This window comes from Desulfovibrio sp. TomC (assembly GCF_000801335.2).
Classification (GTDB): Bacteria; Desulfobacterota; Desulfovibrionia; order Desulfovibrionales; family Desulfovibrionaceae; genus Solidesulfovibrio.
This window is the reverse complement of record NZ_JSEH01000012.1, coordinates 1-113,919: the sequence shown is the minus strand read 5'-3', so window position 1 is coordinate 113,919 and position 113,919 is coordinate 1. Positions and strand designations below refer to the sequence as shown.

Genomic DNA, 113,919 nt, shown 5'->3' with positions numbered 1-113,919 from the left:
GTCTCGACCCCGATGTTTTCCACCAGGGCCTGGAGCACGGAGATGGCATTGACGTCGCCGCCGTAGGGTTCGTCGAGGAGCTTGTCCACCTTGGCCTTAAACGGGGCGGCCTCGATACGGTGGTTGGCGGTGCGCAGGTTGGTCAGGCAGCTCGGGCAGGGCGTGGCCGCGGCTTTGAGCCCCATGCCGGAGACGAGCTGGAGGTTCCTGGCGGACAGGGCGGCGGACAGGGTGTGGTCCTTGGTGTGGGCCGGGGTGGAACCGCAGCAGCTCCAATCCGGAATGTCGACCAGGGACAACCCCAACGCGGCGCACACGGCCCGGGTGGAGGTGTCGTACTCCTTGGAGGTGCCCAGTCCCGAACACCCCGGGTAGTAGGCGATGGCTTCGCTCATGAGTTGGACTCCCTCTCAAAACGCTCGAAAATCCGGGCCACATGCTCTTTGCCCTGGATCTCGTGGGGCTTCATGGCGAGCTTGCCTTTGGGCAGGATTTTGGGGCCGAGGTCCATGTCGGTCCAGAACCGTCCGGTCTTGGCGACGTAGTTGATCAGAAGGCCCAGTTCGAAGACCCGGCCGTGGGCGCGCACGGAATCGAGGAAACTGTCCCAGAAGGTTTTGACCTGGGGCACGGCGGCCAGCCCTTCGCGGCGGGCCATGTGGCGCAGGACGTCCATGATGCAGGCCACGTCGATGTTGTTGGGACACCGGGTGGTACAGGATTCGCAGGTGGCGCAGAGCCAGATGGATTTGCTCGAGAGCACGGTCTTTTTTTGGCCGGCCTGGACGAGACGCATGATCTGACTGACGGGAATGTCGTAAACGAAGGTGTACGGACAGCCGGCCGTGCAGTTGCCGCACTGGTAGCACAGGCTGACTTTCTGACCGGACTCCTCCTCCACCCTGTGAACGAAGTCCTCGTCATAGTCGCGGGTGAGATTGATGATGTTCATTCGGTCCTATCCGGTTGACGTGAAAGGTGACGACACTATCGCAAGCGGAGCGTCCAGGAGCCCAGACCCCCCCGGCGGGCACGACGACCGCGGTCCGGGTGTGGATAGCACGGCGGTCAGGTGTTTACCACCCCGGACCGGGCGTCGAGCCTGGAGGAAATAGCTTCGTAAAAACGAGATGTTACGCCAAAAGTCGAAATTCTGTTGTGCGCTGACTTTGTGTCAAATTGGAACAAAGTCCGAAAAATCGGGCCGCCAGGGGCCGCATTTTAGGTCCATTGGGACACATTTTCGGCCAGATAATGCGTCCGTTAAGACATGACCGGGATCGCTGCCACGATCGGCGGCCATGGCGCTGTTGCCGTTTTTGTCAAGGATTGTCCGGTCCGGCCGGCCTGTCTGCGGGCGTGGGTGGTCCTGCCCGGGGACGCGGCGCGGTGTGGGGGCCGGTCATCAAAGGGGGGCCGATTGGCCCCCCTTTGCGCGAGTCCGCGTCCTTTACAGGGCGGCGGTGTAGATGTCGGTCACGTCCTTGTCGGTCGGGCAGCGGGGGTTGGTGAATCCGCAGGCGTCCTTCTGGGCGTTGCCGGTCATGGTCGGGATGTCGGAGGCCTTGACGTCCTTGCCGTACTTCTTGCCGAGGTCGATCAGGCCGGCCGGGATGCCGACGTCAGCGGACAGCTGGCGAATGGCCTTGAGGGCCAGTTCGGCGGCGTCGCGCGGGGCCAGGCCGGCGGTGTTTTCGCCCATGATCTCGGCCATGGCGGCGAACTTCTCAACCTTGGCGATCAGGTTGAACTTCTCGACATGGGGCAGCAGGATGGCGTTGCACTCGCCGTGCGGCAGGTCATAGAAGCCGCCGAGCTGGTGCGCCATGGCGTGGACGTGGCCCAGGGAGGCGTTGTTAAAGGCCATGCCGGCCAGGTACTGGGCGAAGCACATGCCTTCGCGGGCTTCGATGTCCTGTCCGTTGGCCACGGCCTTGCGCAGGTACTTGAAGATCAGCTTGAAGGCTTCGATGGCGCAGGCGTCGGTCATCGGGTTGGCGATGGTGGACACGAAGGCCTCGACGGCGTGGGTCAGAGCGTCCATGCCGGTGGCGGCGGTCAGCGCCGGGGGCATGCCAACCATCAGGACCGGGTCGTCAATGGCGATATGCGGGGTCACGCGCCAGTCGACGATGGCCATCTTCACGTGGCGGGACAGATCGGTGATGATGCAGAAACGGGTCATTTCGGAAGCGGTGCCGGCCGTGGTGTTGACGGCCAGGTACGGCATGAAGGACTTGGAGGACTTGTCCACGCCTTCGAAGTCATGGATCTTGCCGCCGTTGGAAACGACAAGGCCGATGCCCTTGCCGCAGTCGTGCGAGGAACCGCCGCCCAGGGTGATGAGGCTGTCGCAGCCGTTGGCCTTGTAAACTTCCACGCCCTTGTGGACGTTGGCGTCGGTCGGGTTGGGGATGGTTTCGTCGTAGACATGGTACTTCATGCCAGCGGCGTCGAGCAGGTCGGTGATCTGCTTGCAGATGCCGACCTTGACCACACCCTTGTCGGTGACGATCAACGGTTTGGAACCGCCCAGAGCCTTGATTTTCTCAGGGATCTGTTTGGAAGCGCCGATGCCGATGAGGGTCACGCTGGGAATGAAGAAACCGTAAACTTGCTCGCGAACAGCCATGGTGCCAACCTCACTGTGGTTAAGGTTATGTTTTTGCGAACGGACCCCAAACCTGATTTCCGTTTGGCGTAAGCGTAAACGCTGCCCTCATAGAGCAATTCCCGGGCCAAAACAGCGATCCATGTATTTCAACTAGTTAAAACGTCAGACCTTTTCCTCACGGGGGCAGTCTGGCCGATTGCGCACCGTCTGCGCCCGCCCCAGGCGACGGCGTCGACCAACCGGCCCGGACAAAACCAGCCAATTCCGGGGGTTGAAGAGTCTTGGACAACTTGTCCCACCATCCTCTCGGCATTGGGTAAAAAGGTTACAGCTTCGGCCCGTGGGGCGAGTTGTCCTCCGGCCGCTCCTCCTGGGTACAAAAAACAACCGTCATTTCGGGCTATTGGTTCGATTGTCGTCCCGTGGCCGGCAGAGGACAAAACGACACGGTGCCTGTTTGGGAGGGGCGGAAAGGCCTCTAAAGGCTTGCGGGAGCCCCCTGTGGGCTTGGGCGCAGGGGAAGGCAATCCTGGGTATGGCCGGCCCGGGGGCGATCCTGGCCGGAGGCCTGGGCTGCGCATTGACACGAAACCGCTGTTTGCCTATTTTGCCAAATATCAAAATCATGGCTGCCCTGGCTGCAAACCCTTTTCCGGAGTTGCCTTGTGACGAATCCCGTCGTTTGTGTCGGCGCTGAGCCTGTCCCCCAGGCTGGCGTCCCTGTCGCCAGTCTTGCCGACCCCTGCCGGTTGGCTCTTGCCGTGCGTCGTCCGAGTGTCGCCGCGGCGGCGGCTGCGCCCCGGGCAACACCTTGCCTTGAAGCGGGGTGGTTATGAGCCGGCGGCTGGCCGGGCTGGTCTGTGGTTTCCTGTTGCTGGCCGCGGCCGCCTTCGCTGCCGACCCGGCGCCGGTGCCGGTTGTGCCGGCGCCGGGCAAAGTGACCCTGGTGGACCTTGGGGCCAAGGCCTGCGTCCCATGCAAGATGATGCAGCCTGTGCTGGCCGCCATTGAGGCCCGCTATGCCGACCGGGCCGCCATCATCTTTATAGATGTCTGGGAGCACCGCGACGAGCCGCAGAAATTCGGCCTGCGCGTCATCCCCACCCAGATTTTCTATGATAAGACCGGCAAGGAAGTGTCTCGCCACGAGGGGTTTCTCGATGAAAAGCCCATTGCCGACACGCTCGACCGGCTGTTGGCCGAGTAGGGCTTGCGTTGCTTGACGGCTTTTTGCTGGCCGTGAACGCCTGGATGGCCGGCTCCGGCGCGGCTGCCGGGGTCGGGGCGTTCCTGTGGGGGCTTGCCAGCGTGCTTTTAAGCCCCTGTCATCTGGCTTCGATACCCCTTGTCGTGGGCTACGTGGCCGGGCAGAACCGGCTGGTCACCGGCGTCCTGGCCCTGCGTTACGCCGCCGCCTTTTCCCTGGGGCTCTTTGTCACGATAGCCGCCATCGGGGCGGGGTGCGCCGTGCTTGGGCGGATGCTTGGCGATGTCGGCCCGGTGTTTCCGGCCGTTGTCGGGGGCCTTTTGCTCGTCGTGTCCCTGGATATGCTGGGGGTGTTGCCGTCCCGGTCCGGGGGGGCGGGGCTGGCTTCCCGTCTGCGCCTTCGCGGCCTCCCCGGGGCCTTGGTCCTGGGACTGGCCTACGGCGGCCTGTCCGGGGCCTGCACCTTCGGGTTTCTGGCCCCGATCCTGGCCGTGGTCACGATCCAGGGGCAGGTGGCCCGGGGGACGGCCCTGGCCGCGCTGTTTGCCCTGGGCCATTGCCTGCCCATCCTCGTGGCCGGCAGTTGTGCCGGGGCGGTCAGCCGCAGCCTGGAGAACGCCGCCGTGGGCCGGGCCAGCCGGCTTTTCCGCCGGGGGGCCGCGCTCGTGGTCGGGGGCCTGGGACTGTATTTTCTGCTGCGCCCTCTGGTTGCGGGCTGACTTCCGACGGCGCAATCCCGGTGGCCTGGGACCGGCCGCAGGCTGGGCGCAACAGGGGATGACGCCAGATAACGGCCGCAAGGGAAGGGAAAATGTCAGGCATGTTCTTTGATCCGAGGGGTGGTTGCCGGGAACGCGGCCCGGGCCTGGCGCTGCCGGGCTCGACAGGCCGTCGATAATTTCATAGTAAGTCGGTATGAAAAGGAGGGAGCCATGGAAACCGGACAACCTGTAGCCGGTCGTTTGTCCTTTCTCGACCGGTATCTCACCCTGTGGATTTTTCTGACCATGTTTGTGGGCGTCGGCCTGGGCTGGCTGGCCCCGGGGGTCCGCGGCGTCATTGGATTGTTTCAGGTGGGCACGACCAACATCCCCATTGCCGTGGGGCTGGTGCTCATGATGTATCCGCCCCTGGCCAAGGTGCGCTACGAGGAGATGGGCCGGGTGTTTCGGGACATCCGGGTGCTGTCCCTGTCTCTGGCGCAGAATTGGGTCATTGGGCCAATCTTCATGTTTGTCCTGGCCGTTGTCTTTTTGTCCGACCAGCCCGCCTTCATGAACGGGCTGATCCTGATCGGCCTGGCCCGGTGCATCGCCATGGTGATCGTCTGGAACGACTTGGCCGAGGGCGACCGGGAATACTGCGCCGGGCTGGTGGCCTTTAACGCCGTCTTTCAGGTGCTCTTCTTCTCCCTGTACGCCTGGATTTTTCTGACCGTGCTGCCGCCGCTGCTCGGGTTGTCCGGGGCTGCGGTCGCGGTCGGCATGGGCCAGATTGCCGAAAGCGTGTTCATCTATCTGGGCATCCCCTTTCTGGCCGGGGTGGTTTCGCGGTTTGCCGGGCTGCGGCTGCGGGGGCGGGAGTGGTACGAAACGCGGTTTGTGCCGCGTATCGCCCCCATCACCTTGGTCGCCCTGCTGTTTACCATCCTGGTCATGTTTTCGCTCAAGGGCGAGGTGATTGTGGCCCTGCCCCTGGATGTGCTCCGGGTGGCCCTGCCGCTGCTGCTCTATTTCGGGATCATGTTCCTGGCCTCGTTCTGGCTGTCCTGGCGGGCCGGGGCCACCTACGAACAGTCGGCCACCCTGTCCTTCACCGCCGCCTCCAACAATTTCGAGCTGGCCATTGCCGTGGCCGTGGCCGTGTTCGGCCTGGATTCCGGCGAGGCCTTCGCCGCGGTCATCGGCCCCCTGGTCGAGGTGCCGGCGCTTATTGCCCTGGTCGGCGTGGCCTTTCGCCTGCGCCGGCGGTGGTTTCCCCAGGCCGTGAACACCCCGGCCGGCGTCTGCCATGTGTCCTGCCCGTCCCGGCCGTAACCGGATCGCCATGGGCGTTGGCTACAGCAGGAGCATCAGGAAACAGCAAGGAGGATGCCGATGCGCGTACTTTTCATCTGTGTGCACAACAGCGCCCGAAGCCAGATGGCCGAGGCCTATCTGCGGCAAATGAGCGGGGAGGGCGTGACCGTGGAGAGCGCCGGGCTTGACCCCACCGTGGTCAATCCCCTGGTCGTGGCCGTTATGGCCGAAGAGGGCATTGACCTGGCCGGCAAAACGACCCGCAAGGTTTTTGATCTTTTCAAGGAAGGGAAGCTCTATGACTGCGTGGTCACGGTGTGCGAGGAATCCCTCGAAGGCCAGTGTCCGGTGTTCCCCGGCGTGACCCACCGGCTGCATCTGCCCTTCCCCGATCCGGCCGAGGTCACCGGTTCCGAGGAGGAACGGTTGGCTGCCGTGCGCCGCATCCGCGACGCCATCAAGGAACGCATGGCCGAACTGGCCCGGGAACTGGCCTCGGGCGTGTCCCGGCCGCTGGTGGGCTAGACGGCCCGGAGACAATAAACACCCTGGAATGTTTTGTGAAAAAGAACATCCTCTTTCTGTGTACCGGCAACTCCTGTCGCAGCCAGATGGCCGAGGGCTTCACGAGAGCGCTTCAAAGCGACGTCCTGACCGCCTACTCGGCCGGCGTGGAAAAGCATGGACTCAACCCCCGGGCCGTGGCGGTCATGGCCGAGGCCGGGGTGGACATCGCGGGCCAGACGTCCAAGCTCGTGGCCGAACTGCCGGATGTCCCCTTTGACTATGTGGTGACGCTGTGCGGCTCGGCCCACGACCTGTGTCCGTTTTTCCCGGGGCCGGTCAAAAAGGTCCACGTCGGCTTTGAAGACCCGCCGGCCCTGGCCGCCAATGCCGCCACCGAGGAAGAGGCCCTTGGCCACTACCGCCGGGTGCGCGACGCCATCCGCGAGTTTGTGGCCGGATTGCCGGGAAGTTTGGAAGCACCGCCCGCCCCGTAGAAAAAGGCCCCCGGCCCCCCCCAAGGGGTAAGGGGGCGGTGCTGGCGTGGTGGAAGAAAGTTGGGAAAACATCGGGCGGGCCACGCCGGAGATGTACGGCAGCATGGTCAAGAAAGCCCACGACAGCGGCCAAGGCGTCAACGCCTGGCTTCTGGAAGTCGTTGGCGAGGCGATAAGCCACAACCCGCAGTAGCCGTCATCCGGCGATGGTTTCATTCACTGGTCGCGTCAGTTCCCGCACCCCGTCCGGGCCGGCGACGCAGGCCAGGGAAGCCATGCCGATAAACAGGCCGTGGCCGGCGATGCCGGCCCGGGCGTCGAGCACGGCGGCCAGGGCCGCCGGATCAGCCAGGGGACCGAAGGCGCAGTCGAGAATGACATTGCCGCGCTCGGTGCGCATGGGGTCGCCGTCCGGGCGCAGGCGCAGGGCCGGGTTGCCGCCGATTTCCGTGATAAACCCGGTCACCGGGGCCAGAGCCGCGGGCGTGACTTCCACCGGCACGGCATGGCGCGTGCCAAGGCGCGGCGACAGTTTGCCCGCATCCGCCACCAGCACGAAGCGCCGGGCGGCTTGGGCCACGATTTTCTCATAGAGCAGCGCCCCGCCGCCGCCCTTGATGCAGTCCAGATTGCCGTCGATCTCATCCGCCCCGTCAATGCCCAGGTCCAGCACCGGCCAATCGTCCAGGCTCCCCACCGGCAGCCCGTGACGCCGCAAGGCCTCGGCCATGAAATGGGCCGCCGGCACGAACACCGTTCCCGTAAGCTCCCCCCGCCGGAAGCGTTCGGCCAGGGCCGGGACCACGGCCACGGCCGTGGAGCCATGCCCCAGGCCGACCGCCATGCCGGCGACGACCAGGGTGGCGGCATGGGCGGCGGCGGCCTGCTTGAGGCTTTGGGTCTCTGCCGGGGACAAGGTTGCCGCAGTCTCGCGCATGGTGTTCTCCTTGTGTCAGACGCCGTTACGCGGCGAGGGACTCTGGGCGCTTGGTTTGTTCGGAGAGAAGGACCGTCGGTCTCACGTAAGCCGATTTTGACGTTACGACAATCAAAAGCGTTGAAAACGCTTCTGGGTTTCGCTGGGGCTATTTGGCGAATGCGGCCTAGTGGAATCTGGCTACGCGCACAGGAAGTGGCTTGACGTTATGCAAATTTTCGTGTGACCAAATCCATTCAGACATGGAGTCGATGTGAGCGGTTGATGAAGGCGAAGCGCGTAAATGCCGGATGATGTGCTTTCTGAAATTTACTCTTTGTGGCGCCTTTCTAAAGAACGTGCAAAACATGGTATGCGAGGATTAAGTGTGATGAAATGTTCAATTATTCGTAGTATTGTCGTCGTGCTCTGTGTGTTTTTCGCTGCATCTCAAACCTATGCCGGGGAAACACCTCTTGAACAAGCGTATTCGATAGTTAAATCAGTCCAGGATAGGAATAATCCCGCGTCTTCCCAGGCGTTGGATGTTCAGGACACTGCAGCTGTAAATCTCAGCGGCCTTTGGACATCGAGTGCCTACCCAGGTTTGCAGGCAAGAATTGTCGCTGTATCCGGAATGCTGCAGGGTGTTGTGAAGGTCCCTAACCCACTTACCGGTACGGATATTTATCATATAACTGGTGCCACTAATGGTGCAAGTATCGTGCTGATCCATAATGCGCAAGACACGCACAAGATTTTCATAGGCACAATTTCAGGAGGCGTTATAACCGGGACGCTTACAATCTATGACCAGAATATGGCCCAGGTCGGTTCTCCTCTCTCTGGGGTGACACTGGCCAAGGACATTGCGAGTGGCACAAGTATTTCAACCACTCCAATAGCAGGGAAGTGGAAGACAACAGTGCTTTCGATGGCGATGCAGGGCGAGATTGCGATGACATTGATCGATGGCGTAGGGGAGCAGATTGGTCTCTTAAGCGGGAGTCTGAATGTTCCTTTTCAAGAAGGAAAGGCATCTTATCATTTTTCAGGATATTATCGAAATGACGGCGAGATGTTTCTCTGTAATACGACAGCAGATGGCTCGAAATTTCGGACTCTTCTTGGGTATGCCATGCCGGATAAAAGGTCAGTCGTTTCTGGTGTAGAAGAAAATAGTGTTTACTTTGCCAACGCTGCGGTTTTGCTCGGGAAAATGCAGCCTATCGTTGCCCCGATAGTGCTGCTGCAAGATAATTGATACAGAGCGGCTATTACGAACGGGAGCCGCTACTCGCCTCTGGCTGCTGCTTCCGGACAAGGGGAGATGGTTTGGCCTGTCTCCCCCGGTCCTCGCGTTGTCGTCGTGGTTGCTTCATGCCCACGGCGGCGGATTGGGGGAAATGTGACCGTTCTGGCAAGGGACTGTTTGCCTTTTCACGCAGAAGGGTGTTTAAATTCTAACGATGCTCTGCAAAGGCGGCCAAATTTCTTGGTCGCTCTCATGGGCGGCGTTGCCGCGACCGGGCATGTCCCGGGCGGCTGCCAGGAGCGGCGTGCGGCAGACGCCGTCATCAAACGGTCAAACCCTGCTATGAGGCCCGTATGCGACCCGATAATTTGAAAACCCGTATATTTCTTGATGGGGCCGATCCCGAAGAGACCCGGCAGGTCATGGCTTCCCTGGGCTTTCTTGACGGCCAAACCACCAACCCGAGCCTTTTGGCCAAAAATCCCGAAGCCGAGGCCCACAAGGTTGCTGGCAACAAATTCAGCAGCACGGCTATTTACGATTTTTACAAGACCCTGTGCCAGGAACTTTCGGCCCTGTTGCCCAAAGGGTCCATCTCCATCGAGGTCTACGCCGACGCCGGGACCACGGTGGAGGAGATGCTGACCCAGGCCCGGACGTTTGATACCTGGATTCCAAACGCCCATATCAAACTGCCGACCACTGCCGCCGGCCTGGCCGCTGCGGCCGTGCTTACCGGCGAGGGCCGGCGCGTCAACATGACCCTGGTCTTTAGCCAGGCCCAGGCCGCCGCCGTCTATGCCGCCACCCGGGGAGCCGGGCCGGGCGACGTGTTCCTGTCGCCCTTTATCGGCCGCCTCGACGACCGGGGCGAAAACGGCATGGATCTCATCAAAAACATTCTGGCCATGTACGCCCCAAGCGACGGCCATGTCCAAGTGCTCACCGCCAGCGTGCGTTCCATGGAACATTTCATGTGCGCCCTGGCCCTTGGCAGTGATCTCATCACCGCGCCGGCCAAGGTGCTTCTGGCCTGGGCCGAAGCCGGCAAGCCCCTGCCCGGGAAAAACTACGTCTACAATGCCAAGGGGCTGACCCCCATTCCTGACGAGGCGTTGACGCTGGCCAAGTCCTGGCAGGACTACCCCATCGGCCATCCCCTGACCGATGCCGGTCTGACCAAGTTTGCCGCCGACTGGAATTCGCTCATCGACATGACGTCCTGATCATCGCCCGGGGTGATGCAGAAACGGCCCGCCGCGAAAGCAGCGGGCCGTTTGCATTGAGGCGCGCAGAAAACCTGAAACTACTGGATGTTGCCGCGACAGCCGGTGGTTTCAGGGCGTTGCGCTCGTCTTTGCATTGACAAACCATGGTTGCGGGTCCACTTTTACAGTAGTACTGAGACGCACCGAGGGTAGTGTCCGGGCGAAGGAGCCACCATGGTGTCGGCACGGGTCATGATTGTTGAAGACGAAGTGATTACGGCCATGGCCACCGGGGCCATGCTCAAACGGCTTGGGCATGTGGTTCTGGCTGCCGTGGGTTCGGGCCAGGATGCCCTGGACGCTTTTCGCCGCCAACGCCCCGATATTGTTTTGATGGATATCCGCCTCGACGGTGATCTCGACGGCATTGAGACGGCCAAGATCCTGCGCCGCGACAGCGATGTGCCGGTGGTGTTCGTTTCCGCCTTTGTCGACGACACCACCCGCACCCGGGCCGCCGAGGCCGGGTCCTTCGCCTTTATGCCAAAGCCGCTGGACGAATACGAGTTGCGGGAGATGCTCACCCGCCTGTTGCCGGCAGGGGACCATTGACCGGAGCCGGATTTGCCGCCTACGGCCTGGATGGCGATTTTACCGCCGCCTTCCTGGCCGCCCGTCGCCTGGCCGACCTGGCCGAGCGCGACCCCGCCGCCATGGACCCGGACGCCGTGTCCGCCCTGGAAACGCTGCTCACCCGAAATGACCATGCCCGCCAGACCCAGGCCCGCATCCTCTACCGCGATGCCGCCGGGGCGCTGGTGGCGCTTTTGGCCAAGGGACCGCCGGCCCTGGCTGCGGCCTCGCGTCAGGCCCTGACCACGGCCCTGGCCACGCCGGGAAAGCCCCGGATGGCCACGGCCGAGGCCGTGGGGGCATTGCCGCTGGCCGGCCTGGGCGGACCGGCCGTGGCCATTCCCGAACCCGTGGCCGCCACAACCTCGTTTGCCGCGCTGCTGGCCGCAGCCGACGCCGTGCCCGGGGCGGCGGTGCGCCCGGCCGGACGCAGCCTGTACGCGCCAACCACCCGACCGGACACCGTGCTGGTGGTCAAGCGCCTGCGCAACGGCGAATCCCCCCTGGGTCTGGCCCGGGAGGCGGCCTGGATGGCCTATCTGGCCGACGTTGCCTTTCCCGTGCCCTGCCATGTGCCAATCCCGCTTTCCCCGGCCGGCGCGCCGCTGTGGGACATCCCCGACACGCCCTGCCCGCTGCCCGGCCTCGATCCCCGGGGGCGCTGTCTGGCCTATCTGGCCCACACCGACTATTTCGCCTATCCCAACACGCCGCCCACCCAGGGCGGCCCGGACGGCCCGGCCTTTGCCGCGACCATGGGCCGGGCGGCCTTTCTCCTGGGCTGGCTGGCCGGGCGGGGGGTGGTGCATGAAGCGGCCATTCCGCTTTTCCACAACCGGGTGCAGCAGGGGCGGCGCGAGGACGGCGGACTCTATGACTGGCGGCTGCCGGGCCGGCTCGACCGCTGGCTTTTTAGCGCCCTGCATCCCAATTTCGGCCGGTCAGGGCTGCGCGATTTCGAACATTTCGCCTCGCTTGGCGACCGGCCGGTCCGGCTCTACCGCCAGATGGGCGACCATCTCCTGAGCCTTTTTCTGGTGGCCGGGAGCTATTTCCGGATGCGCGACCCGGCCCTGGTCGGCCAGGGGCCGGACGGCGCGCCGGTCGATGCCCGCCACCTGTTCGACGAAGCCCTGCTGGCCCGGGTGCTGGCCGATGTCGTGGCCCGCTACCAGGAAGGGTTCGTGGGGGAGGCCCCGGCCCACCCGCCCTTTGACGCGCCCGCCCTGGCCCGGCGCATGGTGGAGGAAATGGGCGTTGACCGCCACATGACGGAGTTGCTGCGGCTGGATGATCAGGCGGCCATGACCGATGCGGCCTTTCAGGAATTTTTGCTGTCCCGGGGCATGGCCGCCGCAGCCGTGGCCGGGCTGCGCCGGGGCGAGGCCGAGGTGGCCATTGCCACCGGGCCGCACCTGGGGGCTTTTAACAACCGCACCAGCCTGCCCGAACTCAATGAAACGACCGCCGCCGCCGTGGCCGCCTGTCTGGCCGCCCGGCACGACCGCGACCGGGCTTATATCGAGGGTGTTTCGGATTTTAAAATTTCGACCTGAAGAACTTTTAGATGAGAAGAAGGATGTTCTGTATGTGTTATAAAGGGAATTTTAGTTTTGAATAGAGTTTGATTGCGGAGTTATTGATCTACTAGCGCCGTGGATAGCATTCATATGAATAAAAAACTACTAAAAGTGCAGTTATTTGCACATGGGGTGCAAGCTTATCGGAATTATAGTGGGAGCAACGGTGAATATTACTGTTGCCCTGTCTGTGGTGATTTTTTTTCAGAAATTGATTTGGAAAATAGCCGGTTAACATTAGAGCATGTGCCACCATCGTCGCAGGGAGGGAAAGGTATCGCTCTTACATGCTCTTCGTGTAATAATAACGCAGGACATAGTATTGATGCAGAAGTGGCAAATCGTGAAGATGTTTTGAAAGCTTCTGCGCTAATAACTCGACAGGGCAAGTTTGATGGTGATGTTGCGTTGAATTTTGGAGAAGAAAATCATAAGCCACTTAATTTTCGTCTTGTCGTAGAAGAACAGAAAGTGCGGTTTTATCTCAAGCAAAAGAGCAATCACCCAAATGCCAGAGGTGTAGTCGAAAGTTTTTTTAAGGAACACAATAAAAAGCCATGTGGTAATACTTCGTCGATAAAATTTTCTACAAGGCGTAGGTATAGATCAAGATTTGCAAACATAGGGTATCTCAAATCAGCATTTCTTGTTTGTTTTGCAGCTTTTGGATATACATACGCTTTTGATAAAAATCTCGAAATAATCCGGAGGCAAATTATTTGCCCTAATGAAAAAATTTTGGAAGGCTACATCATTCGGTCCGAAGTTGATTTTTTTGAGAAAAGAACTTTATTGTTTTTAGAAAATCCAACAAATGCTTTTGCGGTTTTACTTAATGATACCGCCGTCGTTTTGCCATTACCATCATTTGTCGACAATGTTGATATTTATGATTTTCTAGTGTCTACTTATGCGACAACATCAAAGATTGATTTCTCTGGAGTAAGATTAGAATGGCCAACATCGTTATCGCTCAGATGGGACTTTGAAAGAAGACCGTAATCAGCCAAGGAAGTTTATTGATAATTATGGATTTAAAGTATTCTGTAAAGCAAGGAGCGCCTTATGCACTTCTGCATGGAGCAAACATCCCTATCCTGAATCCATGTATTTAGAAGAAGTTGTTGGTAAAAGTAGTTATGTTGATAGGCTATCTGAATTATGCTTTGCCCTTGGGGGGGGCTGTGCGCAAAAAGAACGAGTAGTCATCGGCTGTGGCCATCAGTTGGACCCTTGGGACCAATCCAGGCTAATCCGGAATGATGACGATGCACAGGCCGGGGAGGGCGCTTAGGCGGCTGAGGTCCAGGTCGTGGGCCAGGGAGGCCGGCACGAACACCGTCCCGGTAAATCCTTGTTCCACCGCCTGCCACAGCTGGTCTTCCCGGGCGACCGTCGTGACCTCGCCGGGGCACATGAGAAAGCGTCGGGCCATGCGCCGTCCGCCGTCGGCGGCATAGACCAGGCACGGCCGGACATCGTGCTCGTCCGGCCCCTCCAGCAGATTCTGCACCGCCGCCAGCAGGGCGTCCTGGTCCACGGGTTTGACCATGGCCGCATCCGCGCCGCTGGCCTCGCGCTCGCGGCCCGAGGCCACGGTCACCACCATGATCGGAATATCGCGGGTTGCCGGGTCGGCCCGCAGTCGCCGGATGGCTTCGCTGCCGTCCATGCCGGGCATGTGCAGGTCCATGGTGATGCAGCCGGGCTGCCAGACGGCGGCGACGCGCAAGGCCTCGATGCCGTTTCGGGCCGTGGCCACGGCGTAGCCGGCCTCGGCCAGCACGGTTTCCAGATAGCGGCGCACCGCATCGTCGTCGTCGACAACCAGGATGCGCTGTCCTGGTCCGGGAACGTCGGCAGGGGGCGGCGGGGTGAGGGGGCAGGCGCTGGCGATGGTCGCTCCGGCCAGGGCCGGCAGGGTGAACAGGAAGGTGCTGCCCTGGCCCGGGACGCTCTCGGCCCAGATGCGCCCGCCGTGACGTTCGACGATCTGGCGGCAGATGGGCAGGCCAAGGCCGGTGCCCTTGGGCTTTTCGGTCAGGGTGTCGCCGGCCTGTTTGAATTTTTCAAAAATCGGTTCCAGGTCGGCCGCAGCGAGGCCCGGTCCGGTATCGCGGACCGACACCAGGATGTCTTCGCCCCTGCGTCTGGCCGACAGGTTTACCGAGCCGTATTCGGTGAATTTGACGGCATTGCCGATGAGGTTCAGCAACACCTGGACCAGCCGGTCGCGGTCGCCGAGCACGGCGGGCAGGTCGGCCGGGATGTCGGCGGTCAGGGTCAGGCCCTTGCGTTCGGCCAGGGGGGCGGTGGCCCGCAGCACATGGTCGCCCACGGCGGCCAGGGACACGGTTTCCATATCCCACTCGCACCGGCCGGACTCCATCTTGGCGATGTCGAGCACGTCGTCGACGAGTTCGGTCAGCCGTTCGCCCTCGGCCACGATGATGTCGAGGTTTTCGCGGATCTGCTGCGCCCCGCGCACCAGTCGGGCATTTTCGGGCGGCAGGGCCGGGGCCACGAGTTCGACGAACTTGCGCCGGATGATCTTGGTAAAGCCCAGCACCGAGGTCAGCGGCGTGCGCAGTTCGTGGGAGACGGTGGAGATGAATTCGGTCTTCATCCGGTCCACTTCTTTTTCCACGGAAATGTCGCGGACCAGGATGATGACGGCGGCCCGGTCCTCGCCAGGCAGGGTGAACGAGGTGGCCACAGCCTTGCCTGTGCCGCCGTCCGCCAGCCGGACCTCGTCGTCGGCCCGGCCGGCTCCGCTGCGGGAGGCCTCAACCAGGGCGGCCATGGTTTCGGGAAAGACCTCGCCCACGGCCCGGCCGGCCGGGTCGGCGCCGTCGAGGCCGAACATGGCCAGCAGGGCCGGGTTGTGCAGGGTGATGCGGCCGGCCGCGTCAACCACGAGCAGGCCGTCGGCCAGATTGTCGATGATGGCCTGAATGTGGGCCAGGGAATCCTTCAGTTCGCGGGTGGTGTCGGCCACGGCCTGCTTGAGGTCGGACACCAGCTCCGAAAGCTGGCCGGCCATGGAGGTCATGGCCCGGGCCAGGACGCCCACCTCGTCGTCGCCGGTGGGCGGCGGGGTGGCGGTGAAGTCATGGTCGCGGATTTTGACGGCATACTCGGCCAGGGCGGCCAGGGGCCGGGCAATGCCCATGATCAGGGCGTAGAAAATGGCCACGGCCACGGCGAACATGGCCAGCATGAGGATTTCCTGGCGTATCACCGCCTCGCGCATGACCCGCCAGATGCCGGCCTTGTCCATGCCGACGCTGACCTGCCCGACCTCGCCGGCCAGGATCGGGGCGGTCACCTGGATGTAATCCCCCTGGTCGGGAATGACGGCGTCGTCCACGGACAGGCCCTGCTCGTGGCCGACCGTCACCACCGGGATGCTCCGCGGCATGGTGGGGATGAAGGTATGGGCGGCCACCCGGCCGAGCCGGTCCACCACAAAGACGTAACCAACGCCGTCGATATGCAGGAATTCGTCGATCATGGCCTGGACCGAGGCCGCGTCGCCGCCAACCAGGGCGTCGGGGCTGGCAGCGGCAATGGCCATGGCAATGGCCCGGCCCTTGGTGACGTATTCGTCGGTGAGATGGCGGTGGAGCAGCCAGGCCGAGAGCAGGGCCGTGGCATTGGCCGACACGCCGAAGACCAGGACAATTGCCAACAGGGTTTTGCGGAAAATACGGGGCACGGCTAGTCCTCAACCGTCGCCAGGGTAATGCGAAGGGGCATAAGCCGGGTTCCTTCGGCAGTCGACAGATAGACCACGTCCAGGGCCTGATGGGCCTGATTGGCGAGGGAGACCGGCCGGCCGATGCCGAGGTCGACCTGACCGATGGCGGCGGCCGCCTGATCGAGGCCGGTGCGGTCCCCGGGATCGGGCATGGCCCCCAGAACGGCCAGCAGGAGCCGGGCATTTAAGTAGCCTTCAAAGCCCACGGAGCTGCCTTCCCGGGTGGTCTGCTCCCCCCAGCCGCCCGGCGGCGGGAGGCGGTCCCCCAGGTCGACCAGGGCCTGGCGGTACTCCCGGGCCGCCGGCAGGGAGTCGTCGCGCCAGTCCGGGGTGACCTGGGACAAGACGAGGTTGCGTTCCAGGTCGAGCCCCTGGGCGACGCCTTCGTCGGCCAGGGCGCGCAGCAGGATATCGCCGCCGGCAAAGGACACGACGCCGACTGTGGCGGTCAGGCCGGCCCGGCGGACGTCGCGGATGAAGGCCGTACAGGCCGGTCCGGCCCCCACGAGCAAAATGGCCTGGGGAGTGCAGGCGGCCAGGACCCGGGCCTGGGGCAGCATGTCCTCGGCCGTGGCGGCGGTCCGGACAAAGGTGGCCTCGCCGCAAAGCGACAGCCCCCGCCGGGCCAAGGCCCGGCGGGCGCCGTCCCAGCCGCTGCGGCCAAAGGCGTCGGCCTGATGGCAGATGGCGATGCGGGTCAGGCCCTGGCTGGTGAAGTAGGCCACCAGTGACTCGATTTCCTGGCGGTAGGAGGCCCGCAGATTATAGGTATAGCGGACATAGGGCGGCATCCGCGCGGCCTCCAGGCCGGAGACCGGAAAAAACAGTCGTGCGCCCTGGTCGGCGTAGGCCCGCAGCACCGGCAGCACCCGACTGACCGTTGGGGTGCCGAGTTGGGAAAAAAGGGCCAGGACCTTGTCGCGGGTGAGGAAGCGGACGGTATTTTCAATGGCCGGTCCGGGTTCGTAGCCGTCGTCGGCCACCCGCAGCTCCACGGGCCGATCGCCCGGGCCGCCCTGGCGGTTGTGCTGGTCAAAGCAGGCCACGGCCCCCCGGTACACCTCCACGGCCATGGCCCGGGTCGGCCCGGAAAATCCTGCGGTCATGCCCAGACGGACGGCGTCAGGGGTCGTGCCCGCCGACACAATCCCTCCGACCGCCAGCAGCAGCGCCGCAACGGCGACCTGCAAAGCCAGATGTAACCTGCCCGCCATGATTCCCTTGCCTTTCGCGCCAAAAGGATGCGGTGTACGGAATTTGAGAGGTGTGACACGTTAGGTCGTTTTGGGAAATGCGTCAAACCGACAGCCCGTTGCATCATGCCTGGATGCGGGCCTGACAGGCGGGATTGCGCTTTCGGATGAGGAGTGTCACACAATCGTCACGCATCATTCATCGCCACGTCAAGGCGGCGTGTTCTTTCAGGCATCGAAAACCTCGAGGTGGCTCAATGTCCAAGGATTCCATCCTGATTGTTGAAGATGACGAAGACATCGTCGAACTGCTCGCCTTTAACCTGCAAAGCGCCGGTTTTGCCACGGAAACGGCAAGAGACGGGTATGAAGCCCTGGCCAAGGCCCGTCGCACGCCGCCGGCCGGCATCATTCTCGACCTCATGCTGCCCGGGCTTGACGGTTTCGAGGTCTGCAAGGAACTCAAGCGCGATTCCAAAACTGCCGGAGCGCCGATCATCATGCTGACGGCCCGGGGCGAGGAAGTGGACCGGATCGTTGGCCTGGAACTCGGGGCCGACGACTACGTGGTCAAACCCTTTTCCCCGCGCGAACTGATCCTGCGCCTGCGGGCGGTGCTCAAACGCCACGCTCCGGAACCGGAAAAACGGCAGGTGCTGGCCCGCGACGGCCTGTCGGTCGATCTGGCCGCCCACCGGGTCAGCCTGGACGGCGAGGAAGTGGCCCTGACCGCCACCGAGTTCCGGCTGTTGGCCGAACTGTTCCAGAGCGCCGGACGGGTGCTCACCCGCGACCGCCTGCTCAATTCCGTCTGGGGCTACGAATTCGAAGGCTACGCCCGCACCGTGGACACGCACATCCGCCGGCTGCGCCAAAAACTCGGCCATTTCTGCGACATGATCGAAACGGTCCGGGGCGTGGGCTACCGGTTCAAGGAGTAGCCCGTGGCCGGTTCCGCCACTTTGGGGCTTCGGGCTGCCGGCGTCTGCGTGGCGGTGACCGCCCTGGCCTTTGTTGCTGCGCAGTTCGTGCCCGAGGCTGCCGGCCGCGCCGAGCGCCTGACCTTCCAGGCCGGGGTCCTGGTCCTGGCCGGAGCCGTGTTCTGGTTCTTTACCCGCCGTCTGGCCCGCTCCCTGGCCGAGGTCATTGCCGTGGCCCGGGCCATCGGCAGCGGCGACTATCGCCGGCGGCTGCATCTCTCCCCGGGCGGCGAGTTTGCCGAACTGGCCGAGGCCGTCAATCAGATGGCCCGGGGCATCGAAGCCAACATTTCCACCATCACCGACCAGAAAACCCAGCTGCAGGCCATCCTGGACGGGATGCGCGAGGCGGTCATGGTGCTCGACGCGGCCGGCCGGGTGCGTTCGGCCAATCCGGCCCTGGGGCGCATCGCCCCCGCGGTCGGTTCGCCGCTCGGCCGGCGTCCAATCGAGGTGATCCCCAGCCCGGAACTGCAGATGACCTGCGACCGGCTGCTGGCCGACGAGGAGGGGCCGGTCGAGGGGACCGGGGCCGTGACGCTCGAAGCCCAGCTCGGACCGGGGCGGTTTTACGAGGTGTCGCTGGTGCGTCTGGGCATCGGCGGGACGCCGGCCGAGGCCGGGGTGGTCATGGTGTTTCACGACGTCTCGGAAACCCGCAAACTCTCCCGGGTGCGCCGGGATTTTGCCGCCAACGTCACCCACGAGTTGCGCACGCCCCTGACCTCGATCAAGGGCTATGCCGAGACGGTGCTCGCCGCCGCGCCGGAACTGGCCCCGGAAAAGCGCCGATTCCTGGACGTGATTCTCAAAAACGCCAATCACATGTCCAAGATGGTGGATGACATTTTAAACCTGGCCCGGCTGGAAGACGGCCAGGACGTCTCGCCCGACGCCCGGGCCGAGGCCGGGGCCGCCCTGGCCGACGCCATCCGGGAATGCGAACCCCAGGCCCAGGCCCGCCGGCTGGTCCTTGACCGCCAGCTCCCCGAAGGCGGCCTGGCGGTTGCCTGCGACAGCGGTCAGTTGAGCCAAGTCTGGCGCAATCTGCTGGAAAACGCTATCCGGTTCAGTCCCGAGGGCTCGCGCATCGTCATGACCGCCGCGGTCGATCCCGGCCGGGGGCTGGCCACCTTGGCCGTACTCGACCAGGGGCCGGGCATTCCCCCGGAGGAGCGCCAGCGCGTCTTTGAACGGTTTTACCGGGTGGAGCGCCACCGTTCCAAAACACCCGGCAGCACCGGGCTTGGTCTGGCCATTGTCAAACATATCGTGGAGCGCCACGGCGGCCGGGTCTGGGTCGAGCGCGGCCGGGGCGAAATGAGCGGCGCGGCCTTCTATTTTTCCCTGCCCCTGGCCCGGCCGGCCAACCCGGCCGTCCCTGGGCCTGAGACAGCAACCGAGGTCCGTTCCGGACCGCCTGCGCAATCGTCATGAAACGGCCATGCCGTACGGGCACCCTGGCCCACGACGACACAGCCCGCCGCACCGTCCGCCACAGCGGCAGCACAAGAGGAAAAGCCCCATGTCCGATACCGTGAAAATGGTCGCCAGCAATCTGAATTTCTATTACGGCCGCTTCAAGGCGTTGCAAGACATCAACCTGACCATCTTCCAGAATCAGGTAACGGCCCTGATCGGTCCTTCGGGCTGCGGCAAATCCACTTTTTTGCGCTGCCTCAACCGCATGAACGACCTCATTCCCGGCACCCGGGTCGAGGGACAGCTGTTGCTTGACAGCCAGGACATCTACGCCCCAAGCCTGGATGTGGTGGAGCTGCGCCGCCGGGTGGGCATGGTCTTTCAGAAGCCCAACCCGTTTCCCAAAACCATTTTCGAGAACGTGGCTTATGGCCTGCGGGTGGGCGGCGCGCGCGACAACACCTTTATTTCCCAACAGGTGGAAAAAAGTCTCAAGGGCGCAGCCCTGTTTGACGAGGTCAAAGACCGCCTTCACGACTCGGCTCTCGGCCTGTCCGGCGGCCAACAGCAGCGGCTGTGCATCGCCCGGGCTTTGGCCATCGAACCCGATGTCCTGCTCATGGACGAACCGGCCTCGGCCCTTGACCCCATCGCCACCCAGAAGATCGAGGAACTCGTCCACGAGCTGAAAAAACGCTTCACCATCATCATCGTCACCCACTCCATGCAGCAGGCTGCCCGCGTTTCCGACCGCACCGCCTTTTTCTACATGGGCCGCCTTATTGAAGAGGACGCCACGGAAACCATCTTCACCCGTCCGGCCCAGAAACAGACCGAGGACTACATCACCGGCCGTTTCGGCTGATGCCCGGGACCGATGGAACAGAGGGGGCGGCAGGGCGATGTGCCTGCCGCCCCCTTTGATTTCCTGTTAAAATTGGATACACCGTGAAGTCTCTTGCCCGGGAGACGGGTTGTTGTTTCTTGCCGCCCCCGCGCCGCATCTCCAACAAAGGACGCACCGGCATGCGGTTTCCGTTTTTTCCCGTCAAAATCGGCCTGGCCATTTGTCTGCCGGCCATCGCCGCCTTGCTGCTCGGTCTTTTCGCGGTATCCCGTCTGGACGGGCTGGCCGGCCGGTCCCGTTCCCTGGAAACAGCCCGCCTGCCCCGGGCCGATCTGGCCGTTTCCGTGGAACGCCGGCTGCTCCTGGCTGCCCAGGCCATCCGGGGCTATGCCCTGTCCGGCGAACGCGACGCCCTGGAGCGGGCCAAGAAGGAACTGGCCCAGGCCGCCGACGCCCTGCACGCCGCCAAAGAGGCCGCCACTCGCCCGGGGATGGAGGGGCTGGCCGCCGAGGCCCAGAAAATCGGTTTTTTTCTCGACAGCTATAAAAAAGCCGCTGAGTCGGCCGTGTCCGCCAATGACCGGGTGGCCCAGGCCCGCACCGAACTGACCACGGCCCAGGACGGCTACGCCGCCGCCGTGGCCGCCTATATCGAGTTCAAGACGGCCCAGTGGGACAAGGAGCTGGCCGCCAAATATCCCCAGCCCGAACCGCTGCGCCTGCATGCCAAACGTCTCAAGACCGCCCAGGCTGCCCAGGACGCCGGGCGGGACGTCCGGTTGGCCGCCGAGAGCGCCAAGGCCGAACGCGACCCCGCGCGTCTGTCCCAGGCCCTGGCCCGCTACGACGAGGCCGAAGGAGCCTTGCGCGACATCAAGGCCGGCAGCGACGACGAGACCAAGCGTCTCGCCCCGGTCTTCGCCGCCCTGGCCGCCTGCCGGCAGGCGGCTTCAGTCCTGCTGTCGGACTGGGAAGCCCTGCGGGCCACCGGCCGCCAGATCATCGAGGCCGAGCGGGCCGCCCTGGCCGCCGGGACGGAACTGGGCGGCGCGACCCTGGCCGAGGCTGCGGCCGACGCCTCGGGGCTGGCCGATTCCCTGAATGGCTCCCGGCTGGCTCTGGCGGGCGCGGCCTGGGGCATCTTTGTCCTTGGCGTCGTTTTTGCCGTGGCCATGGCCCTGGCGCTGGGCGGCCCGGTGCGGCGCTGCGCCTTTTTCGCCCGGGACCTGAGCGTCGGGCGCATGACCGGGACGCTGCCCGTGGGCGGCCACGACGAGGTGGCCGCCCTGGCCGGCAGCCTCAGGGAAATGGCCCGACGCATCGGCAAGCGTCTGGCCCGGTAGGGCGGCGGTCCCATGCGCCGCCGCATCCTCTGGCTGGCCGTTTCGGCCTTGCTCTGGGCCGGGAGTCCCTCTCTCGCCGCCAAGGCCCCGGAATTCCGTGGCATGCCCTTTGGCACGGCCCTGGCCGACCTCCCCGGCCTCGTCCTGGTGTCCGATTTCGGCGATGTGGCCTTGTACCGCCGTGAAGCCGAGAAGCCGGTCCTTGGCGACGCCTGCGCCACGACCGTGCGCTACGGGTTTTCCCGGGGGATGTTTTTTTTCGTGCGCATGACCCTGGAGGATTGCGACGGGCTGGCCCCGCTCATTGCCGCCTATGATGCCAAATACGGCCTGCCGGCCCGGGAAGGCGCGCCGGGCGTCGTCCGTCTGGTCTGGCGGCAGCCGACGCTGACGGTCAGCCTGTCCCACTTTGCCCGGGACGGGAAAACCGTGGTGGATTACGTCTATCTGCCCGAGCTGAGCCACGACGAGCGCGAAACCTGGCAAAGCACCGAGGACATCCGCGCCCGGGGGCCAATCGGGTTTCGCGGCATCCGCTTCGGCCGCGACCGGGCCAGTCTGCCCGACATGACCGAGGCCTACCGCGAAGGGGCCGCCGTCTATTATCGCCGCGCCAACGAACGCCTGGAACTGGGCGAAACCCGCTTGGGCGACATCCTCTACGGCTTTTACCAGGGGAAATTTTTCGCCGTCCTCATGCGGGCCGAGGCCACGGCCGATTTTGAGTCCCTGCGCCAGGCCTATGCCGCCAAGTACGGGCCGCCCCGGGCCATCCCCGCCACCTTGGAAGAAGAACTCGTCTGGAGCTGGCCCAAGGCCCAGATCGCCCTGTCCCGGGATACGGCTGCGGGCGGGCTGGCCATCCGCTACGCCGACGCAGCCCTCTTGGCCAAGGTCGTGGCCGCCGAGGCCGCCTCGGGCGCGCCGCCCTCGCTCTCGGGCGGTCTGCGGATTTTCTCCAAGGGCGACCCGCCGCGCTCCTTTCGCGGGGCCGCCTTCGGCTCCCCGGAAGGGACCCTGCCGACCGGCGAATACCTCTTTGGCCATCGGGGCCGGCGCTATTACCGCCGGGCCGACGAACGCCTCACCCTGGGCGACATCCCGCTTGTCAGCGTGGTGTACGCCTACGACGGCGGCAAGCTGGCCGGCGTGGCCCTGACCATCGCCCCGGTCGGCAATGATCCCGGGGCCGACTATGCCCGGGTGCTTGACGCCTACACCGCCAAATACGGGCCGTCCGTGGTGCGCCCGGACGAGGCCGGCAACCGGATGCACCTGTGGTCCTGGCCCGGGCTGTCCCTGGCCCTGGTGCGCCCGGTCCAGGGACCCATGGAGGTCCACTACGTCGATGCCTCCCTCTTGCGACGCCGGGAGGCCGCCCTGGCCGATCGAGCCCTCGACGCCCTGGACCACAAGATCTTTCTTCCCCCCGACGCCGGGGAAAACCGCATTGAACGAACCACCGGACAGGAGTGACAGCATGGACCGCGCCCTTTGCATCCACGGCCATTTTTACCAGCCGCCCCGCGAAGACCCCTGGCTCGGCCGCATCCTGCCCGAGGGCAGCGCCGCCCCGAGCATCCATTGGAACGAGCGCATCTGCCGCGAATCGTATGCCCCGCTGGCCCGGGCCAGACGCCAGAACGGCGAGGGGCGTATCGCCGAACTCGTCAATTGCTACAGCCTCATGAGCTTTAACGCCGGCCCCACGCTCATGTCCTGGATGGCCCGCTCGGCCCCGGACACCTACGCCCGCATCCTGGAAGCCGATCGCGCCAGTCTGGCCCGCCTGGGCCACGGCAACGCCCTGGCCCAGATCTACCACCACGTCATCATGCCCCTGGCCACGGCCCGGGACAAAACCCTGGAAGTCCGCTGGGCCGTGGACGACTTCGCCGCCCGCTTCAACCGCGCCCCCGAAGGCATGTGGCTGTCGGAAACCGCCGTCGATACCCCGACCCTGGAAGCCCTGGCCGAGGCCGGCATCCTCTTTACCATCCTGGCCCCGTCCCAGGCCATTGCCGTCAGCGACGACGCCAGGAATTGGCGCGACGTGGACGCCGGTTCCCTGGACATCCGCCAGCCCTACGCCGTCCACCTGCCCTCCGGGCGCAGCATCGCCGTCTTTTTTTACCACGGCCCCCTGTCCCAGGCCGTGGCCTTCGACCATCTGCTGGCCGACGGCGAACAGTTCTTTACCCGCCTCTCCAGCGCGGCCGGCCAGGGCCTGCTCTCCCTGGCCACCGACGGCGAGACCTACGGCCATCACTTCAAATTCGGCGAAATGGCCCTGGCCTATGTCCTCGATCAGGCCAAATCCGGCCGCGACGGCCTGACGTTGACCAACTACGCCGCCTATCTGGCCGCCAATCCGCCCCGCCAATACGTGCGCATCCGCGAAGCCTCGGCCTGGAGCTGCGCCCACGGCGTTGAACGCTGGCGCTCGGACTGCGGCTGCACCGCCGGCGACCACGGCGGCAGCTATAACCAACGCTGGCGCGCGCCCCTGCGAAACGCCCTGAACCTCCTCAAATCCCGTCTGGACGCCCACTATGACGTAACGGCCGCCCCTCTTTTTAACGATGCTGAAAAGGCCCTGGTCGCCTACGGCGGCGTCCTGGCCGGTACGGTCACCACCGAAGCCTTTGAAAACGTCCATATGGCCCCCAAAACCAGCCCGGCCGGGCGGGGCACGGCCTGGAAACTCCTGTCCATGCAGGCCTGGGGCCTGGCTTCGTTTGCCAGTTGCGCCTGGTTTTTTGACGAAATATCCCGCCTGGAACCGGTCAACGCCCTGACCTTTGCCCTGCGCGCCGCCGAACTGGCCCGCACCACCGGCATGGCCGATCCCGAAGCCGAGGTCACCGCCGTCCTGGCCGAGGCCGTCTCCAACGAACCGGCCATGGGCACCGGCCGCGACATCTGGGACAACCTCGCCAAGCCCCGGCGCGAAACCCCCAAATCCCTCATCACCCAGGCCCTTATTACCCTGGCCCTGGAAAACCGGCTCCCGGCCGGCGGCCACGACGCCACCGTCGTCTGGCCCGGCGTGGACGTCGCCATCCGCCTCGAAGACGCCACCGGCCAAACCACCTCCGGCGCCGCCTCCATCCTCTATCGCCTGGAAACCGCCGCCGACGTCTTCGCCCTGACCTACACCCCGGCAACCGTCGCCGATCCCTTCCAGGGCTGCGCCAGCATCCAGCCCGCAACAGGCGGCCCGGAAGAAGGCTTCAACTTCCAAGCCGTCGGCCTGCCCGTCAACAAACGCCAGGCCCTGGCCGATATCTTCACCCGCTACGCCGAAGCCCTCTTCTTCGCCAACAATCTGGCCCAGGCCGCCATTGCCAGGTCCCTGGTCACCGAACGCCAGGAAGCCCAAAATACCGTCAATCTCGCGCCACTCCTCCTGCCTTTGTGGCCGGGACTCATCTGGCACGAAGTCTTCGAACTGCCGCTGCCCGAAAAACGCCGCGAACTCCTGCACCTGTTCCTCAAACAGACCGGCCGCGACTCCCCGGTCAAAGCCGCCCTGGAAGCCCGTCTGGCCGCCGAAACCGCCCGGCTCATCAGCCGCCCGGACCCGGACTGGCAACTGCTCGCCCGCCTCATCAAGCACGCCGCCGACCTGGACCTGCACCCCGACTGGTGGGCCGCCCAGAACGCCCTGTGGGAACGCCGGCCGTTTACCGGCAGCGCCCGGGAACTGGCGACGGCACTCGGGTTTGCGGTCTAGGCGAAAGCGAAGAGAATCGGGGCTTTGCCCCGAACCCCACCGGGGGGATGATCCCCCCGGACCCCTGCGATGGGGGGTGGGTAAGCGGATGGGGCAGGTGTGGTGCGTGGCGGCGTGAGAGAATGGGGTCTGGGATTTGGCTGGCGGTCCCGGCCGGAAGCCGCCCGGAACCGCCAGCCAAATCCCAGACCCCAACTCGCCAGCGTCCGGGCCGGTTTAGCGCGATCAAAGCCTCGCGCTAAACCGGCCCGGACGCATTTCCGAAATATGGGCAGAAGGGCATTTTTTTGAAAGCGGACGCTTTTTAAAAAATGCTGCGTGTCATCCCGTTGGTTTTACGGTCTTTCCCGGGCGAACCGGTGGGTTGGAATCGGGGCCACCGTGCTCCCCGCGCTTCGCGGGGAGTGTCGGCGGCCCCGATTCCAACCCACCATGCGGCAAAGCCGCCAAGCGTTCCCGCGCCAACAGTCTTCCCGCACTTCCATGCACGCCTCAGTTCGTTACCCCGTCCAAACCCTGCGCCCCCATCCGGGGGTCCGGGGGGCCGTGCCCCCCGGCGGGTCCAGGGCAGCGCCCTGGCAGGGTCCGGGACAGCGTCCCGGTGGGGTCTGGGGCAACGCCCCAGTTTCTTCTTCTTTTCATGCTACTGCGCGACGGCGATGCGCCCGTCCAGTTCCAACCGCAACGGATTATTCTGGCCGAGCCATGTCGCTATGAGATCGGCCACGGCCATGCCGTCGGCTTCGACGTCGCGGCCGTTTTTACCGAACATGGCATAGCCGTCGCCGCCTCGAAAGAGGAAGTCGCTGACGGCCAGGCGGTAGTCGGCGTTTGGGTTGAGCGGGGTGAAATGGCCGGAGGCGTCGGCGGTTTCGACGGCGACGATGCGGCTGCCGGCCGGCGCGGCGGGATTGTAGGTGTAGGTCAAGCCGGCGACTTGCGGGAAGCGGCCGGTGCCGTCGGTGAGGCCGACGTGGGCGACGCCGTGTTCCAGGGCGGCTTTGAGGTCGGCTCCGGTCAGGGTGAGGACGGTGAGGGTATTGGGGAAGGGCGAGGCGGTGAGCACGTCGCCGAGGGTTATGGGGCCTGGGGCGATGCCGGCGCGGATGCTGCCGCCGTTGACCAGGGCCATGGTTGCGCCGAAGCGGCGGCCGCCGGCCAGCAGGGATTCGGCCAGGACGTCGCCGGCAGTGCATTCTTCCTGGCGGCACATGGCTGCGCCCAGGGCGTTGACGGTCTGGCCGACGACGGTTGCCCGGAAGGCGTCCAGGGGTTTGGCGAAGCGGTCCACTTCGGCCAGGGTGGCGGGATCTTCGGGCATGGCGGCGTCGAGGCGGATGGGATTGCCGGTCATGGTGGCGACGTGGCCGTCGGCGTCGAAGGCGGCGGTCAGGCTGCCGAGGTAGCGGCCCCAGTAGCCGGCGGTGACGATGCGGGTTTTGCCGCCGTCCGGGCCGTCGATAACCAGCGGGCTTGGTCCGACGGCTTCGGGGAAGTCGTTGCCGAGCAGCACGTGGCTGTGGCCGCCAACGATGATGTCGATGCCGGGCACCGTGGCGGCGAGTTTCTTGTCGCCGGTCAGTCCCAGGTGGCTCAGCACGATGATGATGCGGACGCCTTTGGCTTGGAGTTCGGCCAGGGCTTTTTTGACCGGCCCGGCCGCAGCGGCAAAGGTGACCGTTGGGCCGGGGCTGGACATCTGGGCGGTTTTGGGCTGGCCCAGGCCGATGATGCCGACTTTTTTTCCGCCGATTTCACGAATGATATACGGCGCGACGAGGCCCTTGAGGTCGGGCGAGGCCGTAACATCGACATTGGCCCCGAGCATGGGGAACTTGAGGGACCGAATAAAATTCGCCAAAGTGGCCGGGCCATCGTCGAATTCGTGATTGCCCAGGGTCATGGCGTCGTAGCCCAGGCGGTTCATGAAAAAAGCCGAGGCCTCGCCTTTGTATTTGGTGAAAAAAAGCGTTCCCTGAAACTGGTCGCCGGCGTCGAGCAGCAGGCTGTTGCCGCCTTTGGCCCGCTCTCGGGCCACGGCCGTGGCCAGTCGGGCCGCGCCCCCCTGGCATTTGCCGGCCGCGTCCTTGGCCTTGTCGCAAAAGGCCCCGAATTCATCGAAGGCGGCCAGGTGGGCGTGGATGTCGTTGGTGTAGAGGATGGTCAGGGTATAGTCGCCGCCGGCCAGGGCGGTTGCCGCCAGCAGCCATATTCCAAGAAACAATCCAACAGCCTTGAATCGCAACATGTTTTCCTCCCCGAAGGTTGTTCGGCTTCTGACCAGGCGAAACAGAAGAAAGCGCTTGACAAAGAGGCTTAAATCGAATTTTTAACTCGATATCAGGAGATAACAAGAATGATCGACGAAATCGACCGCCGGATTCTGATGATCCTTCAGGACAACGCGCGCACGTCCAACGCCGACATTGCCCGGGCTGTTTCCATGGCCCCGTCGGCGGTGCTCGAGCGGGTGCGCAAGCTCGAGCGCAAGGGCGTCATCACCGGCTACGAGGCCCGCATCGATCCGTCCAAGGTGGAACTTGATCTCACAGCCTTCACCTTCGTCAAGACCGACGAGCCGGTGGGGGCCATCGACACCGGCCAGCAACTGGCTGGCGTGCCCGGGGTCCAGGAAGTCCACTATGTGGCCGGGACGGCCGCCTACCTGATCAAGGTGCGCGCCCCGGACACCAGATCGCTTGCCGATCTGCTCAAGGTCATTGGCCGGCTCTCCACCGTGCGCGACACCAATACCACGGTGGTGCTGCAAACCGTCAAGGAAACCGGGGCGCTTCCCCTGGGAGCGTTGCCACAACCGGGAGAGGAATGATGCAATCGCAGCTCGACGAGGCCATCCGCCAGCGCGGCAAGGCCTTTTTCGCCAGCATCCGGGGCGAGTCGCCCTCTATCTTCAACAAGGGCTTCTGGACCGGCAAAGTCATGGACTGGGCCATGCAGAACGAGGCCTTCAAGGTCCAGTTGTTTCGATTTGTGGATGTGTTGCCCTATCTGACCACCTCGGACAACCTGTCGCGTCACATCGAGGAATATTTCTCGGGCGGCGACGCCGGGGACATTCCGTCGGTGCTCAAGTGGGGGGCGGAAAAGTCGGGCATGTTCGGGGGCGTGGCGGCCAAGCTCATGGGCAAGGCCATCCGCTCCAATATCGAGGGCATGGCGCGCCAGTTCATTGTCGGCGAGAAGACCAAAGAGGCCGTCAAGAATATCGCCAAGATCCGCAAGGACGGCTTCGCCTTCACCGTCGATCTCCTGGGCGAGGCCACGGTGTCCGAGGGCGAATCCGACGCCTACCGCGACGGCTATCTGGAAGTGCTGGACGCCATAGCCGCCGAGCAAGGCTCGTGGAAGGCCTTTGGCGCGGGCGAGGGTGGTCTGGACTGGGGCAGCGCGCCCCGGGTCAATGCCTCGATCAAGCCGTCGGCCCTTTTTTCCCAGGCGCGGCCCATGGATTTCGAGGGCTCGGTCGAGGGCATCCTGTCGCGGATGCGACCGGTGTACCGCAAGGTCGTGGCCATGGGCGGCGCGCTTTGCATCGACATGGAGCAGGTCAAATACAAAGACATCACCATCGAGCTGTTCAAGCGCCTGCGCAGCGAGCCGGAATTTCGCAGCTATCCGCATCTGTCCATCGTGCTCCAGGCCTATCTGCGCGACACCGAGCACGATCTGCGGGAACTGATTGCCTGGGGCCGGTCCGAAGGGCTGCCCTTTGGCATCCGGCTGGTCAAGGGCGCCTACTGGGACTACGAGACGGTGGTGGCCAAGCAGATGGGCTGGCCGGTGCCGGTGTGGACCAAGAAGGCCGAGTCTGATCTCGCCCATGAAAAGCTCTCGCGCATCATCCTGGAAAATAGCGACTTGGTCTATTTCCAGTGCGCCTCCCACAACATCCGCACCATTGCCAACGTCATGGAGACCGCCTCCGAGCTTGGGGTGGCCGATGCCCGCTATGAGTTTCAGGCGCTCTACGGCATGGCCGAGCCGGTGCGCAAGGGACTGCTCAAGGTGGCCGGCCGGGTGCGGCTTTATTGCCCCTACGGCGAACTGTTGCCGGGCATGGCCTATCTGGTGCGCCGGCTGTTGGAAAACACCGCCAACGAGTCTTTCTTGCGCCAGAGCTTTGCCGACGGCGAGGCCGAGGACGTATTGCTGGAAAACCCGGCCACGACGCTGGCGCGCGAACTGGCCCGTCAGCCGGAGCGCGAGACCGGCGCACCGGCCGGCATCGACGGCCTGACCGCCTTCCGGGACGAACCCCTGGCCGATTTCACCATTGCCGAGCTGCGCAGCGCCTTTCCGGCCGCCATTGCCGCTGTCCGGGCCAAGGCCGGCCGCCTGATCCCGCTGTCCATTGGCGGTAAGGCCATCGAAACCGGCGACCGCATCCCGACCGTCAACCCGGCCGCCCCGGACGAAGTGCTGGCCCAGGTCTGTCAGGCCGGCATCGCCGAGGTGGACGCGGCCATTGCCGCGGCCAAGGCCGCCTTTGGTCCCTGGCGCGACAAGACGCCCCGGGAGCGGGCCGATGTGCTGCTCAAAGCCGCAGCTATTGCCCGGCGCGACATCGTGGCCCTGTCGGCCGTGCAGGTGCTGGAAGTCGGCAAGCAGTGGGATCAGGCCTACAACGACGTGGGCGAGGCCATTGATTTCCTCGAATACTACGCCCGCGAGGCCGTGCGCATCGGCACGCCGCGCCGCATGGGCCGCGAACCCGGCGAGAAGAACCACCTCTTTTACGAGGGCAAGGGCGTGGCTGCGGTCATTGCCCCCTGGAACTTCCCCCTGGCCATTTCGCTGGGCATGACCTCGGCGGCCATCGTCACCGGCAATACCGTCGTTTTCAAGCCTTCGAGCCTGGCCTCGCTCATCGGCCACGGCATGGTCGCCATCTTTAAGGAAGCGGGCCTGCCGGACGGCGTGTTCAACTTCTGTCCCGGTCGCGGCTCGGTCATGGGCGACTATCTGGTCGAGCATCCGGCGGTCAGCACCATTGCCTTTACCGGCTCCATGGACGTGGGCCTTCGCATCATCGAAAAAGCGGCCAAGGTGCAGCCCGGCCAGGAGTACTGCAAGCGGGTCATCGCCGAGATGGGCGGCAAGAATGCCATCATCGTGGACGACGACGCCGATCTGGACGAAGCCGTTTTGGGTGTCGCCTATTCGGCCTTTGGCTTCCAGGGCCAGAAGTGTTCGGCCTGCTCACGGGTCATCGTGGTCGATTCCATCTATGACCGCTTTACGACGCGCCTGAAGGAAGCCTGCCAGTGCCTGAAAATCGGCCCGTCCGAAGATCCTTCCAATGCCATGGGGCCGGTGGTGGATGCCGGCCAGCAGGCCAAGGTGCGCGAGTATGCCGCCCTGGCCAGGCAGGAAGGCCGGGTGCTGGTCGAGCGCACGATCGAAGGCAAGGGCTATTTCGCGCCGCTGGTGGTGGTCGAGGGCATCCGACCCGAACACCGGCTGGCCCAGGAAGAGATTTTCGGGCCGGTGCTGTCGGTCATGCGGGCCAAAGACTTTGACCAGGCCATTGAATGGGCCGTGGGCACCCGCTATGCCCTGACCGGCGGCGTCTACAGCCGAAGCCCCCGCCACCTGGAAAAGGCGCGCAAAGAGTTCCGGGTGGGCAACCTCTATCTCAACCGCAACAGCGTCGGGGCCATGGTCGGCCGCCAGCCCTTTGGCGGCTCCAAGATGTCGGGCGTCGGATCCAAGGCCGGCGGCCCGGATTATCTGCTCCAATTCGTCGATCCCCGGGTGGTGACGGAAAATACCATCCGTCGCGGCTTTACGCCCATTGACGCAGACGACGAGTGGGTGGAGTAGGGCGGCGCAACGACGCTTCGCATCAGTGGAGAACGGTAGAGCAAGAGCCGGGGGCGGGAGACCGCTCCCGGTTTTTTTGTGAGCAGGGGTTTTGGGGGCGGAGTATCCAAACGGGTGGGGCGAGACCCGATTGTGAAAAGGAAATCAAAGACAAATAGTCTGGTATTTTATGGCATTAAATCAAAGGAGCGTGCGTTATAAAAGCATTGCACTGTGCTGTATTTTTTACTATTGAGTCTGTATGGTGACAGGTCTTGCGGTAGAGCCAGGGGCATGAATGTCCGTGCATCACTCGAACTGGGTGGAAACAGGGCTGGCGAAGAGAGACAGCAGCGCAAGAAGTTGGAGAAAAGAGAAACGCAAGATGACTGTTGTGATGTCGAATGGAGAGAGGATTCGCATACGAAGATTCAAGGTATGATGATATGCCATGTTAAGAAGTGCTGAAGTATTCCTGAAGAGAGCATTTCGTGTTAAATGCGTGGCGTTTGTTTCTTTGTTAACATATCTTGCATTTTTTCATGTATTGTGGTTGGAGGAGAGATGTTCGAGGTATTGATCGGTCAAAGTGAAGATGTTCTCGAAAAGGAAGCTACAGAGGAGGTGCTGTCGCAGATACGGATACAACTTGGCCAGCGTCATCCGCAAGCTGGTATTCTACTCTGTTCAATCGAATATGACCATGGTATAATATTGGACATTATACATAATGAATTTTCATCTATTGATCTTGTCGGATGCACAACGGACGGTGAGCTTTGTTCGAATTTAGGATTTACGGATGATTCTCTTGTTTTAATTCTCTTTGTTTCTGATGTGGTCGAAATAAAATCAGGCAGCGGTTTCGGCATTTCGTCTGACGGAACACAGGCTGGAGAGCAGGCGGCTCTTCAGTGTGTTAGCAAATTGCACAACAAGAGAGGACATGAAAAATTTGCCATTATCCTCGCTGATCCCATAAGTGCGGGGATATCGGGCGTTGATGTGGGTATAAAGAAAATTCTGGGTGAGAATTTTCCCGTTTTTGGCGGCGTTGCTGCGGCACATTCCAAGCAGCGCAAGACAAGCCAGTTTATTGATAATACAGTTGCGACGGATAGTGTGGTTTTGCTTCTTTTTGCAGGGGATATTCATTTTTCATTTGGGATCAAGGGGGGGCATTCTCCGTTGGGCCTACGGGAAGCGGTGGGTCGTGTTGAAAAAAATACGCTTTATACGATAGGCCAGCGGACAGCGTATGAGTACTTTCGACACTATATCGGCGATAGCGATATTTTTATGAATTATTGCCTGGCCGTTTTCCCAGACCGTTCGGATGATTACTATGTCCTGAGTGCTCCCAAGTCTGATCCGGAAAAAGGAAGCGTTTCTTTGAATGGGTGCGTGCCAGATGGCGCTGAGGTGCAAATAGGGACAGCGGATCGGAACGTGATCACAAAATCATGCTTTGAGTCTATCCAGGGGGCCATTGATCGTTATCCTGGCAAGAAGATTTCAGTGGCGCTGTTTTTTTCATGCGCAGGACGGAAAATGATTATGGGGACAAAGGTTGTCGAAGAATATGCAACAGCCAGACGGTTGCTGCCAAGTATTCCTTTTGCCGGTTTCTATTGTTATGGCGAGTTTGGGCCAGTGCAGGCCAATAGTGCGTTCAGGTTTCATGGGACGACCTTCGTGACGCTGTTGATTGGTGAATAACAATTGTGCACTGTTCTTGAGACAAATGGAATATGTTAATAACTGAACTCGAAAAACAGATTCGCATATTGAAACGGAAGATCGCTCGAAGTGAAGAAAACCGGATTTTGCTCGAAGAGGCACTCGAAAGTCATATCAGGGCGCTGAGCGTGGGCATCGAAGAACTCATGAAGTCGCATGAAACCATCAAGGCTTCTGAAGAGAGATTCAGGCAACTTGCTTTGTATGACACGCTTACGAAACTGCCTAACCGCATTTTGTTCTTTGAGAGGCTTGAGCGATCGATTTTCCGGGCGAAACGCTTCCGGCATTCTTTGGCGATATTATTCATTGATTTAGATAGGTTCAAACAAATTAACGACAACTTTGGCCACCAGGCCGGCGATGCTGTTCTGCAAGAAGCCAGCTCAAGGATCGTGTCGAGTGTTCGGGAAGTCGACACCGTCTCGCGGTTGGCTGGTGACGAATTTTCTGTCCTGCTCGAAATGTTTCGAAGCCGGTCTGAGATAGAAATGATCGCCAGCAGGATCGTGTCGTCGTTGGCAACGCCGATGCGCTTACATTCAAACGTGCTCGAGATTGGCGCAAGCATCGGAATAAGCAGTTATCCGACTGATGGGGAAAAGCCGGATGAACTGCTCAGAAAAGCTGACATTGCCATGTATAACATCAAAAAAAGAACCGGAAATGCTTGGCAGTTTTACACGGATTGAGGGTTCCTCCTCCCGACGCGCAAGCCTTCCTCTCCCACATCCCCTCAGGAGGCGTATGAAATTCCTTGTCCTTTGCGTCCTTCTCGCCGGGCTGACCCTGCTTCCGGCCTGCTCCCTGGGAGGGCCGTCGGACGCGGAGGTGGAACTGGCTTTCCGAAGCGCCGTCCAGCGGAACGATATCTTGGGTATTTTAAACAATGTCATGGCCATTGAGCGGTTCGTCGTGGACAAGAAAGAACGCAAGGCCGACGGTGTGTACGAGGCAACCGTCACCATCGTCTCTTCCGCCTCGCTTGGGCCGTTGTCCGTCGGCGGGGCCAAGCAAACCGTGCTGCGCCTCAAAAAAATCGACGACCGGTGGGTCGTGTTGCAATAGCAGCGGCCGCCGGCCCTTGCCGGAGACGAGGCGTTTCGTTTTTTCCTTTTATTTCAATGTGCTAGCTTTGTTTGCTTGACATGTCGACGTTAGGATGGCACTGCTTGCCGTCGCCATGGCGCACAGGCTCCGACCGGGGGGTGTGCCGTCGGGCACATTTCCCCTGGATACGCCGCCGATGTATGCGCATAAGCGATTTCTTGCCGTCTTCCTTGCTGTCGTGGCCGTGGGCTGCGGCGCTGCGGCTGTGTTTTCCGTCGGCATCGATCCCTACGGCGTGTTTGGGACGCCGCCAATCCCGGGCCTGTCCACGGCCAAGACCAAGCCTGACCACGTCACCAAGCCCTACGTCGTCCTTCGCGGCAACTATGACGCCATCATCGTTGGGTCTTCGCGCTCCCGCGACATTTTTTGCCCGGATCTGGCCGCCTTGTACCCGGGCGAGGCCGTCAACTGCTACAACGGCGGCATGGCCCACGCCGATTTTGCCATGGCCCGGCGGATGCTCGTCCACGCCAATACGGTCACGCCGCTGAAACGTGCGGTCATTGCCTTGGATTTCTTCGGGTTCAATACCGGCTATACGCCCTTTGACAAGACCGATGCCGAACGCTTTCTTGGCCAGCCCGGCCGCCTTCCCGGCGACATCCTGAGCGATGTCTGTCGGCTGTTGTTTTCCCGCGACGCCCTGGCCAAGGGCGCTCAGTGCGTCATCAACAGTCGGCCGTCCCCCCGGCCTGCCGTCTCGCCCGCCGTCCCGGCTGCCCCGGCCGCAACGCCGTTGGCTCCGGCGATGGCCGCTGCGACGGAATTGTCGGCCCAACACAATCCTTTTGTCGGTTTCTATCCGGCCGTGCTTCAGTTTTACCACAACTACGCCTTGAGCAATCCCCGGACCGGCGTATCATCGCTTACGGACTTCAAAAGCCTGTTGCACTATTGCCGCGACAACGGCATTGAGACGTATGTGCTGATCAATCCCTTCCATGCCGTGCTGTTTGACGTGCTGCGCGAGGCCGGTCTGTGGGATACGTATCTTGCCTGGCGGCGCGCGATCATTGCGATGACGGTCGAGGCCAATGCCGGCGGTCCCGGACCGCGCATCGCGCTGTGGGATTTTTCCGGGTACAACGCCGTTACGACCGAGCCGGTGCTGACCGCGGCCGGCCTGCGCGATGAACTGACCTATTTTGCCGATACGTTTCACTACAAGCGAAACGTCGGCAACCTGATGCTGCGCCGCATGGTGGCCGGCGAAGACGCGGTGCCGGACTTTGGCCGGGAACTTGTCCCGGCCAAGAGTTCCTCCGCCGCGGTGGATCCTGCCGCTGACGCCGCCTGGCTTGAAGCCGGCCATGCCCGGTTTGCCCGGGATAACAGCGCCTATATCGACCTGGTGCTGGGCCGGGCTTCCCGGAGCGGGCCATGAGCCGTTTTTTTCCCTCGCCGGCAGCTTGTACTGCCGCTGCCCTGCGCCGGGAGTTCGCTGCCTTGTCCGCCAGGAAGGCCGAGATCGAGCGGTTGCTCGATGCCGCCGACGTGGCTGCGGCCCGGTCGGCGGCGGCCCGGTTTGAGGCCGAGGCCCGGGTCTTGCGACAGGCCCTGGCCGCCCACTCCCCGGAGCTCTCCCCGCCGCCCCGGGGGCTTTTTGTGATCGACGGCCCGGCTGTCGACGACCACGCCTTGCGCCTTACCCTGCCCGACCGGCTGCATGAGGCCATGGTCTGGCTGGCCGGCCGCCGCCGGCAGGCCCTGGTCATCCTGGGAGAACGGCGGCGGCGTGCGTTGCGGCTGGCTGCCGGGGCGCTTTGCCTGGGGCTGGTCGTGGCCGTCGGAGCCGGCGGTCGCGAGGTCTGGCGCGCGCGGCAACAGAGCCTGGCCCGCGAGGCCCGGGCCACTTTTGCCGTGGATTTGTTTGACGCAACCAAACCGCTGCCGCCGGATTTCAAAGTGGCCGGGCTGCTTGGCCTGGAGCGCGAAGGCGGGCGTCATTGGCGCTGGGGCCTGGGGCCGCGGACCGTAGTGGCCTTTGTCCTGCCCCTGCCGCGCACCGTGCGCCTGACCTTTCGGGTCAACAACCCCGTGCCCGGCCAGGCGCTGACCGTCACGGCCAATGGCGCGGTGACGGTTCTGCCCCTGCCCAAGGCCCAGGGCTGGATGGAAGGGGAGGAAGCCTGCGATCTGACCTTTCCGGGTCAGGTGGGGCTTAATTCCATCACCATCGACTACAAGGCCTATAACCAGTTCGGCGTGGCCTTTGCCCCTGGCGACCCCACCGGCTATGCCGCCGCGTTCACGGCCTTTGCCATTGCCACGGAGCAGCCGTGAGGCGTCGGCCAACTCTTTGTTTCTGGCTGCGCCGCGCCCTGCCCGCGTCGGGAGCCGATTGCAGCAGGTCCCGCCATGCTCTTTAATTCCTATATCTTTCTGTTCGCCTTTTTACCCCTTGCCTTTGCCGGCTTTGCCCTGCTGGCCGGGCGGGACGACCGCAGGCCGGCCAAAATCTGGCTGATCGTCTGTTCCCTGGCCTTTTACGGCTGGTTTGCCGTGGCCGACGTGCCGGTCATCCTGACCTCCATTGCGGGCAACTATCTGCTGGCCCGGGCCATCGCCGCCGCCCGGGGGGAGGCGGGCTGCGTCCGGCGCACCAAGCTCTTCCGACTCGGCGTGGCCGCCAACGTCGCCTTGCTCGCCTATTTCAAGTACACGCGCTTTTTTCTCACCGACGTCCTGTCCCTGTTCGGCCTGACCGTACCGTCGCCGATGATTGTCCTGCCGCTTGGCATTTCCTTTTTCACCTTCCAGCAGATCATTTTTCTGCGCGATATCCGAAGCGGCGCGGTGACGCGGTTTCGCTTCCTCGACTACGTCTTTTGCGTCACCTTTTTTCCCCACCTCATTGCCGGTCCCATCATCAAGTATAAAAATATTCTGGCCCAGCTGGGTTCCCGGGCCTTTTTCGGGCTGTCGTCGGTGTTTGCCGCCTCGGGCTTGGCCTGGCTGACGCTCGGGCTGGTCAAAAAGGTGCTTATCGCCGACCTGATCGCGCCCTTCGCCAACGAGGTTTTCGGGCAGGCCGCCGCGGGCGGCCCTCTGGGCTCGGCGGCGGCCTGGGCCGGCGTTTTGGCCTATACCTTCCAGATTTATTTCGATTTTTCCGGTTATTCGGACATGGCCATCGGCCTTGCCTTGCTCTTTAAGATCGAACTGCCGGTCAATTTCGATTCGCCCTACAAGTCGCGCAGCATCGTGGAGTTCTGGCGGCGCTGGCACATCACCCTGTCCTGGTTTTTGCGCGAGTGTCTCTACATTCCTCTGGGCGGCAACCGGCACGGGGCATTGCGCCAATACGCCAATCTGCTGGCGACCATGCTCCTTGGCGGGTTGTGGCACGGGGCGGGCTATGGCTTTATCCTGTGGGGCGGGGCGCACGGGCTGGCCTTGGCCGTCACCCATGCCGTGACCCGGCGGGCCGGACCGGGCGGGGAGTCGGGGAGGACCGCGCACCTGGCGGCCGTGGCCGCGACCTTCGCCCTGACGGCCCTGGCCTGGGTGCTGTTTCGGGCCGAGACGCTGCCGGCGGCCGGGCGGGTGTATGCGGCCCTGTTCGGGGCTGGCGGGGGCGGGGGGCCGGCCTACGGCTGGACGGTCTGGAGCGCCCTGGCCGGCTGCGCTGCGGTGAGTTTTCTTGCGCCCAACACCCAGCAGATCATGGCCGGCGTGCGCCCGCGCATCGAGGCCTTTCTGACCCCGGGCGAGCCGCCGGCGCCGCGCTTCTTGCAGTGGCGGCCGACCGTGGCCTGGGCGGCGCTCCTGGGCGCGCTGTTTTTCGTGGTGGTGACGAATCTCTCGAACGCTACGGATTTTCTGTATTTTCAGTTCTAGAGGGGGAACGGGCTTCCCGGTCGGCCTGCCCTGGACGACCGGCCAATTGCAATGCCGCACAGGGGCGTAAGGCCTATGCTGACGATCAAGAAGAGCGATTTCAAAAAAGTGAAGGACAAAAAGCCTTTTGCCAAAAGGCCGTATGCTTTTATTTTTATCAAGCGCTCTGATTATGTTTTCTTGGATGGCCTGGAGGATGCTTTTGAAGCCATTGGCGTGAAGGGATACGGACTGGACCTTTTCCCCTGGACGCAGAAACAAGAATTTATCGCGCGTTTGATCGCCTTGATTGTCCAGGTCAACCCGGATTTTGTTTTGACCTTGTCGCACAACGGCGTGGACCCGGAAGGCGATCTGGGCAACCTGCTTGGCGACCTGGATGTTCCGCTGGTCTCGTGGCTGTTGGACAGCCCGGGTCTTATCCTGAGTCCGTTTCGGGCGGTTGTCGGCGACAATGTCTTTCTTTTCTCGACGGACGCCTCAGCCCTGCCGGAGCTGTCCCAGCTTGGCTACAAGCACGCCTTTTATCTGCCGCTTGGGGTCAATGCCCACCCACGCGCGAGCGGGGATGGGCTTGCGCCGGCTGCCGTTCATGCGGCGGAAAATCGGCTGCTCTTTGTCGGCGAAACATTTTCCGCCAAGATCGGCCGGTATATCAAAACGACGCCAAGTCTTGTCAGATTGTTGCCGGCCTACAAGAAGATCGCCGGGCGTCTGGTCGCCGAGCGGGCAAAGACCGTGGTGGCGTTGCTTGCGGAAGAAGGCGGCCCGTATGCGGCCTGGTACCACGCGCTTGGCAGCGCGCCGGTGCGGCAGAAATTTGATCTCATCGTCAGTCTGTATGCAAACAAGTTGTATCGAACCGCTGTCCTGGCCCGGGCAATAGCGAAAGAGCATCTCATTGTCGGGCCGCTTGATTGGAAAAATGCCCTTAAAGACCGCTCCATCAACCTGATGCCGTCCAATTACGACCGGTCGTTTATAGCCGGTCTCTACAAGGCCGCGACCATCACGTTGAACATCACGAGCGTCCATATGCATGGCGCGGCCAATGAACGGGTGTTTGACGTCCCTTTTGCCGGCGGATTCCTGTTGACGGATTCGAGCGACCAGATTGCCGGTCTTTTTGAAGTGGGCCAGGAGATTGCGACGTATTCGGGTGCCGATGATTTTGTCGAGCAGTATAAGAGGTATGCCCAAGACGGCGCAACCAGAGCGAAATATTCCGAGAACGCCCGGAAGCGAATAGACGCCGAACACACGTATGTGCACCGGGCGGCCACGATGGTTTCGATCTTGAAAGCGGCGCGGGCCTAAAGCAGGCCAGCTTACCGCCCCAGGCGCTGCACTCCCAGCCCGGCCAGGATCAGCCCCAGTCCCACCACGGTGGACGGCAAAATCGCCTCGCCGACCAAGAAATGGATCAGCAGCAGCGAACAAAAAGGCGACAGGAAGATCAGGTTTGCCACCCGGGCGGCATTTTCCGCGCATTTGAGGGCGGTGAGCCAGGTCACAAAGGCCAGCCCCATTTCGAAGACGCCGACGTAGGCCGCGCCGGCCAGCCCCGGCCACGAGCCCGGGAAGGGGTCGGAAAAACACAGCACGGCCAGGAAGGTGAGCGGCAGACTGCACAGGAAATTGGCCAGAAGCCCCACCACCGGGTCGCGGTCGTCCCTGGTCCCGAGAATCCAGTACAAGGCCCAGATCACCGTGGAAACAAGGGCCAGGGCCACCCCGGACGGACTGGCAAAACGCATCCCAAGCAGATCGCCGTGGGTGGCGATGACCACCACGCCGCAGTAGCTGACCAGGATGGCGATCAAGTCGCGGCCCCGCAGCTTCTGGCCGAGCATGGGCACGGCCAGAAGCGACAGGGTGATGGCCCAGGTGTAGTTCAGCGGCTGGGCCTCCTGGGCCGGGAGCAGGTCATAGGCGGCAAAGAGGATGGTGTAGTAGAGGAAGGGGTTGAGCGCGCCAAGGAACAGCGAACGCCGCCACTGGGCGCGGGTGAGCCGGCGCAACTGGCCAAGCCGGCCCGTGGCGGCCAGGATTGCGGCCAGGGTCAGGCACGAGGCCAGGCTGGCGAAAAAAAGCAGTTGCAGCGGGCTGACGTGGGCCAGGGCCAGCTTGAAGGCCGAGGCCACCGTGGACCACATGGCCACCGTGACCAGCCCAAAGCGCATGGCCCGTTTCTGGTCCTTCATGGAAACTCCCTGGTTTCCGGCTGGCTACACGGGGATCGGATAAAAACCAAGGGTATTTCGATTCGGCTGGTTGACACCAGCCATAAAGTCCGTATTCTGACTGCTTGGCATTCATCGGCCCAGGGCATCGTTCCCGCGACACGGTCTCGCTGCAAACCGGTCGCTCCCACCCGGAACGCCTTCTCCCCCCCGATGGCCACTGGCCCCGATCTTCCGATTCCTGACGCGGCCCGCAGCTTCCGTTTCTCGCATCGCCGATCGCCGCCGCGCGCGATTTCAAGCAGCGCGGTTACACGTCTTGCCAAAGGATATCCTTTTGAGCTTCGATTCTTTTGCCCTGCACTCTGCCCTTGTCGCCAACATCAAGCGCATCGGCTACGAAAACCCGACCCCTATCCAGACCGAATCCATCCCCCACATCCTCGAAGGACGTGACCTGATGGGTCTGGCCCAGACCGGAACCGGCAAAACCGCCGCTTTCCTGTTGCCCATCCTGCATCGTCTGCTGACCACCCCGGCCAAGTCGCGTTCGCCGCGGACCTTGATCCTGGCCCCGACCCGGGAGTTGGCTGAACAGATTTTCCGCTCCGCCCTGGACTTCATGCGCGGCACCAAGCTGCGCGCCGCCGTCATCTACGGCGGCATGGGCATGTTCCCGCAGACCCGCGCCCTGCGTCAGGGCGTGGACATCGTGGTGGCCTGCCCGGGCCGCCTGCTTGACCACTTGAACCAGGGCAACGTCCGTTTCGACGGCCTGGAGACGCTGGTTCTGGATGAAGCCGACCACATGTTCGACATGGGCTTTTTGCCGGACATCAAGCGCATCCTGGCGGCCCTGCCGGCCAAGCGCCAGACCCTGCTTTTCTCCGCCACCATGCCCCCGGCCATCTCCGGCCTGGCTGGCGAGACGCTTTCCGACCCGGTTGCCGTGCGCATCGGCAACATGGCCCCTCTGGCCACTGTGGAACACGCCATCTACCCGGTGTCCCACAACCAGAAGGCTCCGCTGCTCCTGCATCTGCTGGGCGAGGCCGGAAAATCGTCGGTCATCGTTTTCACCCGCACCAAGCACCGGGCCAAGAATCTGGCCCTGCAACTGTGCCGTTCCGGCCATAAGGCGACCTGCCTGCAGGGCAACCTGTCCCAGCGCCAGCGCCAGATCGCCATGGAAGGCTTCCGCCGCGGCGCGTTCCAGGTGCTGGTGGCCACGGATATCGCCGCCCGGGGCATTGACGTCTCCCAGGTGGGCCACGTCATCAACTTCGATATTCCGGACACGGCCGAGGCCTACACCCACCGCATCGGCCGCACCGGCCGGGCCGAACATGACGGCCAGGCCCATACCTTCGTGACCGGCGAAGACGTCGGCATGGTCCGGGCCATCGAGTCCCACATGAAAAAGGCCCTGCCCCGTCGCGAGCTGGCCGGCTTTGAGCCCGAGCCGGGCGAATTCCGCCGCAGCGCCCCGGCCCCGCGCTACCCGTCCCGTGGCCGCCAGAACTACGGCGACCGCCCCCGGCAGAGCTATGGCGAGCGTTCCTACGGCGATCGTTCGCGCACGGACCGTCCGGCCCGGGCTGAATCGGCCCAGGGCGACCGTTCGCGCTCCGACCGTCCGGCTGGCGAACGCCCGCGTACCGACCGCCCGGCTGGCGACCGTCCGCGCAACGATCGCCCGGCTGGCGACCGTCCGCGCAGTGACGACCGCCGCACCACCTTCGGCCTGGCCGACGGCGGCAACCAGCGCGACGGCAACCAGCGTCCCCGCCGCCCCTACCAGGGCGCTTCCGCCGCCTAGGCTGACAGAGCAAACATCCAAAGGCCGCTCCGATTCGTCGGGGCGGCCTTTTTTTCGGTGGTGGACAAGGCCGCCGCCTTGCGGCACATCCCATGGACCGCCACCACCCGGGGTTGTCACGGGAACGCGGAAAGGATGCCCGGCCCTATGAGCAGCCACAAACAGTACCGCCTCGACCTCGACCGGATCGAGGAATCCCTGCGCGCCGTGCAGGCAAATTTTGAAGGCGTCAACGAAAAGCTGCTCATGCGCCGCGAACCGCTGACCGACCAGATCATCGGCAACCTGCTCGAAGGCTATGCCTACGTGGACCAGCTCCTTGAAGACGGGGTGGAGGTGTTCTCGCCGTCAGGACTCGACCATATCCTGGAACTCAACCACATTGTGCTGTGCGGCGTAAACGACAGCGTGCGCCTGGAATACGGCTCCCATCTGCTGGAAACGCGCCACCGCTTTGCCGACGGCATCGGCGGCATTGCCGACTGGTACGAGCGCAAACGCCACAAAAGCGCCACCCGCCGGGCCGCCGGGGTCTATGTCCTGGGGGTCAGCCAGCCGCAGCTCTTTCTCGAAGGCAACCACCGCACCGGGGCGTTGGTCGCCAGCTACATCCTGGTCCAGGAGGGCCTGCCGCCCTTTGTGCTCACGCCCAAGAACGCCGTGGCCTACTTCAACCCCTCGACGCTGATCAAGTACCGCGACAAGCAGAAGTTTCTGGACCGACAGTACTATCTCAAGAAGTACCGCCGGGTGCTCCAGGACTTTTTCGAAGAGACCTTGGACAAGCGGTTTCGTCGCTCCCTGCGTCTGGACAAGGACGCGGCAGGGCACTGATCGCCGGTTCTGTGTTCCACTCCGGGTTTGCGTTCATCCACTCCCTCGCCTGAAAGCGGGAAAATTGGGGTCGGCTGTCCCTGCCTCACATTTCAAGTGGTTTGGCCAGATGCAATTGCGGTACTAGGTATCTTTATTTTCTAAAAACCGTTCAATGCGACGGTCCGGAATGAGCCAAATCATGGCGACAAGGACATAGATCCCCTCAGCGACCCACTCCGCAAAAAAAGCTGTCGGTATGGCAATCAAGTAGAGCACCGGAGATATTTTTCCTTTAAAGTCCCGGCCAACCGCGATTTTAAGGAGTGAACTATGGCCCTGGGCGGCAATGATCGTTCGCTGTAGGATCCAATAGGCAATGGAGGACAGCAGGAGAACCGTGCCGTATAAGGCACAAGGCGCAGCGGAAAAATGGTTTTGCCCCATCCACCCTGTCGTGAATGGGATCAATGACAGCCAGAACAACAGATGTAGATTGGCCCAAAGAATGCCGCCATTGACGTGTTGCGTTGCGTGGAGCATGTGATGATGATTGCTCCAATATATTCCAACATACACAAAACTGAGTATGTAGCTTAAAAATGTAGAGAACAGCGGCTGCAAGGCACTCATGGAGTCGCCATGAGGGACCCTCAATTCCAAAACCATAATGGTAATAATGATGGCGATGACGCCATCGCTAAAGGCTTCCAGCCGGCCAGTTCCCATGTCACTCCCGTCCCCTTTGGCATACCCGCACCGGCTTGAGCGCAACGCTGTTGCCAGCGCCATTCGGTTATGGAAACAAACCGTTGGCGTCCGTGCGCCTAGGTGTGCTTGACAAACGTGCCCCGGGCATATTCGTCAAAGGCAACGCGCAACTCAGCCTGCGTGTTCATGACAATGGGGCCGTACCAGGCGATGGGCTCGCCAAGCGGTTTCCCGCTGATGAGCACGAAGCGCAAGGCTCTGTCCAAAGCGACGATTTCCACCGTTTGCCCACTGCGTTCATAGAGCACGGTGGTTTCGGGGCCACAGCGGCAGTCCCTGTCCACATCCATCCAACCTGCCCCCGACATCTCGAAGGCAAAGGCATCGCGGCGGTCGTCAAAATAGCCGTGCCCATCCAAAATGTAGGCAATGACCGTGTGCCCCTCCTTGACGGGATGCCTGAAGACGCCACCAGCCGGAATCGATACATCCAACATTTCGGGATCGATGACGATGTCTTGAACGGGGCCGCGCACGCCCGCCACCTCGCCGCTGATGATCTTGATCTTTGTTCCCGAGTCCAGGGAGACCTCGGGAATGTCTGCTGCTTTGACGTCCCGATAGCGAGGCGGCATCATCTTTTGGCGGGCCGGCAAGTTGGCCCAGAACTGAAACCCCCACAGCATCCCGGAAGGCGTTTCCTTGGGCATCTCCTGGTGGATGATGCCGCTGCCGGCGGTCATCCATTGCACGCTGCCGGAGGCTATGACCCCTTTGTTGCCCATGCTGTCGCCGTGTTCCACCAACCCTTCCAGCACATAGGTGATGGTCTCGATGCCGCGATGCGGATGCCAAGGGAATCCCGGCAGATATTCGGCCGGATTGCTGGTATGGAAATCGTCCAGCATTAAAAAAGGATCGAACTGCGGCACCTGGGAATTGCCAAAGGCCCGTTTGAGATGCACGCCCGCGCCCTCAACGGCCGGGCGACTCTTGAACACCTTGACGATACGACGTGTTGGCATGGCGATTCTCCTTCCAGGGTGCTTGTTGACGCTCTTTTGGGGAGGCTGGAAGCCCGGGATGAGCAACGGGGTGCGGCGGCGCACGATTTGGCATTGCGTGGCCTGCAGGTTGGTCCCCTTGCCGCCGAAAGGCAGACCCCGTGATCATATTACCTCCTCACAGGCGGTTTGTCACGGGAAGGAGCCGCTCAATCCGGGGCCTCGTGTCACGTATTGCAAATGGAGAGGCAGGGGAATCGATCAAATGCACGTGGAATAAAGCGTTAAACTCCGATTTTGAGCCAATTATATGCAGAGTTCATTGTGCAAGGCCACACGAAGGGAGTTGCCGCAGGATCGAAAAGAGAACCGCGGCATCCCCATGCCGGCGACCCTGCCATTTCACACGGCTAAGGTCGCCAGGCCTTCTCGGCCAGCCCTGTCCCACCCGTGGCCGTCCCGGACACCTCTGGACAAGCGCTTCCGCCGTTCCCTGCGCCTGGACTAAGGACGCGGCAGGGCGGGGGTGAGGACCGGACCCCGCCCAAGCCCCTGCACGGATACTTCTCGGCAGGATCGTAACACCTGCATCGGCCCGCAGCATCCAGTCCGACCGGGATTCTGCGTCTTGGGCTCTAGGCCTTGTCGGCCGGCCGGACTTCCTCGGCCATGTCCATGGCCCGGGGAGCGGGTTGGGCGGCCGGCTTGGTCTCGGCCGTAATCTGGCTGGACCCCACGTGGTGTTCCTCCATGGCCGACTTGAACTCACGGATGGATTTTCCCAGATCGTGGCCGAGGTTGGCCAGTTTGCCCGGACCGTAGATGATCAGGACCACCACCAGAATGACGATGAGATGCATGGGCTGCAATAAACCGGAAAACATAGGCACACCTCCGTATTGTCACAGCCTGTTACCTGCCGCCGCCTCTGCTGAACCTTGCCCGGGCATGACAATCCGGCAAGGGAACCGGGCGACGGTCCGGGAAAACGATCTGGCGCAGGGCGGCGTCCTGGCGTAGAAGAGGCCCATGGAACAGCCGCACGACGAACCGATCCTCGCTGTCGAGGCTGCGCGCAAGAGCTACGGCGCTTTCGAGGCGGTGCAAAACGTCAGCTTTGCCGTGCGCCGGGGCGAGTGCTTCGGCCTGCTTGGCCCCAACGGGGCCGGCAAGACCACCACCATCCGTATGATTTATGGCTTCTCGCCGGCCTCAGGCGGGACTATCAGGGTTTTTGGCCAGGATATCCGCACCGGCTTTCGCCGCATCAAGGCCCGGCTTGGGGTCTGCCAACAGGGCAATACCCTGGACCCGGACCTAAGCGTCCTGGAAAATCTGCTCGTTTTTGCCGGCTACTTCGGCATTCCCCGGGCCGAGGCCCAGGCCCGGGCCGACGAGCTGCTGGCCTTTTTCGCCCTGGAAGCCAAAAAACGCTTCCAGTACGAGGAACTTTCCGGCGGCATGGCCCGCCGTCTCATGCTGGCCCGGGCCATCATCAATCGCCCGGAACTGCTCATTCTCGACGAGCCGACCACCGGTCTTGACCCGCAGTCGCGCAACACCCTCTGGGACCGCCTGCTCGATCTCAAGCGGCAAGGCCTGACCATCCTGCTCACCACCCACGCCATGGAGGAGGCCGAGCGGTTTTGCGACCGGTTGTGCATTATCGACCACGGCCAGGTGGTGGCGGCGGGGGAGCCGGCCGGGCTGTTGGCCGAGCATGTCGGGCGTCACGCCCTGGAAGTGGAGTCCCCGGAAGAGGCCATGGCCGTGCATCTCGCCCAGGCCGGCATCCGGTTTGACCGATCCGGCCGGCGGCTCATTGTCTACGGCGACGACAAGGCGGCCCTGCTCGCCTTGCGGGAGCGATTTTGCGCCGAGTCGGGTTTTATCCGGCCGGCCACCCTGGAAGACGTCTTTTTGCGCCTGACCGGCAGGGAGCTTCGGGAATGACGACCGATGCGCGTTTTACCGGACTGTTCTGGGCGGTATGGCGGCGCAACCTGCGGGTTTATCGCCGCATCTGGGCCATTAATTTCCTGCCGCCCATGCTGGAGCCGCTGTTTTACCTTATTGCCTTTGCCCTGGGCTTTTCCGGACTGATCACGCAAGTGGTCTGGAACGGCCGGGCCATGTCCTACACTGATTTTTTCGCGCCTTCCATGCTGGCGGCAACGGTCATGTGGCAGGCCTTTCTGGAGACGTCGTACAGTTCATTTGTGCGCATGTTCTACCAGAAGACCTACGACGCGCTGCTGGCCACGCCGCTGACCGTCGAGGAAATCATCGTGGCCGAGATCGTCTGGGGGGCCACCCGGGCGGTCATTGCGGCCACGCTCATGTTGGGGGTCATCGCCGCCCTGGGCTATGCCCCGAGTTGGCAGGCCCTGGCCGTCCTGCCCATCGCTTTCCTTGGCGGTCTGGCCTTTGGGGCCATGGGCATGGCCGTCACCAGCGTCACCTCGTCCATCGACATGTTCAACCTGCCGATCTTCCTGGTCATCACCCCGATGTTTCTTTTCTCCGGGACCTTTTTTCCGCTGGGCGGCCTGCCGGCCTGGGCGGCGGGCATGGCCACCATACTCCCCTTGTACCATCTGGCCGAATTGACCCGGTCGGCCTGCCTGGGCCTTTTAGGTCCGGGGTCCCTGGGGCATGTCCTGTTCCTGGCCGTCTTTGCCGCGGTCTTCCTGGTCCTGGCCCTGGCCGGGATGCGGCGGCGGCTGGTCCGCTAGGGCCGCATCCAACCGCCCGTGTTGGCCGGGAAGCAGGACTGGTACTGGAATGAAGCCTCTTTCCTGAATCAGGACGCGCATGTTTTCGTAACGCCGGCGGCCCCTTGGTCGCCGGCGTTCTTTTTGTGGGGAGAAAGCCGTTGACAATGTCACTCGCCGGTGACTAGAAGGGGCCATGGACACCAGCCACAGTCGCACCGCCCGTGCGCCCAAGGACCGCGAAGCCACCAAACGCCGGCTCATTGCCGCTGTGGGCCGGGTGCTGGCCCGGCAGGGCTTCCGGGCGGTCGGGGTCAACACCGTGGCCCGGGAGGCCGGGGTGGATAAGGTGCTCATCTACCGCTATTTCGACGGCCTGCCCGGATTGGTGGCCGCCTTTTCCCGGGAGGGCGACTTCTGGCCGGACCTGGCCGAACTGACCGGCGGGGATGAACCGGCCTTTCTGGCCCTGCCCTTTGCCGAGCGGGTGGTGGTGGCGGCCCGGAACTATCTGCGCGGCATCCGGTCGCGGCCGCTGACCCAGGAAATCCTGGCCTGGCGGTTTATCGAGCACAACGAACTGACCGAGGCCCTGGACACGGCCCGGGCCGAGGGCGGGGAGGGCATCCTGGAACTGGTGGCCAGGGGCGAGGTCATACCGCCGGTGGATCTCAGGGTTTTTTATGCCGTACTTGGGGCGGCGCTCAACCATCTGGCCGTGCGGGAGCGGCGGGAGCCGACCTTTGCCGGCCTGTCCCTGGACGATCCGGCCAGTTGGGACCGTCTGGACGCCATGATCGGCCGCATCATCCGGGGCGTGCTCGGCCAGGACTGAGGCAGGGCCTTTTTTTTGAGAGTCAATGTCACCGATCGGTGACGTTTCTGTCAGCGGGGCCTCCGGCAGGAGGGGAAAACCTCGGGAAACAGCGCGCCCGGGTCCGGGCGTACAGCGCGAGCCGGCTGCAATCGGCGGATCACAAAGGAGTGTCGCATGCATCAGATCACACAGAACAACATGGTGCCGGCCAAGAATCGTCTGACCACATTTGGACCATGGTGTCTGGGGCTGGGACTTCTTGCCCTGGCCCTGTTGTTGGCTGCCTTGGGCGAGGCCCGGGGGGACGACCGGGCCGGGGCGGCCTTGGAAGAGGATCTGGCCGCCATGGACAAGGCCGGCCGCAAGAAAGGCGCGGATCACGGGCGTGGCCTGCGCGTCGAGGCCGGCGGCAGCTACACGGCCCCGGCCACCGTGTCCGGGGCCACGGTTTCGGTCTGGCAGCAAGAGGGGCGGGTCGCCTATGATACCGGCACGCTCGCCCTGGATCTGGGCGGCACGACCGGCCAGTACGAATTATCCAAGGCTGGCCGCCTGACCCTTGGCGGCCGGGCACCATTTGAGCATCTGACCCGGCTTGACGCCGGAGTCACCCTCAAGGGCGGCTTGTGGCGCGACGTAGCCGGCTTCGTCGGCTTGCGGGGTGATCTCGGTTTTGAAAAGCAGCCCGATTTGAGAGGCCTTGGCGGCACGGCCCTGGCCGGCATTATCGTGCCCCTGGGCAGCCAATGGGCCGTGACCCTGGGCGGCGGCGCATCCGTGACCCCGGTGGATGTCCAGCCCGTGCCGGTGGTCGGGCTGCGCTACGAACCGGCGTCCGTGCCCGGACTGACGGCCAATCTCGGGTTGCCGCGCACCGAGGTGGCCTGGCGGGGCGGGTCGTGGTGGACGCTTCGGGCCACCGGCGACATCGAGAGCGGAACGTACAGGCTTGACGACGACAATCGGACGGTTCCGGGCGGCACGGTCAACCTTTTGGCCGCCCGGGTCGGGGCCGGAGTCGACCTGGAGCCGGCTCCGGGACTTTGCCTGGGACTTGGGGCGTTTTACGCCCTGCCTGGAACCATGACGTTTTACCGGGAGAGCGGCTCCCGGATCAAACGCTATGCAGTTGGCGGCGCGCCGGGCGGGACGGTGCAGCTTCGTTATGAGTTCTAGACGGCCCCATCCCCGCAAAAGGCGTCAGTATTGGTAAGCAATACAGTCGTGTTCCAACCGATCGTTTGCGGTCAGCCGATACGGATGCCGCGGCCCGGCACTGCGGCAGGTCAGCCGGCAGCCAGGGTGTCGATGGCGCTGAGCAGGGAGTCAAACGAGGAGAGGCTGAAGATGATGAGCACCTCGCCGTCGATGAGGTGGTCTTTCATGCTGAACTGGGTGCTGGCCACGAGGATCATGCCGTTGCCCTGGCCAATGATGGAGCTGATGTCGGCCTCAATGTAGTCCGGCGGGGAATAGCGCAGGGGCTCGCCCAGGATGTTGGCAATGGAGCCCATGACGCCGTTTAGGACGATATTGCCCACTTCCTGGAGGGTGGCCGTGCGCATGGAGTCGTCTGCGCCGGGCATGGCCCCGTTGCCGAGCACCACATTGATGAGCTTGTCTGCGGATTTGGGCGGAAAAATAAGGGCGCTGATGCCGGCGAATTGGCCGGTAAACGACAGCTGGACCGCTGAGAAGACCGAGTTGGGGCGCGTGGCGTACAGCGCCGCCAGCTGGTTTGGCGTCAACACCCGCAAGACCGGCACTTGCAGCTGGATGTGGGTGTTGACCATCTGGTTGAGCATTCCGGCGGCCCGGCCCACGCCGATATTGATCAGCTCCTGCATGATGTCGAGCTGCAAGGAGGAAAGCGGCATGGCGGTCAATCCTTGCGGGAGACAAGCAGGCTGGCCAGGGTCTCGCGCAGGACGGCCTGGTCAACGGGCTTGTTGAGAAACTCCCGGGCGCCGAGTTCCATACACCGGGAACGGGTGGTTTCCTGGATGTCGGCCGTGACCACGCAGACCTGGATGCCGGGCTGTTCCCGGGACAGGACTTCCAGCACGGCCACCCCCCCCGGATCGGGCATGTTGAGGTCCAGGAGCAGGACGTGGGGGCGGTGTTCCCGGGCCAGACGCAGGCATTCTTCGCCGTCCTTGGCCTCGAGGACGTCAAACCCGGCTTCCTTGGCGGTTTTGGCGGTCTGGAATCGCTGGAACATGGAGTCGTCGGCAATAAGCAATACGGGCATGGCGTCTTTCCTGTGCCAGCGGCGTGGCTGGCTTGGCGTAAGGGTATATTTTTCGCAAATGCGGCTGGCGGCGTCAAGATTGTCCGACAGCAGCCAGGACGTCGGCAAAGGCGTTTCGAAGCTGGGCGGTCAGGCGCACCGCTTCGTCATAGTGTTGCTGTTTGCCGGCCCGTTCCAGTGCGGCGGCCAATTCCTGGCATAGGGCTGCGCCGATGGTGGCTGCCGCCGATTTCATGGTGTGGCCGTGCAGAGACAGCTTGGCCATGTCCCGATCCTTGAGGGCGAGGTCCGTCGCCTCCAGGCGTTTTCGTAATTCCTGCAAAGAAATAGCCAGAATGGGACTGAAGATTTCTTGATCGATGCCCAGGCGGGCCAAAGCCCAATCCGTGTCCAGTACGCCCTTGGGGCCGTCGGCCGGGACAGGGGACTGGGCCGGCGGGGCCGGCAGTTCCGTCGCCGCCGCCGGCGTGACGGGCGTGGCGGCTTCCGAAGGGGTGAGCAGGTCGATGGTCGAGGCCAGTTCGTCGAGGTTGATCGGTTTGAAGATATAGGCATTCATGCCGGCGGCGGTGCAGGCCTGGCGCACATCCTGGGAAACATGGGCGGTGACGGCCACAATGGGCACGTCGGGATCAGTTACCGGGTTCTGGGGCCTGCCGCCGGCCCGGATGAGGCGGGCGGCGGTCAGGCCGTCCATGGACGGCATCTCGATATCCATCAGCACCAGGTCGAAACGCGACTGGGCCAGCTCGGTCAAAGCCGCCTCGCCGGAGGTGGCGATGACCGCCTCATGGCCGAGTTTGGCGAGGTGAATGTTCATCAGTTTGATATTGACCGGGTTGTCCTCGGCCAGCAGCACCCGCAGGCGGCGTCGTCTGCCCGGCTGGGGGACTGGGTGGGCGGTGGTTGGCCGGCCCGGGACAAAGGGGATGGTCAGGGTGAAACAACTGCCCTTGCCCGGGGTGGAAACCACGGTAATGTCGCCTTCCATGAGATGGGCCATCTCCCGGCTGATGGCCAGCCCAAGGCCGGTGCCGCCGTAGCGGCGGGCCGTGGAATTGTCGGCCTGGCGGAAGCTTTCGAAAATAGTGTCAAACAGGGCCGGGTCGATGCCGATGCCGGTGTCGGCCACGGTGAGATGCAGCCGGGGGGGCTGTCCCGCGTCAGGCGGCGCATGGCAAAGCCGCAGGGACACGCCGCCGGCGGCGGTGAATTTGACGGCATTGCCCACAAGATTGACCAGGATCTGGCGGATTTTGCCGGGATCGCCGCGAACAAGGCGGGGGGCGCCGGCGGTGATGTCCAGGTTGAGCCACAGGTCCTTGTTCCGGGCCGAAACGCCGAGCGTCTTGACCACCGAACGGAATAGCTCGTGGAGATCGTAATCCACCAGCTCAAGGTCCATCTGGCGGGCCTCGATTTTGGAAAAGTCCAGGATGTCGTTTAAAATGCCGAGCAGGTGCTGGGCCGATTCCTGGACCGTTTCCATGTAGTCGCGTTGCTCCGGGGTCAGTGCGGTGTGCAGGGTCATGTCGGTCAGGCCCAAAATGGCGTTCATGGGCGTGCGGATTTCGTGGCTCATGCTGGCCAAAAACCGGCTTTTGGCCTGGTTGGCCCGGTCGGCTTCCTCTTTGGCGGCCCAAAGGGCCTTGAGGTTGCGCCGACGCTCCACGCCAAGGGCCAGCTGTTCGGCCACGGACAGCAGGAGTTCGGCTTCCTTCTTGCCGTACCGGCCGGCATCGGAAAAATGCATCACCGCCATGACGCCGAGCACCTCCTGGCGCACCCGGATGGGGACGCCAAGCCAGACCTCGGGGATACGGCCGCCCGGACAGGTCAGACCGGTCAGGCGCATCCCCCGCCGGGTGACAAGCAGGGGGTGGGCCGTGCGCATGACTTCGATCAAGACGCTTGTTTCCTTGAAGTCGCTGAAATTGTCGCGGGTCAGGGGGGTGAGCCGGTTGGCCAGACCCGTCAGAGGGGGCGGCTGCGGTTCGTCCTGGCTGTCGAAAAGCACATAGTCGAGGCAATCGTTGTCCCGATCGGCCAGGGCAATGGAAAATTCATGCACGTCTATGGCTTCGCCAAGGATGTTGCGAATGGTCGTAAACAGACCGTCCATGTCCTCTTCCGTGGCCACGGCACTGGAGACCCGGTACAGGATGGAGGTGGTTTTTTCGCTGTCGCGCAGTTCTTCCACGGCCAGTCTGGTCTCGGTCATGTCCCGGGCATTGATGACCACGCAACGGTGGTCGAGTCCTGCCTCGGACCAGGGCGAATACTGGATGGAGAGATAGCGGCGACCCAGGCCTTCCAACTGCAGCCAGACCTCGAAACGGACATTGTCGCCGCGCAAGCATTCGGCCATCCGCGGGGCCATGATCTCGTCGAAATACTGTTGTCCAAGAAATTCTGCGACATGGTGGCCGACAATGGCGTCCTGGCTCCGGCCATAGGCCGCCACATAGGCGTCGTTGACGAACAGATACCGGCCCTGCGGATCGACCAGGGCCACGAGGTCCGAGGAGGCGGCAATGATACGGGCATAGCGGCGCAGATCGTGTTCGGCGCTTTCCAGGGCCGAAGAATCCTGTACGAAATGCTCGTAATGCGAGAGTTCCCCGGTTGGTCCGGTTACGATCCGGACATTTCGCCGGGTGGCCAGCAAGGTGCCGTCCCGTCGCCGCACCGAGGCCTCGAAACGGTCCACCCGGCCATCCTCGGCCAACCGGAGGGCGAGCTCGTCGCGCTTGGTCGGATCGGCATAGAGCTGGTCGGCTATGTTGTGGACCATGCGCCCCAACTGGGCTGGCGAGTCATAGCCGTACAGCCGGGCCAAGGCCGTATTGGCTTCGATATAGCGGCCCTCGGGGGTGGTCAGGGCAATGCCCAGCGGGGCATTTTCGAAAACACCCTGGTAACGGCGCAGCTGCTCGGCCAGTTCGGCGCCTTCCCGGCGCAGCCGATCCATGGTTCGTTCCAGCCGGGTCGTGCGCTCGCGCACCCGTCGATCCACCAGGGCGGCTTCGGCCCGCACCATCCGCTCCAGCCGGTACGGTTCGGACACGTCGGCCAACACGCCCACGCCCCACAGGCCGTCGCGGGTGTTGCCCACCAGCTCCAGCATCAGGGACCCATGGCGCAACTCGCCGTCACGGCGACAAAAGAGCACCGCCAGCGTCTGACGGTCGCCCGGAGCGGTCAGGGCGGCCAGCGCGGCAGCCGTTGCCGCAGCCTCCTTGGGGAAGACCGTGTCGAAAAATGACTGCAACGGTTCATGCCGCTCTTTGCCGGAATAGCCAAGCAGCCGACGCAACGACCCGGCCACCCGCATTATCCCGCTGGCCGGCTGCCAGGCGAAAAATCCCTGTCGGGCGTGGGCCGCGGCCCAGTTGATGCCGGCCGCGTCAGGTGCATCCCGGTTGCCCGGGCTAAACAAAAACAACACCGCCGGCTCCACCGCCAGCGCCTGGCAAAAGGCCTCGACCACAGCCAGGGACGGAGCGGCCGCTCCTCGCTCGATCTTGTTTAAATGCTCAAGGGAAACGCCCGACTGGCCGGCCAGACCAGCCTGGGTCAGACCGCATAAGCGCCGTAAGTGCCGCAATCTGCGGCCAAAAAGAAAGTTGAAATCAGTTCGGGCCATGCGGGTTTCCAGCCAGGGAGTGTTTTGCTGGCCCGATAAAAACACGTAATCCCATTACGTGTAAAGCCCTCTATGGAGCGGGAAGGTGTTTGCTAAAAATGACATAACACTTTGATTCTAATAGATTCCATTGACTCCGGGCCAGCAAGTGTTGTTACGCTTGTACAGTACACCCCAAAAGGAGGACGCCCCCATGCGCACCATCAGCCTTCTGGTCCTGGTCCTGTGTCTGTTCGCCGCCGCCGCATTCGCCGGCCCCAACGTCGAAGAGCGTTATGGTCCCGGGCCCAAGAGCTTCACCCTGGCCACCGGCAGCCCCGGCGAGCTGGGCCTTTTGCGTCAGCTCGGCGAAGCCTACTGCGCGGCCAACCAATGCCGCCTCGACTGGATCAAGGCCGGCTCCGGACAGTCCCTTGATCTGCTCAAAGCCGGTGAAACCGACATGATCATGGTCCACGCCCCGGCCGCCGAGAAAAAAGCCCAGGCCGAAGGCTGGGCTGGCTGCGCCAGCCTCATCGGCTCCAACGAATTCTTCATCGTCGGTCCGGCCAACGACCCTGCCGGCATCGCCAAAGCCGCCTCCGCCGCCGCCGCCTACCAGAAGATAGCCAAAGCCCAGGCCAGATTCTTCTCGCGCGGCGACAACTCCGGGACCCACAAAAAAGAAATGGATACCTGGAAAGACGCCGGCATCGAACCCGCCGGCGACTGGTACATCGTCACCAAAGCCTTCATGACCGCCACCCTCAAACGCGCCAACGACGAAGGCGGCTACTTCATGACCGACAGCAGCACCTGGGCGGCCGAAAAAAACAATACGCCCAAACTGGCCGTCCTGTTCTCGGGCGATAAAAAGCTCGTCAATACCTACCACGCCCTGTGCGCCCAGAAAGACGGCAAACCCGTCTCCGACCTGGCCGCAGGCTTCATCACCTTTGTCGCCTCGCCCAAAGGCCAAGCCATCATCAATGCCTTTGGCAAAGAAACCCACGGCGAAGCCCTCTACAACGACGCCGCCTACGCCAAGAAATACGAATAAAGACTGCCGGGGCGCTGCCCCGGACCCCGCCGGGACGCTGTCCCGGACCCTGCCAGGACGCTGTCCTGGACCTGCCGGGGGGGATCATCCCCCCCGGGCCCCCTGGAAGGGGGCGCATGGTGCGGTCGGGGTAAGGCACGGATGCGGGGGCAGGAGGACGGAAAGACTGTTGGGCGCGAAAGCGCTTGGCGGCTTTGCCGCAGGTTCGCCCGGAAAGGCAGCCAACGGCGGGAAAATTCAGGTGGACAAGGGATCCATTGGAAATCCTCTGGCGAGTTGGGTGTTGGAATCGGGGGGCGCATCGCCCCCCGATTCCAACACCCATTCTCTCACGCTCACGCGAACCGGCCTTGCTGCCACCCGCCTCCCCCATTCAGGGGTCCGGGGGGGTGCCCCCCCCGGCCGCCGGAGGCATCTTCTCTTTTGTTTTCAGCTCTTCTCGACTCTTCGCAACAGAACTTACCCTTCAAACTCCTGCAACAAGGCTGCGATCTCTTCGCGGATGACGGCCGCTGCCGCCTGGGGCACGGTGCGTTCCATTGCAGCGGCCATCTCGGTGGTCAAGTCGCTGCGCAGCTTTTTGAGGGCGGCGTCGAGATCGCCGGGCGTCAGGCGGGAGTCGAGTCCCTCCAGGGCTTTTTGGGCATCGGCCTTGGCCTGGGCAGCGGTTTCGGCGGCCTTCTCCAGGTCTTTGGGGGTGGCTGCGTCGGCCAGAAGGCTGGCGCGTAGTTTTTCGGCCAGGGCGTCGGGATCAATGCGGTCTGATTCCAGGGCCTCGATGCGTCCGGCCAGGGTGTCGCCCAGGCTTTCGACGGCCTCGCGGGCGTCTTTGGCCGTTTCGTCCAAGCGGGTCTCCAGGCTGGCGGTCAACTCGTCGGTCAGGCTGGTCCGCAGTTTTTCGGCTAGGGCGTCGGGGTCGATGCGATCCGTTTCCAGGGCTTCGATGCGTCCGGCCAGGGTTTGCAGGCTGTCGCCGGTCGTTTGCAGGCGTTCGGCCAGATCGTCGCCCAGAGATTCGCGCAGGCTGTCCAGGGCTTCGGTGAGGCGTTTGGCGGTGACGAAATCGTCGGGGTCCGGCAGTTCGCGGCGCAATTCGGCGATGCGGGTTTCCATGGTCTGGGCGAAATCTTCGAACTGGGTGTGGCGTCCCTGGGACAGGGCTTCCTGGCGGGTGACGGCTTCGCGCAGGCTATCGAGGGCTGCGGTCAGCTCGTCGTTGCGGGCCGGATCGCCGGCGGCCGGCAGTTCGTCGCGCAAGGCTGTCAGGTGGTCGTCCAGAGTGGCGTGCAGTTCTTCAAGGATTCCGGCCTTGAATCCGTCCAGATCCAGAGCCGGGCTGTGGCTGGCGAGCAGGGTTTCCAGGCGAAGTGACAGGGCTCCTTCCAGCCGGGAGGCCAGGGCCACGGCCAGGGCGTCCTCGTTCGGGACTTCGGGCAGGGCGTCGAGGCGTTGGCCGAGGTCGGCGGCAGCGGTTTCCAGGGCCGCCAGACGTTGGGCCAGGGCCGCATCCGGGGCGGGCTGGACCTCGGGTTGGGCCTGGGGAGCCTTGGACGAGTCGATGAGGGTGTCGAGCGCGCCGAGGTCAATGCCGCCAACCGAAGGCCCGTTGTCGGCTCTGGCCGAGGCAGCTGCGGCCATGGCGGCCAGGGGCACGGCGGCAGCGGCCATGGCTGCGGCTGGGGCGACGGCATCGTCCGTCCCGTTCGCCATGTCTGCCATATCGGGCATGTCCGCCATGCCCGGCAGATCGACTTCAGGGGAATCGGGCAGCGCGCCAAGCAGGTCGGGCATGGCGGCATCGTCGGCATAGGGTTCGGCCAACAGGGCGTCGAGGTCGGCGTCGGACACCGCGTCGTCGTCGTCGGTGAGGACGGCGGCGATGGCTTCAGGCGTTTGCAGTTTCGGACTGTCTGCGGCAGCGCCATCCAGGGCTTCTTCGGCCGGGGCGTCGGCAGAGGATTGTTCTTCGAGGTCGCCGAAATCGAGGTCATCGAAACTGTCGGCCGTGTCTTTGGCCTTGGGCGCGTCGCCTTTGCCCAGGTCGTCGAAGCTCATGTCGGAAATATCCAGGGCGTCGTCGTCGGCACTGGCCGGGACGGCGGCCTTGGCGGGGGCGGCGGGCTTGTCCTCGTCGAAGGCGAGGATGTCCGGACTGTCGGGTGCATCGAGGCCAAGGCCGGCGAGATCCATGATGTCGTCGTCGGCGTCAGCGTCGGCGGTGGCGGCAGTGGGGGTGGCTTTGGCGTCGTCGTCCGCGATTTCGAAGCCGGCCAGATCGAACAGTTCGTCGTCGGCGTCGGCCGTGGCGTTTTGAGCCGCCGGAACGGCTTTGGCCGGCATGGGTTCGGCATCGCCGAAGAGGTCGTCGAGTTCCTGTTCGAAACTCATGTCGACGTCGTTGTCGCCGGCCGCGCTTTTGGAGTCGGTTCCCTCTTCCACGAAGTCGGTGAGGTCGATGATGTCGTCGTCGCTGTCGGGAAGGGGCTTGTCGATCGCCATGGGATACCTCGGCCGATTAGGCGTCAATGCGGGCGCGAGGCCGGGTGATAGGCACCCGGCCTCGCGTCCTTCGTGGAGTTTAGGCGCCGCCCTTCTTGGGATGGCACTCGGGGCACTTGGTGGGGCCCTTGGCTTCCTTCTTGTGGCAGCCCATGCAGCTGTTTTCGCTCTTCATGTCATGGAAGGCACGGTAGAACGATTTGTCGCTGGTTTTGTCTTTCGGGTCGGTGCTGTCATGACACCCGGCCGAGGCGCACTTCTGGGTGGCTTCGCCTTTGTGGTGGCAGACTTTGCAGTCGACCTTGGCATGGCCTTTGTGGGAGAATTTCACTTCGCCCTGGGTGGCGGCAAAGCCCTCGGGGGCCTTGATGACGCCATCAGCCGGGGCATCCACGGCCTGCACCACGGGCAGGGCCACGAAGCCCACCAACGCTGCACACATGAGACACGATAACAATGCCTTTTTCATTCCTCACACCTCCTTCCAAGAATAATTGTTCACTTAGAGGGTGTACGGCCAGCCTGGACAGGCTGTCAAGGTGTACTGGCCGGAAAAGACGGTAGATTCCGTCCTGCAGCAGTCGGAAATTACTGTCCCAGGTCGTACTTGCCGCTATAGCCGCGCGGGGTGAGGATGCGTCCGGCAGCCATGCGGCTGGCGCTGTTGCCGACAATGACGATGGTGAGCATATCGGCCCAGGCCGGGTCGGCGGCGGAAAGCGGGGTGACGCGGATGGCCTGGGCCGGGCGAAAGGCGCTTTTGACCATGCCGACGGGGGTTTCGGGGCTGCGGTGGCGGGCGGCGCAGGCCAGGGCGGCGGTCAGGTGGCCGGCGCGTTTTCGGGAGCGCGGGTTGTAGATGGCCACGACGAAATCGGCGGCAAAGGCGGCTTCCAGGCGTTGTTCGATGACCGGCCGGGGCGTGAGCAGGTCGGAGAGGCTTACGACGGCGAAATCGTGGGTGAGCGGCGCGCCGAGCAGGGCGGCTGCGGCGCAGACCGCCGGGATTCCCGGCACCACGGTAAAGGCGACATGCCCGTCCAGGCCAAGGGTGGTCAGCATTTCCAGGGCCAGTCCGGCCATGCCGTAGACTCCGGCGTCGCCGCTGGAGACGAGCACCACCCGCCGGCCTTCGGCCGCGGCTTCCAGGGCGGTGCGGCAGCGGGCCACTTCGTGGGTCATGCCGGTGGCGGCCACGGTCTTGCCGGCCAGCAGCGGCGGCGGCACAAGCTCGATATAGGCGGTGTAGCCGACCACCATGTCGGCCGCCTGCAAGGCCGTCTGGGCCATGGGAGCCAGGAGGGCAGGGTCGCCTGGGCCAAGGCCCACCACGGTCAGCGAGCCAGGGCGATGGCTGCCGTGGAAAAGCCGGTCCTTGTTTTCGGAGCCAGCAGTCTGCCTCCCCCCGTCGCCAGTATTGCCGCGGCCTCGCATACGCTGCCCACTCCCATATGTTTGGCCACCACCGCCGAGGGGTGGGGCACGCTGACGCCGGCCAGTTGGTCGGCAGTGAAAAAAAGGATGTCCAGGCCGAGGGTCCGGGCCGCTTCCAGAAGCCCGACCTCGTCGCGCTTGGCCTCGATGCTGGCCAGGGCGGCCAGGCTTCCCGGGGCCAGCCGGCGCTCCCGGCAGACATGGTCGAGCAGGGACAAAATGTCGGCGGCCGGGGTCCCCCGGCGACAGCCCACGCCGGCCGTGAGCACCCGGGGGCGCAGATACAGGCGCGTTGGCGTGTGCGGGCCGGTGCGCCAGTCCACCAGGATCAGGGGCGAGTCCGGCGCAACCTGTTCCGGGGCGGCCACCCATTCGAAATGGTTGAGCGCCTTGGCGTGCGTCACGGCAAATAGACCCAGGGGATCGAAGACGGCCACGGGTTGGCCGGCGGCCAGGGCGGCATTGATCCGGCGGGTGGCCACGGGATTGTCCAGGCCAAGGCCGAGGTCCCGGGCCAGCAGTTCGATGGCCGGGGCGCCGGCCGCGTCAGTGGCCGTGGTGACAACGGGCATGGCCCCGGTCAGGTCGGCCACGCGCCGGGCCAGATCGTTGGCGCCGCCCAGATGGCCGGAGAGCAGGCTTATCGCGAAATGGCCGGTGTCGTCCAGGCAGACCACGGCCGGATCGGACGTCTTGTCGCGGACAAACGGGGCAATGGAGCGCACGGCGATGCCGCAGGCGCAGATGAAGATGTGGGCGCGAAACCGGGCAAAGGTCCCGGCGACAAGGTCGGCAAGCGAGGCAAACGGCGCGGCCTCCGGGACGGCCAGCCGGGACAGGGCGTGGAGCCTGGACGGAAGGGCTGCGGCGAGAGTTTGGCCGAGGCGCGCCCCTTTTTCGGTGACGGCGTAGATGGCGATGTCGGGAGTGGTCATACGCAGCGCAGCCTACAGTATTTCCCCTTGGGACTAAAGAAGGGATCCTGGGGAACCGATAGGGCTTTTGATACGGAGCGAACCGACAGGAGCAGGCCATGATCGATGCGGTGGACAGCGGCGGCTACGGAGTGCTTGGGCTGTATGCGGCCCAGGCTCCGGTCGTGCCCGAAGCGCCGCCCACGCCGCCGGTCACGAGTCCCGCCGCCGAACCGGCCCGGGCGGGCCAGGCCGTCCAGCCCATCCAGAGCCAGGGCAGCGTCCCGGTGACGCCGTCCGAGCCCGGCGCGGACGGATCGGCCCTGGGCGGGCGCGACTTCGGGGACAGCGGCCAGGGCCTGGCCCGCCAGGCCGTCGTGCTGACCTCCCTGGCGGCGGCTTCGGGACCGTCCGCCGGATCGGCTGCTACCGGCCTCCAGACAGCCTCCGCCCCAACGACCGGCCGGGCGCTTCGGGCCTATGACCGGGCCGGGGCTGCGACCGCCGCCGCCAGCAGCGGGCGCACCGGCGTCATGGTGGCGGCCCGGGTGTAAACCGGGCTGGCGCTGGTCCGGCCTTGGCGTTTTTTTTATTTGAGAATGCCCGAGCGGGCGACGGCGGTTTTGTCCGTGGTCCGGGGCTTGGGGAACGACACCGTGACGGTGGTGCCTTTTTGTTCCGAGGTGGCCATGGCGATTTTGGCCCCGTGGGTCTCGGCGATGAGTTTGGCTCCGTAGGCCCCAAGGCCGGTGCCGTCTTTCTTGCCGGCAGTGGCGAATTTGCTGAAAAACCGGTCCCGCACCGGAGCCGGCACGGCCCCGGCGTTGTGCACGGCCACATCCAGGGTGCGGCCCTCGGTCAGGGCCACTGTCGCCCGCGCTCCGTTTGGCGAGGCCTCCAGGGCATTTTTGATCAGGTTGGACAGCATGGTATAGAGCAGCATTTCTTCGCCGCGCACGGCAAACGCATCCCCCTCGGCCCGGGCGCGCCCGCGCACCGTCACCTCAAGGCTCAGGTTCGTGGCCTCAATGACCCCGCGCAGCTCGCCGGCGATATTGTCCAGGATGGGGAGAATATCCACCTGCTGGGGCGAGAGTTCGTAGACCCCGCGCTCCATGCGGTAGAGATCAAGGGACTGGTTGATCATGTTGAGCATCCGGTAGCCGGCGTGCTGCATGAGGCTTAACATGTCGTTTTGCCGCTCGGTCAGGTTGCCGTCGCGGCGCAACAGTTGGGGCAGGGTGAGCACGGCGGTCAGCGGGGACTTGAGATCGTGGCGGGTCATGCGCTCGACGTCTTCGCGCAGGCGTTCGGCCTTTTTGCGATCCGTGATGTCGACGATGGTATAGCCCAGGATGTCGGCGAAGTGGGTGGCGAATTCCGAGCCTTTCTCGCTGGTGTAGCGGTCCGGGTTGGAGTCGAAAAAGCTTAGGATGCCGACGAGCTTTTGCGGGCCGAACTTGTCGCGCAGCGGGTAGATGAAGCAGGAACCCAAAAGCAGCACCTTGCGTTCGGCGCAAAAGCCCGGGCCAAAGAAGAATTCCGGTTTGGGCACGGCTTTGATGGACCCCATGAACGGTCCCGGGCCGGTGGCCTTGGGCATGAGTTCGGCCAGCCCCTTGCGCAGCTCGGCGGCCTCGGCCAGCCGGGCTCCGGGCGGTTCAAAGGGGGCGTATTCGCCGGCGTCGAGCAGCAGGCTGACGGCGCGCAGCCCGAAAAGGTCCTTGATGCGATCGAGCACGGCCGGCAGATCTTCATGGGCGCGCATGAGTTCCACGACCCGGATGGCCTTGCGAAATTTTTCAAAGGCCGTGAAGCTGCCCTCGAAGCGATCCACCACGGTCTTGAGCTTGGCCTGCAAATCCACGCATTGCTTGCGGTTGCGTTCGGTTTCCTTGCGGCTGTCAAGGAGTTCGGCCTGGGCCAGGGCCGTGGCGTTGGCCCGCATTTTGACGGTCCGGCGCAACTCGGCAATGGTTTTTTTAAACCGGTAGCTATTGTGGTCGGCAAAGGCTTCTTCCAGGGCGAGCAGGCGCTCCTGGATGTCTGGAAAATCAAGGGAATCGGCCATGGATGGGATCAGCGCCTGCCGGCGTCAAGGCGGTCGCAGGGTTTCTTACGGCACGACACAACCCCAACCAACCCCGGCACGCGGTGGGCAGGACAACCGGAAAGACGGCCACCGGCACGGCAACAGACGGCCGAAACGGGCTGGACGAGCTCAAAACGCGGCATGAAAGGCTCCCTGGTAGAAGCGAGAGGCCAGACGTCTCCCCGCTTCCTGCGGCTATCCTACGGCAAGCGCCCCCCGGGCGCAACGCCGGGAATCCGGGGTTTTGACTTTCCTTATCGGCGCGGGTAAAAGCGCAACGTCGTTTCCGGCGCAACCGCCGGCACCAAGTCTGGCCCTTTCGCCGCGCAAGGGGAATCCATCTACATGCACTACGTACTTCGCGCCATGGTCATAGCCCTCGTGGCTAGCCTGGTTTTTGTCGCCGCTCCGGTTGTGGAAAACGCCCAGGCCCTGGCCAAGGATACCGGCCGCACCGAGAAGCACCCGGCCGGGTCCGCCGCCCACAAACCGGCCAAGGCCGAAAAAGCGGCCAAGGCTCCCAAAACAGCCAAGACCGCCAAAGCGGCCAAGGCCGAAAAACCGTCCAGACACGCCAAGGCCGCCGTGGCCGAGAGCCCGGCCAAAAAGCCCCGGCGCGGCCGGAAAGCCGCCCCGCCGGTCAGCCCCGACATTGAAAACGAAGAGGGCGATATCGGGGCCTGCGCGGTCCCCACCCTCACGGTCAAATCGGCCATCCTGTGGAACATGAACACCGGGGAGGTGCTCTACGAGCAAAATCCCGACGTGCAGATCCCGCCGGCCTCCCTGACCAAGGTGCTGACCCTGTACATCCTCTTTGACGCCATCCGCCAGGGCAGGCTTCGGCCCTGGGACGTCATCGAGGTGTCCGGACGGGCCGCGACCCAGGGCGGGTCCAACATGCATCTGCGCAGCGGCGAACAGGTCAAGATCACGGACCTGATCCAGGGTATTGCCGTGGCCTCGGCCAACGACGCCTGTATGGCCATTGCCGACAACCTGGAAAACGGCAATGCCGAGGCGTTCGTGGCCCTTATGAACGACACGGCCAAGCGTCTGGGCATGACCAATTCCGTGTTCCACAATCCCAACGGCCTGCCGGCCGAAGGGCAGGTGACCACGGCCCGGGACATGCTCAAATTGGCCGCGGCCTATCTGGAGCAGTTCCCCAAGGCGCTGACCATCCATTCCATGCAGTATTTCACCCACAACAACCGCCAGCGGCATAACGCCAATTCGCTCCTGGGCCGGTACGAAGGCGCGGACGGACTCAAAACCGGGTTTGTGTGCGCCTCGGGCTACAACATCGTGGCCACGGCCAAACGCGGCGACACCCGGTTGATCGCCGTGGTCTTGGGCTCGCGCAATCCCCGCGTGCGGGAGCGCGAGACGATCAAGCTGCTGGATAAGGGCTTTAAGATGGTCCACGCCAAGAAAACGACCGCTCCGACGCCTGTGGCGGCGATCGGCCCGGCCGGCGGGGTCCCGGCCCACCCATAGGGCCGGCCCGGTTGGCCCAGGCCGCACGCAGGCGGCTGGTGGATGATTTTTTGAGGGGAGCGCCCAGGGCGCTCCCCTTTTTTTCGCATCACGCGGAGGAACGAACCATGGGCGCTGTCGACATCGAACCCGAGGATCTGCCGCAGCGCGCCCCTAGCGCGGCTGTTTCTGCCATGCTGGTGTCGGGGCGGGGCCGGACGGCCGCTCACGGGGGTTACGCCGTCCTGGGCAATGAGGAACAGACAGGCTTGACAAAGCGGTTTTAATCGGCCGGAAGGCCGGCCGGTTGGGCGTAGGGCCGGCTGAAGGCTTCGTCCATGGCCTGCTCGAACTGGCCGGCTGTGAAGAGATCGCGCAGGACAAGCGGGGCATTGGCCTCGTCGCCAGCCGGGAAAAAGGCGGCCACCGGAATGGACTGGCTGCCCAGGGCGCGCAAAAGCGCCATGGCCGACGGGGTCTGCCGGGTGAGATCCACCTTCATGAACACGGCCTTGTGGCGCGTGCCCCACTGGGCCACCCGGGCCGGGGTGAGGACCGTGCGTTCCAGAAGCTTGCAGGTCGGGCACCAGTCGGCCGTGAAATCCAGGACCAGATTGTCCCGGCCCAGGCGCTCGGCAAAGGTCTCAGGCGTGTAGGCCACCCACTCGGCCTCGACCGGCGGGGTGAAGGTCAGGGCAAAAGCCAGACCGCCGCCGGCAACGGCCAGGGCCGCCACGCCCATGATCGCGCCGCGCAGGGCGCTCTGGGCCAGATGCATCCGGCCAAAGAGCGTGGCGGCCAGGGCCATGGCCCAGAAAGCGGCCAAAGTGGGCAGGATGCGCCCCGGCGGCAGGAGCGCCAGGAAATACAGGCAGGTGGCCGCCAGCACAAAGGCCATAGCCCGCTCCAGGCTCTGCATCCAGGCGCCGGGGCGGGGCAAAAGCCGCACCAGCCGCGGCCAGATGGCCAGGACGGCGTAAGGCGAGGCCATACCCAGGCCGATGGCGGTGAAGACCGTCATGATGACGTGCTGGGGTTGCAGCAGGGTCCAGGCCAGCACCCCGCCCAGAAACGGTCCGCTGCACGGGGTGGCCAGCAAAGTGGTCAGGGCTCCGGTCAAGAAAGCGCCGCGCCGGGTGTGCCCCCGGGTGCCGGAAGAGATCTTCAGATCCACCACCGGCAGGTGGAAGACGCCAAAAAGACTCAGCGACAGGGCAAAAAGCACCACAGCCACCACAATGGCCAGCCCTGGCGACTGGAACATCTCGCCCCAGGCCAGACCGAACGCCCCGAGGATGAGGCTTAAAAGCAGAAAATAGACCACGATGCCCAGGGCAAAAAAGAAATTATGCTCACGCAGGATGCGCCGGCGCTCGAGCTTGCCCTCCTCGCCACTGATGGCCAGCAAGCCCGAGAGCTTGAGGCTCACCACCGGCAGCACGCAGGGCATGAAATTGAGGATGAATCCGGCGGCAAAGGCCAGCATGGCGGCCTTGAGCAGCCCGGAAACCTCCAGGGCCGGGGTAAACGAGCGCGGGGTCAGGCTGGGGGTGGCCGGCTGCGCGGGCGATGCAGCGGCCGGGGTCGCGGGCACGGCCGCAACCGGAGGGTGGAGCAGGGAGGCCGGCAGGGACGGATCGGGACAGGCGGTCAGGGGCGAGGCCAGGGCCGCGTTTCGCAGGGCCAGGAAAAGCGGCCACCAGGGCTGGGTTTCGGCCTGGGGCAGATCGACGACGGCCAGCTCAGCCAGGGGCAGCGACACGGCCAGGGTCGAGGGCCAGCAGCTGGTGTCGGAACAGGAAAACACCCGGATTTCGCCGCTAAGGACCGGGGCGCTGCGGGCCTGGTCGGAGAGCGGCACGAAAATGGGGGTGCGGCCTTCGTAAATCAGGACGGTTTTTTCAGGCTCCAGCGGGTCCGGGGTGGGGATGCCCGGAGGAAACAGGGCCGGGGCCTGGATGTCGCCGGCGGTCAGGTTGGCCCGGGCCGATTGGCCGGACTCGGCCGGACCCACGGCATAGGCGTGCCAGCCCGGGGCGGAAACCAGGGTCACCACCGCCAGGATCTGGCCCGAGGGGTCGCCCTTGGGCAGACGGAACAGGGCGGGTTCCAGCCGGGCCGGCAATTGTTGGGCTGCGGCTGCGGCAACGGGTTCCGGGGCAGCCGGCGTTGCGGCCGGCTGGGAGATCGCCTGGGCAGCGGGCAGGCCGGCTGGTCCGGCCGTGGCTGCTGCCGGGACCGCCGCAACCGTCCGGAGGTCGGGCCTGTCGGTCGTCGGGGGCTGGGCGCCGGCCAGAGACAGGCCGTCGAGGCACAGGATCGACAGGACCAGGGCGGCCAGCAGCAGGCCGTTACAGGCTGGCCGGAAGCGACGGGCGCGGGGCCGGGGGGGGAAGCGGTCGCAATCCGCAAGGCGTGTTGGTGCCATGGCGGCGATCCCTGGCGCGGTCCCGGGCGGTCGCATGCCCCGGGATCGGCTGGCGGCGCGGCGGATCACTCGAAGCAGAACTCCAGAGTGAAATCCCCATACTCGGTGGAAAACGGGATGGCCACCACAGGGCCGGAGGTGATGTGGCTGATGGTGTGATTGTCGCCGAAAATGACCGTGGGCGTGGACGAGGACAGATTGAGGCCAAGCTGGCTGAGGCCTGCCCGGGCCTGGCCGGAAATCATGTTGGTGATTTCACCGACGGCGTCTTTGGCATCCTGGATGATATCGGCAATATCGTCGCCGAGCATGTTCTTGACGACGGCAATGGCACATTTCTTGGAGAAGCTGATGGAGATGCTGCCGTTGCGGTCGCCCGTCAGGCCAACGACGGCGGAAACGTCGCCAGCAGCGGCTGACGCTTTTTTGACGTACGGTTTGCCCGGTTTGGGATCCAGCTGGGCCATCATGGTCAGGACATGCCTGGTGGCATCGACAAAGGGCTTGGCAACTTCAGCATCGGTCGGTTTCATGGGCGTCCTCGGGTTGCCTGCCGGGTATGGCGGGCGTGTCAACGAATCAACGTATCGCGCCGCACACTACATCAAAACCTCCAGCTCTGTCACTAGGGGCCTGTACAGGCTTTTGCAGCCGGAAATACGCCTTGCCACAGCGGTGCGTATTGCGTAGGAATAGTAAGGGAAGGTGCTGTTTTGTTACGAGAAAAATCTGCAATACCAGCGCGTTGCAGGGGTTTTGGCCCTGCCGGCGAAAAGACTCCCGATCCTGCCCGGGGCGCGGGGGAAGGCGTTCATGCCTAGGCACGCCCAGGGGCAAAGCGGCTATGGGGCCAAAGCCGGGAGCGGCGTGGCCGACTGGCAGGCCCTGGAAGTGCAGCTCACCCGGACGCGCGTGCTGTTGCAGGAAATTCTCGTCCATCTGCAGGAAGTCCTTAAAAATTTGCGCACGGCCCGAAATGGCTCCACCGCATCCGCCGGTCGGGCTGAGGCCGCCGGCGCCCGTTTCACCACTGCCCGCGACTCCCGTTTTCGCAGCCAGCCGCCCCCTCCTCCGCCGCCGCCGGGCGGAGCGGACCGCTTTTCCCGCACCCAGGCCCAGGGAGCGGCCGGACCCTCGGCCGGGACCTTCGAGCGCAACCGCTTCAAGGCGCGCCCCCACGCCGAGGCCAAAGGGCCGGCCGCCGGGGCGTCTTCGGCCGGCAGCGCCCAGGCCTCGGCCGCAGGACAACAGCGCCCTGGAGCCGGTCAGGCCGCTGCCGGCGAGGACAGGACCCGCGCCAGCCACACCGGATCGGCCCGGCCCGGCCAATCCACCTTCCGCGCCCATGCCGGCGTCCACCGGGAACGCCCGCGCCCGGAATCGACCTTCCGGGCCAGGACGGCCGGTCCTGAAGCCGACGCCGGTTCCCGCAGCACCGGACAGCAGCGGACAACCGCCGGCGGGAGCAATGGCACGGCTGCCGGAGCCGCCGGCCGGACCGGGACGACCGCCGGGGCAACCGGCAGCGCCCGGGGAGCCTCGCAACAAGGCCAGCAGGCCGCCGGAGCTTCGCGGCCCCATGCCCGGCCACGTCCCGAACGTGCGGCCGATGGATTTCGCCCTGACCGCGACCGCCAATACCGCGCCCGGGAGATGGCCCGCAAAAACGGCATGAATCTCAAGTGCGCCTACGATATCCTGTGCCTGGATTATCCCTGCTCCGTGGATGAGATCAAAAACGCCTACCGTCACATGGCCCGGATGCACCACCCCGATCTTGGCGGCGACGAAGAAGCCATGAAAGACGTCAACGTGGCCTATGAACTGGCCATGCGCTTCTCCGCCGGCCGCCGCACCGCCACCGCCTGGGCTGTGTAAAAGGCTTGATTTTGGGAGGGGGAATGCCTCCGGCGGCCGGGGTGTCGCGTGCGAGAAGAATAAAGAATGCCTCCGGCGGCCGGGGGGATGATCCCCCCGGACCCCTGCACAGGGAAAAGCTTATTTTTACCGAAGCCTCTTGCGTTATCCCCTTGTCGCATTTGTGTGTGATGCGCGGCTGGGGGGTGCGCTCTGGTTTCGGACTTGACGAAATCGCCTGGGCGTGGACTCATAGAGTTGTGGGAGTGTCATGCAACCCACAACCGAAGGAGTCCCTTCATGTCGCCTGCCGTCGCCTTCACCTCGTCCCTGGCCGAAGAATACCGCCGCCTGTATGCCGCCGCCGCCATCCGCCCCGAGCGGGCGGCTGAAACGGCCCGTCTGGCCCGACGCATGGCCGAGCCAACCCGGTTGGCCCGCTACCGGACGGTCGGGGACCGGGTCGGCGTGCCCTGGTTTGTCGTGGCCATCCTGCACGCCTTGGAAGGGAGCCTGGATTTTACCCGCCACCTGCACAACGGCGATCCGCTGACCGGGCGCACCGTGCGCGTGCCCAAGGGTCGCCCCCTGGCCGGAACCCCGCCGTTTGCCTGGGAGGACAGCGCCACAGACGCCCTGGCCCTGGCCGGTCTGGACGCCTGGGACGACTGGAGCATTCCCGGAGTGGCCTACGTCCTGGAGCGGTATAACGGCTTTGGCTATCGCCGTCGGACGCCGCCCGTGCCCAGTCCCTATTTGTGGAGCTTCACGACGGTCTATGTGTCGGGCAAGTATGTGGCTGACCATGTCTGGTCACAGTCGGCAGTGAGCCGGCAATGCGGCGGCATGGCCCTCTTGCGGGCCTTGCTTGAGGCTGGTCTGGCCGAACTGCCCGGAGACCGGGCGGCGCATCGGCCGGGCGAGGAAACCGGATTGGCGATGTTGCCCTTGAACCGGGAACCAGCCGTGTCCTGGCCGGCCGGGGCTGCCGGCCTGTGCGTCGCGGCCACGGCCGCCCAGACGCTTCGCGTCTAGGGGACCGTCGCCCAGGGCGCCCGCCCCTCCAGCTCTCGTCCAGCGCCAAACCCCCTGGAAAATTGGTTCCCATCAAGGGGGCCGGGGGGATTATCCCCCCCGGCCGCCGGAGGCACTCTTTCTCTTCCCCTTCTTCTCTCCCCCTCTCTAGCCTCTCCCTCCCCCTCACTAGTCGCACGGCTGCGGCGGCGGGGCTTCGATGGTGTCGAGGCGGGAGCCGCCGCCGGCCACGCGGCTGATGTAGAGGGATTTGACCGGGTTGCCGTCGTCGATAAAGTCGAAGACGCCGGTGACGCCGTCGTGGGGCGGGAGTTCGATGAGGGCTTTGGTCAGGGCTTGGGGTTTGACCGAGCCGGCCTGGGCTGCGGCGGCGACGAGCACGTCCACGGCGTCCTGGGTCAGGGCTCCGAGTTCGGTGGGCGGGCGTTTGCGTTCCCGGGCAAAGGCGGCCGCGTAGGCCGCCGCCCGCGCCCCCGGGGCTTCCTGCCGCCAGTGGTCCACGAAATAGGCCCCGTCAAAGGCGGCCAGCCGGGAGACTTCCGGGCCGTCCCAGGTGTCGCCGCCGATGAGGATGCCGGTGAATCCGGCCTTGCGGGCGGCCAGGCCAAGCAGCACCGCTTCCTTGCCGGCGACCGGCAGGAACAGGCCTTGCGGCGCGTCGGCCAGGGCTTGGGCCACGATATCCCCGAACTGGCGGGTGCGGTCCTGGTAAACGAACACGGCCGGGCGGCCGCCGCAGGCGCTAAAGGCCTGGGCAAAGGCGTCGGTCAGGGACTGGCTGGAGAGATCGTCTGCATTGGCGATGATGGCCACCCGGGTCAGTCCCAGTTCCCGGCTGGCCAGCCGGCCGAGGACCATGCCCTGGAAGGCGTCGGTAAAGGCGATGCGGAAAATGTTGGGCCGGCCGGCCGTGACTACGGCTGCCGTGGACGAGGGGGCGATGAGCGGAATGCCGAGCGCATCGGCGGCCAGGGCGGCGGCGTCGGCCTGGCTGCTGGCGTAGGGGCCGATAATGGCGGTCACATGGTCTTTTTCGACAAGTTTTTTGACCGCCTGGGCCGCCTCCTCCGGGGAATCCTTGTCGTCGGCGATAAAGAGGCGCAGGCGACAGGGCTTTCCGTCGATGGTCGGCTGGCCTGCGGCATTGGCGGCGTCCACGGCGAACCGGGCCGCTTCCAGGGCGTCGCGTCCGGTCCGGAAGTCCTCGCCGCTAAATGTGGCGATAAAGCCCAGGCGCAGTTCCGTGTCTTTGTTGCCAAAGCAGCCGGCCGCAAAGAGCAGGCCGGCTCCCAGGGCCAGGGCCGCAAAGAGGACCGGCAGCGGGGGGCGGCGGCGCATTGGCATGGACGCTCCTAGTCGGTCAGTCGTTGGGACAAAATGGCGCCGAAATGGTCTTCCCACCAGGCCAGGAACGGCTGGTCGGTAAAAAGCGTTGGGCCAAAAACCACTTCCGGATCATAGGTCCACACCGTCAGACCGTCCAGATGGGCCGCGCCTTGGCGTAGCTTGAGATCGAAGCGCGGGCTGGTGACGATGGTGGCGGCCCGCAACCGGATGGCGTCGGCCCGCAGGTGTTCGAAGTCCTGGCGGGTGAAGCGATGGCGGTCATGGACGAAAAAGGCCATGCGCGGCGCGGCTTCGAGGTCGCGGCGAAAGAGATCGGGCAGGCTGTCGCGGTCGGATTCGCCAAGGACCGTGATGTAGGGTGTGCCGGCCAGGGCCGAGGCTTCGGCCGGGCCGTCGGGGCCACGCCAGCGCCAGAGGTCGAAAGTCATGGCGAAAATAGGCTTGCCGTAGACGGCCAGACGTTTCTCGGCTGCGGCCATGGCCGCCTGGATGGTGTGGGGACCGGCGTGGATGATGAAGGCCGCGGCCTGGGACAGCACCTCTTGCCCGCGCCGCCAGGAGCCGGCCGGGAACACCCGGCCGAAATTCGCACCCAGGTCGTCGGGGGTGAGGATGGCCAGCTCCAGGTCCCGGCGTAGGCGCGGCTGGCCCAGGGCGTCCTGGAGGAGCAGCATGTCCGGGCCGAAGGTGCGGATGGCCGAGGCAGCGGCGTTTCGCGGATCGGCGTCGATGAGGATGCGTCCTGCCGGGGCGTAGCGGGCCAGCAGGGCCGCTTCGACGCCGGCCTCGTCCGGGTGGGTGCCGGGCATGACCTGGAACGGGTGGGCCGGCGGGCAGCCGTCGCCGACCGGCCCGGCCACGGCCGCGCCCACGCCTCGGGCCGCAGCCCAGCCCAGAAGCCAGGAGGTCAGCATCACCCGGCCCCGGCAGTCCGGGGACATGCCGCCGACCGCCACCGTGGCCGCAGCCGGCCGGCAGACTTTGGCCAGGTCCAGGGCAAAGCAGCGGGCTTCCAGGCGTCGGTAGAGGGCAAAAAGTCTGGACGGCGGGATGAGCAGGCCCCGAAGGAGCCGGCGGCCGAGGTCGCCCGGAGCCGGACGCGGGGCCGAAAGGGTGGAGGGGCGGGAAGGTTTGTCCCTTCGCCGCCGGGTGCGACGTGCGTTGGCCATGGCGGGGATTACCCGTTTCCGGCCAAGGCTGGCCGGAAACGGGCATGTACAATGAAGGGCCTAGTCCCTGCTCGATCCGCCGCCAAAAAGGCGCAGCATCATGAGGAACAGGTTGATGAAATCGAGGTAGAGGGTGAGCGCCCCGAGGATGGTCCCCCGCCGCACGGCCGTGGCGTCGTCGGCCGGGGCCATGTCGCCCATGACCTTGAGCTTTTGGGTGTCGTAGGCGGTAAGGCCCGTGAAGACCAGCACGCCCACGCAGGAGATGATGAAGTCCATCATGGCGCTTTTGGTGAAGATGTTGACCACCGAGGCAATCACCACGCCGATAAGGCCCATGAACATGAAGCTGCCGAGGCTGGTCAGGTCGCGCCGGGTCATCAGGCCGTAGAGGCTCATGGCCCCGAACATGCCGCCGGTGACCAGAAAGGCCTTGAAGATCGTGGCCTGGGTGTAGACGATGAAGATGGACGACAGGGTCACGCCGTTAAGCGCGCTGTAGAGCATGAACAGCCCGCTGGCCGTGCCGGCCGACAGACGGTTTATGGCGGCGGACAGGCCGACGACCAGGGCCAGTTCGGCGATGATCAGGCCATAGAATATGATGGCATTGCCGAAGACGGCCTGCCTGATGGCCGGGCTTGAGACCACGAAGACCGAAGCGGCGGCGGTCACCAGCAGGCCCAGGCTCATCCAGCCGTAGACGCCGCGCATGAAGGCGTTTACAACTTCGACGCGGGACTGCGTCGTTTGCATTGAGCGGTACGGGTAGCTCATGTGAATCCTCCTGAGGAATAAACGAGACTATGTTCAGTCTATAACGCGCCGTTTGGCCGGTGGCAAGTGGAACCGGGCCAGCCGGGGGAGCGAAGGAGCGGCATGGAGCAACGGCTTTTAGAAGTGACAGGGCTGACCACGGTGTTTGACGGTCCGTCCGGGCCGGCCATGGCCGTTGACGACGTCGACCTGACCCTGGACCGGGGCGGGGTGCTGGCGGTTGTCGGCGAATCGGGCTGCGGCAAGACCGTGCTGTCCCTGTCCATGCTCGGGCTGGTGTCGCCGCCCGGGCGGGTGACGGCCGGCCGGGCGCTTCTGGGCGGGGTGGACATCCTGGCCCTGCCCGAGAGCGAGCGCCGCACCATTCGGGGCCGGCGGGCCTCCATGATCTTTCAGGAACCCATGACCGCGCTCAATCCCGTGCTGACCATCGGCGATCAGGTGTCCGAACCGCTGCGCGTCCATGCCGGGGCTTCCCGGCGCGAGGCCCTTGATGCGGCCGAGGCCATGCTCGCCCGGGTCGGGCTGCCCGAGCCGCGTCGCCGGCTGGCCGGCTATCCCCACGAACTGTCCGGCGGCCAACGCCAGCGGGTCATGATCGCCATGGCGCTCATGCTCTCCCCGGAGCTTTTGATCGCCGACGAGCCGACCACGGCCCTGGACGTCACGGTCCAGGGGCAAATCCTGGAACTGATGCTCGATCTGGCCCGGGACGCCGGCACGGCCATCCTGCTTGTCACCCACAATCTCGGGGTGGTGGCCCAGACCGCCGACGACGTGGCCGTCATGTATGCCGGCCGGGTGGTGGAACGCGCCCCGGTGGCGGCATTTTTCAAGGGTCCGGCCCATCCCTATTCCCAGGGCCTGCTCGCTTCGCTGCCGCGCGTCGATGCCCCCGGACGCCGCCTGTCCCCCATCCCGGGCACGGTGCCAGGTCTGTCCGACCTGCCGGCCGGCTGCCATTTCCACCCCCGCTGCCCCCACACATTTGAACCCTGCTCCCGGCAGACGCCGCCGCTTTTTGCCTTGCCCGGCGGCCGGCAGGCGAGGTGCTGGCTCCATGCATCCTGAAGACTCCGCCAAACCGCTGCTGGAACTGGCCGGCGTTTCCCGCCGCTATAGCACCAAAGAGGGTTTTTTCACCCGACGCGAACGGGTGGTGCGGGCCGTGGACGATGTGGACCTTGTCGTGGCTCCGGGCGAGACGCTGGGGCTGGTCGGCGAATCAGGCTGCGGCAAATCGACCCTGGCCCGCATGGCCGTCGGCCTGGAGCCGCCCAGTGCCGGCACAGCGCGTCTGGCCGGCATCGACCCCTGGGCCGGAACCACGGCCCAGCGCCGCCAGTTGCCGCGTCTGGTGCAGATGATCTTCCAGGACCCCTATTCCTCGCTCAATCCGCGCCTGCCTATCGGCTGGACCGTGGCCGAAGGGCTGCGGGCCATGGGCGGCCTGTCCGGCCGGGAGCGACGGGAACGGGTGGCCGCGTTGCTGACCCAGGTGGGACTGGCCCCGGAACATGCCAGACGTTTTCCCCACCAGTTTTCCGGCGGCCAGCGCCAGCGGGTGGCCATTGCCCGGGCTCTGGCCCTGTCGCCGGCCCTTTTGGTGTGCGACGAGCCGGTCTCGGCCCTGGACGTGTCGGTGCAGGCCCAGGTCCTAAACCTTCTGGCCGATCTCAAGGAGCGTCACGGGCTGGCCTATCTGTTTATTTCCCACGATCTGGCCGTGGTCGGCCATTTAAGCGACCGGGTGGCGGTGATGTACCTGGGACGGATCATGGAACTGGCCCCGGCCCGCGCCCTTTACGCCGGGCCGCGCCATCCGTATACCAGGGCGCTGCTCGCGGCCGTGCCGGGACTCGACCCCGGCCAGCGGCGACGGGTTGCCCTGCCCGGCGAAACGCCCAATCCGGCCGCCGCCCCGACAGGCTGCGTGTTTCATCCCCGCTGCGACCGGGCCGTGCCCGGCTGCGCCGACGAAAGCCCGCCCCTGGCCGAGGTCGCGCCCGGACATTTTGTGCGCTGCTCGCGCCTGTAGAAGAGGAAGAGAAGAGAAAAGAGGCCTCCGGCGGCCGGGGCTTTGCCCCGGACCCCACCGGGGGGATGATCCCCCCGGACCCCCGCAACGCTTGGATGCGGGAACGGGCGGGACACGACACGAACGATACGCAAGGAGAGAAGCGATGGACGACATCGAAAGAGCCAGTCAGGAAATATTCCGCGTCTTTATGGCCGAACACTGGGTTCGGTTCTATTTCGCCATGGAGAACGAGGGCGTGGTGTTCCTCGACGTGCCGGCCGAGGTGATTGAGGCGCTCAAGGGGGCGGATGCCGTTCTGGGCGAGTTCGTGGCCGGCGTCAACGGCCAGTCCATCGACATGGAATCCTCGCGCCGGTCCGTGGCCGAATTTGTCTTTCGCACCATGGAAGGCGGCTCCTACCCGCCTGGCCTGGTAGCCCGGGCCTTTGACGGCAAACCCCTGGCCCTTATGCTCAAGCTTTTCTCGGTCTGGTTGTCCGGCCACGAGGAAATGCTCGACGCCGAGGCGCTGCCTCTGCTTGAATGGGAGCGGCTTTTCACCGTCTGGCGGCAGGACCCGGCCGTGGCCCGCTTCGCCGCCAATCTGGCCACTGCCGGCAATCCGGCCACGCCGGCCAGCGGCGCGATCCACTAACGAAACAAGCGTTGTTCCGGCGACGAGCCTGCACCCACTACAACACACAGTACTGTGGGTTTCCAATGGCGCTCTTTTCCCCTTGCCGGGGGCTTCAGGTCCGGCTGCCGGAACAGCGCCGCCGCTCGTTACGCGCAAACGACGGTTTGTCCCGATCCACAACCGGCCGGCTTGCCAGCCAACGCCAAGAATTCCTCGACAACTTCTTCCATTGCCGGGGTCCTGGGGGATTATCTCCCGACCCCCGGCAACGGTGGTTCTCATCAAGGCCAAGCGCCGCCTGTGACGCTCCCGCCTCTTTTCCCCTCTTTTCTTGCCGGACTTCCGCCCACCGATCTGGCAGCGTCCACAGTCAAATCAAACTCCCCCCAGGGGGGATTCCAAAGGGACGCAGTCCCTTTGGCCGCCGGAGGCCTCTGCCTCTTCGCGTTCTAGCGGTACCGCCAGCCGCGCATCCGCATGCACTTGGTAAAGGCATCCTGGTTGGCGTCGTCTTCGGCCACGTTGGCCACCCAGCGCGTGGCCTGGGCCTCGATGGTGGGGTCGTACTCGAACCGGTCCAGCCCAAAGGTGGGCGGCACGTCGCTGTTGGCTTCGGCTTTGCAGAGTTCCTTGTCCTGGGCGAGGCGGGCCTTGGCCTGGGACTGGTCGATGATGTTGGAGTTGACGTAGGATTTGCCGCAGCCGGCCAGTCCCAGGCCGGTTGCCAGCAGGACAGCGGCGATTGCCGCCGGGCGCAACGTCAGGTTCATGCAGGTTCCTTTGCGAACATATTTCTCTCCTGAATATTTTGTCATCTCTTCGCCTGCAACCTTTTTCGCTGACAGGCGACATGCCTGACATGGGGGTGTTGTGTTTTCGCACCCGATCTATCTCGCAGTTTGGAGGACTACCCATGGAAGAGCATTTGTCCCTGGCATTGGAAATCGTGAAGGCCCAGGCCAAGGTCCGTAATATGGGCGGAGAGGAAATCCGGTCCCTGGTGGCCAAATTGTCGGCCACCATACGGAGCATGGACCTTGATGCCGCAGTACCCGGCAGCACGGCGGCCGACGCCAAGAAGGCCGTCAAGGAACGGACCATCACCTGCCTGGAATCCGGCAAGCCGTTTAAGATACTGACCCGCAAGCATCTGGCCAAATTCGGCCTGACGCCGGACGAGTACCGGGTGAAGTGGGGGTACGCCAAGGATATGCCGCTGGTGTGCAAGGCGTTGCAGCGCGAACGCCGCAAGAAAATGCGTGAACTGCGCCTGTGGGAACGCCGCGGCCAGGACCAGACCGCAGCCTAATCGCGGGCGTAGAAAATAGTTTGCCTTGCCTGTTTCGGGCCGTGGCTGCCTTTTGTGCAAAGCGTGGAGCGCTGGCGCAATCCGCAAAGCCCCGGCCCGATTTGTTTGTCCGGCTGGCGGGCTGTCCGCTGGCGCGGTCCGCCGCACTTCCTTCCCGGTTCCTGTCCCCTGGCCATGGCCGCTGATGCTTTAGGCCCAAGCGGGTAAGCGGCCCAAAGATTGGCGTGGAAAAAGGGGCGGATTCCGCGTACCTTGCCTGAAAAGAAGTAGCGGGAGACAGACTGCCTGAATTTCGCCGGCCCCTCGTCCATGACCGGCAACAGATGGCAGACGCCGCCGTTGGCGACGATCCGTCGGTCTTCGGCCGGCCCGCGCAAACCTGCCATCCCCTCACAGGCGTCAGATCATGCGGTCGAAAAAACAGCTGCTCCTGATCAATCCCCCGGCCAATGCGGATGTCGGCAAACAACTGCATCTGGAAAATCTTGGCCTGGGCTATATTGCCGCAGCCGTTCGCCGCGAGCTTGGCGACAGCCACGAGGCCCATATCTGGGACTGCTCGATTGTGGACCCGGCCGGGAAATTCATCAAGCCGCTCCTTCAAAAATTGTCTCCGGACTATGTCGGCCTGTCGCTGTCCACCATGAACGCCAACGGGGGCGTGCAGGTGGCGGCACAGATCAAGGAATTCGATCCGTCGATACGGATTGTCCTGGGCGGCATCCTGCCCACCTCGCTGGCCACGGACGAGCTGGGGATGTTTCACCCGGACGCCATTGTCCGGGGGGAAGGCGAAGCCCTGGTGGCGCCGCTTCTGACCGCCCTTGACGCCGCTGCCGGGACTGGGGCGCAGGATGTGCTGGAGGTGTCCCAGGATGTTCCCCTGGACGTGGACGCCGTGGGCTGGCCGGCGCGGGACATGCTGCCCTGGCAGCTGCGGCTGCATCCGCAAACGAGCATCTCATCCTCCCGCGGCTGCCCATACCGTTGCAGTTTTTGCAGCATCCCCCAGCCCGGCGGGAAAAAGGGCTGGCGGCCGCGCAATATCGAGGATGTCGTGGCCGAGATGGAGTTCATCCACAAGCGCCACCACTGCGCCCATTTCTATTTTGTAGACGATAATTTCGTGCTGCCAACGGCCAATTCTCGCCAACGGGCCGAGCGCTTCGCCCATCTGGTCCTGGAAAAGCTGCCGGATATCCGGTTTGGCTTCATGTGCCGCTCGGCGGCCATTGAGACGCAACTCTTTACGCTGCTTAAAAAGGCCGGGCTGTCCGGCGTCTTTCTGGGCATCGAATCGTTTTCGCAGCCCGTGCTCGACCGCTACCGCAAGCAGGAAACCGTCGAGGAGCACATCGAGGCCATCAGTACGCTCAATGACCTCGGCATTACCACCAATCCGGGCTTCATCTTTTTTGACCAGTGGACCAAGGTGTCGGAAATAAACGACACCATAAACGTCATGAAGCGGATTCATTTCCAGTCGCTCGAATCCATGAATTCCAAGCTGACCTGCTACAAAGGGTCGGCTATTGCCGATGAAATAACCGAGAATTTTGACGAAAAGCCGTCCATTGGCATCAAGAAATACGCCTTGCAGGATGCGGCCGTCCAAAAGCTCTTTGATCAATGCTGCACCATTTTTTATCAGGTGCTGCCGGCCATGGAGAGCTATGTCGCCTATCAGCAAAAGAGTTATTGCATGGGCTATCTGCTGCCGTATTTTCTCAATTCCAGCCGCGAGACCCTGTTCCTGAAATATTACACGGAAAGTCACGGCTTCTGGAAGCAGGGGGAGCGGGTTGTCATGCAGTTTCTCCAGGACAGCGCCAATGCCGACGCTGGGGGGGCAGGCGACATCGGCCCGATCCTGGCCGAGGAGGTCGATCCGCTGTGGCGGCAGGGCAATGACACGGCCGAGCGTTTCTTCCGCTTGGCCGGCGTCGTTCTCCTCAATCAGCTGCGCCACGAATCGATTTCCAAGGTCCGGCTGGCAGCCCTGGGATTTACCTCCCCGTTGGCCGGCCTGGACCTCGACGCCCTGTTTGCCCACGCCGAGACGGTCCGCCCGGAAAACCGTCTTGTCCTGGCCGAGAGCATGGCCCACTACCGGGGCGTCAAGGCCCAGGACGCCTTTGCGTTCTTGTTGCAGGAAGACAGCGACGCAGTCGCCGTTGCGGCCATTGATGCCGCCCTGCGCATTTTTTACCTGCCCATCGTCCCCCTGGCCGAGGCCGCCCTGGACAGACGCGAAGGCGGCGGGTCGCAGGAGCTGCGCCAGGCCGTGGCCAAGGCCCAGGCGCTTTTCCAACTGAGCTACCCGGAGTACATCCTGGCCTACGGCCGGCAGGTCAATGCGGGCGGCGAGGGCAACCTGCTGCCCGGCCTCGCCTCGCCGCCGGCCGGCCGGGCCTGATCTCCGGCCAGTCCCGGCCCGGTCGCCCGCGCCCGTCCGTTCCCGGCCGGGAACATCCGGGGCACGGCGGCCCGGTCGGACGGGATGCGCCCCGCTGACGTCCGCTCCCGGCCGGGAAAACCCCGACACCGCGGCGCCGTTGGGGACACGGCCCTCCACAGGCGGCCGCATCCGGCCGGGAAAGCCCGCGCAGACGGGTTTTTCGCCCGCAGCGCCCCTTGACTGCCCGGGGTAACCGCTTATTCTAATTGGCGCTCGACGTTGCCGAGTGCTGCTCAAAAAATTGCGGCAGCAGGGACGGCCCTTGACAAACAGGGGCTTAAGGTGGACTGGTTTCGGCCGGATTTTACGGTCGCAAGCCTTGTTTTGGGGAGAGGATCATGCCCATCTACGAATACAAATGCACCAAGTGTGGCAAGGAATTTGAAGTGCTGCAGCGCCGCTTCGATGTCGATGAAGCGCCGTGCGAGTACTGCGGCGCGCCCGGCAAGCGCTTCATGTCCAACACGTCCTTCGTGCTCAAGGGCACGGGCTGGTACGTCACCGACTACAAGGCCAACGGCGGTTGCAGCGCCTCGGGCGGCGGAGAGGGCGGCACGGCCAAGTCGTCCGACGCCCCGGCCGCCGATGCTGCCCCGGCTGCCTCGCCCTGTTCTTCCGGTTCCTGTTCGTCCTGCCCCAGCGCCGGTTCGAGCGCTTCCGCCAGTTCAGACGCCAGCTCGTAGCCGCCTGCCGGCGACCCCCGAGATTTTCCCGCCTGCGCCGTATTGGCCGCGTTTTCTTTTTGGAAAACGCGGCCAATACGGCGGGCGGTTTTGTTGCGTGGCGGGGGGAGAGGCGGAGAATAAAAAGAGTGCCTCCGGCGGCCAAAGGGCAGTGCCCTTTGGAAACCCACCTGGGGGCTGTTTGATTTGACCGCGCACACTTCCAAGCCGGTGCTTGGAAGCCGTGCAGGAAAAAACGGGAATCAGCCGCGCGGACGCAAGGCTACAAGCCAAGCAGCCGGACCACGGCGGCCAGGCCCAGGCTGGACTCGATGGCGTCGGCCAGGCGGTCCAGGGCCGGTTCGATGTCGTAGACGGCCAGACGGCCGACCGGAGCCAGTCCCCGCCGGGCGCGCAGGCCGTCGCAAAAGGCCCGGCGATAGGCGTCGGCGTCGAAGATGCCGTGCAGGTAGGCCCCCCAGATGGGGCCGTCTGCCGCAGCGTAGCCGATGGCTGCGCCGTCGGCCCGCGCCACGGCCACGCCCAGCCCGTCCTTGGCCGTGGTCACGCCGTGATGGATCTCATAGCCGGCAAGCGGGAGGCCCGTGGCCGTGTGGACCGCCTGGGTCAGGGTCAGGGTCTTTTCAGCGGCAAGCGTGGTGGCCAGGGGCAAAAGCCCCAGCCCGGCCGCCTCGCCGCGTCCCGACTCCAGGCCAAGCGGATCGCTGACCGTTTGCCCGAGCATCTGCAACCCGGCGCACAGCCCCACCACCTCGGTTTTCCCTTCCCCGGCCAGGGCCGAAATGGCCGCCGCCAGGCCCGAATCCCGAAGCCAGGCCAGATCGGCCAGGGTGTTCTTGCTGCCGGGCACGATGACCGCGTCGGGCCGGCCCAGACGCGCAGCCGCCGTCACCCGGCGCACCCGGACGTCGCTCTCCACGGCAAAGGCGTCGCAGTCGGTGAAATTGGACCCATGGGGCAGGTCGATGACCGCGATGTCGAGCAGTGTTGCGTCGCCGGGCAATGTCTCGGGCAGGCTTCCCCCCTCTTTAAAAGTCACCGAATCCTCTTCCGGCAACCCAAGGTGGGACAGATACGGCATCACGGCCAGCACGTCGCGGCCGGTGCGCCGCCGCAAAAAGGCGTTGGCCGGAGCCAGCAGGCCGGCGTCGCCTCGGAAGCGGTTTAAGATATAGCCGGCAACCATGGCCCGCTCGTCTTCGGGCAGACATTCCATGGTGCCCAGAAGTCCGGCATAGGCTCCGCCCCGGTCGATGTCGGCGGCCAGCAGCACGCGCGCCCCGGCATGGCGGGCCATGGCCATGTTGACGATGTCATGGGCCTTCAAATTGATCTCGGCCGGGCTGCCCGCGCCCTCGATGACCATGACGTCAACCTCGCCGGCCAGGGCGTCGTAGGCGTCCTTGGCTGCGGCAAAGGCCGTGGGCTTATATGTGATGTACTCGCCCACCCGCATGGTGCCGACCGGCTTGCCAAGCACAATGACCTGGGAGCCGCACTCCGAAGTGGGCTTGAGCAGGATGGGGTTCATGCGGGCGTCCGGGGCCAAGCGGCAGGCCCGGGCCTGGACGATCTGCGCCCGGCCCATTTCCAGGCCGTCAGCCGTGACCCCGGAATTGAGCGACATGTTCTGGGACTTGAACGGGGCCACGCGGTAGCCGGCCCGGGCCAGCAACCGGCCGATGCCGGCGGTCAGCACGGATTTGCCGGCATTGGAGGCCGTGCCCTGGAGCATGAGCGCCGGGGTGGGGCGTTTGGGGCGGGTGGCCGGGATGGGGCAGGCGTCAAGGACGGCGGCCAGCCCGTCCAGAATGCGCCGGGTTTCGGCCAGGGGGCGCACGGCGATGCGCAGATAGCGGTCGGTGAGGCCGGAAAAATTGGAGCAGTCGCGCAGGGCCACGCCGTGCTCGACCAGCATCCGGCGGCAGACCTCCGGGGCATTGGGGCCGGTCAGGGACAGCCGGGCCAGCAGGAAATTGGCTGCGCCGGGAAAGACCGTCAGCCCAAGGGCAGCCAGTCCGGCGGCCAGGGCTTCGCGCAGGGGCGGCAGGGCCCGGCGGGTGGCTTCCAGGAAGTCGGCGTCGGCCAAGGCCCGGGTGCCCACGGCCTGGGCCAGGGAGCTGACCGACCAGGGCGGCAGGCTGCGGCGCACCCAGTCGGCCAGATCGGGACTGGCGGCCAAGAGTCCCAGGCGCAGGCCCGGAATAGCGAAGCTCTTGGTCAGCGACAGCAGCACGGCCACGTTGTGGGGCCGGTCCCCGGCCAGACTGACGAAATCGGGAACGAAGTCGGCAAAGGCTTCGTCCACCACGAAAAGGCTCTGGGGATGCCGGTCGGCCAGGGCCACGATGTCGGCCACGCTGGCCAGTGCGCCGGTGGGATTGGCCGGACTGGCGATAACGACCATGGACGGCGAGCGCAGGACCGCCTCGACGCGGTCGATGTGCAGGGCGAAGCCGTCGAGTTCCGACCCGGGCAGACGGCGCACGTCCATGCCGGACTTATGGCTGGCCGTGGCATAGTCGGCGTAGGCTGGGGAAGGGATGACCGCCCGGGCCAGTCCGGTGCAGCGGGGCAGGGCAAAAAGGAGTTCGCTCGTGCCGTTGCCGGCCACGAAATGCGAGGCTGGCGCGCCGTAGCGGGCGACGGCAGCGGCAATGAGATCGGTGGCTTCCGGGTCCGGGTAATGGATGAGATCGGAGACGCCGGCGCCTACGGCGTCGCGCAGCCAGGGCGGCGGCCCCAGCGGATTGATGCTGGCCGAGGCGTCCAGGATGTCGGCCGGGTCGCGGCCGCAGGCGGCGGCCAGGGCGCGCAGGTTGCCGCCGTGGGGAAAGGATTGTTGTTGCATTATCTGCCTGCCCTTTGCGGCACGAGCATGACCAGATACCAGCCCGTGGCGCGAAGCCTTGCGGCCAGGACCAGCTCCTTGCCCTGGGCCAAGACCATGGGCCAGCGTTTTTCCGTTTCAGCCCGTTCGATGACGGCCTCGCCAGCGGCGTTTAACGCCGCATCCGGTGAAGACAGCCCCTTTTCCAGGCCCATGGCGGCCAGTCCCCGGTCCGCCCGGAAGTAAACGACCGCGTCGCCGGCCTTGGCGTTTTCACTGTCCATAAAGGCGGCCAGTTTGGGGTCGCTGGCGGCAATGGCCTTGCCGCGCCGGTTGATGATGACGGCCCTGGCTCCGGGAATGGCCGCCAGATCGGCCAGTATCCGGCTGGAGAGCTGGGGGATGGTGACGTCGCGGGAGGCCACGGCCAGGAGGGTTTCCCCGTCGTAGACCGGGCAGGACACCGTGACCATCATGCCGTCGCCGGCCAGATCGAGATAGGGCGACTCCCAGCCGCAGGCTTTGCCGGCAAAATCGGCCACCGTGTAAAAGCCTTTGTCCGTGGGCTTATAGTTGTTGACGGCCTCGGCCAGGGGGAGGTGGGGATAGATGGCAAAGCTCTGGCCCGGGGTGGTCAGGTAGACCCAGGACGAGGGCAGCGCGTCATAGCTGGCGGCCATGGCCGGGGCCAGCCGGGACAGGACGGAGATCTCGCGGAAGGTGTCGTCGGTGAAATTTTCGCCGTCATAAAAAAAGAGCGACTGGCAGGGGGCCTTGGCCGCCGGTTCCGGGCCGCAGGGGCCTTGCAGGTCGCGGAAGGACACAGTGCCGTCTTTAATGGCGTAGCTCTGGAGCGCCCGGCTGCGTTCTTCCGGGCTTGGCGGGGGGGCGGTGCGGGCGAGGTCGCGGTAGGCCGCGCCCAGGCCCTTGGCGCTTTGCTCCAGGGCGGTCAGGGCATCGTCCAGGCGGCCGGCCGCAGTGGCGACCAGGGCGGCGGCCAGGGGCGAAGGCGCGGCCTCGGCCCGGACCCGGGCGGGCAGAAGGCTGCCGGCGGCTAAGAGCGCCAGCAAGAAAACAGTCAGGGCGCGCATGGCGGCTCCTCTCTCGGGGCGGTTACTGCATGATCAGATGCCAGAAGACCGAAGACAGGCCGAGGATCATGCCGATCACGGCCACAGTGAAAATGATGTCAGGGGTCGGGGAAAAGACCTTGGCCCCGGTGTTGATGCAGCGGCGGATGTACCAGAAGCGCCACACCGCCACAACCATGACCAAAACGCCCACGGCAAAGGTGGACAGGGTCACGGCCTCGGTGTGCAGATGCTTTTGGGCCATGCCCTCGAACATGGGGACGTTTTGTAGTTGGCGGATAAAGAAGTCGAAACGCTCGATGACGAAGCTGAAGCCGAAAAGGGCCAGGCCGGTGCGGCACCAGGCCAGAAAGGTGCGCTCGTTGGCCAGATGGTTGCGCTGCCAGGCGAGAAGCACCTGCGGGTTGGTCAGATCATAGGGGTGGTTGGTCTGGTCATTGGGTGCGGCATCCGGCATGGCGACTCCTTGTGAGCTGAGGCTGCCATGGAATAGCCCGGCAGGGGCGCAGTGGTCAACGCGGGACGACGGCGGACGCGGGACGGCGACGGATGGACGGCGTCGGCTGCCTGGCTGCAAGGCCAGGGGCGCTGCCAGGGCAGGGAAAACGCGCCAACCCATTGCGTTCGGTCGAATCCAGCGTAGGATGGAGCAATCCATCTTGTCTTTGCATCGGGAAAGGAGGGAGACATGCCATCCGACGGTACTTCCGAGACATCCTTGTCGCCCTGGTGGCGCAAGGGAGTCGTTGCGGCGCTGGTGATCGGCTTTGCCCTGGAAATCCTTATCGCGTTTCAATCCTACCGCAATGCGCCGCCTGTCCCGGACAGCGTCCGCGATGGCTCCGGCCAGGTCGTGTTCACGGGCGCGGACATCGTGGCCGGCCAGCAGATTTTCCTCAAATACGGGCTCATGGAAAACGGTTCGATCTGGGGCCACGGGGCCTATCTCGGGCCGGATTTTTCGGCCCAGTATCTCCACGAGCTGGGCCTGTCCGTCAGCCGGGGCCTGGCTCCCCAGCGGTTTGGCCGGGATTTTGAGGCGCTCTCGCCCCAGGAGCGCGAAATCCTTGGCAAGGAAGTTTCCCTGCTGCTCAAGGAAAACCGCTATGACGAGAAGGCCAAAACCCTGCGGCTAACGCCCTTTGAGGCCCAAGCCTTCCGGCAGCAGATCGCAGCTTGGACGGGCTATTTCACCGATTCGGCCGCAAGCGGCGGTCTGCCGGCAAAATACATCAGCGACGCCAAGGAACTGCATGATCTGACCGCCTTTTTCGCCTGGACGGCCTGGGCCTCCATCGCCAACCGGCCGGACCAGGATTTCTCCTACACCAATAATTTCCCCTACGATCCGGCCCTGGGCAATACGCCGACCAGCCAGACCGTGTTGTGGAGCGCGCTGAGCCTCATCACCCTGCTCACCGGCATAGCCCTGGTGCTGTCGGCCTTTGGCAAGTTCGACTACCTGGGCTGGAAGGGCACGGGCGAGCATGTCCACCCGCAGATGCTTCCGGGCGTGGCCACACCCGGCCAGCGGGGGCTGGTCAAATACTTCCTGGCGGCCGCGCTGCTGTTTCTTTTCCAGGTCATGGTGGGCGGGGCCACGGCCCATTTTCGGGCCGATCCGGGCAGTTTCTACGGCTTCGACCTGACCACGATCCTGCCGAGCAATCTGCTGCGCACCTGGCACCTGCAATCGGCCATCTTCTGGATCGCCACGTCCTTCGTGGCCGGAGGGCTGCTGTTGGGGCAGGCTCTGGGCGACAAGGAACCCCGGGGGCAGGCGGGGCTTGTGCATGGGCTCTTCTGGGCCTTGGTCCTGGTCGTGGCCGGGAGTCTTTTCGGGGAACTGGCCGGCCTTCGCCAGTGGCTGGGGGATCTGTGGTTCTGGTTCGGCCACCAGGGCTGGGAATATCTCGACCTGGGGCGGGGCTGGCAGATTCTCCTGGCCATCGGCCTGATCGGCTGGGTGCTCATGTTGCTTCGAAGCGTCATGCCGGCCCTGCTCGATCCCAACCGGCGCGAGATCACGACCTTGTTCCTGCTGGCCGCCCTGGCCATCCCGGTCTTTTATCTGCCGGCCTTTTTCTTCGGCGCGACCACCAATTTCACGGTGGTGGACAACTGGCGGTTCTGGATCATCCATCTGTGGGTCGAGGGCTTTTTCGAGCTGTTCGTCACCGTGATGGTGGCCGTGACCTTTTTCAGGCTCGGCATGGTCTCGCGCACCACTGCCGCCCGGGTCATCTACCTCGACGCCATCCTGTTTCTGGGCAGCGGCATCGTGGGCACCGGCCACCACTGGTACTTCAGCGGCCAGTCCAACCTCAACATGTCCCTGTCGGCTCTTTTTTCCGCCATGGAAGTGGTGCCCCTGACCCTTTTGACCCTGGACGCCTGGGATTTCGTCAAGCTGACCCGGTCGCACTGCGACGTCTGCGGCAGGCAGGTCAACATCCCGCACAAGTGGGCGTTTTACTTCCTCATGGCCGTCGGGTTCTGGAATTTCGTCGGAGCCGGCATCTTCGGCTTTCTCATCAACCTGCCCATCGTCAGCTACTTCGAGGTGGGTACGCTGTTAACGCCCAACCACGGCCACATGGCCCTCATGGGCGTGTTCGGCATGGAAGCCCTGGCGCTCATGGTGCTTTGCTTCCGGCAGGTGCTCACCGACGAGCAGTGGGCCGGGCCGCAGCGCCTGATCCGCATCTCCTTTTGGGGCCTCAACATCGGTCTGGCCATGATGGCGGCCGGCAGCCTCTTCCCGGGCGGCGTGCTGCAGGTCTACGACGTGCTGCAAAACGGCTACTGGCACGCCCGGGGGTTGGACTACTTGAATCGCGACCTGACCCGGCTCATCGAATGGGGCCGGATGCCAGGCGACGTGGTCTTTATTGCCGCCGGCGTCGTGCCCATGGTGCTGGCGGCGATGCTGACGTACTGGCGCATGAAGACGACGGCGCCGGCGGCCGGGGGTGCCGTGTGAGGGGAGGGGACGGATGCCTCCGGCGGCCAAAGGGATTGCGTCCCGTTGGAATCCCCTCCTGGGGGGAGTTTGAGTTGACTGTGGACGCTGCCAGATCGGCGGGCGGAAGTCCGGCAAGAGAAGAGGTGGAAAGAGGCCGGGCCGGAACAGGCGGCGTTTGACCTTGACGAGAACCACTGCGGCTGCGGCGATCAACGGGAGTGACCGCCTTTTGGAATCCCACAGCGCGCAACAAAAAGGGGCCGGGCAAAAGCCCGGCCCCTTGACGGTAACCTAGGAAGGGAAGCGGTCGGCTAGTACATGCCGCCCATGCCGCCCATGCCGCCGCCGGGCATCGGGGGCATATCCTTTTTGGCCTCGGGCTTTTCAGCGATGGCCGCCTCGGTGGTCAGGAGCAGGCCGGCCACGGAGGAGGAGTTCTGCAGGGCGATGCGGGTGACCTTTTTGGGGTCGATGACGCCGGCCTTGATCAGGTCTTCGTATTCGCCGTTGGCGGCGTTGAAGCCGAAGCCGTCCTTGCCGTCGCGGACCTTGGCGACCACGATGGAGCCTTCGAAACCGGCATTGCCGGCGATCTGGCGCAGCGGCTCTTCGATGGCGCGGCGCACGATCTCGATGCCGGCCTGCTCGTCGTCGTCAACGGCCTTGATGGTGGTCAGGCTCTTGACGCAACGGACCAGGGCGACGCCGCCGCCGGGGACGATGCCTTCTTCAACGGCAGCGCGGGTGGCGTTCAAGGCGTCTTCCACGCGGGCCTTCTTCTCTTTCATCTCGGTCTCGGTGGCCGCGCCGACATTGATGACGGCCACGCCGCCGACGATCTTGGCCAGACGCTCCTGCAGCTTCTCTTTGTCGTAGCTGGAGGTGGTCTCTTCGATCTGGGCGCGGATCTGCTTGACCCGGGCCTTGATCTTGTCGCTGTCGCCAGCGCCGTCAACGATCGTGGTGTTTTCTTTGTCGACGATGACGCGCTTGGCCTTGCCAAGGTCGGTCAGGGTCATGTTCTCAAGCTTGAGGCCCAGGTCTTCGGAGACGCACTGGCCGCCGGTGAGGGAGGCGATGTCTTCGAGCATGGCCTTGCGGCGGTCGCCAAAGCCCGGGGCCTTGACGGCGCAGACCTGGAGGGTGCCGCGCAGCTTGTTGACAACCAGGGTGGCCAGGGCCTCGCCCTCGATGTCTTCAGCCACGATCAGCAGGGGACGGCTCATCTTGGCCACCTGCTCGAGGACCGGCAGCAGGTCCTTCATGGCGGTGATCTTTTTCTCGTTGATCAGGATCAGCGGCTCGTCGAGCTCGCACACCATGCGCTCGGGGTCGGTGATGAAATAGGGGGAGAGGTAGCCGCGGTCGAACTGCATGCCTTCGACGACGTCAAGGGTGGTTTCCATGCCCTTGGCTTCCTCGACGGTGATGACGCCTTCCTTGCCGACCTTGTTCATGGCCTCGGCAATGATGTTGCCGATGGTGGCGTCGGAGTTGGCGGAAATGGTGCCGACCTGGGCAATTTCCTTCTGATCGCGGGTGGGCTTGGCCAGGGTCTCAAGCTCGGCGACCACGGAAGCCACGGCCTTGTCGATGCCGCGCTTGATGGCCATGGGATTGCGGCCGGCGGCCACAAGCTTGACGCCTTCGGTGAAGATGGCCTGGGCCAGGATGGTGGCGGTGGTGGTGCCGTCGCCAGCGATGTCCGAGGTCTTGGAAGCGACTTCCTTGACCATCTGGGCGCCCATGTTCTCGAACTTGTCTTCCAGTTCGATTTCCTTGGCCACGGTCACGCCGTCCTTGGTGATGATCGGGGAGCCAAACGACTTCTCGATGACCACGTTGCGGCCCTTGGGTCCAAGGGTGACCTTCACGGCATTGGCCAGCTTGTCCACGCCGCGTTTCAGTTTCTCACGGGCCTTGGCATCGAACAGAATTTCTTTAGCAGCCATGTATATTCTCCTTGGGCTAAAAATCGTAAATAAAAAGCAAAGGCGTTGGGGCCTTAGGCTTCGATGACGGCCAGGATGTCGTCTTCGCGCATGACGAGGAAGTCTTCGTCATCCACCTTGATCTCGGTGCCGGCGTACTTGTTGAAAAGGACCAGATCGCCCTTTTCGACGTGCATCTTGAGATGCTTGCCGTCGTCGGCGATCTTGCCCGGGCCGGCGGCGATGATCTCGCCTTTCATGGGCTTTTCCTTGGCGGAATCGGGGATGATGATGCCGCCTTTGGTGACTTCTTCCTGCTCCAGACGCTTCACAAGGACGCGATCGCCTAAGGGTTTAAGCTTCATACTATGACCTCCATGGATTTTTCAGATGGACCGGCTGCTGGCACTCGACCGGGGCGAGTGCCAACGGTTGGCGGGAAAATATCTAAACACATTGCCGCGAAAGGCAAGGGGCATTCGGGCAAAAAAAATGGGTTCGGTCAATTTTTCTTGGTTCTTTGTAACATATTGGAATGTCGAATTCTTCTTTTGGAACAGCCGGGGCGGTCGCAGCCCGGAGCCTGGGAAAAGAGCGGAACGGCCTGATTTATCCAGGAAAGAGACCCTTGTGAAAGGAATCACGCTGTTGCAGCGGGTGGAAATATCTCGTAAGAGGCATAAACTTGACGTTCTTCCCCTGGGGGAGCAAAATAATTCAAAAGCAGGCGGTCACTTTGCTTGCGGATTGTTTTGCCCTGCGGCGGGGGTAGAACGTGTGTCCCAGGCGGTCCCCTAACTTTTTTATCGAGGTGCCTATGCTCGACACGCTGGTCTTTGTGACGGTGCTGCTGCCATTTTTGGTTGCAGCCGTGTTGCTGGTTTTGCGAGAGCAAAATCTGCGCAAGGTCATCCTGGTCGCCACGGCGGGAGTGCTTGCACTCGCGTCGCTGGCCATGCTCCGGGGCGGTGCGTTTATCATGTCGCCAGCGCCACTGTATGACTCCCTTATCACCCTGGGTGATTTTGTCATACTGTTTGTGGTGCTGTTTGTCGGTATGAAACGTAAAAACCAGATTATCATCTGGCTCACCGCGGCCCAGATCATCGCCCTCATCTGGCTTGATTTCTTCACGCTGAAGGAACACGGGTCCGTGCCGGCCTTCTTCGCGGATGACCTGAGCCTGGTTATGGTGCTGGTCATCTCCATCGTCGGTTCCCTCATCGCCGTCTACGGCATCGGCTACATGAAGGAACACGAAGAACATTTGCATCTGACCAAGTCGAAGCAGCCCCAGTTTTTCTTTTTCATCGTGCTCTTCCTGGGGGCCATGAACGGGCTGGTTTTGGCGAACAATCTCCTGTGGATGTACTTTTTCTGGGAATGCACCACCCTGTGTTCGTTTATGCTCATCGGGCATGACGGCACGGAAATCGCCCGGAAAAACGCCGAGCGCGCCTTGTGGATGAACGTCCTTGGCGGCACGGCCTTCCTGTTCGGCATCATTTTGTTGCAGAAGATCGTCGGCACCCTGTCCCTCCAGGACATCCTGGCCCGGGGTCCGCAATTCGCCGTGGCCGGCGGAGCCATCCTGGTGCCCATGTTCCTGCTGGTCTTTGCCGGCATGACCAAGGCTGCCCAGGCCCCGTTCCAGAGCTGGCTGACCGGCGCCATGGTCGCGCCCACCCCGGTCTCGGCCTTGCTCCACTCCTCCACCATGGTCAAGGCCGGCGTCTACATCATCGTGCGTCTGGCCCCGGTCTACGCCGGAACCTACTTCAGCAACTTCGTGGCCCTTTTCGGGGCCTTCGTGTTTCTGGCCACGGCCTGCCTGGCCGCCGGACAGTCCAACGGCAAAAAGATCCTGGCCTATTCCACCATCTCCAACCTGGCGCTCATCATTGCCTGCGCCGGCATCAACACCCCGGCGGCCATCACGGCAGCCATCATGTTGATCCTGTTCCACGCCATCTCCAAGGCCCTCATGTTCCTGTGCGTGGGCGCCATTGAGCAGAAGATCGGTTCCCGGGACATCGAGGACATGCGCGGCCTGTTCGCGGTCATGCCCCGTACGGCCCTGGTCGCCATCATCGGCATCATGACCATGATGCTGCCGCCCTTTGGCATGCTCATGGCCAAGTGGATGGCCATTGAATCCGCCCAGGGGCAGTTCCTGCTCATGATCATGCTGGCCCTTGGTTCGGGCGTCACCGTGCTCTTCTGGTGCCGTTGGGCCGGGCTCATGCTCGGCACGCCGGTGGCCAAGGGCCGGCCCGAGGCCCAGGACATCACCGTGCGCGCGCCGCTCTACATCCTGGCCGGCCTGGCCATGGTGGTCAGCTTCTTCTCGCCGGTGGTCTACAACACCCTGGTCGCCCCGGTGGTGGCCATGTACTACAAGACCGTGCCCTACACCCTGCCCTACGGCAACTTTGATTCCAAGATGGGCATTTTCCTGGTCTACCCGCTGTTCATCCTGCTTGGCCTGGGGTTGTTCTTCGCCCTGCGGCAGGCCCGCAAGGTGACGGCCGCCCAGTGCTCCCAGCCCTACATGTGCGGCGAGCAGCTGACGGTTGACGGCAAGCCCGGCTTCCTCGGCCCCCTGAACCAGTATGTGCCCGCCACCGCCGGCAACTACTACCTCGCCCAGTTCTTTGGAGAGGAAATGCTCTCCAGATGGATCAACGTCATCGCGCTCGCTGTGCTGGTGATCATGCTCTTTGGAGGCGCCCTGTGATTACCAAGATCATACTCGCCGTCTTGGCTCTGGTTGCGGCTCCGCTCCTCGGGGCGCTGATCACCGGCGTGGACCGCCGGATCACTGCCTGGCTGCAGTCCCGCTATGGGCCGCCGATCCTCCAGCCCATCTACGACGTCTTAAAGCTCCTGGGCAAAGAGCCCATGGTCACCAACACCTGGCAGGCCGTGTGCGCCTACGTCTACATCGTCGGCGCGGCCCTGTCCGTGGTCCTGCTCTTTACCGGCTCCGACCTGCTCTTGATCTTCTTCGTGCTGACGGTCGGCGCGGTCTTCCTGGTCATGGGCGCCCTGGCCTCGCCCTCGCCCTACAGCCAGATCGGCGGCCAGCGCGAACTCCTGCAGATGCTGGCCTACGAGCCGCTTCTGATCCTGGTCTTTGCCGCCATCGCCATGGTGACCGGCAGCTTCAAGGTCAGCGCGGTGTACGAACTGTCCCGGCCGCTGCTCTACGACCTGCCGCTGATGTACATTGTCCTGGGCTATGCGCTCACCATCAAGCTGCGCAAGTCGCCCTTTGACATCTCGGCCAGCGCCCACGCCCACCAGGAACTGGTGCGCGGCGTCTACACCGAGTACTCCGGTCCGTTCCTGGCCATGATCGAGATCGCCCACTGGTACGAAGTCATCCTCGTGCTCGGGCTGTGCGCGCTTTTCTGGTCGACCAGCGTCGTCGGCATGGTCGTGCTGGTGGCGGTGACCTACCTGGCCGAAATCATCGTGGACAACGTCACGGCGCGCCTGACCTGGCGCTTCATGCTTAAGTCCGCCGTCGGCATGGGTCTGGCCCTCACCGTCGTCAACATGCTTTGGCTCTATGCCCAATAACGACCGACAAGCCAAAAGAGAGAGCACGCCATGTTAGGCAATCTGATCAATCAGGGACGCATCAAATCCCCGTGGGTGGTCCATTTCGATTGCGGCAGCTGCAACGGCTGCGACATCGAGGTGCTGGCCTGCCTCACGCCCATCTACGACATTGAGCGCTTCGGCATCTTGAACATCGGCAACCCCAAGCACGCCGACGTGCTGCTCGTCACCGGCACCGTCAACCAGCGCAACAAGCATGTGCTTAAAAACATCTACGACCAGATGCCCGGACCCAAGGCCGTTATCGCCATCGGCGCTTGCGGCTGCACCGGCGGCGTCTTCCGCGAGGCCTACAACGTCGTCGGCGGCGTGGACAAGGTCATCCCGGTCGATGTGTACGTGCCCGGCTGCCCGGCCCGACCCGAGGTCATCATCGACGGCGTGGTCGCGGCCCTGGAAAAGGTCAAGACGCTGCTTGGCATGACCGCCTAGCCGCAAACCGACGAGGCACCGGGGACCGTCCCCGAAGGCCAGGAGAATACTGTGCTGGAAACGATTCCTCTTCCCCTCGACGAAGTCGTCGCCGTGGCCAAAGAGCACTTCGACGGCGGCTGGCGGCTGGTCACCATGACGGCTGTGGATACCGGCGAGGCCGGCTTTGAAATCTTTTACCACTACGACAAAGATCTGGTCATGAAGCATTACCGGCTCTCCATCCCCAAGGAGACCGTGGTGCCGAGCATCTCTCCCGTCTACTTTGCGGCGCTCCTCGTGGAAAACGAGATCCGCGACCAGTTCGGCATCTGCTTCTCCGACATCGTCCTCGATTTCGGCGGGGCCTTGTACCTTGAAGCTGAAGTCCGCGCCATGCCGTTTTGCAAGGTCAGCGTGGCCCAAAAACAGTCTTAGAGAGGGAAGCGTATGGCCCGTACTATATTGCCTTTTGGTCCGCAGCATCCGGTCCTGCCGGAACCCCTGCACCTGAAACTGACCATTGAAAACGAAATCGTGGTCGAAGCCCTGCCCACGCTCGGCTACGTCCACCGCGGACTGGAAAAACTGTGCGAAGTCCGTGACTTCAACCAGATGGTCCAGATCGTCGAACGCGTCTGCGGCATCTGCTCCTGCCTGCATGCCCTGTGCTACTGCGAAGGCATCGAGGAGATCATGGGCATCGAAGTGCCCCGTCGCGCCAAATACCTGCGCACCATCTGGGGCGAACTCCACCGCGTCCACAGCCACCTGCTCTGGCTGGGCCTTTTTGCCGACGCGTTTGGCTTTGAGAGCCTTTTCATGCAGTTCTGGCGGGTGCGCGAGCGCATCATGGACATCATGGAAGCCACCTGCGGCAACCGCGTGGTGGTCTCGGTCAACGTCGTCGGCGGCGTGCGCCGCGACCTCTCCCCGGAACAGTGCCAGTGGATCGAACAGCAGCTGATCATTTCCGAAAAGGAAATCCGCCAGCTCCAGACCACCATCTTAAACGACTACACCGTGAAAAAGCGCTGTTGCGGCAAGGGCGTGCTGACCAAGGAGCAGGCCTACCAGCTCGGCGCGGTCGGTCCCATGCTGCGCGGCTCGGGCTGGGCCCAGGACGCCCGCCAGACCGGCTACGCCGCCTTCGGCGAACTCGGCTTTGAGCCCATCGTCGAATACGACGGCGACTCCTACGCCCGTTGCGCCGTGCGGTTCCGGGAAACCCTCCAGTCCTTTGACATCGTGCGCCTGGCCATTGCCCGGATGCCGGCCGGCGAAACCGCCGCCACGGTCGACAGCGGCTCGGACGACGACACCCCGACGACCATTACCGGCAATCGCGGCAACATCATACAGTCTTACAACCGCGACAAGCACCACCACATCACCGCCGCCCCGCCCCCAAACCTGGACATCCCGGCCGGCGCCCTCGCCGCCAAGGTCAAGGGCAAACCCGACGGGGAAGCGGTCACCCGCGTGGAACAGCCGCGCGGCGAACTCATGTACTACTTAAAGGGCGACGGCTCGAAGCATATGGACCGGGTGCGCATCCGCACCCCCACGTTCGCCAACATCCCGCCGCTTCTGGCCATGCTGCCGGGCTGCGAGCTGGCTGACGTGCCGGTCATCGTACTCTCCATCGACCCCTGCATCAGCTGCACCGAACGGTAAAAAAGGAGCGCGTTTCCATGTTCAACATGACCAAAAACGTCGTCGCGAACCTCTTCGCCAAAAGCTCCACGAGGCTCTATCCGTTTGCCGTGCGGGGCCATTTCGAGGGGTTTCGGGGGACGTTGCACATCAATATCGACGAATGCATCTTCTGCCGGACCTGCATGATCAAATGCCCGTCCCAGTGCATCGCCGTCGACAACAAGGCCGGCACCTGGACCTGCGAAGCCATGAGCTGCGTGTACTGCGGCGTGTGCGTGGACGTCTGCCCCACCGGCTGCCTGTCCATGACCAACGACCACCGCCAGGTGGCCACGGAAAAGCAGACCATGTCCTACCAGGGCGTGCCCAAGAAAAAGAAAAAGGAAGCTGCCGAATAGCCGTTTCCTGATCGAAACCTGATACCCAGGCGCCCGTTCGTCGGTTTCCGGCGAACGGGCGCTTGCTGTTTGCACCCGGGCCGGGTATCCCGCTTCCAATGATTACCCGCCCCGCCGCAGGCGGCCTCAGACGGCTGACCGTTTTGGCCGGCATTGCCGTCTTTCTCGCCTGTATAAGCGTCCATCTGGCTACCCGGGCCTTCTGGCGCATCACGGATACCGCCCCGCCGATCCAGGCGGAACCCCGCGCCTACAACAATGTAGCCGGCGACCTCGAACCGCGCCTGGACACCGTCTCCCGGGAAATTCCGAATCTGCCCTACGCCGTGTCCACCGATGCCCAGGGGTTTCGCAGCAGCGGTCCCCGGCCGGCTGCCGATTCCAGGCCTGCGCTGCGCGTCCTGTGCCTCGGCGATTCCTTCACCTATGGCGTCGGCGTCAATGACGAGCAAACCTATCCGGCCCTGCTCCAAATCTACCTCCAAGAACGATTCCCGGACCGGAGCGTGGAAGTCATCAACGCCGGCATTCCGTTTTACGACATCTTTGACGAGCTTTCCTACTACCGGGACAAAGGCCGCTATCTGGCTGCCGACGTGGTGGTGCTCCAGTTTTACAGCAACGACCTCGAAGCCATGGCCGGATCTTTTTTTCGCCAGGATCTCAAGGTCCGCCAGGGCGGCCTGTACAATGCCTTCGATCAGAGCATCGGTCGGGAAGCCGTGGAACGACGCCTCAATACCTGGCTCGACAGCCAGTTTCCCGGTTTGAGAAGGCTTGGGTCGGTCCCGGCCCGAAGCGTCGGCTCGGGACCGGCCCGGTCCGACCCGTTTCGCGCCTTTCGCCTGCAGGCCTCGGGGATGGAAAAAGAACTGCTCAACGACAAGTCTGCCCTTCTATCCGCGGCCAGTGTTCCGGCCATGGGTCGCTTCTGGAAGAATTACCGGCAGGCGTTGGCCATGCTGCGAAACGAAGTGGGCGACAGCGGCGCAGCCTTCCTCCTTGTCCTGGCCCCGGATATGGACCAAGTGCGCGAGGATAAAAATGCCCCGGCCGCCGCCCTGGTTCCTTTTTGCCGGGAAAACGCCATCCCGCTCATTGATTTGGCCAGAACGCTGCGGGCCATGTCCAATGGCAATCCGGACCGCTATTTTCTGGTTCCCCGAAACGGGCACCTCAATGCCGAGGGCAACACCATTCTGGCCAAGTCCGTGGCTGAGGCTTTTGCGCCCGATGCCGCCGTCAGGCCCGGCGGGGTTGTTGTCCGGCCCTGTGCCGTTCCCTTTGGCTACCAGAATCCCATTGCCCTGACCCTGGCCCTGGGGCCGCAAGGCATTCTGCCGGCCGGCAACGGTCCGGTGTCGGTAACCCCGATACACAATGAAAATCTGGAATTCTTTTCGGTGGATATGGCGGGCGGCAACCGTATCGACGGGCTGCGGCCGGATCTGGCCCATGGGCCGTTTGGCGAACTGCTCGTGCGCCTTGAAAGTACCGTGCCCCTGGATCAGGTGACAGTCACCCTGTTTAGCCGACTGTTTGCGCCGGCCAGCGGGTATATGGAACTGGCCTGGTCCCGCGACAACACCGTGTTTCGACAGCTGCAGTTTGCCTCGGACAAAGATCTCAAAGAGCCGGAAGGTTTTGAAGCGAGCCGCTTCAGTGAACTCGATCTGCGCACGGAGCCGGCCCGACAACTCTATCTGCGGTTGCGGCTGCGCGATCAGGCCTGGGTGTTTGCCGAATCAATAACCCCACCCTGGCGGCGCTTTGAAATCGTCTGCTACCCGACCGAAACCCCAGGGCAGGGCGCTACGGCCAACTAGCCCCGCAACCATAAATAAGCCCGGGTGGCCAGCCGGTCGAGCACCACGGCCGGATTGACCATGGCGATAAGCGCCTCCTGGCACTCGGCCAATAGCACATCCATGCGGCGCGGCACGTCCGGATCACCGCAGACCCCAAGCCGGGCCGTAAACGGCGTGTCCGTGCGCCCGGCCAGAAAGCCGGCCAGCTCACGCGACAATTCGGTCAGCACCCGTTCGGCCGTCAGCCGCGTCGGCCGGCCCTTCACCCCGGTAAACCAGCCCCGGCCCGAACGCCAGAAACCATAGAGGGCGTCCAGCACCGGCCAGGGATCGTCCTCGCCGCCGGTCGGCAACGACACCGACGCATCCGGCCAGGCCAGGGTCATCACAAACGACCGTGAGACCAATGTCGGAAACAGTCGTTCCCGCTGGGGCGACAACAACACGAAAACATTGCCCGGACGCGGCTCCTCCATGGCTTTGAGGAGCGCATTGGCCGCTTCGTCCGTCAATCCCTGGGCTTCGGCCAGGATAATCACCCGCCAGCCAGCCCCGCGCGGCGGCTCGCCCACCAGCGTGCGCACCTCGCGCATGTCCGCCACCTTGATCGTCTCCACGCCGCCGTCGAAAACCTGCAAATCCAGAAAGACCAGATCTCGGATCTGCACGCAGACCGGACAGACCCCGCACGGCGGCAAGTCGGCCCGGCAATTGAGCCGCGCCGCCAGCCACATGGCCATGGCCGAACGCTCGTTGGCTGTGCCGCCCTCCAGAATAAGCGCCTGGGGGATGGCCCGGGCCAAAGCGTCCAGGCCGGCCAGCACGTGGGACTGGCGCACAGGGACGCCAAAGGGAAACGGTCTAGCGGCGGTCGTCATCGTGGTTTGGCCTTTCGCAACGGTTGCGACAACAAGATTGGGGGCAAAAGGGGTGCCGCTGCGCCTGCCGCGACAGCGGCGTCAACATCGGCGTCCCTTCCACCCCCATCAGAGGCAGCCTTCCGCTGCCGTCCATACTTCTAGCCTGCAACTCGAGCGTTCGCCCACCCCATCCATCCGGGGGGCCGGGGGGGTGACCCCCCCGGCGGGTGCAGGGCAGCGCCCCTGGCTCCGGCTTACCCGCGAATGATCGTCTGCCGGCGGTCGGGGCCGACGGAGATGATGGAGCAGGTGGTTTTAAGCGACTGTTCGATGCGCGACACGTATTCCCGGGCGGCCAGCGGCAGGTCTTCCCAGGCAGTGATCCCGGTGATGTCTTCTTCCCAGCCGGGCATGGTTTCGTAGATCGGTTCGACGAATTCCAGCGCGCCTTCTTCCTGGGGCGGGTATTCGTAGACTTTGCCTTTGTAGCGGTAGCCGATGCAGATTTTGATTTCAAACAGGCCGCTTAAGACATCGAGCTTGGTCAGGGCGATGTCGGTCGGGCCGGACAGCCGGGCCGATTCGCGCAGGAGCACGAGGTCGAGCCAGCCGCAGCGGCGTTTGCGGCCGGTGGTGGCCCCGAATTCACCGCCCTTGGACTGGAGGTAGTCGCCGATGGTGCCGAAGAGTTCGGTGGGGAACGGGCCGGAACCGACGCGGGTGGTGTAGGCTTTGACCACGGCCACGACGCGGGAGAGCACGGCCGGGGCGCAGCCGCTGCCGGCGGCGGCCTGGCCGGAAACGGTATTGGACGAGGTCACGAAGGGGTAGGTGCCGTGGTCGATGTCGAGGTGGGTGCCTTGCGCCCCTTCAAACAGCACGTCGCCGCTGGCCAGGGTCTTCTGGATGATGGAGGACACGTCGCCAAGGTAGGGGACGAGGCGTTTGGCCACCGGGGCCAGGGCCTCGGCCACTGCGCCGGGATCAAGGGCCGGCAGTTCGTAGAGCTTGGTGAAAAGCGCGTTTTTCTCAATCAGCGCCTGGGCGATTTTTTTGGCCAGGAGGTCCGGGTCGGCAAAGTCGCCGGCGCGGATGCCGATGCGGGCCATTTTGTCTTCGTAGCAGGGACCGATGCCCCGGCCGGTGGTGCCTATTTTGGAGCCGGCCCGCAGGGTTTCGCGCGCTCCGTCGAGGAGGCGGTGATACGGCATGATGACGTGGGTCTTTTTGGAGATGACCAGGCGTTCGGGCGAAACATCAATGCCTTTTTTGGCCAGAGTGTCCATTTCCTGGCACAGCACTTCGGGGTCGAGCACGACGCCGTTGCCGATCAGGCAGGCCTTGCCCTGGTGGAGGATGCCGGAGGGGAGCAGGTGCAGGACGGTTTTCTCGCCGCCGACGACCAGGGTATGGCCGGCGTTGTTGCCGCCCTGGAAGCGGACCACGGCTTTGGCCGATTCGGTCAGCAGATCGACGATTTTGCCTTTGCCTTCGTCGCCCCATTGCGCGCCGTGGATGACGATGCCGTGCCCGGCCCCAGGGGCCTGCGATTTGGGAAATTCGGCCATGTTATGATTCTCCTCCATCTTTGGGACGAAACGCCAGGACTTTGCCCTGGTGTTGGCGTTTGGCTCCGGCTTTTTTGCCGGCCGGCGGCGCGGCGCTGATGTCCGGCGCAGCAGCAACCGGCAAAGGGGCGGCTGGTTCCCCTGGCTGGCGGCCTTGTGCCCAGTGATGATTGAACAATTGGTTTTTAAAACGCATTCCCTGGATCATGGCCAGGACCAGGACGGCTTCTTCCCAGCGTTGGGACGGTTCGAAATGTTCGACCGTTTCGGAATACTTGTCCCAAAGCGCCATGAGCGACGCTTCGTCAAAGGCCCGAAGCTGCTTGGCCATCTTGAGCAACACCTGTTCCACGACAACTCCCTTGCCCGGAAAAACTGCGGCGTCATGCGCCGCGGACAGGCCTTGTTAGCAGAATTGGACCGGGCTTCCAAATGCAATTTGCCCCTGTGCCCCGCCTGTGCTAGGCACGCTTGCACGTATGCGACAAGGAGCGGTCTAGCCATGAGCGACCTCAAAAAAATGTACACCACCATGGTGGAGGATCCTTTCCCGTCTGAATTGGTCATTCGCCTGGGCGATGCCGAGATGGCCTTTGCCAAGCGCACCTGGACCATCGACGGCCAGGAGAAGGGCCTGCGCTACGGGGAAAACCCGGACCAGCCTGCCGCGCTGTATGCGCCGGTTTCCGGCCGGCTGAATCTGGGCGGCGTGGAATTTCGGGGTCCTGGCGACGGGCTGGTGTGTGCGGCCACGGAGGAGCATCTGCTCCAGTCCGGCAAACATCCCGGCAAGACCAATCTCACCGACGTGGACAACGGCGTCAACATTCTCCAGTACCTGACCGCCAAGCCGGCCGCCGTTATCCTCAAACACAACAATCCCTGCGGCGCAGCCTGGTCCGATGCCGGCCTTGCCGCCGCGTTTACGGCCGCTTTTGCGTCCGACCGCATTGCCGCCTTTGGCGGGGCCATCGTGGTCAACCGCACCCTGGACGTGGCCACGGCCGAACAGATAAACGCCGTCTATTTCGAAGTGGTGGCCGCCCCGGACTATGAGCCGGAGGCGCTGGCCATCCTCAAGTCCAAAAAGAACCTGCGCATTTTCAAGCTGCCGGGCCTTGCCCAGCTGGAAAAACTGGTGGGACAGCCCTATCTGGATATGAAATCCCTGGCCGACGGCGGGCTGGTCGTCCAGTTTTCCTTTCGAAACCGCATCTTATCGGTGGACGATTTCCTGCCGGCCGAGGCCACGGACAAGGCCGGGACCTCGGTTGTGGCCCGCGCGCCGTCGAAGCAGGAGGCCGAGGATCTGCTCTTTGCCTGGGCCATCGAAGCCGGGGTCACCTCCAACTCGGTGATCTTTGTCCGCAACGGGGCCACGGTGGCCATCGGCACGGGCGAACAGGACCGGGTCGGGGTGGTGGAGCTGACCATTTTCAAGGCCAAGACCAAGTACGCCGACGGGCTGGCCTTTGCCGCCCACAAACTGTCGCTGTATGAGCTGACCCAGAAGGCCGCCGCCGACCCCGAGGCCAAGGTCAGCCTGGATGAAATCAAGGCCCGCACCGAGGCCACCTGTGGCGGACTGGCCGGTTCGGTGGTGGTGTCCGACGGCTTTTTCCCCTTCCGTGACGGCGTGGACCTGTGCATCGCGGCCGGGGTCACGGCCATTGCCCAGCCCGGCGGCTCCATCCGCGACACGGAAGTCATCGCCGCCTGCAACGAGGCCACGCCCCAAGTGGCCATGGTCTTTACCGGCCAGCGGTCGTTTCGACATTAAAGAAAAAGAAAAGGCAGAAGATGCCTCCGGCGGCCGGGAGGGGGTAACCCCCTCCCGGACCCTCCCTCTATAATAATTTTTCCCGTTGCAGGGGTCCGGGGGGATCATCCCCCCGCCGCCGGAGGCATCTTGTTCTCATACTCCGGCGGCGGCGGCGGCCTTGGGCGCGAAGCAGAAGGACTATAAATGGCGTTGGAACGGTATGCCGGACCGGGGTGTCTGGTGGAGTTCATGCAGGGTAACCAGAGCCAGGTGGCCTGGGTGCTGGAGGAATCTTCGGGTCGGCTTCGGGTCTACACGCTCACCCACCGCGAGGAGAAGATGGCGGCCTCGCGGGTGTTGCCGTGGATGGGGCCGCGCTATGACGGGGCCAGGGACAGAAGCGAAATTTCCGAGATCCTGGCCAGCCATCAGGCGCGGCGCGAGGCCGCGGCCAAGGCCATTGAGCCGCTGGAACTGTGGGAGTTGGCTCAGGGCGAGGTGCGCGAGGAGTCGGCCGAGTGGTTTGCCGGCCTGGTCGGCGAAACGCCGGACGTGGACGCCGTGGCGGCCATGGGCCGGGCGCTACTCGGCTGCAAGACCCATTTCAAGTTCCATCCGCCCAAGTTCGAGGTCTACTCGGCCGAGGTGGTCGAGCGCCGGCTGACCGAGGCGGCGGCGGCCGAGGAGCGCGAAAAGGTTGTCGTGGCCGGCCAGACCTTTTTCAAGGAACTCTGGCAGGGCTGGGCGTCGGCCGACCGCAAGAAAGGCGCGGCCCTGGCTGCCAAGCTCGATCCCGAAGCCGCGACCAGGCTGGCCGATCTGCTGCGCCGGCTCATTGCCGACGCCGACGACCAGGAGGTGTCCACCCTGTGGGCCATGCTGCGAAAGGGCCTGCCCGAGCATCCCTTCCTGCCGCTCATTCTGGCCGGCCAGTGGGGCATCGTCTCGCCACACCACAACTACCATCTCGATCAGGCCGACTACGATGCCGGCGACAGCTGGTGGCAGCCCTATGCCGACGAGATCGAAGCCCGACGCCAGGGGCTGGCCGCCCTGACCCGGGAGCCGGAGCCGATTCCCTTTGTCAGCATCGATTCCCCCACCACCCGGGACATTGATGATGCCTTTTTCGCCGAGGTACTGCCCGACGGCAACATCCGCCTGTGTCTGGCCCTGGCCGATCCGGCCCTGGATTGGGAGTTTGGCGGTCCGCTGGATACGGCCGTGGCCCACCGGGCCTCAAGCCTGTATCTGCCCGAGGGCGTCAGCCACATGCTGCCCGAGTCCCTTGGCACCGACCTCTACAGCCTGCGGGCCGGCGAGGTCCGGCCCTCGCTTCTGATGGAATGGGAGTTTGCCGCCGACGGCGCAGTCAACGGTTTTGCCATGCGCAAGACCTTTGTCCGGGTGGCGGAAAACACCTGCTACGCCGTGGTTGAGGCGGCCCTGGACCGGGGCGATGCGCCGGCCCATATCGTCCTGGGGGCGCGGTTGGCGGCCATGCTGCGCCAGCAGCGCCTGGATCGGGGCGCGGTCATTATCGAACGGCCCGAGCCGGAGATCATCCTGACCGGGTTTCCGGACGCCGCCCAGGTGGATATGGCCGTTTGCCCGAGCTATCCCAAGGCCCAGTTGCTGGTCAGCGAGTTTATGATCCTCGGCAACACCGCTGCCGCCGAGTACGCCGTCTCCCATGGCGCGGCCATGCTCTTCCGCACCCAGGACGCACAGTTGCCGCCGGAAGTCCGGGGCGTGCACAGCGATCCGCCGGCCATCCAGCGGGCGGTGCGCGAGCTGCCGCCGACGCTCACCGAGCCGGACCCAAGGCCCCACGCCACCCTGGCTGCGGCGGCCTATGCGCCGGTGACCTCGCCGCTTCGCCGCTACGGCGATCTGATCAATCTGGCCCAGCTCGAATGGCTGCTGCGCACCGGCGCGCCGCGCTGGAGCCGGGGGGAGCTTGAGGCCCGGCTGCCCCAGCTCTCGGCCCGCATCGAGGCCGTGGGCCGGGTCCAGCGTTTCCGGCCGCGCTACTGGAAGCTCCTGTTCCTGCAGCGCACCTGCAAGGAACGCACGTTTGAGGGCGTGGTGGTGGACAGCAACGGCGCGTTTGTCTCCCTGTCCCTGCCGGATATGCAGATCTATGTCCGGGCCACCCGGGACACGCTGGGCGATACGATTTACATCGGCCAGCGGTATGCGCTACGTTTGGGCAGGATTGATCCGCTGACCAATGAACTGCGGGTGTTTGGCGCGGAAGAAATTCCAGCCAGCCTGCCGGATGAACAGCTCTTTACGGAGGCCGGCGCGTCCTGACCCGGGCAGCCGGCAAAGCGAGTGTACCATGGCCTCTCTTGGTTTTATCCTGTTGACCTATCTGGTGGCCGCCTTTCCTTTTGGTTTGCTCGTGGCCCTGGTGGGCTGCGGCATTGACCCCAGGCTGGCCGGCAGTCGCAACACCGGAGCCACCAACGTGTCGCGGCTGTGCGGCACCAAGCTCGGCGTCCTGACCCTGCTGCTCGATCTGGCCAAGGGACTCGTGCCGGTCCTGTGCGCCCGGGCCATGTCCGATTCGCCGGTCTTCGTCTCCCTGGTCCTGGTGGCGGCCGTGGTCGGGCACATGTTTTCGGTGTTCCTGTACGGCAAGGGCGGCAAGGGCGTGGCCACCACCATTGGCGTCTTTTTGGGCGCGGCTCCGGTCGTGGCCTTGCTGGCCGTGGCTGCCTGCGTGGCCGTCATCTGGCTGTCGGGCTACGTCTCGGCCGGTTCCCTGGTCCTGGCTGTGGCTGTGCCGGTCCTGTGCGCCGTCCTTGGCCCGGTCCCCCTGGTCCCGGCCGCCGGGGTTGTGGCGGCGCTCATTATTTACAAGCACCGCGACAACATCGCCCGGCTGCGGGCCGGCCAGGAAAAATCCTGGCGCAAGGACCGCGCCAAGGCAGCCGGCTGAGCCATGCTGCACCTGCTGTACGTTTTCCTGGGACTGGTCGCGCTCAATGTGCTGGCCGGACTTTTTCTGTCCCGGCTGCGCCGGGGGCGGGGGCGCTCGACCGGCATGGGGGTGCTCGTGGCTGTGGACGCCGTGGTGGTGGTCCTGTTGCTGCTCGAAGTCTTCATGGCCTTTTTCTTTGTCCAATCCGACGGCTTCAATATTACCATGTCCAGTCGCCAGTGGTTTGCCCACTACTGGCAGCCAATCAATTCTCTGGGCTATCGGGACGTGGAACCGGCCCCCCGGTCGGGCAATGAAAAAATTGTGGCGGTCCTGGGTGATTCCTTTGTGGCTGGCCATGGCATCAACCGGGCCGAGGACCGTTTTGCCAATGGGCTCGGCCAGCGCCTCGGGGCGGGCTGGCGGGTGGTCAACATCGCCAAGATCGGTTGGGACACGGTGGATGAATACGAGGCCCTGGCCGCCTATCCGGTGACCCCGGACGTGGTGGTCTTGGCCTATTTCGTCAACGACATCTACCGGGCGGCCGAGAAAAACGGGCATCCCCTGACCTTTGCCGTGCAGTTTCCCCAGGGCCGGGCGCTCAACTATCTGGTCGATCATTTCGCGCTGGCCAACTTCGCCTATTGGCGGCTGGCCCGGGTGGGCAATGTGGACGACGCGGCCAAGGGATTCTGGCAGCGTCTGCGCGATGCCTATGCCGATCCCACGGTCTTTGCCGCTCATGCCGGGGAACTCGACGCCATTGTCAACTGGTGCCGGGAGCGCCGCATCCGCTTGGTGGCGCTTATTATCCCCAGCCTGTCCGACGTGGCCGGCAGCGCGCCCATGACCGCCCGGGTGGCGGCGTATTTCGCCGAGCGCAACATTGAAACCCTGGATATGACCCCGATGCTGATCGGTAAAAACCCGGCGGATCTGGTGGTCAACGGCGTGGACAGCCACGCCAATGTCCGGCTCAACGCCGAAATGGCCGAGATGCTCTCCCGGGCCATTGCCCCGCCGGCGAACTGAAGGTTTCGCTTGCGGACGTGAAAAAGCCCGGCTGTGCTGTTGCGAGCCGGGCTTTTTGCATGGCCTGCGCCGCGCAAGCGTCAGGCGTCGGCTTCGGGCTGGCGCGCCCAGCCGGGCAGCGGCCGGGGGTCGGCTTCGCATAAGGTGAGCAGCATCCGACCATCGCCCAGGGCCACGGACTTGAACTCGATCCAGCGCGACCGGCCGTCGCCGCAGCGCACGGGGTAGATCCGATGGCAGTTCCGGCCCTGGACGGTCAGCCAGTCGGCCGCCACCCGGGCGCGCAGGGACTCGTCCGGGTAGGCCTTTGGCAACCAGGCGGCAAGATCGGGGATATCTTCCAGAGTGTAGCCGACCAGATCAATGAAATACTGGTTGAGAAACACCACGCCGCCATCGGCCGAGGCAAGCAAGGCGGCATAGGGGACATGGGCCAGGATGGCCTTCAGGGTGTCGCGCTCGTTCTTGATGGCCTGTTCCAGGTTGTTGTGGTCCGTGATGTCCAGCGACATGCCGCAGATGGCATAGGGTTCGCCTCGTTCGTCCTTGAGCGGCACCTTGGTGGTGAGAAACCGGCGGACCTGCCCCTTGGCCAGCACATCCTCTTCAAACGTGTCGGCCCGGCCTGATTCGAGTACCCGGCGGTCGTCCTCGGCGATGCGGGCGGCCACCTCCGGCTCGTGGATGGAGCCGGGGGCCTGCCCGACGACCCCGGCCGCCGGTCGGCCGAAGGCCTCTTCCACGGCCCGGTTGATCATGATGCAGTGGCCGGCGGTATCCTTGAAATAGATGGCGCAGGGGACGTGATCGAGGATGGAGCGCAGCTGTTCCGAGGTCCGATGCAGGTTTTCGCGCATCCGGGCCATGGCTGTAATCTCCTCGGCGTGGAGGATCACCGTGTCTGGCGAAACGAACACAAAGGTCATATCGAACAGGCCGACCTCGCACGCGCCGGGCGGCCGCAGGCTCAGGCGGCGGCGGTCGGTGCGCCGGCTCTCGAAGGCGTTCCACAGGGCCAGATAGACATCCGGGGCCTCTTCGAACATGGCTTCGGCCGAAGCTCCGAGGCTGGCCCCGATGCGGCCCCGGAACAGGGCTTCGGCCGCCTTGTTGGCGTTGGTGAGGATGAGTTGGCGGTCCTCAAGGGCGAAGGTGAAGGAGGGCAGGGGGAAGTTTTGCAGATGGGTCTTGAGGCGTTCCTCGCTGGCCACCAGTTCTGCCTCGACCCGTTTGCGCTCGGTGATGTCTTCAACGAACCCTTCAACCACGCGTTCGCCGTTCTCGTCAGTGGCCAAGCGGGCGTGGAGCCTGCCGATAATGCGGGTGCCGTCCTTGCAGACGTAGGTATTATCGAAGTTGAGCAGCCCATGGCCATCGGCCAGCCGCTCCACAATCTCCTGCCGGCGCTGCGGGGCCTCAAATCCCAGGGCAACATTATGGCCGATGTGTTCGATCAGTTCCTTGGGCGTGTCGTAGCCGAGCATCCGGGCCATGGCCGGATTGGCCGCCAGGATGCGGCCGTCGACGGTCGTGCGAAAAACCCCCAGCACGGCATCGTCGATGAGGCGCTGGTAGCGGGCTTCGGAGGCGGCCAGGGCCTTGGCGGTGTCGTGCCAGTCGGTGACGTCGCGCCCGACGGCGCAAAATCCGATGACGTTCCCGTTCGCATCATGCAGCGGGCTGCGGGACAGAAGCAGGCGGCGGGTGATGCCGTCGCGGGTGACGATGGCCATGGGCCGTGTGGCCAAAAGCGGCACCGCCTGGGTCATGACGGCCTGATCGTCGCGTTCGACCGCCAAGGCGGTGTCCGGGGCAAAGACATCGTTTCGGCGCAAACCGACGAGCAAGGCCGGATCGCTGTCGTAGGGCGGCCCCATGGCGCGGGCCATGGCGCTATTGGCCCGCAGAATACGGCCCTCGGCGGAAACGAAGGTGATGGCATCCAGGCTGGCGTCCAGAACGGCCTGGAGCATGCTTGCATTTGTGGCGCTGCATTCCCGGCGGACCGCTTCGAGGGCGGCCTGGGCGGTACGTTCGCCGGTGACGTCGCAGCCGTAGAGGTTGACCTGCCCTTGGGCGGGCAGGGGGACGGCGGTTATGCGAAGGACGGCCTCGGCCACGGGCAGCTCGAACACCCGGGGCGCGGCGCTGTCCAGAGCGGCCTGGACTTCGGCCAGGAGCAGCGATCCCACGGACTCGCCTACGGCCAGACCGGCCGCGTTGAGCAGGGCGGCGCTGGCCTGGTTGGCGTAGGCCAGCCGGCCGTCTTTGCCCACGCGCAGCACCGGGTGGGGATTGTCCTCGGGAAATTGGGCCACCGAGCGCAGGTCGAGCAGGGCCTGGCGCTCGGTGGTGACGTCCTGCACCGTGCCGTGGATGCGCCACACGCGTCCCGAAGCGTCGTATTCGCACCGGGCCACGGCCTTGGCATGGCGCCAGCAGCCGTCGCTATGCCGGAAACGGTAGGTGTAATGGACAGGTTCGCCCCCGGCCGCCAGTCTGGCCCGGACGCCAAGGACCGCCGGCTGGTCTTCGGGATGGACCAGGGCCAGAAATTGGTCAAAGTCCGGGGTGGGGCTGCCCGGCGGCAGGCCGAAGATGCGGAAAAATTCCTCGCTCCAAAAGTCTTCATTGGCGACCAGATCGCGCACGAAGCTGCCGACCCGGGCCAAACGCTGGGATTCCCGGTAGGATTGCCAGAATCGGGGCGGGGTGTTGTCGGCCTGGGGACCCAGGGCACACGGTTTGGCCAGGGCGCGCACCTGGGCCAGCCGCTCCGGGGAATCCAGGAGCAGGCGGCGCACGTCGCCGGGAATCTTGCCGGCCAGGGCGAGCAAGGCGTCGGCGTCGTCCCCGAGTTCCCGGGCCAGGGCCTGGATGTGGTCCTCGGAAAGGCTCGGGGGAGCGCCGCGTTCGAGCCGGCTTAGGTACGAGGGCTGGATGCCCAGGCGTCCGGCCAGTCGGCGCAGGGTGAAGGTGTTGTCTTCGGCCAGCCGGGCCAGTCGTCTGCTGCGAATCCGTTCGCCAAAAGGGTGGGTTGCCATAACCCGTACACGATAGCGTGTACGGTACACAGGTGCAACCGGAGACCCTGGCGGGCCGGTCAGGCCGCGCCGGTTTCCGGTAAAAAGGCCATGGCCCGGGCCGAGCGCTCCAGGGTCAGGCGCAGGGGCGTCGGGTCCGTCATTTCGGCGGCGCGCAGGCGGCCGGCAATGCGCCGGGCCAGGGCGGTCAACTCCTCCAGATCCGGGGCCGTAAAATGCTCCAGGACGTCAGCCGCTTTTTCAACCTTGCCCAGGGCAATCAGGGTCAGGCCGAGTCCCAGACGGCAAAAGGCATCCGCGCCGTCGGTGAGTCGCAATCCGTGCTCAAACTCCACCCGGGCCTGGACAAGGTGGCCGGTGACGTACAGGGCATAGCCGAGTCTGGCCCGCACCGGGACATTGGACAGGTCGCCGCGCACTGATTCCCGATAGGCGGCCACGGCAGCGGGATAGTCGCCAAGCGCGTAGGCCGCGTCGCCGGCGGCGTGGGGGGCGGGGCGCGAGGCAACGGGATCGTTGCCCGGGGTGGCCGGCGGCGTCTCGGTCGGAATTTCGCGGCCAAGCAGGGCGCGAAAGAGGTGGCGACGGGGGACGACGCGGGGCTTGTCCGTGGTCATGAGGGCTCCTCGGTTACTGGGAAGGAGAGGCAGTGTCGCTCAAAAAGATGGACTCGATCTCCCGGATTCGGTCGTCGCCGGCCTGGACCACGGTTTGGAGAATGGTCTCGGGCAGGCCGAGGCTGCGCCAGGCGGCCTCGGAAACCGCCGGGGTCGGCGGTCCGGACAGGGCCGGCCAGACGCAGGCCGTGGCCAGGATGTCGGCAATATGGACCAGGGCCGTGTCCCGGGACTGGGGCAGGCCATCGGGGTGATGATGGTCGGCGGTCATGGCGATCAGGGATGGCGGGAAGTTCCAGTTGGTCAACAAGGCCCGGCCGACAGCGGCATGGTCAAACCCGAGCACGGCGATCTCGGCCTCGCTGGCCGGCAGTCCCTCAACCCGGGAGAGGAGCAGGGCCCGGCCGGCCGCAGCCGGCAGTTTGCAAAGGATCACCAGTTGGCCGATGTCGTGGAGCAGCCCGCCCACAAAGGTCCGGTTCGGGTCGGCCCCGGGCACGGATTGGGCCAGAAGCGAGGCGTAGGTGCCGCAGGCGGCGGCGTGTCGCCAGAACATGCGCATGTCGCACAACCCCGGGGCGATGTCGGAAAAGGCGGACACGGCGGCCAGCCCGGTGACCAGGGTGGTCAGTTCTTTCTGGCCGACCATGGACACGGCCCGGCCAATGGAGTCGACTGGGGTCCGGGAGGCGTACAGCGGACTGTTGACGAGCCGCAGCAGCTTGGCGGTCAGGCTCGGGTCGCGGCCGATAATGTCGGCCAACTCGCCGGACGAGGCCTTTTCCGAGTGCAGGGCCTCAAGCAGGCGTACATACACCTCGGGCAGGGTGGCCAGTTCCACCTCGCCGGAGACGAGGATGCCCGGGTCCACGGCCGAGGTGTCGAAAAGTTGGTCTTCCGGCGGCAGGCAGGTGAGGGTCGGGACGTCGGACACGGTGTCCAGGTCCAGACCTTCGGCCAAAGCCCGGGCCGCAGCGCGCCCGACCGCCAGGTCGAAGACGGCCCGGCCAAAGGGGCTTTCCAGGTCCAGGGCCTGGAAACGGGGCCGCATCAGGTCGCGGCAGCGCGCCCGGGCGATCTCCAGTCTGACGGCGGCCTCGTCGTCGCCGTCGTCGTCGCTGGCTATTTCCACGTTGCGTACGCCAAAAGCCCGCATAAGGCGCAGGTGTTCCTCAGAGAGGGTGACGCCGCCCTGGGCCAGAAGCACCCCGTCCTGACCACTGACGTCCCGGCCGACCACCATGCCGGGGGTGATATCTCCGATACTGCGTTTGACCACTGCGTGTTTGCCTCCGGTCGATCCGCCGGGCGCTTGTATGGGGCCGGGGCGGGAAATATGCATGGGACAGATTAAGATTGTAAAAAAGCTAACCGAAAGGAAAGGCGTCAGCCGGCTTTTTGCTCGGGTTTGGCGGCATTTTTTTCGGGTATCTCAGTTAACATACTATAATTACAGATAAAAAAATATTTATCCGAAATGTCTGCGCGTTGGCCCCTGTCTTGCTAAAGGAACCCCGTAAGCGGGCGGCCTTCCAAAACCCGAACCGCTTCGAATCACTGGCCGTGGCGGTCACCCCCTAGCCTCCTCCCCCAACACGCCACCACGGCCTTTTTAGGAAGCCGCTTGGGCCACTCCCTGGGCCTGGGCGGCTTCCGCTTTTTTCCCTGACCGTTTCCCACCCTTTGGACTTGATGGCCGGACAGTTCGTGATTATAGCCCGAAGACGCCGCCGTATCGGACCCCGGGTCCGGATAAGGGCGCGGGCGAATTCTTGCCCCGCCGGCGACATGCGGGAGTTGCCTTTGGAGAGTAAGGAATCCGGACCCCAGGCCTTTCTCGACTTCGTCAATCAGCGACTGGCCAAGCGTCAGCGCGAACTTGACGGAGCCGTTCGCTTTTCCAGTCATTACGCTCAGGTGGAATCCATTCTCCTGGAGCTTAAAACCGTGCGGACCAAGTTCGTGACGCTCATGCGCCGCGAGGGGCTCCTATGAACCGTTTGATGCTTCTGATGGCGGTCTTGCTGGCCGTCCTCTGGCTGGGGACGCCCTCGCCGGCTGCGGCCCAGAAGGACGCCGGCATCGTCGGCAACTGGTCGGCGACGGTCCTTGGCCAGCAGGTCACGGCCAGTTTCACCCGCAAGGACGACATGATTTTCGGCGTGATCGTCATCCCGGACATGGGCGGTACGTCCAACACCTACCATGTGGCCGGCGTGATCCTGGGGGCGGAATTCGCGGCCCAGCATGGCAGCGGCCATCTGCTGAAAGGCACGCTCACCGGGCCTGACACGGCCGAGGCCGTCTTCACCCCGAAATCCGGGCCGTCTCTGCCGCTCCATCTGACCCGTCAGCCCGGCCCGTAACCACCTCCCCGCCCTGGGGCCGGGGAGGTTCAGTTGCCGGTGTTCTTCTGGCCTATCGGGACCACCGGCACCCGTTCATCCTTGGCCCGGTCGGTCCAGGCCCGCTTGATGACCCCCACGTCTTCCTGGGGCAGGGTGGCCTCAATGGCGTCAAAGATCCGGTTGCGGATGAACACGAGGTCCTGATAACTCGGAGCCCGTTCGATCATATCCAAATAGTAGGCGATGGTATTTTCCTGTTCCATGGCGGCAAGCCTCCCGAGCGTGCCTGATTCCTGTGGCTCTGGGTGTAGCCGAGGCCGCCGGCGGGGGCAACAGCGGAATGGACAACAGGCAGGAGTTATCCCTCGGGCGGGTTGAAAAAACCGCACTTTTCACAGACAAAGCCGGCGTATTCCACGACGCCGGCTTCATTGATCCACACCTCCACCTCGTTGCGCTCGGAACAGTTGGCGCAGTAGATCAGGGCGATTTTGGTCTGTGGATCGTAGTCGCATTCCACGCCGCCAAGCATAATGGTTGTTGCATCGGCCATGACCGCCTCCTGGGCTGATGTTCTTTCCAGGGAATGTAACACTGTTTGCGTCCGGTGCAAGGTCCGGGACGGGTCGGGGATTGCCAGGGACAGCGTCCCGGGCTATCGCAGGCGGCAAAACCCGGCAGGAGCCGCCATGTCCCATCGTTCGCTTGTGTTGCACGACGCCTTCGCCTTTCCCGGCGGCGGCGAACAGGTCGCCGTCACCCTGGCCCGGGCCTTTGACGCCGATCTGATGACCGGGGTTTTCGACCAGGCGGCTTTTGCCCCGGACTATTTCGGCAGCGCCCTGCCGCAAAGCCTCGACGCCCCCGGCCGCCATCCCCTGGCTGCGCGACTGTCCGCGACCCTGGCCATGTGTCTGGCCTTTGAGCACCTCCCCCGGACGGACGTGCCCCTGGCTCTGCACAGCGGCGCCCTGACCCTCTTGGCCCATGGCCGCATCGCCGGGCCGCAAGTGCTCTATTGCCACACCCCGCCGCGCATTCTCTACGACCACCGCGATTTCTATCTGGCCCGCCAGTCGCCGCTGCGCCGGCCGGCCTACCGCCTCCTGGCCGCCCGCTACCGCCGCCGCTATGAAACGGCCATCCGGGCCATGGACGCGGTGGTGGCCAATTCCCAGACCGTGCGCCGCCGCATCCGGCAATTTCTCGGCCTTGAGGCCGAGGTGGTCCATCCGCCGGTGGCGACCGTCGCCTTTCCCAACCTCGGGCAGGAGCCGTTCTACCTGTCCACGGCCCGGGTGGATGTGCTCAAGCGGGTCGATGTGGTGGTTGAAGCCTTTGCCGCCCTGCCGGACAAGCGGTTGGTGGTGGTGTCGGGCGGCTCGGAATTGGCCCGGGTGCGGGAGCTCGCCGCCGGGCACGCCAATATCGAGATCCGGGGCTGGACCGAGGCGGCCGAGCTGCGCCGGCTGATCGGCACGGCCATCGCCACCATCTACATTCCGCGCGACGAGGATTTCGGCATCTCGCCGGTGGAGTCCATGGCCGCCGGCAAACCGGTCATTGGGGTGCGCGAGGGCGGGCTGACCGAGACGGTGGTGCACGGTGAAACCGGCATCCTGCTGCCGCCGGACCCCGGGCCGGCCGACGTGGCCCGGGCCGTGGCCGAACTGGGGCCGGACGTGGCCCTTGGGATGCGCGAGGCTTGCCAACGTCGGGCCGCCGCCTTTGACACAGCCGTTTTTATCCGCAACATGCAGGCCGTGGCTGCCCGGGTCATGGCGGGCCGCTCGCAGCCCACACCAGAGAAAAAATGAGAAAACTGCGTGTTATCGTCAACGCCGTGCCCCTGGCCACGGTCAATACCGGCATCGGCCGCTACCTGCGCTGCCTCTACGCCGCCCTGGAGCGGGCCTACGGTGACCGGCTGGACATCGCCTATTTCGACGGCCGCGCCGTCTCGGACACCCCGCCCCGGCCGCCGGAAAATCTGGCCGGCCGCTCGCACCTGACCAGCCTCTTGTGGAAGCTCCCCCCGGCCGTCGGCTTGGCCGTGCGTCTGGCCCGCCACTGGCAGCGCGAGGCCGCCTTCTATCGGGCCGCCAAGGGCTTTGACATCTATCATGAGGCCGCCTTCTTCCCCTTTCGCGTGCCGCCTGGGGTGGCCACGGTCTTTACCGTCCACGACCTGTCGCTGCTGACCATGCCCGAGCGCCATCCGGCCGAACGGGTGCGCTACTTCAACCGCTATTTCCACAAGCGCCTGCCCGGCGTGGCCCGGTATTTGGCCGTGTCCAAGTATACCAAGGCCGAGATGGTGCGGCTGCTCGATCTCGATCCGGCCCGCATCCGGGTCACCTGGAACGCGCATGAACCGGAGGTCTTCCATCCCGTGGACCTCCCCTTGCCGGCCGGCGTGCCCGAGCGCTATTTCCTCTTTGTCGGCACCAACGACCCGCGCAAGAACCTGCACGTCATCCCCAAGGCCCTGGCTGCCGCCGGCCTGTCCGTACCGCTGGTCACGGCCGGCTGGAGCGGCTGGTCCGGCGAACGCATGGAAGGCACGCCCCCCATCGAAATGGGCTACTGCGACGACGCCACCCTGGCTGCGCTGTACTCCAAGGCCCTGGCCCTGGTGTATCCCAGTATCTACGAAGGCTTCGGCCTGCCGGTGCTGGAGGCCATGGCCTGCCGCTGTCCGGTGGTGACCACGCGGCTGACCAGCCTGCCCGAAGTGGCTGGCGAGGCCGGCATCTATCTCGACGCGCCGTCCGATCCCGTGTCCATGGGCGAAACACTCGCCCGGGTGGCCGTCGACGACGCCCTGCGGGAGACGAGCGCCCGGCTGGGACTGGCCCGCTCGGCCCTGTTCTCCTGGGACGAAACCGCCCGGCGCACGCTGGAGGAGTTCGAGAAGAGCTTGGAGAGAGGGTAGATGGGGGAGAAGAGGGGAGATGCCTCCGGCGGCCGGGGGAATGATCCCCCCGGACCCCTGCAAAGGGGGAAGTTCCTCAAGGGGTTTTGTAAACAGCATTCAAGCCGGATGGGCTTGTATAGAAAGATGAGAAGGACATTATGAAAGACACGCTGGGTATCTACTACTATCCCAATCCCACGGAAAAGCGCGTGCGTATGTACGTGCGGGTGAGCTTCGGACAGGTCGAGTTTCGCCTCTGGAACAGCGAACACGCCGAGATCTGGGATCGCCACGACTGGATTCCCTACCCCGACATCGAGGCGGCGGCCGAGGAATACAAAAAGCGCGGTGCCGGCGCCGATCCGCTGGAGTTGTATGACCTGAACGTGGCCAAACGTCTGCTGGCCGACGAGGGCGTGCCATGCCCGTAGGGCCGGACATGCGCGTCTACGGCGAAGTGCGCGGCCTCACCGAGACGGCCGGGGCCGGGCTGGCCGCCGCATGCCCCTTTGAGACGGCGGACTTTGCCGACGGCGTGCTGCGCCTGGAACACGAAGGCCGCTGGGCCGATGTCGATGGCTTCATAGACGCCCTGGCCGCCGTGACTGACGCGGGCTGCCACGGCCACCTCGACGTCATCGACAACGAGGCCTGGACCATTACCCGATACATCCTGGAAGCTGGAAAAATGTCGTCGCAAACATTTGGCATCAATGATGTTTTAGAAAATACGGTGAGCGAGGGCAACATTTGAC

General features: G+C 64.3%; 100 protein-coding genes (1 of these 100 only partly in view). 62 read left to right on the top strand and 38 right to left on the bottom strand.

The window, feature by feature from the left end; translation table 11 throughout:
- The 3 genes from NY78_RS13105 to NY78_RS13095 all read right to left on the bottom strand — a co-directional run.
- Positions 1-395: the beginning of a CoB--CoM heterodisulfide reductase iron-sulfur subunit B family protein gene (locus NY78_RS13105; RefSeq protein ID WP_043636700.1), read on the bottom strand. The gene continues 487 nt to the left of window position 1, outside the view; 395 of the gene's 882 nt are visible here — the first part of the coding sequence; its start codon is at positions 393-395; the stop codon falls past the left edge of the window.
- Positions 392-952, bottom strand: coding sequence for a 4Fe-4S dicluster domain-containing protein (locus NY78_RS13100; protein WP_043636695.1), 561 nt, complete (start codon positions 950-952; stop codon positions 392-394). Before NY78_RS13100 ends, NY78_RS13105 begins: the two co-directional genes overlap by 4 nt.
- 498 nt (positions 953-1,450) lie before the next feature.
- Positions 1,451-2,632: an iron-containing alcohol dehydrogenase gene (locus NY78_RS13095; RefSeq protein ID WP_043636692.1), complete on the bottom strand. Its 1,182-nt coding sequence runs from the start codon at positions 2,630-2,632 to the stop codon at positions 1,451-1,453.
- An 814-nt stretch (positions 2,633-3,446) separates the two neighbouring features.
- Here NY78_RS13095 and NY78_RS13090 point away from each other — a divergent pair.
- The 6 genes from NY78_RS13090 (at position 3,447) to NY78_RS24705 (ending at position 7,033) form a co-directional block, all read left to right on the top strand.
- A complete protein-coding gene (locus NY78_RS13090) occupies positions 3,447-3,821 on the top strand; it encodes a thioredoxin family protein (RefSeq protein WP_043636690.1) in 375 nt (124 codons plus the stop codon).
- An 8-nt stretch (positions 3,822-3,829) separates the two neighbouring features.
- Positions 3,830-4,540, top strand: coding sequence for a cytochrome c biogenesis CcdA family protein (locus tag NY78_RS13085; RefSeq protein WP_043636689.1), 711 nt, complete (start codon positions 3,830-3,832; stop codon positions 4,538-4,540).
- Positions 4,541-4,753: 213 nt separating this feature from the next.
- Positions 4,754-5,857, top strand: a complete 1,104-nt coding sequence (gene arsB / locus NY78_RS13080) for an ACR3 family arsenite efflux transporter (RefSeq protein WP_043636688.1) — start codon at positions 4,754-4,756, stop codon at positions 5,855-5,857.
- A 60-nt stretch (positions 5,858-5,917) separates the two neighbouring features.
- A complete protein-coding gene (locus NY78_RS13075) occupies positions 5,918-6,364 on the top strand; it encodes an arsenate reductase ArsC (protein WP_043636687.1) in 447 nt (148 codons plus the stop codon).
- Positions 6,365-6,399: 35 nt separating this feature from the next.
- Positions 6,400-6,840 carry an arsenate reductase ArsC gene (locus NY78_RS13070; protein ID WP_043636685.1) on the top strand — a complete coding sequence of 147 codons (441 nt, stop codon included), beginning with the start codon at positions 6,400-6,402 and terminating at the stop codon, positions 6,838-6,840.
- Positions 6,841-6,886: 46 nt separating this feature from the next.
- A complete protein-coding gene (locus tag NY78_RS24705; RefSeq protein WP_156180937.1) occupies positions 6,887-7,033 on the top strand; it encodes a hypothetical protein in 147 nt (48 codons plus the stop codon).
- Between the two features lie 3 nt (positions 7,034-7,036).
- On the opposite strand, the gene rpiA is transcribed toward NY78_RS24705, so the two are convergent.
- A complete protein-coding gene (rpiA, locus tag NY78_RS13065; protein ID WP_082140001.1) occupies positions 7,037-7,777 on the bottom strand; it encodes a ribose-5-phosphate isomerase RpiA in 741 nt (246 codons plus the stop codon).
- A 283-nt stretch (positions 7,778-8,060) separates the two neighbouring features.
- Between rpiA and NY78_RS13060 the strand changes: the two genes are divergently transcribed.
- From NY78_RS13060 to NY78_RS23730, 5 genes are all read left to right on the top strand, one after another.
- Positions 8,061-9,020: a hypothetical protein gene (locus NY78_RS13060; RefSeq protein ID WP_156180936.1), complete on the top strand. Its 960-nt coding sequence runs from the start codon at positions 8,061-8,063 to the stop codon at positions 9,018-9,020.
- A 344-nt stretch (positions 9,021-9,364) separates the two neighbouring features.
- Positions 9,365-10,237: a transaldolase family protein gene (locus NY78_RS13055; RefSeq protein WP_043636680.1), complete on the top strand. Its 873-nt coding sequence runs from the start codon at positions 9,365-9,367 to the stop codon at positions 10,235-10,237.
- Positions 10,238-10,453: 216 nt separating this feature from the next.
- Positions 10,454-10,831: a response regulator gene (locus NY78_RS13050; protein ID WP_043636677.1), complete on the top strand. Its 378-nt coding sequence runs from the start codon at positions 10,454-10,456 to the stop codon at positions 10,829-10,831.
- Entirely contained in the window at positions 10,828-12,408 is a 1,581-nt protein-coding gene (locus NY78_RS13045; RefSeq protein ID WP_047960180.1) for a SidJ-related pseudokinase, read from the top strand. The genes NY78_RS13050 and NY78_RS13045 overlap by 4 nt, the downstream gene beginning before the upstream one ends.
- Before the next feature lie 114 nt (positions 12,409-12,522).
- Positions 12,523-13,434 carry an HNH endonuclease gene (locus NY78_RS23730; protein WP_082140000.1) on the top strand — a complete coding sequence of 304 codons (912 nt, stop codon included), beginning with the start codon at positions 12,523-12,525 and terminating at the stop codon, positions 13,432-13,434.
- Positions 13,435-13,681: 247 nt separating this feature from the next.
- On the opposite strand, the gene NY78_RS13040 is transcribed toward NY78_RS23730, so the two are convergent.
- Together NY78_RS13040 and NY78_RS13035 are read right to left on the bottom strand one after the other, a co-directional pair.
- Positions 13,682-16,150 (bottom strand): ATP-binding protein, encoded by a 2,469-nt coding sequence (locus tag NY78_RS13040; RefSeq protein WP_043636676.1) that lies wholly within the window; start codon positions 16,148-16,150, stop codon positions 13,682-13,684.
- 2 nt (positions 16,151-16,152) lie between these two features.
- Positions 16,153-17,406 carry an ABC transporter substrate-binding protein gene (locus tag NY78_RS13035; protein WP_043636674.1) on the bottom strand — a complete coding sequence of 418 codons (1,254 nt, stop codon included), beginning with the start codon at positions 17,404-17,406 and terminating at the stop codon, positions 16,153-16,155.
- A gap of 236 nt (positions 17,407-17,642) precedes the next feature.
- Here NY78_RS13035 and NY78_RS13030 point away from each other — a divergent pair, with 236 nt between their 5' ends.
- From NY78_RS13030 to NY78_RS13005, 6 genes are all read left to right on the top strand, one after another.
- The gene (locus NY78_RS13030; protein WP_043636672.1) at positions 17,643-18,326 is read left to right on the top strand and encodes a response regulator; all 684 of its coding nucleotides are present in this window, start codon (positions 17,643-17,645) and stop codon (positions 18,324-18,326) included.
- A gap of 3 nt (positions 18,327-18,329) precedes the next feature.
- Positions 18,330-19,802 (top strand): sensor histidine kinase, encoded by a 1,473-nt coding sequence (locus NY78_RS13025; RefSeq protein ID WP_043636670.1) that lies wholly within the window; start codon positions 18,330-18,332, stop codon positions 19,800-19,802.
- An 88-nt stretch (positions 19,803-19,890) separates the two neighbouring features.
- Positions 19,891-20,652, top strand: coding sequence for a phosphate ABC transporter ATP-binding protein PstB (gene pstB / locus NY78_RS13020; RefSeq protein WP_043636669.1), 762 nt, complete (start codon positions 19,891-19,893; stop codon positions 20,650-20,652).
- 161 nt (positions 20,653-20,813) lie between these two features.
- A complete protein-coding gene (locus NY78_RS13015; RefSeq protein ID WP_043636668.1) occupies positions 20,814-21,977 on the top strand; it encodes a hypothetical protein in 1,164 nt (387 codons plus the stop codon).
- A gap of 12 nt (positions 21,978-21,989) precedes the next feature.
- Positions 21,990-23,453 carry a hypothetical protein gene (locus tag NY78_RS13010; protein ID WP_043636667.1) on the top strand — a complete coding sequence of 488 codons (1,464 nt, stop codon included), beginning with the start codon at positions 21,990-21,992 and terminating at the stop codon, positions 23,451-23,453.
- A gap of 4 nt (positions 23,454-23,457) precedes the next feature.
- Positions 23,458-25,713, top strand: coding sequence for a DUF3536 domain-containing protein (locus NY78_RS13005; RefSeq protein WP_043636666.1), 2,256 nt, complete (start codon positions 23,458-23,460; stop codon positions 25,711-25,713).
- A gap of 643 nt (positions 25,714-26,356) precedes the next feature.
- On the opposite strand, the gene NY78_RS13000 is transcribed toward NY78_RS13005, so the two are convergent.
- Positions 26,357-27,961, bottom strand: coding sequence for a bifunctional metallophosphatase/5'-nucleotidase (locus tag NY78_RS13000; RefSeq protein WP_043636665.1), 1,605 nt, complete (start codon positions 27,959-27,961; stop codon positions 26,357-26,359).
- Between the two features lie 108 nt (positions 27,962-28,069).
- Here NY78_RS13000 and NY78_RS12995 point away from each other — a divergent pair, with 108 nt between their 5' ends.
- The 9 genes from NY78_RS12995 (at position 28,070) to NY78_RS12955 (ending at position 39,546) form a co-directional block, all read left to right on the top strand.
- Positions 28,070-28,543, top strand: a complete 474-nt coding sequence (locus NY78_RS12995; protein ID WP_043636662.1) for an Lrp/AsnC family transcriptional regulator — start codon at positions 28,070-28,072, stop codon at positions 28,541-28,543.
- A complete protein-coding gene (locus NY78_RS12990) occupies positions 28,543-31,557 on the top strand; it encodes a proline dehydrogenase family protein (protein ID WP_043636659.1) in 3,015 nt (1,004 codons plus the stop codon). The genes NY78_RS12995 and NY78_RS12990 overlap by 1 nt, the downstream gene beginning before the upstream one ends.
- Before the next feature lie 543 nt (positions 31,558-32,100).
- Positions 32,101-33,255: an FIST signal transduction protein gene (locus NY78_RS23725; RefSeq protein WP_197084244.1), complete on the top strand. Its 1,155-nt coding sequence runs from the start codon at positions 32,101-32,103 to the stop codon at positions 33,253-33,255.
- A gap of 32 nt (positions 33,256-33,287) precedes the next feature.
- The gene (locus NY78_RS12980; protein ID WP_053062204.1) at positions 33,288-33,968 is read left to right on the top strand and encodes a GGDEF domain-containing protein; all 681 of its coding nucleotides are present in this window, start codon (positions 33,288-33,290) and stop codon (positions 33,966-33,968) included.
- A gap of 55 nt (positions 33,969-34,023) precedes the next feature.
- The gene (locus NY78_RS12975) at positions 34,024-34,344 is read left to right on the top strand and encodes a hypothetical protein (protein ID WP_043636655.1); all 321 of its coding nucleotides are present in this window, start codon (positions 34,024-34,026) and stop codon (positions 34,342-34,344) included.
- 178 nt (positions 34,345-34,522) lie between these two features.
- Positions 34,523-35,773, top strand: coding sequence for a hypothetical protein (locus NY78_RS12970; protein WP_043636654.1), 1,251 nt, complete (start codon positions 34,523-34,525; stop codon positions 35,771-35,773).
- Positions 35,770-36,672, top strand: coding sequence for a hypothetical protein (locus NY78_RS12965; protein ID WP_043636653.1), 903 nt, complete (start codon positions 35,770-35,772; stop codon positions 36,670-36,672). The genes NY78_RS12970 and NY78_RS12965 overlap by 4 nt, the downstream gene beginning before the upstream one ends.
- A 75-nt stretch (positions 36,673-36,747) precedes the next feature.
- The gene (locus NY78_RS12960; RefSeq protein WP_043636652.1) at positions 36,748-38,229 is read left to right on the top strand and encodes an MBOAT family O-acyltransferase; all 1,482 of its coding nucleotides are present in this window, start codon (positions 36,748-36,750) and stop codon (positions 38,227-38,229) included.
- A 75-nt stretch (positions 38,230-38,304) separates the two neighbouring features.
- Positions 38,305-39,546 carry a glycosyltransferase family protein gene (locus NY78_RS12955; protein WP_043636649.1) on the top strand — a complete coding sequence of 414 codons (1,242 nt, stop codon included), beginning with the start codon at positions 38,305-38,307 and terminating at the stop codon, positions 39,544-39,546.
- Positions 39,547-39,557: 11 nt separating this feature from the next.
- Here the strand turns inward: NY78_RS12955 and NY78_RS12950 are convergent, their stop codons facing one another.
- Entirely contained in the window at positions 39,558-40,433 is an 876-nt protein-coding gene (locus NY78_RS12950) for a DMT family transporter (RefSeq protein ID WP_043636647.1), read from the bottom strand.
- 316 nt (positions 40,434-40,749) lie between these two features.
- Here NY78_RS12950 and NY78_RS12945 point away from each other — a divergent pair, with 316 nt between their 5' ends.
- Both NY78_RS12945 and NY78_RS12940 read left to right on the top strand, forming a co-directional pair.
- Positions 40,750-42,231: a DEAD/DEAH box helicase gene (locus tag NY78_RS12945; RefSeq protein ID WP_043636645.1), complete on the top strand. Its 1,482-nt coding sequence runs from the start codon at positions 40,750-40,752 to the stop codon at positions 42,229-42,231.
- Between the two features lie 147 nt (positions 42,232-42,378).
- Positions 42,379-43,065 carry a hypothetical protein gene (locus NY78_RS12940; RefSeq protein ID WP_043636643.1) on the top strand — a complete coding sequence of 229 codons (687 nt, stop codon included), beginning with the start codon at positions 42,379-42,381 and terminating at the stop codon, positions 43,063-43,065.
- 123 nt (positions 43,066-43,188) lie between these two features.
- On the opposite strand, the gene NY78_RS12935 is transcribed toward NY78_RS12940, so the two are convergent.
- From NY78_RS12935 to NY78_RS22885, 3 genes are all read right to left on the bottom strand, one after another.
- Entirely contained in the window at positions 43,189-43,773 is a 585-nt protein-coding gene (locus tag NY78_RS12935; RefSeq protein WP_043636640.1) for a TMEM175 family protein, read from the bottom strand.
- A 98-nt stretch (positions 43,774-43,871) separates the two neighbouring features.
- On the bottom strand, positions 43,872-44,780 hold the full coding sequence (locus NY78_RS12930; RefSeq protein ID WP_043636637.1) for a pirin family protein: 909 nt from the start codon (positions 44,778-44,780) through the stop codon (positions 43,872-43,874).
- A gap of 614 nt (positions 44,781-45,394) precedes the next feature.
- The gene (locus NY78_RS22885) at positions 45,395-45,643 is read right to left on the bottom strand and encodes a twin-arginine translocase TatA/TatE family subunit (RefSeq protein WP_047960179.1); all 249 of its coding nucleotides are present in this window, start codon (positions 45,641-45,643) and stop codon (positions 45,395-45,397) included.
- A 145-nt stretch (positions 45,644-45,788) separates the two neighbouring features.
- Between NY78_RS22885 and NY78_RS12920 the strand changes: the two genes are divergently transcribed.
- From NY78_RS12920 to NY78_RS12905, 4 genes are all read left to right on the top strand, one after another.
- Entirely contained in the window at positions 45,789-46,712 is a 924-nt protein-coding gene (locus NY78_RS12920; RefSeq protein WP_047960178.1) for an ABC transporter ATP-binding protein, read from the top strand.
- Entirely contained in the window at positions 46,709-47,494 is a 786-nt protein-coding gene (locus tag NY78_RS12915) for an ABC transporter permease (protein WP_043636635.1), read from the top strand. The genes NY78_RS12920 and NY78_RS12915 overlap by 4 nt, the downstream gene beginning before the upstream one ends.
- A gap of 175 nt (positions 47,495-47,669) precedes the next feature.
- The gene (locus NY78_RS12910) at positions 47,670-48,308 is read left to right on the top strand and encodes a TetR/AcrR family transcriptional regulator (RefSeq protein ID WP_043636632.1); all 639 of its coding nucleotides are present in this window, start codon (positions 47,670-47,672) and stop codon (positions 48,306-48,308) included.
- A gap of 156 nt (positions 48,309-48,464) precedes the next feature.
- The gene (locus tag NY78_RS12905) at positions 48,465-49,466 is read left to right on the top strand and encodes a hypothetical protein (protein WP_043636628.1); all 1,002 of its coding nucleotides are present in this window, start codon (positions 48,465-48,467) and stop codon (positions 49,464-49,466) included.
- A 110-nt stretch (positions 49,467-49,576) separates the two neighbouring features.
- Here NY78_RS12905 and NY78_RS12900 read toward each other — a convergent pair whose 3' ends face one another.
- From NY78_RS12900 to NY78_RS12890, 3 genes are all read right to left on the bottom strand, one after another.
- Positions 49,577-50,167 carry a chemotaxis protein CheC gene (locus tag NY78_RS12900; protein ID WP_043636626.1) on the bottom strand — a complete coding sequence of 197 codons (591 nt, stop codon included), beginning with the start codon at positions 50,165-50,167 and terminating at the stop codon, positions 49,577-49,579.
- Positions 50,168-50,172: 5 nt separating this feature from the next.
- Positions 50,173-50,541: a response regulator gene (locus NY78_RS12895; protein ID WP_043636624.1), complete on the bottom strand. Its 369-nt coding sequence runs from the start codon at positions 50,539-50,541 to the stop codon at positions 50,173-50,175.
- A 73-nt stretch (positions 50,542-50,614) separates the two neighbouring features.
- Complete coding sequence (locus tag NY78_RS12890) at positions 50,615-54,187, bottom strand: ATP-binding protein (protein ID WP_043636622.1); 3,573 nt, start codon at positions 54,185-54,187, stop codon at positions 50,615-50,617.
- 193 nt (positions 54,188-54,380) lie between these two features.
- Here NY78_RS12890 and NY78_RS12885 point away from each other — a divergent pair, with 193 nt between their 5' ends.
- Entirely contained in the window at positions 54,381-55,226 is an 846-nt protein-coding gene (locus tag NY78_RS12885) for a substrate-binding domain-containing protein (RefSeq protein ID WP_043636619.1), read from the top strand.
- Between the two features lie 459 nt (positions 55,227-55,685).
- On the opposite strand, the gene NY78_RS12880 is transcribed toward NY78_RS12885, so the two are convergent.
- The 4 genes from NY78_RS12880 to NY78_RS12865 form a co-directional block, all read right to left on the bottom strand.
- Positions 55,686-57,725, bottom strand: a complete 2,040-nt coding sequence (locus NY78_RS12880) for a hypothetical protein (protein ID WP_043636616.1) — start codon at positions 57,723-57,725, stop codon at positions 55,686-55,688.
- Positions 57,726-57,804: 79 nt separating this feature from the next.
- Entirely contained in the window at positions 57,805-58,194 is a 390-nt protein-coding gene (locus NY78_RS12875; protein WP_043636614.1) for a cytochrome c3 family protein, read from the bottom strand.
- 119 nt (positions 58,195-58,313) lie between these two features.
- A complete protein-coding gene (cobJ, locus tag NY78_RS12870) occupies positions 58,314-59,015 on the bottom strand; it encodes a precorrin-3B C(17)-methyltransferase (RefSeq protein ID WP_231583991.1) in 702 nt (233 codons plus the stop codon).
- Between the two features lie 44 nt (positions 59,016-59,059).
- On the bottom strand, positions 59,060-60,094 hold the full coding sequence (locus NY78_RS12865; protein ID WP_043636608.1) for a cobalt-precorrin 5A hydrolase: 1,035 nt from the start codon (positions 60,092-60,094) through the stop codon (positions 59,060-59,062).
- A gap of 98 nt (positions 60,095-60,192) precedes the next feature.
- On the opposite strand from NY78_RS12865, the gene NY78_RS12860 reads away from it, so the two are divergent.
- Entirely contained in the window at positions 60,193-60,627 is a 435-nt protein-coding gene (locus tag NY78_RS12860) for a hypothetical protein (protein ID WP_043636605.1), read from the top strand.
- Positions 60,628-60,662: 35 nt separating this feature from the next.
- Here the strand turns inward: NY78_RS12860 and NY78_RS12855 are convergent, their stop codons facing one another.
- Positions 60,663-62,144 (bottom strand): sensor histidine kinase, encoded by a 1,482-nt coding sequence (locus tag NY78_RS12855; protein WP_043636602.1) that lies wholly within the window; start codon positions 62,142-62,144, stop codon positions 60,663-60,665.
- 366 nt (positions 62,145-62,510) lie between these two features.
- Between NY78_RS12855 and NY78_RS12850 the strand changes: the two genes are divergently transcribed.
- Positions 62,511-63,665 carry a D-alanyl-D-alanine carboxypeptidase family protein gene (locus NY78_RS12850; protein ID WP_043636601.1) on the top strand — a complete coding sequence of 385 codons (1,155 nt, stop codon included), beginning with the start codon at positions 62,511-62,513 and terminating at the stop codon, positions 63,663-63,665.
- Positions 63,666-63,927: 262 nt separating this feature from the next.
- Here the strand turns inward: NY78_RS12850 and NY78_RS12845 are convergent, their stop codons facing one another.
- Complete coding sequence (locus NY78_RS12845) at positions 63,928-66,072, bottom strand: protein-disulfide reductase DsbD family protein (protein WP_082139997.1); 2,145 nt, start codon at positions 66,070-66,072, stop codon at positions 63,928-63,930.
- Positions 66,073-66,137: 65 nt separating this feature from the next.
- Positions 66,138-66,605 carry a chemotaxis protein CheX gene (locus NY78_RS12840; protein ID WP_043636593.1) on the bottom strand — a complete coding sequence of 156 codons (468 nt, stop codon included), beginning with the start codon at positions 66,603-66,605 and terminating at the stop codon, positions 66,138-66,140.
- 280 nt (positions 66,606-66,885) lie between these two features.
- Here NY78_RS12840 and NY78_RS12835 point away from each other — a divergent pair, with 280 nt between their 5' ends.
- Together NY78_RS12835 and NY78_RS12830 are read left to right on the top strand one after the other, a co-directional pair.
- Positions 66,886-67,950, top strand: coding sequence for a DnaJ domain-containing protein (locus NY78_RS12835; RefSeq protein ID WP_043636830.1), 1,065 nt, complete (start codon positions 66,886-66,888; stop codon positions 67,948-67,950).
- A gap of 279 nt (positions 67,951-68,229) precedes the next feature.
- A complete protein-coding gene (locus tag NY78_RS12830) occupies positions 68,230-68,964 on the top strand; it encodes a peptidoglycan-binding protein (RefSeq protein ID WP_197084243.1) in 735 nt (244 codons plus the stop codon).
- Between the two features lie 168 nt (positions 68,965-69,132).
- Here the strand turns inward: NY78_RS12830 and NY78_RS12825 are convergent, their stop codons facing one another.
- The 3 genes from NY78_RS12825 to NY78_RS12815 are packed head-to-tail and all read right to left on the bottom strand — an operon-like array spanning position 69,133 to position 72,257.
- On the bottom strand, positions 69,133-70,308 hold the full coding sequence (locus tag NY78_RS12825) for an ABC transporter substrate-binding protein (RefSeq protein WP_043636592.1): 1,176 nt from the start codon (positions 70,306-70,308) through the stop codon (positions 69,133-69,135).
- Positions 70,309-70,316: 8 nt separating this feature from the next.
- Complete coding sequence (locus tag NY78_RS12820; RefSeq protein WP_043636589.1) at positions 70,317-71,480, bottom strand: tetraacyldisaccharide 4'-kinase; 1,164 nt, start codon at positions 71,478-71,480, stop codon at positions 70,317-70,319.
- Between the two features lie 60 nt (positions 71,481-71,540).
- Positions 71,541-72,257 carry a Bax inhibitor-1/YccA family protein gene (locus tag NY78_RS12815; protein ID WP_043636586.1) on the bottom strand — a complete coding sequence of 239 codons (717 nt, stop codon included), beginning with the start codon at positions 72,255-72,257 and terminating at the stop codon, positions 71,541-71,543.
- Positions 72,258-72,359: 102 nt separating this feature from the next.
- Here NY78_RS12815 and NY78_RS12810 point away from each other — a divergent pair, with 102 nt between their 5' ends.
- The 3 genes from NY78_RS12810 (at position 72,360) to NY78_RS12800 (ending at position 74,932) form a co-directional block, all read left to right on the top strand.
- A complete protein-coding gene (locus NY78_RS12810; protein WP_043636583.1) occupies positions 72,360-73,328 on the top strand; it encodes an ABC transporter ATP-binding protein in 969 nt (322 codons plus the stop codon).
- Entirely contained in the window at positions 73,318-74,295 is a 978-nt protein-coding gene (locus NY78_RS12805) for an ABC transporter ATP-binding protein (protein ID WP_043636580.1), read from the top strand. The genes NY78_RS12810 and NY78_RS12805 overlap by 11 nt, the downstream gene beginning before the upstream one ends.
- A 145-nt stretch (positions 74,296-74,440) precedes the next feature.
- Positions 74,441-74,932 (top strand): hypothetical protein, encoded by a 492-nt coding sequence (locus NY78_RS12800; protein WP_043636577.1) that lies wholly within the window; start codon positions 74,441-74,443, stop codon positions 74,930-74,932.
- Positions 74,933-75,363: 431 nt separating this feature from the next.
- Here NY78_RS12800 and NY78_RS12795 read toward each other — a convergent pair whose 3' ends face one another.
- Positions 75,364-75,684 (bottom strand): hypothetical protein, encoded by a 321-nt coding sequence (locus NY78_RS12795; protein ID WP_043636575.1) that lies wholly within the window; start codon positions 75,682-75,684, stop codon positions 75,364-75,366.
- Between the two features lie 143 nt (positions 75,685-75,827).
- Between NY78_RS12795 and NY78_RS12790 the strand changes: the two genes are divergently transcribed.
- From NY78_RS12790 to NY78_RS12780, 3 genes are all read left to right on the top strand, one after another.
- On the top strand, positions 75,828-76,223 hold the full coding sequence (locus tag NY78_RS12790; RefSeq protein WP_043636572.1) for a MucR family transcriptional regulator: 396 nt from the start codon (positions 75,828-75,830) through the stop codon (positions 76,221-76,223).
- Positions 76,224-76,629: 406 nt separating this feature from the next.
- Positions 76,630-78,639 (top strand): B12-binding domain-containing radical SAM protein, encoded by a 2,010-nt coding sequence (locus NY78_RS12785; RefSeq protein WP_053062203.1) that lies wholly within the window; start codon positions 76,630-76,632, stop codon positions 78,637-78,639.
- Between the two features lie 380 nt (positions 78,640-79,019).
- Positions 79,020-79,364 (top strand): FmdB family zinc ribbon protein, encoded by a 345-nt coding sequence (locus NY78_RS12780; protein ID WP_043636570.1) that lies wholly within the window; start codon positions 79,020-79,022, stop codon positions 79,362-79,364.
- A gap of 262 nt (positions 79,365-79,626) precedes the next feature.
- On the opposite strand, the gene NY78_RS12775 is transcribed toward NY78_RS12780, so the two are convergent.
- The 3 genes from NY78_RS12775 to NY78_RS12765 are packed head-to-tail and all read right to left on the bottom strand — an operon-like array spanning position 79,627 to position 83,742.
- Positions 79,627-82,215 carry a cobyric acid synthase gene (locus tag NY78_RS12775; protein WP_043636568.1) on the bottom strand — a complete coding sequence of 863 codons (2,589 nt, stop codon included), beginning with the start codon at positions 82,213-82,215 and terminating at the stop codon, positions 79,627-79,629.
- Entirely contained in the window at positions 82,215-83,285 is a 1,071-nt protein-coding gene (locus NY78_RS12770; RefSeq protein ID WP_043636566.1) for a histidine kinase, read from the bottom strand. The genes NY78_RS12775 and NY78_RS12770 overlap by 1 nt, the downstream gene beginning before the upstream one ends.
- Positions 83,286-83,307: 22 nt before the next feature.
- Entirely contained in the window at positions 83,308-83,742 is a 435-nt protein-coding gene (locus NY78_RS12765) for a YidH family protein (RefSeq protein WP_043636563.1), read from the bottom strand.
- Positions 83,743-83,973: 231 nt separating this feature from the next.
- Between NY78_RS12765 and NY78_RS12760 the strand changes: the two genes are divergently transcribed.
- Positions 83,974-86,268, top strand: a complete 2,295-nt coding sequence (locus NY78_RS12760) for a nitric-oxide reductase large subunit (RefSeq protein ID WP_043636560.1) — start codon at positions 83,974-83,976, stop codon at positions 86,266-86,268.
- A gap of 293 nt (positions 86,269-86,561) precedes the next feature.
- On the opposite strand, the gene groL is transcribed toward NY78_RS12760, so the two are convergent.
- Positions 86,562-88,202: a chaperonin GroEL gene (groL, locus tag NY78_RS12755; RefSeq protein WP_043636558.1), complete on the bottom strand. Its 1,641-nt coding sequence runs from the start codon at positions 88,200-88,202 to the stop codon at positions 86,562-86,564.
- A 53-nt stretch (positions 88,203-88,255) separates the two neighbouring features.
- On the bottom strand, positions 88,256-88,546 hold the full coding sequence (groES, locus tag NY78_RS12750; protein ID WP_043636556.1) for a co-chaperone GroES: 291 nt from the start codon (positions 88,544-88,546) through the stop codon (positions 88,256-88,258).
- 25 nt (positions 88,547-88,571) lie between these two features.
- Between groES and NY78_RS24700 the strand changes: the two genes are divergently transcribed.
- The 8 genes from NY78_RS24700 to NY78_RS12715 all read left to right on the top strand — a co-directional run bounded on the left by NY78_RS24700 (position 88,572) and on the right by NY78_RS12715 (position 96,102).
- On the top strand, positions 88,572-88,979 hold the full coding sequence (locus tag NY78_RS24700; RefSeq protein WP_156180935.1) for a hypothetical protein: 408 nt from the start codon (positions 88,572-88,574) through the stop codon (positions 88,977-88,979).
- 19 nt (positions 88,980-88,998) lie between these two features.
- Entirely contained in the window at positions 88,999-90,918 is a 1,920-nt protein-coding gene (locus NY78_RS12745) for an NADH-quinone oxidoreductase subunit 5 family protein (RefSeq protein WP_043636555.1), read from the top strand.
- On the top strand, positions 90,918-91,766 hold the full coding sequence (locus NY78_RS12740) for a respiratory chain complex I subunit 1 family protein (RefSeq protein ID WP_197084245.1): 849 nt from the start codon (positions 90,918-90,920) through the stop codon (positions 91,764-91,766). The genes NY78_RS12745 and NY78_RS12740 overlap by 1 nt, the downstream gene beginning before the upstream one ends.
- Before the next feature lie 30 nt (positions 91,767-91,796).
- Positions 91,797-92,240 carry an NADH-quinone oxidoreductase subunit B family protein gene (locus NY78_RS12735; protein WP_043636550.1) on the top strand — a complete coding sequence of 148 codons (444 nt, stop codon included), beginning with the start codon at positions 91,797-91,799 and terminating at the stop codon, positions 92,238-92,240.
- A 51-nt stretch (positions 92,241-92,291) separates the two neighbouring features.
- Positions 92,292-92,657, top strand: coding sequence for an NADH-quinone oxidoreductase subunit C (locus tag NY78_RS12730; protein WP_043636548.1), 366 nt, complete (start codon positions 92,292-92,294; stop codon positions 92,655-92,657).
- Positions 92,658-92,669: 12 nt separating this feature from the next.
- Positions 92,670-93,896 carry a hydrogenase large subunit gene (locus NY78_RS12725; RefSeq protein WP_043636546.1) on the top strand — a complete coding sequence of 409 codons (1,227 nt, stop codon included), beginning with the start codon at positions 92,670-92,672 and terminating at the stop codon, positions 93,894-93,896.
- A 17-nt stretch (positions 93,897-93,913) separates the two neighbouring features.
- On the top strand, positions 93,914-94,276 hold the full coding sequence (locus NY78_RS12720) for a 4Fe-4S binding protein (protein WP_043636544.1): 363 nt from the start codon (positions 93,914-93,916) through the stop codon (positions 94,274-94,276).
- 98 nt (positions 94,277-94,374) lie between these two features.
- On the top strand, positions 94,375-96,102 hold the full coding sequence (locus NY78_RS12715) for an SGNH/GDSL hydrolase family protein (protein ID WP_043636542.1): 1,728 nt from the start codon (positions 94,375-94,377) through the stop codon (positions 96,100-96,102).
- Here NY78_RS12715 and NY78_RS12710 read toward each other — a convergent pair.
- From NY78_RS12710 to NY78_RS12700, 3 genes are all read right to left on the bottom strand, one after another.
- On the bottom strand, positions 96,099-96,962 hold the full coding sequence (locus NY78_RS12710; protein ID WP_043636539.1) for a DNA polymerase III subunit delta': 864 nt from the start codon (positions 96,960-96,962) through the stop codon (positions 96,099-96,101). The genes NY78_RS12715 and NY78_RS12710 overlap by 4 nt on opposite strands.
- A gap of 236 nt (positions 96,963-97,198) precedes the next feature.
- Positions 97,199-98,512, bottom strand: coding sequence for an adenylosuccinate synthase (locus NY78_RS12705; protein WP_043636537.1), 1,314 nt, complete (start codon positions 98,510-98,512; stop codon positions 97,199-97,201).
- 1 nt (position 98,513) lies between these two features.
- On the bottom strand, positions 98,514-98,864 hold the full coding sequence (locus NY78_RS12700) for a hypothetical protein (RefSeq protein ID WP_043636534.1): 351 nt from the start codon (positions 98,862-98,864) through the stop codon (positions 98,514-98,516).
- A 150-nt stretch (positions 98,865-99,014) separates the two neighbouring features.
- Here NY78_RS12700 and NY78_RS12695 point away from each other — a divergent pair, with 150 nt between their 5' ends.
- The 4 genes from NY78_RS12695 to NY78_RS12680 all read left to right on the top strand — a co-directional run bounded on the left by NY78_RS12695 (position 99,015) and on the right by NY78_RS12680 (position 104,238).
- Positions 99,015-100,292, top strand: coding sequence for an IMP cyclohydrolase (locus tag NY78_RS12695; RefSeq protein WP_043636532.1), 1,278 nt, complete (start codon positions 99,015-99,017; stop codon positions 100,290-100,292).
- A 186-nt stretch (positions 100,293-100,478) separates the two neighbouring features.
- A complete protein-coding gene (locus tag NY78_RS12690) occupies positions 100,479-102,590 on the top strand; it encodes a ribonuclease catalytic domain-containing protein (RefSeq protein WP_043636529.1) in 2,112 nt (703 codons plus the stop codon).
- Positions 102,591-102,618: 28 nt separating this feature from the next.
- A complete protein-coding gene (gene plsY / locus NY78_RS12685; protein ID WP_043636527.1) occupies positions 102,619-103,221 on the top strand; it encodes a glycerol-3-phosphate 1-O-acyltransferase PlsY in 603 nt (200 codons plus the stop codon).
- A 3-nt stretch (positions 103,222-103,224) separates the two neighbouring features.
- On the top strand, positions 103,225-104,238 hold the full coding sequence (locus NY78_RS12680; protein ID WP_043636524.1) for an SGNH/GDSL hydrolase family protein: 1,014 nt from the start codon (positions 103,225-103,227) through the stop codon (positions 104,236-104,238).
- A gap of 80 nt (positions 104,239-104,318) precedes the next feature.
- On the opposite strand, the gene NY78_RS12675 is transcribed toward NY78_RS12680, so the two are convergent.
- The 3 genes from NY78_RS12675 to NY78_RS12665 are packed head-to-tail and all read right to left on the bottom strand — an operon-like array spanning position 104,319 to position 109,178.
- Positions 104,319-107,282 carry a PAS domain S-box protein gene (locus NY78_RS12675; RefSeq protein WP_043636522.1) on the bottom strand — a complete coding sequence of 988 codons (2,964 nt, stop codon included), beginning with the start codon at positions 107,280-107,282 and terminating at the stop codon, positions 104,319-104,321.
- 59 nt (positions 107,283-107,341) lie between these two features.
- The gene (locus tag NY78_RS12670) at positions 107,342-107,899 is read right to left on the bottom strand and encodes a tetratricopeptide repeat protein (protein ID WP_043636519.1); all 558 of its coding nucleotides are present in this window, start codon (positions 107,897-107,899) and stop codon (positions 107,342-107,344) included.
- Between the two features lie 13 nt (positions 107,900-107,912).
- Complete coding sequence (locus tag NY78_RS12665) at positions 107,913-109,178, bottom strand: HDOD domain-containing protein (protein WP_043636516.1); 1,266 nt, start codon at positions 109,176-109,178, stop codon at positions 107,913-107,915.
- A gap of 524 nt (positions 109,179-109,702) precedes the next feature.
- Here NY78_RS12665 and NY78_RS12660 point away from each other — a divergent pair.
- On the top strand, positions 109,703-109,894 hold the full coding sequence (locus NY78_RS12660; protein ID WP_231583989.1) for a hypothetical protein: 192 nt from the start codon (positions 109,703-109,705) through the stop codon (positions 109,892-109,894).
- Complete coding sequence (locus NY78_RS12655) at positions 109,891-110,265, top strand: hypothetical protein (RefSeq protein WP_043636512.1); 375 nt, start codon at positions 109,891-109,893, stop codon at positions 110,263-110,265. The genes NY78_RS12660 and NY78_RS12655 overlap by 4 nt, the downstream gene beginning before the upstream one ends.
- 29 nt (positions 110,266-110,294) lie before the next feature.
- On the opposite strand, the gene NY78_RS12650 is transcribed toward NY78_RS12655, so the two are convergent.
- Both NY78_RS12650 and NY78_RS12645 read right to left on the bottom strand, forming a co-directional pair.
- Positions 110,295-110,510, bottom strand: a complete 216-nt coding sequence (locus tag NY78_RS12650) for a hypothetical protein (RefSeq protein WP_043636509.1) — start codon at positions 110,508-110,510, stop codon at positions 110,295-110,297.
- A gap of 95 nt (positions 110,511-110,605) precedes the next feature.
- On the bottom strand, positions 110,606-110,800 hold the full coding sequence (locus NY78_RS12645; protein ID WP_043636506.1) for a hypothetical protein: 195 nt from the start codon (positions 110,798-110,800) through the stop codon (positions 110,606-110,608).
- A gap of 136 nt (positions 110,801-110,936) precedes the next feature.
- On the opposite strand from NY78_RS12645, the gene NY78_RS12640 reads away from it, so the two are divergent.
- From NY78_RS12640 to NY78_RS12625, 4 genes are all read left to right on the top strand, one after another.
- Positions 110,937-112,064 (top strand): glycosyltransferase, encoded by a 1,128-nt coding sequence (locus NY78_RS12640; protein ID WP_043636504.1) that lies wholly within the window; start codon positions 110,937-110,939, stop codon positions 112,062-112,064.
- Positions 112,061-113,182 carry a glycosyltransferase family 4 protein gene (locus NY78_RS12635; protein ID WP_043636503.1) on the top strand — a complete coding sequence of 374 codons (1,122 nt, stop codon included), beginning with the start codon at positions 112,061-112,063 and terminating at the stop codon, positions 113,180-113,182. The genes NY78_RS12640 and NY78_RS12635 overlap by 4 nt, the downstream gene beginning before the upstream one ends.
- Positions 113,183-113,322: 140 nt before the next feature.
- Entirely contained in the window at positions 113,323-113,595 is a 273-nt protein-coding gene (locus tag NY78_RS12630) for a hypothetical protein (RefSeq protein ID WP_043636501.1), read from the top strand.
- Positions 113,586-113,918, top strand: coding sequence for a hypothetical protein (locus NY78_RS12625; protein ID WP_043636498.1), 333 nt, complete (start codon positions 113,586-113,588; stop codon positions 113,916-113,918). The genes NY78_RS12630 and NY78_RS12625 overlap by 10 nt, the downstream gene beginning before the upstream one ends.
- The last annotated feature ends 1 nt before the right edge of the window (position 113,919 follow it).

Excerpts from the sequence above, each read along its gene's own strand:
- NY78_RS13100 (WP_043636695.1), bottom strand. The coding sequence starts at position 952 with ATGAACATCATCAATCTCACCCGCGACTATGACGAGGACTTCGTTCAC.
- NY78_RS13095 (WP_043636692.1), bottom strand. The coding sequence starts at position 2,632 with ATGGCTGTTCGCGAGCAAGTTTACGGTTTCTTCATTCCCAGCGTGACC.
- NY78_RS13090 (WP_043636690.1), top strand. The coding sequence starts at position 3,447 with ATGAGCCGGCGGCTGGCCGGGCTGGTCTGTGGTTTCCTGTTGCTGGCC.
- arsB (WP_043636688.1), top strand. The coding sequence starts at position 4,754 with ATGGAAACCGGACAACCTGTAGCCGGTCGTTTGTCCTTTCTCGACCGG.
- NY78_RS13075 (WP_043636687.1), top strand. The coding sequence starts at position 5,918 with ATGCGCGTACTTTTCATCTGTGTGCACAACAGCGCCCGAAGCCAGATG.
- rpiA (WP_082140001.1), bottom strand. The coding sequence starts at position 7,777 with ATGCGCGAGACTGCGGCAACCTTGTCCCCGGCAGAGACCCAAAGCCTC.
- NY78_RS13060 (WP_156180936.1), top strand. The coding sequence starts at position 8,061 with ATGCCGGATGATGTGCTTTCTGAAATTTACTCTTTGTGGCGCCTTTCT.
- NY78_RS13055 (WP_043636680.1), top strand. The coding sequence starts at position 9,365 with ATGCGACCCGATAATTTGAAAACCCGTATATTTCTTGATGGGGCCGAT.
- NY78_RS13050 (WP_043636677.1), top strand. The coding sequence starts at position 10,454 with ATGGTGTCGGCACGGGTCATGATTGTTGAAGACGAAGTGATTACGGCC.
- NY78_RS23730 (WP_082140000.1), top strand. The coding sequence starts at position 12,523 with ATGAATAAAAAACTACTAAAAGTGCAGTTATTTGCACATGGGGTGCAA.
- NY78_RS13035 (WP_043636674.1), bottom strand. The coding sequence starts at position 17,406 with ATGGCGGGCAGGTTACATCTGGCTTTGCAGGTCGCCGTTGCGGCGCTG.
- NY78_RS13030 (WP_043636672.1), top strand. The coding sequence starts at position 17,643 with ATGTCCAAGGATTCCATCCTGATTGTTGAAGATGACGAAGACATCGTC.
- pstB (WP_043636669.1), top strand. The coding sequence starts at position 19,891 with ATGTCCGATACCGTGAAAATGGTCGCCAGCAATCTGAATTTCTATTAC.
- NY78_RS13015 (WP_043636668.1), top strand. The coding sequence starts at position 20,814 with ATGCGGTTTCCGTTTTTTCCCGTCAAAATCGGCCTGGCCATTTGTCTG.
- NY78_RS13010 (WP_043636667.1), top strand. The coding sequence starts at position 21,990 with ATGCGCCGCCGCATCCTCTGGCTGGCCGTTTCGGCCTTGCTCTGGGCC.
- NY78_RS13005 (WP_043636666.1), top strand. The coding sequence starts at position 23,458 with ATGGACCGCGCCCTTTGCATCCACGGCCATTTTTACCAGCCGCCCCGC.
- NY78_RS13000 (WP_043636665.1), bottom strand. The coding sequence starts at position 27,961 with ATGTTGCGATTCAAGGCTGTTGGATTGTTTCTTGGAATATGGCTGCTG.
- NY78_RS12995 (WP_043636662.1), top strand. The coding sequence starts at position 28,070 with ATGATCGACGAAATCGACCGCCGGATTCTGATGATCCTTCAGGACAAC.
- NY78_RS12990 (WP_043636659.1), top strand. The coding sequence starts at position 28,543 with ATGCAATCGCAGCTCGACGAGGCCATCCGCCAGCGCGGCAAGGCCTTT.
- NY78_RS23725 (WP_197084244.1), top strand. The coding sequence starts at position 32,101 with ATGTTCGAGGTATTGATCGGTCAAAGTGAAGATGTTCTCGAAAAGGAA.
- NY78_RS12980 (WP_053062204.1), top strand. The coding sequence starts at position 33,288 with ATGTTAATAACTGAACTCGAAAAACAGATTCGCATATTGAAACGGAAG.
- NY78_RS12975 (WP_043636655.1), top strand. The coding sequence starts at position 34,024 with ATGAAATTCCTTGTCCTTTGCGTCCTTCTCGCCGGGCTGACCCTGCTT.
- NY78_RS12970 (WP_043636654.1), top strand. The coding sequence starts at position 34,523 with ATGTATGCGCATAAGCGATTTCTTGCCGTCTTCCTTGCTGTCGTGGCC.
- NY78_RS12965 (WP_043636653.1), top strand. The coding sequence starts at position 35,770 with ATGAGCCGTTTTTTTCCCTCGCCGGCAGCTTGTACTGCCGCTGCCCTG.
- NY78_RS12960 (WP_043636652.1), top strand. The coding sequence starts at position 36,748 with ATGCTCTTTAATTCCTATATCTTTCTGTTCGCCTTTTTACCCCTTGCC.
- NY78_RS12955 (WP_043636649.1), top strand. The coding sequence starts at position 38,305 with ATGCTGACGATCAAGAAGAGCGATTTCAAAAAAGTGAAGGACAAAAAG.
- NY78_RS12950 (WP_043636647.1), bottom strand. The coding sequence starts at position 40,433 with ATGAAGGACCAGAAACGGGCCATGCGCTTTGGGCTGGTCACGGTGGCC.
- NY78_RS12940 (WP_043636643.1), top strand. The coding sequence starts at position 42,379 with ATGAGCAGCCACAAACAGTACCGCCTCGACCTCGACCGGATCGAGGAA.
- NY78_RS12935 (WP_043636640.1), bottom strand. The coding sequence starts at position 43,773 with ATGGGAACTGGCCGGCTGGAAGCCTTTAGCGATGGCGTCATCGCCATC.
- NY78_RS12930 (WP_043636637.1), bottom strand. The coding sequence starts at position 44,780 with ATGCCAACACGTCGTATCGTCAAGGTGTTCAAGAGTCGCCCGGCCGTT.
- NY78_RS22885 (WP_047960179.1), bottom strand. The coding sequence starts at position 45,643 with ATGTTTTCCGGTTTATTGCAGCCCATGCATCTCATCGTCATTCTGGTG.
- NY78_RS12920 (WP_047960178.1), top strand. The coding sequence starts at position 45,789 with ATGGAACAGCCGCACGACGAACCGATCCTCGCTGTCGAGGCTGCGCGC.
- NY78_RS12915 (WP_043636635.1), top strand. The coding sequence starts at position 46,709 with ATGACGACCGATGCGCGTTTTACCGGACTGTTCTGGGCGGTATGGCGG.
- NY78_RS12910 (WP_043636632.1), top strand. The coding sequence starts at position 47,670 with ATGGACACCAGCCACAGTCGCACCGCCCGTGCGCCCAAGGACCGCGAA.
- NY78_RS12905 (WP_043636628.1), top strand. The coding sequence starts at position 48,465 with ATGCATCAGATCACACAGAACAACATGGTGCCGGCCAAGAATCGTCTG.
- NY78_RS12900 (WP_043636626.1), bottom strand. The coding sequence starts at position 50,167 with ATGCCGCTTTCCTCCTTGCAGCTCGACATCATGCAGGAGCTGATCAAT.
- NY78_RS12895 (WP_043636624.1), bottom strand. The coding sequence starts at position 50,541 with ATGCCCGTATTGCTTATTGCCGACGACTCCATGTTCCAGCGATTCCAG.
- NY78_RS12890 (WP_043636622.1), bottom strand. The coding sequence starts at position 54,187 with ATGGCCCGAACTGATTTCAACTTTCTTTTTGGCCGCAGATTGCGGCAC.
- NY78_RS12885 (WP_043636619.1), top strand. The coding sequence starts at position 54,381 with ATGCGCACCATCAGCCTTCTGGTCCTGGTCCTGTGTCTGTTCGCCGCC.
- NY78_RS12880 (WP_043636616.1), bottom strand. The coding sequence starts at position 57,725 with ATGGCGATCGACAAGCCCCTTCCCGACAGCGACGACGACATCATCGAC.
- NY78_RS12875 (WP_043636614.1), bottom strand. The coding sequence starts at position 58,194 with ATGAAAAAGGCATTGTTATCGTGTCTCATGTGTGCAGCGTTGGTGGGC.
- cobJ (WP_231583991.1), bottom strand. The coding sequence starts at position 59,015 with ATGGCCCAGACGGCCTTGCAGGCGGCCGACATGGTGGTCGGCTACACC.
- NY78_RS12865 (WP_043636608.1), bottom strand. The coding sequence starts at position 60,094 with ATGACCACTCCCGACATCGCCATCTACGCCGTCACCGAAAAAGGGGCG.
- NY78_RS12860 (WP_043636605.1), top strand. The coding sequence starts at position 60,193 with ATGATCGATGCGGTGGACAGCGGCGGCTACGGAGTGCTTGGGCTGTAT.
- NY78_RS12855 (WP_043636602.1), bottom strand. The coding sequence starts at position 62,144 with ATGGCCGATTCCCTTGATTTTCCAGACATCCAGGAGCGCCTGCTCGCC.
- NY78_RS12850 (WP_043636601.1), top strand. The coding sequence starts at position 62,511 with ATGCACTACGTACTTCGCGCCATGGTCATAGCCCTCGTGGCTAGCCTG.
- NY78_RS12845 (WP_082139997.1), bottom strand. The coding sequence starts at position 66,072 with ATGGCACCAACACGCCTTGCGGATTGCGACCGCTTCCCCCCCCGGCCC.
- NY78_RS12840 (WP_043636593.1), bottom strand. The coding sequence starts at position 66,605 with ATGAAACCGACCGATGCTGAAGTTGCCAAGCCCTTTGTCGATGCCACC.
- NY78_RS12835 (WP_043636830.1), top strand. The coding sequence starts at position 66,886 with ATGCCTAGGCACGCCCAGGGGCAAAGCGGCTATGGGGCCAAAGCCGGG.
- NY78_RS12830 (WP_197084243.1), top strand. The coding sequence starts at position 68,230 with ATGTCGCCTGCCGTCGCCTTCACCTCGTCCCTGGCCGAAGAATACCGC.
- NY78_RS12825 (WP_043636592.1), bottom strand. The coding sequence starts at position 70,308 with ATGCCAATGCGCCGCCGCCCCCCGCTGCCGGTCCTCTTTGCGGCCCTG.
- NY78_RS12820 (WP_043636589.1), bottom strand. The coding sequence starts at position 71,480 with ATGGCCAACGCACGTCGCACCCGGCGGCGAAGGGACAAACCTTCCCGC.
- NY78_RS12815 (WP_043636586.1), bottom strand. The coding sequence starts at position 72,257 with ATGAGCTACCCGTACCGCTCAATGCAAACGACGCAGTCCCGCGTCGAA.
- NY78_RS12810 (WP_043636583.1), top strand. The coding sequence starts at position 72,360 with ATGGAGCAACGGCTTTTAGAAGTGACAGGGCTGACCACGGTGTTTGAC.
- NY78_RS12805 (WP_043636580.1), top strand. The coding sequence starts at position 73,318 with ATGCATCCTGAAGACTCCGCCAAACCGCTGCTGGAACTGGCCGGCGTT.
- NY78_RS12800 (WP_043636577.1), top strand. The coding sequence starts at position 74,441 with ATGGACGACATCGAAAGAGCCAGTCAGGAAATATTCCGCGTCTTTATG.
- NY78_RS12795 (WP_043636575.1), bottom strand. The coding sequence starts at position 75,684 with ATGAACCTGACGTTGCGCCCGGCGGCAATCGCCGCTGTCCTGCTGGCA.
- NY78_RS12790 (WP_043636572.1), top strand. The coding sequence starts at position 75,828 with ATGGAAGAGCATTTGTCCCTGGCATTGGAAATCGTGAAGGCCCAGGCC.
- NY78_RS12785 (WP_053062203.1), top strand. The coding sequence starts at position 76,630 with ATGCGGTCGAAAAAACAGCTGCTCCTGATCAATCCCCCGGCCAATGCG.
- NY78_RS12780 (WP_043636570.1), top strand. The coding sequence starts at position 79,020 with ATGCCCATCTACGAATACAAATGCACCAAGTGTGGCAAGGAATTTGAA.
- NY78_RS12775 (WP_043636568.1), bottom strand. The coding sequence starts at position 82,215 with ATGCAACAACAATCCTTTCCCCACGGCGGCAACCTGCGCGCCCTGGCC.
- NY78_RS12770 (WP_043636566.1), bottom strand. The coding sequence starts at position 83,285 with ATGCGCGCCCTGACTGTTTTCTTGCTGGCGCTCTTAGCCGCCGGCAGC.
- NY78_RS12765 (WP_043636563.1), bottom strand. The coding sequence starts at position 83,742 with ATGCCGGATGCCGCACCCAATGACCAGACCAACCACCCCTATGATCTG.
- NY78_RS12760 (WP_043636560.1), top strand. The coding sequence starts at position 83,974 with ATGCCATCCGACGGTACTTCCGAGACATCCTTGTCGCCCTGGTGGCGC.
- groL (WP_043636558.1), bottom strand. The coding sequence starts at position 88,202 with ATGGCTGCTAAAGAAATTCTGTTCGATGCCAAGGCCCGTGAGAAACTG.
- groES (WP_043636556.1), bottom strand. The coding sequence starts at position 88,546 with ATGAAGCTTAAACCCTTAGGCGATCGCGTCCTTGTGAAGCGTCTGGAG.
- NY78_RS24700 (WP_156180935.1), top strand. The coding sequence starts at position 88,572 with ATGGACCGGCTGCTGGCACTCGACCGGGGCGAGTGCCAACGGTTGGCG.
- NY78_RS12745 (WP_043636555.1), top strand. The coding sequence starts at position 88,999 with ATGCTCGACACGCTGGTCTTTGTGACGGTGCTGCTGCCATTTTTGGTT.
- NY78_RS12735 (WP_043636550.1), top strand. The coding sequence starts at position 91,797 with ATGTTAGGCAATCTGATCAATCAGGGACGCATCAAATCCCCGTGGGTG.
- NY78_RS12725 (WP_043636546.1), top strand. The coding sequence starts at position 92,670 with ATGGCCCGTACTATATTGCCTTTTGGTCCGCAGCATCCGGTCCTGCCG.
- NY78_RS12720 (WP_043636544.1), top strand. The coding sequence starts at position 93,914 with ATGTTCAACATGACCAAAAACGTCGTCGCGAACCTCTTCGCCAAAAGC.
- NY78_RS12715 (WP_043636542.1), top strand. The coding sequence starts at position 94,375 with ATGATTACCCGCCCCGCCGCAGGCGGCCTCAGACGGCTGACCGTTTTG.
- NY78_RS12710 (WP_043636539.1), bottom strand. The coding sequence starts at position 96,962 with ATGACGACCGCCGCTAGACCGTTTCCCTTTGGCGTCCCTGTGCGCCAG.
- NY78_RS12705 (WP_043636537.1), bottom strand. The coding sequence starts at position 98,512 with ATGGCCGAATTTCCCAAATCGCAGGCCCCTGGGGCCGGGCACGGCATC.
- NY78_RS12695 (WP_043636532.1), top strand. The coding sequence starts at position 99,015 with ATGAGCGACCTCAAAAAAATGTACACCACCATGGTGGAGGATCCTTTC.
- NY78_RS12690 (WP_043636529.1), top strand. The coding sequence starts at position 100,479 with ATGGCGTTGGAACGGTATGCCGGACCGGGGTGTCTGGTGGAGTTCATG.
- plsY (WP_043636527.1), top strand. The coding sequence starts at position 102,619 with ATGGCCTCTCTTGGTTTTATCCTGTTGACCTATCTGGTGGCCGCCTTT.
- NY78_RS12680 (WP_043636524.1), top strand. The coding sequence starts at position 103,225 with ATGCTGCACCTGCTGTACGTTTTCCTGGGACTGGTCGCGCTCAATGTG.
- NY78_RS12675 (WP_043636522.1), bottom strand. The coding sequence starts at position 107,282 with ATGGCAACCCACCCTTTTGGCGAACGGATTCGCAGCAGACGACTGGCC.
- NY78_RS12670 (WP_043636519.1), bottom strand. The coding sequence starts at position 107,899 with ATGACCACGGACAAGCCCCGCGTCGTCCCCCGTCGCCACCTCTTTCGC.
- NY78_RS12655 (WP_043636512.1), top strand. The coding sequence starts at position 109,891 with ATGAACCGTTTGATGCTTCTGATGGCGGTCTTGCTGGCCGTCCTCTGG.
- NY78_RS12650 (WP_043636509.1), bottom strand. The coding sequence starts at position 110,510 with ATGGAACAGGAAAATACCATCGCCTACTATTTGGATATGATCGAACGG.
- NY78_RS12645 (WP_043636506.1), bottom strand. The coding sequence starts at position 110,800 with ATGGCCGATGCAACAACCATTATGCTTGGCGGCGTGGAATGCGACTAC.
- NY78_RS12640 (WP_043636504.1), top strand. The coding sequence starts at position 110,937 with ATGTCCCATCGTTCGCTTGTGTTGCACGACGCCTTCGCCTTTCCCGGC.
- NY78_RS12635 (WP_043636503.1), top strand. The coding sequence starts at position 112,061 with ATGAGAAAACTGCGTGTTATCGTCAACGCCGTGCCCCTGGCCACGGTC.
- NY78_RS12630 (WP_043636501.1), top strand. The coding sequence starts at position 113,323 with ATGAAAGACACGCTGGGTATCTACTACTATCCCAATCCCACGGAAAAG.
- NY78_RS12625 (WP_043636498.1), top strand. The coding sequence starts at position 113,586 with ATGCCCGTAGGGCCGGACATGCGCGTCTACGGCGAAGTGCGCGGCCTC.